Origin of the sequence: Stenotrophomonas sp. PD6, assembly GCF_049199305.1 — a bacterium.
Taxonomy (GTDB): Bacteria; Pseudomonadota; Gammaproteobacteria; order Xanthomonadales; family Xanthomonadaceae; genus Stenotrophomonas.
In genome coordinates, this window is the sequence record NZ_JBLZQD010000002.1 from 172,455 (window position 1) to 287,797 (window position 115,343).

The following is a 115,343-nucleotide window of genomic DNA, read 5'->3' on the forward strand; positions in this document are numbered from 1 at the left end:
GGTGATGGTGCAGGACGTGGCCGCGTGCTACGCCGCGCTGGGCGTGGTGCATTCGCTGTGGGCGCCGGTGCCCAGCGAGTTCGACGATTACATCGCCCGGCCCAAGGCCAACGACTACCGGTCGCTGCATACGGCGGTGATCGGCCCGGAAGGGCGCACCATCGAAGTGCAGATCCGCAGCCACGACATGCATGCGCAGGCCGAGCTCGGCGTGGCCGCGCACTGGCGCTACAAGGAAGGCAGCAAGGGCGCGGAGAAGGCGTTCGACCGCAAGATCACCTGGATGCGCCAGCTGCTGGAGCAGTCGCAGGAAGGCCACGCCGGCGAACTGGCCGGCGCGCTGGATGCGGAGCTGACCGAAGACCGGGTCTACGCGCTCAGTCCCAAAGACGAGGTGATGGACCTGCCGCAGGGCGCCACCCCGCTGGATTTCGCCTACCACGTGCACACCATGGTCGGGCACCGCTGCCGCGGTGCGAAGGTCAACGGCCGCATCGTGCCGCTGACCTACCGCCTGCGCAGCGGCGACCGGGTGGAGATCCTCACCGGCAAGGAGGCCGACCCGCGCCGCGACTGGCTGCTGGCGTCCAATGGCTTCCTGGCCAGCAACCGCTCGCGTGAAAAGGTGCGCGGCTGGTTCCACAAGCTGGACCGCGCGCGCAACGTACAGGCCGGCCGCGACCTGCTCGACCGCGAGCTGAAGCGGCTCGGGCTGCAGCATGCCGACCTGGCGGTGGCCGCGAAGAAGTTCCATGCCGACAGCGTGGATGACCTGTACATCCAGGTCGCGCTCGGCGATACCGGCCCCAACCAGGTCAGCCGCGCGTTGCTGGAAGCCGAACGCGCGGCCAGCCAGCCGGTGGTGCCGGCACTGCCGCGGCCGACCGCACGCCGCGACAGCCTGGGCACGTCCAAGTTCACCGTGCAGGGCGTGGGCAACCTGCTGGTGCAGCTGGCCCGCTGCTGCCAGCCAGTGGCGGGCGAGCCCATCGTCGGCTACCTGACCCGCACCCGTGGCGTGACCGTGCACCGCACCGACTGCGCGGCGCTGGCGCGTCTGTCGGCGGCCAGCCCGCAACGCATCCTGCCGGTGGAATGGGGGCAGGCCGGCGGTGGCTATGAGGTGGACGTGGTGGTCGACGCGGTCGACCGGCGCTGGCTGCTCAAGGACATCACCAACCTGATCGCCCAGGAAGATGCCTACGTGCTGGATATCCATAGCGACAACGTGCGCAACAGCGGCCGCGCGCACCTGCGCCTGCGCCTGAAAGTGAGCGATTACGGCCAGCTGTCCACCCTGCTGGGCAAGCTCGATGCGCTGCCCGGTGTCAGCGACGCGCGACGTCTAGGCTGAGATCACGTGAACAGCGCTAGGCTCAGGGAATGAGCCATCACCCGGACCACGAGGATGCCGCGCATGCCGCCCTTCGCCGCGTGCGCCGCGAAGGGCGCTGGTGGTGGGTGCAGGCCTGGCAGGCGCGGCGGATATGGCGCTGGGCGCTGCTGCTGGCGGTGCTGCTGTTCGCCGCGCTGGTGCTGGTGCGGCGCCCGTTGGCGAACTGGTTCTGGAACGAGCCGCAGGTGGAGCAGCTGCTCGATCGCGGCGACCGCGCCCTGGCTGCTGGCCGGCTGACCGCCGCCGACGGCAGCGGTGCACGCGAGTGGTACCAGGCGGCGCTGGCACTGGATGGCGATCGCCCGCAGGCGCGCGCCGGCCTGGCGCGTACCGGGCAGGCCGCGCTGCAGCAGGCGCGCGACGCGGTGGCGGCGGGTGAGCCGGAGGCGGCGCAGCGCGCCCTGGCGCTGGCCCGCGAACTGCAGGTGCCACAGCGCGATGCGGATGCCGTGGCGCGCCTGCTGCGCGAGCATCAGCACAACGGCGCCGGTTTCGGCGTGCTGCTGGGGCGTGCCGAGGCGGCACTGGAAGCGCAGCGGCTCGATGGCAGCGACGACAGCGCGCTGCCGTTGTTCCAGCAGGCGCTGGCCCTGGCGCCGAACCACCTGCGCGCGCTGGAGGGCCGTGAGGATGCCCTGTCGGATCTGCTGCAGAAGGCGCGTGACGCCGCCGCGCGCGGTGACGTCGCCCAGTCCGCGGCCCTGCTGCAGCGTGCACGCGGTTTCGATGCCGGGCATGTCGACCTTCCGGCCAGCGAGGCGGCGCTCAACGCCGCGCTGGAACAGCGCCAGCGGCAAGGACAGGTGGCGTTGAAACGGCAGCACTGGACCGATGCCGCGGCGGATTTCCAGGCGGTGCTGGCGGCGCGCCCGGACGATCCGGCGGCGCAGCAGGGCCTGCAGCAGGTGATCGACGCGCTGTTGGCCGCGGCGACGCGGGAGGCGGCGGATTTTCGCTTCGGCCCTGCCGAGCAGGCGTTGCAGGCCGCGCAGACACTTGGCGCGTCCGAGCGCGCGCTGGTGGCGGCGCGCCAGGCGATGGCGCAGGCGCGACAAGCCGAGCGCGCACTGAAGACACCGGCTGCCACGCCGGCGCGCCGTGCGCAGTCGCTGGCGAAGCTGCTGGAGAACTTCGCCGAGGCCGAAGCGCGCGGCGATTTCCTCACGCCGCCTGGGCGCAGTGCCTACGATGCGCTGCGCGAAGCGCAGGCCTTGGCCCCGCGCGACGCGCGGGTGCGCGCGGCGGCGCAGCGCCTGCTGCCGGCCACCCGGGCGTGTTTCGAGGACCGGCTGCGCGAGAACCGCGTGCAGGCCGCGGGCGCCTGTCTGGATGCCTGGCAGGCGCTGGCACGCGGCGACGCGCAGGCGATTGCGGCGCGTCAACGCTTGGGCCAGCGCTGGTTGGCCATTGGCAGCGAACGGCTGGGGCGGGGTGACGTCGCGTTCGCCCAGCAGGCGCTGCAACAGGCCAATGCGCTGGGTATTGCATCGAACGCGGTGGAATACCAGGCACTGCAGCAGCGCCTGCGCGACGTGGACGCGCTGCGCTGACCCTGCCAGGGGCCGGCGGCGCATCGGCTATAGTGCGCGCTCGAGATTGCGTGGATATGGAATGACCGTACTTGTTTCCGGTGCGACCAGCCAGATTGGCCGGTTCCTGCTGCCGCGGCTGGTGGCCGCGCAACGCCCGGTGCTGGCCCTGAGCCGCCATGCGCAGCCGGCACAGCCTGGCGTGCAGTGGTGGGCCGCGGACATGCGCGCGCTGCCTGCGCCGCCGCACCCGTGGCAGGCCATCGTCAGCTTCGCCCCGCTCGATGCCTGGGGTGACTGGCTGGCGCGGCAGGAGGTCGCGCCGGCGGCGAAGATCATCGTCACCAGCTCGATGAGCGTGCTGACCAAGCAGGACTCGACGCAGCCCGACGAGCAGGCGCTGGTGGCGCTGCTGCAGCGGGGGGAACAGAATCTGGCCGCCCAGGCCACGCGGCTGGGCATGCAGTGGACCGTACTGCGGCCCACCCTGGTGTACGGCGCGGGGGTGGACCGCAGCCTGACCCCGATCGTGCAGCGTGCGCGCCGCACCCACGTGTTTCCGATCCCCATGGCGCACGGCCTGCGCCAGCCGGTGCACGCCGACGACATCGCGCTGGCGGTGATGGCGGCGCTGTCGGGCAATGCGGCCGACGGCCAGGTGCTGCAGATCGGCGGAGGCGAGCGACTGGATTACCAGCAGATGTTCCGCCGCGTGCATGCCAGCGTGGGTACACCGTGCCTGCCGCTGTACCTGCCATCATTCGCGCTGCGGCTGCTGGCGGCGGCGCTGCCGCGTGCCCGCGGTCCGGTGTCGCGGCTGTCCCAGGATCTGATCGCCGACAACGGCGCGCTGACCGCGTTGCTCGGCGTGCAGCCCCGCGCGTTCGCGCCTACACCGGACACCTGGCACCCCATGTCGAAGTAGCGCCGGGTTCTACCCGGCAGAACGCACGTAACGCCGGGTTCTACCCGGCGGTCATTCCAGAAAAACGCGCCGCACCGTCTCCTGCGCCGCATCCAACGAGAAGTGATCGGCCACGTTGCGCAACCCGGCGGCGGACAACCGCTGCCACAGCGTCTCGTCGCGATACAGGCGCACCACCGCGTCGGCAAACGCGTCGGCATCGTCGGCGACCAGCACGTCTTCGCCGTCGCGCAGGTGCATGCCTTCCACCGCGCAGGTGGTGGCCACCACCGGTTGGCCATGCGCCATGCTCAGATTCACCTTGCCCTTGACCCCGGCGCCGAAGCGCAGCGGTGCCACGGCGATGCGTACCTCGTCCATGTAACCGGTCACCACCGGCACGAAGCCGTGGATCAGCACGCCCGGCTGGCCGGCGGCCAGGTCATGCAGCGCCTGCGGCACGTCGGCCCCAATGCAGTGGAAACGGATGTCCGGCAGTTGTGCGCGGATCCGGGCGAACACCTCGCCGATGAACCACTGCATCGCGTCCACGTTCGGCGGATGGCGGAAACCGCCGACGAACACCAGGTCCCTGCGCTGGTCCCACGGCGCGCCGCCGCCGGCCACTTCGTGCAGGTTGGAGATCAGCTCCACGTGCACGTCGGGTGCATCCACCTGCAGTTGCGTCCGCTCGGCGTCGCTAACCAGCACGGTGACGTCGCTGGCCGCCATCACCGCCAGTTCGCGCGTGCGGGTGCGCTGGGCGTTGCGCAGCAGGCCCGCGTCGCCGGCCAGTTCCGCGCCCCGGCGCTCGCGCAGGTAATGCAGGTCAACGGTGTCGAAGACGCGCCGCGCGGCAGGTGCGTAGCTGCGCAGCAACGGCAGGCATTCGCTGGCGACATGGTGGCGGACCATCATCACCACGGCAAAGCGCGGCCCGTGTTCGCGCAGCCAGGGTCCAATGCCTTCCAGGAACGGCGCATACCAGACTTCCACGCCCAGCCGCTGCAGCGCCTCGGTGGGCGCGCCGGCGTGTTCGCGCCGGGTCGGCACGAACACCACGTGCGCGCCGGCCTCGATCAGCATCCGGATCAGGTTGTACTGGCGCAGCGAGCCCGAGTCGCGATCCGGCTGCGGTACCACTTCGTCCAGGATCAGTACCTGGCGCTGGTGGCGGTGCAGCAGGGCAGGCGAGGGCACGCTGCCCACCGCCGGGTGCCGGGCCAGCACCGCCGCCCATTTGGCGGCGAACACGCCGCGGTTGCGCACCTGGTAGGCCTTGATCCCGCTCTGGGTGTCGGTGCCGTTGCTGGTGCCTTCGTCATGCACCACGCGGCTGGCCGGTTGCACCAGCACCCGGTGGCCGCTGGCACGCACGGCGAAGGCCAGGTCGGTGTCCTCGTAGTAGGCCGGCCGGTAGCGCGTATCGAAGCCGCCCAGCTGGTCCCACAATGCACGCGGCAGCATCACGGCGGCGCCGGAGCAGTAATCCACATCGCGCAGGGCGCTGTAGCGCGGGTCCTCGGGCGACTCGAAGCGGCCGTAGCTCCAGGCGCTGCCATCCTGGAACAGCACCCCGCCCGATTCCTGCAGGCGGCCGTCGGGGTACAGCAGCTGCGCCCCCACCAGGCCGGCGCCGGGCACCATCGAGAACGTCTCCAGCAGCGCGTCCAGCCAGCCCGGCTGCGGCACGGTGTCGTTGTTGAGCAGCACCACGTAGGTGCCGCGCGAGCGGGCCACGCCGTCGTTGCAGGCCTCGATGAAGCCGCCGTTGCTGGCCCGCACTTCGTAGCGCAGTCCCTGCACCTGCGGCATCCACTGCACGGTCTGGTCGGCGCTGCCGTCGTCCACCACCAGGATCTCGCACGCAACCTGCGGCGGATGGGCGGCAAGTGCGCGCAGGCAGGCGAGGGTATGGCCCACATGGTTGTACACGGGGATCACAATGCTGACCCGCGGCTCAACGCTGTTCGGCACGCTGAACGGCGCGAAGGGCAGGGCCTCGGGCAGGTAAAGCGGCGCGCCTCGGGGCGCCGGCAGGGCGCGGGTATGCACCCGGATGCGCTGCCAGGTGGCCTGCCATCCCCGGGTCCGCAGGCTGGCCAGGCTGCGCCGGAACAGGCCGATCATGCGGTTCAGGAAGTAGCGTGCATCGGCCAAGGACATCGACATCCCGTTACAACTCCAGCTAAGCGGGGAAAACCGGGAGACACGCGGGCCACCATGGCTGCGCTAGACTCGCCGGACTTTTACATTCTTGCATGCCCGTGCCCCCACGCTACGATTCCGACGACATCGACGAGTTCGAGGACGACACCGAAAGCCGCTGGCCGCTCTGGCGTCGTCGCCTGATCACCTGGGGCATGGCCGCGTTCGCGCTGGCACTCGGTTTCCTGATCCCCTATACGGTCTACCTCAACACCCAGGTCACCCAACGCTTCGGCGAACTGCGCTGGCAGATCCCGACGCGCGTCTACGCGCGGCCGTTGGCGCTGGCGCCGGGCGTGGCCATGGACGTGCAGACGCTGAAGACCGAGTTGGCGGCGTCGGCCTACCGCGATGACGGAACCGGCAAGTCGCCGGCCACCTTCAGCCAGGACGGCGGCCGCTTCATCATTTCCAGTCGTGGCTACAACGACGTGGACGGCCGGGTCGCGCCGCGCCGGGTCGAGGTGAGCGTGTCCGGCGGCCAGATCGCCTCGCTGCGCGATGCCGACAGCCGCAAGGCGCTCAAGGCCGCGCGGCTGGATCCGGCGCGCATCGCCACCCTGTACGGGCAGAAGCAGGAAGAGCGCCGCCTGGTGCGCCTGGAAGAAACGCCGGAGCTGCTGGTCACCGGCCTGCAGGCGGTGGAGGACAAGGACTTCAACCGCCACCACGGCATCGACCTGAGCGGCATTGCACGTGCGGTGTGGGTCACCGTGCGCTCCGGGGGCCAGAGCCGCCAGGGCGCCTCCACGCTGACCCAGCAGCTGGCCCGCAGCGGCCTGCTGGGCATCGGCAAGGAACAGACGGTCACCCGCAAATTCAACGAAGTGCTGTACGCGCTGATCATGGAAGCGCGCTACGACAAGCGCACCATCCTGGAGGCCTACCTCAACCAGGTGTACCTGGGCCAGCGCGGCAGCCAGGCCATCCATGGCATGTCGTCCGGTGCCGAGTTCTGGTTCGGGCGCGACCTGTCCTCGCTCAACACCGAACACGTGGCGCTGCTGATCGGCCTGGTCAAGGGCCCGTCATACTACGACCCGCGGCGCAATCCGGAGCGCGCGCTGGACCGGCGCAACTTCGTGCTGGGCAAGCTGCATGAGAACGGGCTGATCGACGACGCCGAACTGCAGCGTGCGCTGAAGGCGCCGCTCGGGGTGCCGAAGACGCCGGGGCTGATCGCCGCCAACCGCTTCCCCGCCTATGTGGATCTGGTGCGTCGCCAGCTCGGACATGATTACCCCGAGTCCGTATTGCAGGGCGCCGGCCTGAGCGTGATGACCGGCATGGCGCCGTCCGCGCAGGCGTATGCCGAAGGCTCGGTCACCAAGACACTGAAGGCACTGGAAAACAAGCGCCGCCCGGAGCTGCAGGCGGGCCTGGTGCTGACCGACGTGCACAACGGCGACGTGCTGGCCGTGGTCGGCAGCCGTGATGTATCCGAGCCGGGCTTCAACCGCGCCATCGAGGCGCAGCGGCAGGTCGGCTCGCTGCTCAAGCCGTTCGTCTACCTGCTGGCGCTGGCGCAGCCGGACAAGTATTCGCTGGCCAGTTTCGTCGACGATTCGCCGGTGACCGTGCAGCTCAGCCGCGGCAAGCGCTGGACCCCGGGCAACGCGGACAACCGCAGCCACGGCACCGTGCGCCTGATCGATGCGCTGGCCCATTCCTACAACCAGGCCACCGTGCGCGTGGGCATGCAGGTGGGCCCGGAACGGGTTACCCAGCTGATCCATGTGCTGGCCGGGCTGAAGGCCGAGAGCAATCCTGCGGTGATCCTGGGCTCGACCGACCAGAGCCCCTACGCGATGGCCCAGCTGTACCAGTTCCTCGCCTCCGGTGGCGAGATCCAGCCGCTGCACGCAGTGCGTGGCGTGCTCGATCCGCAGGGCAAGCTGCTCAAGCGTTACGACAAGACCCCGGCACCGGCCCAGGAAGGCGACTCCATCGCCGCCAACCTGATCAGCATCGGCCTGCAGCAGGTGGTGTCCAGCGGTACCGCGTCGCGCCTCAATGCCGATGGCCTGTCGCGGCTGCAGGCGGCCGGCAAGACCGGCACCTCCAACGATGGCCGCGACAGCTGGTACGCCGGCTACACCGGTGACCACCTGGCGGTGGTGTGGATGGGCAACGACCAGAACGAGCAGACCGGCCTGTTTGGCGCCACCGGCGCGATGCGGGTCTGGTCGGGCATCTTCAGCCGCCTGCCGAGTTCCCCGTTGAAGGTCAGCAGCAAGGGCCTGGACTGGCAGCCGGTGGAGGCCAGCGGCACCGCCGCCACCGACGAATCCTGCCCGGGCGCCCGCCGCTTCCCGTTCGTGGTCGGTTACGCGCCGGCCTACACTGCCTGCGTGGCGCCCGCCGCGTTGCCGGAAGGCGAGGGTGGCGAGACGGGCGAAGGCGGTGGCTGGCGCAGCTGGTTCGGTCTGGAAAGGAAGCCCGAGCCGGCCGCCGAGCCGACGCAGGCCGCACCTGCGACCACTCCCCCCGCTCGATGAAGCGCAACGCAAGGCAGCCTGCATGACGACCTCCCGCACCGTGATCCGTACCGCTACCGTGCTCACCCTTGGGCTGGCGCTGGCCGCCTGCGTGTCCACCGCGCCGCCGGTGAAGCCGCCGGTGGATACCACCACGCCGGCCCAGCGCATGGCAGCGGTGGATGCCAGCGCTGGCAAGGATGACAAGGAACTGGACGTGCAGCCGCTGCGCGACGCCGGCATCGAAGACCTGCGCGTGGTGGCCAAGGCCAAGCGCCAGGCCAACGATCTGGCCGGTGCGGCCGAGGCGCTGGACCAGGCGCTGCTGATCAACGAAGGCGATCCATCGATCGTGCAGGAACGCGCGGAAATCGCGCTGCTGCAGGGTGACTGGGCACGCGCCGAAACGCTGGCGCGCAAGGCGGTGGAGCTGGGTTCGAAAACCGGCCCACTGTGCCGCCGCCACTGGGCCACCATCGAACAGGCGCGCCTGGCGCGCGGCGAAAAGGAAAACGCGCAGTCCGCGCACGCGCAGCTTGAAGGCTGCACGGTGCCTGGCATCAAGCGGTATTGATGCCGCGGCTGGGTGGCGCACTCTCCCGGGCCGCATAAATACTCCGGCGACTACTGCTGATTCTCCGACTTCGATTTGACGCAGTTTGGTACGGCTGCTAACCCTTGCAACTTGATAGCTGGGTGGCCGGTAATTGAACCTGGATGCGCCTAACTCGCTTCAAATTGACGGGAATGGCGCGAGGTTGCTCGAAGACCAATCCTGCTGCCAGATTTTCGTGCTATCAACGGTCATCCTTGATCGAGAGCCTTTGGCTATGTCGGATGCGCTTTTCCTGGATAGCGGCAGCAATTCCCACTCCGATCCGAAACATGGCAGGCGTAGGCTGGAGAGCGCGCTTTCTTGCCTGATCTGTCTGCTGACAGTGCTGTTGACCTGGCCTGCGAGTGCCCAAACCGTTTTATACGTTCACACGGATGCCCTGGGATCTGTAGTAACGAAAACGGATGTGAATGGAAATGTGGTCGAACGGTATGACTACGAGCCATATGGGGCCTCAGTCGGAATGCCTGTATCGGACGGGCCGGCATACACAGGGCATGTAAGTGATTCTGCGACCGGGCTGAGCTACATGCAGCAACGGTACATGGATCCCCAGTTGGGGGTGTTCCTTTCGGTGGACCCGGTAACGGTGTATCAGAAGCCTATTGAGCAGTTCAACAGGTATCGGTATGCAAACGGGAATCCTTACAAGCTCACCGATCCAGACGGAAGAACTGCTGTCTGCACTCAGAGTTCGTGTTCTATCGACTGCAGGAGGGCATTGACCTGCGCGGCGGATTACCTCTACGTGGGCACGGTGTATGGCGGCCGGATGCTTCGGAACGCCGTTGAGAACGCCCTGCCGACTTCGCAGAACTCCGAGTCATCATCGGAGGGTGGAGAATCTCCGTTACCTGAAGGTCTGGTGGGGACACAGGATAGTGGGAGTCGCCAGCAGGGGGCGCGAGTCAACAATGGCCCTCTAGCTCCGGCCAACGGTGGGACTGGAAATGCGGAGGCGGATTTCGGTAACTTGACGGGCGGAAATGCAGGTGTTGCACCTGAGGGTGCGCGCCTGCCTGAAGGCTCGAAAGTCGGTGCGAACGGAGTCATCTATCGTCCGGGGAACGAGGTCTCTGGCCCACGAATCGATATTCCGGCGAACGGTCAGAAGCCTCATGAGACTCTGCACTATCCCAAGCCGCCTCCGCCGCCAGATAGGTAACTTGAGTGAACGAAATACTTGAAAAGCTGGAATCCCGCTTGGCTGATAGGACGGGCGTCTATGTGAATGCGGGCGTCAACGCAGACGCCTATATAGATGAACTGGCGAACGACGTCAGGCGCAATGAATGTCTGCCATTTGAAGTGTCTGCAGAAGTAATGGCGCCAGGACTACCAGGGTTTGAGGGTGGAGAGCGGATAGCCGGCCTGTGCGTTGCCAGATCCGATGGTCGCTGGTTGGTGTATCGGTCTGAAGATGATCAGTTCTATGCCTTTTGGGGGGCTGAGCAAGGCTGTCTGGGCGCGCACGGTGTTTTTGGCAGCCCTCTTTATTGCTGGTCTGCGTAAGCAAACACAGCAGGCGCTGGATGTTTTCCTGACCATTGCTCTTGCTCTAGCCAGTTTGTGCATTGGCCCCACCGATGCAGAGGGTTCAGGGCATCCCTTATCATGGCGTCATGTCACGCCTCGCCCACGCCAGCAGTGAAGCCCTCAGCGAGGGCGGCACGCTCGCCAGCCAACTCGATGCCTTCGTCGCACGTCCGGCGCAGCTGCGCCTGACCACCGCCATCGCCGAGGCGTTCGACCAGCGCGAGGTGCTGCTGGCCGAGGCCGGCACCGGCACCGGCAAGACCTTTGCCTACCTGGTGCCGGCGCTGTTGTCCGGGTTGAAGACCATCATCTCCACGGGCACCCGCGCCTTGCAGGACCAGCTGTACCACCGCGACCTGCCGCGTGTGCGCGCGGCGCTGGGCGTGGGCCACAGCAGCGCGCTGCTGAAAGGGCGCGCCAACTACCTGTGCCGCTACCGCCTGCAGCAGGCGCGCGGCGAGCCGCGCTTCGTCTCGCCCGAACAGGTGGCGCAGTTCCAGCGCATCCTGGCCTGGTCGGGGCGCACGAAGTTCGGCGACATGGCCGAGCTGGATGCGCTGCCCGAGGACTCACCGCTGTACCCGATGGTGACCTCCACCATCGACAACTGCCTGGGCAACGAGTGCCCGTTCTGGGACGACTGCTTCGTGGTGCAGGCGCGGCAGCGCGCACAGGCGGCGGACGTGGTGGTGGTCAACCACCACCTGCTGCTGGCCGACCTGGCGCTGAAGCAGGAAGGCTTCGGCGAGATCCTGCCCGGCGCGCAGGCGTTCGTGATCGACGAGGCGCACCAACTGCCGGAACTGGCGGCCAATTTCTTCGGCGAGGGCTTCGGCATGCGCCCCTGGCAGGAACTGGCGCGCGATTGTCTGGCCGAAAGCCGCAGCGTGGCCGGCGCCCAGGCGGTGCTGCAGGCGTCGGCGGCGACGCTGGAGCAGACCCTGCGCGACCTGCGCACGGCGATGGAAGGGCTGCCGCCGCGCGGCACCCAGTGGCGCGCGCTGGCCGTGCCGCAGGTGCGCGATGGCTTCGACGCGGCCATGAGCGCGCTGGTGGGCATGCGCGATGCACTGGAGGGCGTGCGCGCGTCATCGCCGGGGTTGGACGCCTGCCATGCGCGCGCCGCCGAGGCGGTGTCGCGGCTGTCGCGCTGGCTCGGCGACGATGCCCCGCTGCTGGACTTCGACGCCGACCCGGACGCGCAGCCGGCCCCGGCCGAGGTGCTGTGGTACGAGCTCACGCCGCGCGGCTTCCGCTGCCAGCGCACGCCGATGGATGTATCCGGCCCGCTGCGCGAACATCGCGAACGCTCGATGGCGGCCTGGGTGTTCACCTCGGCCACGCTCACCGTGGACGGCACGTTCGACCATATCGCCCAGCGGCTGGGCCTGGACGACCCGATCACGCTGCTGCAGCCCAGCCCCTTCGACTGGGCCCGGCAGGCGCTGTGCTACCTGCCCGCCGGGCTGCCCGATCCGGCCGCGCGTGGCTTCGGGACGGCGCTGATCCGCGCGCTCACCCCCGTGCTGGAGGCGTCCGGCGGCCGCGCGTTCCTGCTGTTTGCCTCGCATCGCGCGCTGCGTGAGGCGGCCGAGGCGCTGCGCGATGCGCCGTGGCCGCTGTTCGTGCAGGGCGAGGCACCCCGCGCCACGCTGCTGCAGCGCTTCCGCGAGTCCGGTAACGGGGTGCTGCTGGGCTCGGCCAGCTTCCGCGAGGGCGTGGACGTGGTCGGCGATGCGTTGAGCGTGGTGGTGATCGACAAGCTGCCGTTCGCCGCGCCGGACGATCCGGTGTTCGAGGCCCGCCTCGATGCGATCCGGCGTGATGGCGGCAATCCGTTCCGCGACGAGCAGCTGCCGCAGGCGGTGATCGCCCTCAAGCAGGGCGTGGGGCGACTGATCCGCAGCGAGACCGACCGGGGCGTGCTGGTGCTGTGCGACCCGCGCCTGGTCAGTCGCGGCTACGGGCGCACCTTCCTGGATTCGCTGCCGCCGTTCCGGCGCACCCGCGCGCTGGACGATGTACGCGCCTTCTTTGCGCCACAATGGGTGGCCGATGATGCCTTCCCCACTTCCCTGTTCTGACGCCCATGAAACTGCTCGCCTTTGAAACCGCGACCGAAGCCTGTTCCGTTGCCCTCTACGTGGACGGGCAGGTGCATGAGCGCTTCGAGATCGCCCCGCGCCGCCACGCCGAGCTGAGCCTGCCGTGGGCCGAGGCGCTGCTGGCCGAGGCCGGGCTGGCGCGCTCGCAGCTGGACGCGATCGCGCTTGGGCGGGGGCCGGGTGCGTTCACCGGGGTGCGGCTGGCGATCGCCATCGCCCAGGGCATCGCGCTGGCGTTGGACCGCCCGCTGATTCCGGTGTCCACGCTGCAGGTGCTGGCGCTGCGTGCGCCGGCCAACGCCACCCAGGTGCTGAGCAGCATCGACGCGCGCATGGGCGAGGTCTACGTGGCCAGGCAGCTGCGCGTGGAGGGGCAGTGGCAGTTGCAGGGCGAAGAAGTGGTGTGCGCGCCGGAAGCAGTGGAGCTGCCGGATGGCAGCCGCTGGTTCGGCGTGGGTACCGGCTTCGGCGCGGCCGAAGGCCTGTTGGCCACCCGGCTGGCGGATCGCCTGGACGGCGTGGATGCGCAGGCGTTGCCGCGTGCGTCGGACGTGCTGGCCCTGGCGGTGCCGATGTTCGAACGCGGCGAGGTCATGGCGCCGGAGCGGGTTGAGCCGGCGTATCTGCGCAACAACGTGGCGTTGACCCTTGTCGAACAGCAGGCCGCGCGGGCCGCGAAATTGGGGTGATCATTTTTGCGTGGGACACGCATGGCGTGTCGCTACGCGGGGTGCTCGATTACCGGTCGTCGCGCAATTCGCCACCCGGCAGGAACACCCAGGTGCGCGTGACCTGCAGGATATCCACCCCGTCGTCGGTCTTGGGCAGCGGCGGGAACGGCTGGGCCAGGCGGATGACGCGCAGGGCGGTTTCGTCCAGCAGCGGGGTGCCGCTGCTGCGCAGGATTTTGCTGCTCTCCACGCTGCCGTCGCGGCGCACGCCCACGGTGATCACCACCTGGCCGCCCAACCGGCGCTGGCGCGCCTCGTCAGGGTAATTGAGGTTACCCACACGCTCGGCGCGGTCCACCCAGGCGCGTAGATAGCTCGCGTAGGCGTATTCACGGGTACTGGCCGAGACGAACTTACGGTTCGGGCGCTTGGCGTACTGCGCCGAACGTAGATGGACTTCGGCGGCCAGGCGCGCCATTTCGGCGTCGCGCTGCTCGCGCGCCGTCATCGGTGCGTCCGGCTGCGGATGGTCCGGCAGCGGCTGCGGCTGGGCATCGGCCACCTGGTCGGGGCTGTTGCGGGTGGCCACCACCCGCGCCTGCGGTGGCGGCGGGCTGGCCGCGTCCTGGCGCTGTTGCGGCACCGGCGACAGCCCGGCCTGCGGCTGCGGCACGATCCCGGTCTGGTTGTCGCGCGGGCGCTGCGCCTTGTCGTGGTCGCCGCCACCCTGCTGGTTGGCCTGGGCCAGGAAGTCGGCCTGCTTGGGGGTCAGTGGGGTCTGGGTCTGGCTGAAGATCACGTCCAGGGTCGGCACCAGCGCGGCGTTGTCGCTGACCGCGAAGCCCACGCCCAGGATCAGCAGCGCATGCACCAGCGCCGACAGCGCCAGGGTGGCGCCCAGGCGCTGCGATTCGCGGGCCTGCAACGGCACCAGCGGAGCGACCACCGTGTTCATCGCGGCAGGCCGGCCTCGATCGCGTCGAACAGGGTGCCGGCGATGTTCAGGCCGAACTGGGCGTCCAGCTCACGCACGCAGGTGGGACTGGTGACGTTGACCTCGGTCAGGTAGTCGCCGATCACGTCCAGGCCGACGAAGCGCATGCCACGGCGCTTCATTTCCGGGCCGACCTGGGCGGCGATCCAGCGGTCGCGCTCACTCAGCGGGCGGCCTTCGCCGCGGCCGCCGGCAGCCAGGTTGCCGCGGAACTCGTCGCCCTGCGGGATGCGGGCAAGGCAGTAGTCCACCGGCTCGCCATCGACCAGCAGGATGCGCTTGTCGCCGGCGGTGATGTCCGGAATGAACTTCTGCACCAAGGCGAGCTTGCGCTCGCCGTCGGTCAGCGTTTCCAGGATCACGTTGAGGTTCGGGTCGCCGGTGCCGCTGCGGAAGATCGAGCGCCCGCCCATGCCGTCCAGCGGCTTGAGCACGGCCTGGCCGTGTTCGAGCACGAACGCCTTCAGGTCGGCATGGCGGCGGCTGACCAGGGTCGGCGGGCAGCACTGCGGGAAGAGCAGGGCGGCGAGCTTCTCGTTGTAGTCGCGCAGGCCCTGCGGGTCGTTCACCACCAGCGCACCGGCCTGCTGGGCCACGCCCAGCACCTGCGTGTCGTAGATGAATTCGGCATCCACCGGCGGGTCCTTGCGCATCAGCACGACCTGCCCGGGACCGAACACGGTCTGGCTGAATTCGCCCAGCGTGAACCAGTCATGCTTGTCGTCGCGCACCTGCAGCGGCGCGGTGCGGGCCACGGCCACGCCATCGCGCAGCGCCAGCCCGCCGGGGCTGACGTAGTGCAGCGCATGGCCGCGGCGCTGGGCCTCCAGCAGCATGGCGAACGTGGTGTCTTTGGCGATCTTGATATGGGCGATGGGGTCCATCACCACGATGACATTCAACGGCATGGTCGCAACCTGGCGGGCAGGCGCTGATGGTAGCGGCAATGCGCCCGCGCTGCCTGCCCCGGGGGGCGGAACGCAGCGTCCGCGGTCTTCACGGTTTGCGCAATTCCGGGGTTCGGGCCCGCCCGGGGGGTGCACGTGGCTTGGCTTCGGCAGCACACCCTTGATGACGGCCGCGTGGTGGGATATAGATACGCTTTCGCAGCGGCGCCGGACCAAAGCAGAAGCGTCGCGCGCTCGGGGAAAGGTAATGACTGAAATCAAGGCTGCGGGTGGGGAACTCGCAGGGCTCAGAGTGATGGTCATCGATGATTCGAAGACCATTCGCAGGACCGCGGAAACACTGCTCGCACGCGAAGGCTGCAAGGTGGTGACTGCGACCGATGGTTTTGAGGCGTTGGCCAAGATTGCTGACCAACAGCCGCAGATCATCTTCGTGGACATCATGATGCCCCGTCTCGACGGGTATCAGACCTGCGCGCTCATCAAGAGCAACCAGCTGTACAAGTCCACGCCGGTCATCATGCTGTCCTCCAAGGACGGCCTGTTCGACAAGGCGCGCGGGCGCATCGTGGGCTCGGAGCAGTACCTGACCAAGCCTTTCACGCGTGAAGAACTGCTGGGTGCCATTCGCACATACGTAAACGCCTGACCAGGGGGGAAAGGCACAATGGCTCGAATCGTTCTGATCGAGGACTCACCGACCGACCGGGCGGTGTTCACTCAATGGTTGACCAAGGCCGGGCACGAAGTGCTCGAGGCCGGCAACGCCGAGGACGGGCTCAAGCTCGTGCATGAACATCTGCCGCAGCTGGTGCTGATGGACGTGGTGTTGCCGGGCATGAGCGGCTTCCAGGCCACCCGCGCGCTGAACCGTGATGAAAAGACCAAGGGCATTCCGGTCATCATCGTGAGCACCAAGGCGATGGAAACCGACAAGGCCTGGGGGCTGCGCCAGGGCGCGGCCGCCTATATGGTCAAGCCACCGCGCGAGGAAGAGCTGATCGCGCAGATCAACGAACTGGTGTCCTGATGCGTTCTCCCTTCGACATCCTTGAAGCCTACGAACGGCGCAGTCTGGCCCATGCGGTGCAGCTGCCCGAGCGGCAGTTCGCCCAGGACCTCTGGCGCGGCGTGGGGTATCGGGTCGGCAAGCGCCACCTGGTCTCGGATTTCCGGGAAGTGGTGGAAATCGTGCCGATGCCGCCGATCACCCCGGTGCCTGGCGCACAACCGTGGCTGCTGGGCGTGGGCAACCTGCGCGGCAACCTGTTCCCGGTGGTCGACCTGAAGTACTTCATGGAAGGCGAGCGCACCGTGCAGCAGGAAGGCCAGCGCGTGCTGATCATGCGCCAGGCCGGCGGCGACGTTGCCCTGACCATCGACGAACTGTTCGGCCAGCGCAGCTTCGAGCAGGGTCAGGACACCGGCACCGGTGACCTGGCCAGCGGTCGTTATGCCCACTTCATCGACCGCGCCTTCCACGGCGACGGCCATGACTGGGGCGTGTTTTCGCTGTCGCTGTTGTCGCGTACCCCCGAATTCAGGCAGGCCGCGGCGTGATCGCTGCTGCCTGCCTCACTGCATTGAAGATCGAGGTTGAACGATGAGTACTACTTCGGAAACCGCCAAGGCCGGCAAGCTGGGCACGGTGGGAACCAATTTCTGGCTGGGCCTGCTGGCCCTGTCGATGATCGTGTTCGGTGTGAACACCGGCGTGGCCACCTGGCAGGGCAGCCGCCTGGCCGGTGCCAGTACCGGCGCGGCCGATCTCCAGGTGCTGTCCCAGCAGCTGACCAACCAGGGTCGTGAAGCGGTCTCGGGCAACGCCCAGGCCTTCACCGCCTTCAAGGACACCAAGGCCCGCATCGAAAGCACCGTGAGCAGCCTGCAGGGGCGCTACGGCAGCGAGGCCAACGTGTCCGGCCCGCTCAACCAGCTGACCCAGACCTGGGAGCCGCTCGGCAAGAGCGCGGCCCAGCTGGTGGCCAGTGAACCGGCCGTGCTGGCGCTGGCCGGCAACGCCAACAACTTCGTCAACGGCGTTCCCGCGCTGCAGGCGCAGCTGAACGAAGTGGTGCGCGCCATGTCGGCCGGCGGTGCGCCGGCCTCGCAGGTCTACAACGCCCTGCAGCAGGTCGTGGTGGTGGGCTCGATGGCCCGCCGCGTGACCGAAATGCGCGCCGGTGGCGCCAATGCCGCCGCCGCCGGCGACGCGCTGGCCCGCGACTCGGTGGTGTTCACCCAGGTGCTGGACGCGCTGCGCAACGGCAACGACGAACTGGGCATCGCCCCGGTCCGCAATGCCGGCGCGCTGGCCGCGCTGGAGCAGTCGCAGAAGCAGTGGGACACCATGAAGCAGGACGCCGACGCGATCCTGGCCAGCTCGCGCCAGCTGTTCTCGGCGCAGGCCTCGGCGGCCGCGCTGACGGCCGGCTCGGGCAAGATGCTGGACGACAGCAAGAAGCTGTTCGAGGCGTTCTCCTCGTTCGGCTCGGTGCGCGATACGCGCCTGTTCCCGAACTTCTGGCTGGGCGTGATATCCGGCGCGCTGTCGCTGTTTGCCATCATCGGCTTCGTCAGCAGCACCGTGCGCAGCCGTTCGCGCGAGCAGGAACTGCGTTACCAGACCCAGGTGGAATTCAACAGCCGCAACCAGCAGGCCATCATGCGGCTGCTGGACGAAATCAGCTCGCTGGGTGAAGGCGACCTGACGGTGAAGGCCTCGGTGACCGAGGACATGACCGGCGCCATCGCCGACGCAATCAACTACGCCGTCGATGAGCTGCGTCACCTGGTGACCACCATCAACGACACCTCGGCCAAGGTCGCCCTGTCCACCCAGGAAACCCAGGCCACCGCGATGCAGCTGGCCGAAGCGGCCGGCCACCAGGCCAACCAGATCACCTCGGCCTCGGACCGCATCGGCGAAATCGCGTCGAGCATCGAGCAGGTGTCGCGCAACTCGGCCGAGTCGGCCGACGTGGCACAGCGCTCGGTGGTCATCGCCGCCGAAGGTGCCGGCGTGGTGCGCGAGACCATCCAGGGCATGGACCAGATCCGCGACCAGATCCAGGAAACCTCCAAGCGCATCAAGCGCCTGGGTGAGTCCTCGCAGGAAATCGGCTCGATCGTGGAACTGATCAACGACATTTCCGAGCAGACCAACATCCTGGCATTGAACGCCGCGGTGCAGGCGGCCTCGGCCGGTGAGGCCGGTCGTGGTTTCGCGGTCGTGGCCGACGAAGTGCAGCGCCTGGCAGAACGCACCTCCGGTGCGACCCGACGCATTGAAAACCTGGTCCAGGCCATTCAGGCCGATACCAACGAAGCGGTCAGCTCCATGGAACAGACCACCGCCGAAGTGGTGTCCGGTGCACGCCTGGCAGAGGATGCGGGTACGGCACTGACCGAAATCGAGCGCGTGTCCAACGCACTCAACAACCTCATCAAGAACATCTCGATCGCCGCCCAGCAGCAGTCGTCGGCCGCGTCGGACATCACCCGCACCATGGGCGTGATCCGTCAGATTACCGGCCAGACCTCGCAGGGCGCGGGACAGACCGCCGAGTCGATCGGTCATTTGGCACAGCTGGCGGCCGACCTGCGCCGCTCGGTTGCCGACTTCAAGCTGCCGGCGTGAGCCGCGGGCAGGGCGGAGAGGGAAGGAATCAGCAGATGATGCATCGCGAGAAATCACAGCACGACACGCGCGCCCCCCTGCCGGGAGTACCGGCATGAGCACGCTGCGCGATGCCATGAGCCACGCCGCCCTGGGCTGGGTCAAGCCGGAGCTGGACGAAACCCTGCGCCAGGTGCGCAACGAGCTCGAGTACTACGCCGAAAATCCTGCCGATGGCAGCCGCATGCGCTTCTGCGCCGGCTACCTGCACCAGGTGCAGGGCACCCTGCGCATGGTGGAGCTGTACGCCCCGGCGATGGTGGCCGAGGAAATGGAGCAGCTGGCCAACGCCATCGGCGCCGGCGAAGTGCCCGACCGCGACGAAGCCTGCGCCACCCTGATGCGCGGCAGCGTGCTGCTGCCCGACTATCTGGAGCGCCTGCAGAACGGCCACCGCGACATTCCGATCGTGCTGCTGCCGCTGCTCAACGACATCCGTTCGGCGCGCGCCGCGCCGGGCATCAATGAAAGCGTGCTGTTCGCCTTCGCACCGGACAGCGCCAGTGCCACCGAGGCCGAGCTGGACCACGCGCGCGGCAGCCTGAGCGGCCGCAACCGCGAGCTGCTCGACACCGTCGGCAACGCGGTCAAGGAAGAGCTGCTGCGCATCAAGGACGCACTGGACCTGCACCTGCGTACCGGCGGTGAGCCGACCCAGTTGCAGACCCAGGTCAACGAACTGGGCGCGGTCGCCGACACCCTCGGCATGATGGGGCTGGGCGTTGCCCGTGGCGTGGTCGTGCAGCAGCGCGATGCGCTGCGTGGCGTGGTCCAGGGCGACCAGCAGATCGACGAGACCCTGTTGCTGGATATCGCCGGCGCGCTGTTGTACGTGGACGCCTCGCTGGACGACCAGGTCGCCCACCTGGGCGCCGGCGGCAGCGGCGAAGACGATCCGAGCGCGGTCGAAGGCCGGCGCACGGTCGAAGTGCTGGCCCACGAGGCCATCGCCAACTTCGCCGCGGCCCGCGAGCATTTCGTTGCCTTCATCGAAACCAACTGGAATCACCAGCAGCTGCACGAAGTGCCGCGCCTGCTCGGTGAGGTCGCCGGCGCACTGCGCATGCTCGACCTGGGCACCCCGGCCGACTACCTGCAGGGCGTGCGCCAGTACATCTCGGTGGAGCTGATCGGCCGCCAGCGTGTGCCGAGCGGTCGCCAGCTGGACACCCTGGCCGATGCCATGGCCAGCTTGGAGTACTACCTCGAGGCCCTGCGCGAACGCCGCCCGGGGCGCGAGGAAATCCTCGACATCACCCGCACCAGCCTGGAAACCCTGCGTTACTGGCCGCTGCCGGACGAACACGCCGCCCCGGCCGACGTCAGTGCCGAGGCGCTGCCGGTCGCCCCGGAGCACGTGGAACTGAGTGCGTGGGACGAGGCGCCTTCGCTGGCACCCGCCGACATCACCGCTGCGGTGACTACGCTGCCGCCCGGCAGCGTGGCGGACGCACCGTTGCCCGATTTCACCTTCGAGCCGTTGCCCGAGGCGTTGCCGCCGGCCGCGGCCGAGCCGGTCGCCAAGGCGCTGCCGCCGCTGGTGTTCGAAGCGTCCACCGCACCGGTGGCCGCCGATGCGCCGCAGTGGACGCTGTCCGCCGAGGCCGAGCGGGATGACGCCGCACCGACCTTCGCCAGCTTCGATCCGGTGCTGGCCAACAGCGCCAGTCAGTGGGGTGTGGCAGAACATGTGGAGATCGCGCCGGTCCACCTGGACGGGTTCGACACGGGTGCGGGCAGCCTCGACAGCGTCGAGGCCTACGAGGCGCCGACCATCACCTCCGGGTCGGTCTTCGATCCGGTCGCTGCAGAGAACGACACGCTCGAACTGAGCGACGAGCCGATCGAATTCACCGTCGACGACGCGCTGCACAATGCCGGCGATGTGCTGTCGCTGGCCATCGACGATGCGCCGGACGCGTCGGTCGCCGTCGCCGTGGACAGCGTTGATATGGACGCGCCCAGCGGGCTGGACGTTCAGGCGCTGCCGACCTTCCTGCAGGCGCAGGTCGAGCCGGCAGCGGTCGAACCCACCTTCGACAGCGCCGAGCCGATTGAAACGGTCGTGGCCGAGGCTGCGGCTGACGATACCGTTTCAGCGCAGGACCCGATCACGCTGGCCGATGCCGCGCCGGTGACCGCGCCTGCCGCCGGTGGCGTGCACGAAGCGGTCATCAGCAAGATCGAGCTGGACGACGAGTCCGCCCGTTTCCTGGCCGAACTGGACGCCGCCGCGGCGCAGTTCAGCACCGCGCCGGTTGCCGATGTGCCGGCCGTCGCCACGGGCGAGGGCGACGCCGCCGACCCCGCGGCCGCCGAACTGGACAGCATCGACGCCGGCTTCGAGGACGATGGCGAGAACATCGACCAGGACATCCGCGAGGTCTTCATCGAAGAGTTCGACGAGGAACTGGTCAATCTGGGCAACCTGCTGCCGGTCTGGCGCATGGCCCCGGACAACATGGACCGCCTGCGTCCGATCCGCCGCGTGTTCCACACCCTGAAGGGCAGCGGCCGCCTGGTCGGCGCGCGCACCCTGGGCGAGTTCAGCTGGAAGATCGAAGGCATGCTCAACCGCGTGCTGGACGGCAGCCGTCCCGCCTCGCCGGCGGTGGTGGCCATGGTCACCCAGGCCTACGAAGTGCTGCCGCAGCTCAATGCCGCGCTGCGCGACGGCGGCCGCGTCAGCGCCGACCTGCAGGCCATGCAGGCCATCGCCGACCGCGTTGCGGCCGGTGAGGAAACCTTCCACGTACCCCTGCAGCGCGCCGTTCCCGTGGCCACCGTGACCGAAGCGGTCGACGTTGCCGACACCGACGTCGCCATCGTCGAGGCTGCGCAGGACGCGGCGGACGCCGTCGGCACGCCGGCCAACATCGACGACGTGCTGCGCGAGATCCTGGAGGCCGAAGTCGAGGCCCACCAGGCCACGCTGCAGGCCTGGCTGCAGGAGGCCAGCGTGGCCCCGCAGCCGGTGACCGACTCGCTGTTGCGCGCCGTGCACACCATGAATGGCGCGTTCGCGATGACCGACGTGCCGGAAATCACCGCCGTTACCGGCGGCGCCGAAAGCTACATCAAGCGGTCGCTGGCGGCCGATGCCACGCCGGATGCCGAGGGCGTCGAAGCCCTGTCGGCCACCGCCGCGGCGATCCGCGCCACGATGACCGCCCTGCAGGCCGAGGCACCGCGGATTCCAGCGCAGGCTGCGCTGGCTGCGCGTCTGCAGGCGCTGGCCGACACGCTGCCCGAAGCCCGCTGGCCGGCCCTGGTCGCCGACGACGCGCTGGAGCTGGACGAGGTCGAGGAAGAAGCAGAGGAAGACGCGCTCGACCTGGACGCCCTTGCCGTGCAGGACGCGCAGGATGTCAGTGCGCAGGAACTGGCCGCGCTGTCGGCGCAGTTCGATGCGCGTGACGGGTTTGCGGTTGCCGACGACAGCACCGACGCGGAACTGCAGCAGGCCATCATCGAGGCCGACGGGCTGTCGGTGGTCGAAGCGGATGCTGCCGCGCCGGAAGAACTGACCAGCAGCGACGATCTGTCGGCGTACTACGATGCCGATCTGTCGAGTGCCGTCGATGCCCCGGCCGCCGTGCCGACGGTGGAAGGCACCGACGCCGCCGCCGCCGAGGCGCCGGCCGCCAGCGGTCTGGAGGCCGTGGAGCTGACCGGTACCGACGACCTGTCGCGCTTCTACGAACACACGCTGCCGAGCTTCGGCACGCCGGACGTAGCGGCTACCGACGCGCAGGCCATCGAACTGCAGGCTATCGAGCTGCAGGCTATCGAGCTGCAGGTGGCTGAATCGGATGCCCTGCAGGATCACGTCGACATCGCTGCGGCAACTGACGGCGTCGACGCCACGGGCGAAGAATTCACGGCTGAAGAAGTCACGGCCGAGGAAGTTTCGGCCGAAGAGATCACGCTTGAAGAGGTCGCGTCCGAAGAAGTCACGGTCGAGGCGATCGCGAGCGAAGAAGCCCCCGTCAACGTGGAAGCCGAGGCTGAACGCGACGACGTGGCCGAGTCGAACCTCGACGCCGTCGCCGATGAGGCTGCCGAGGCGCTGGAAGACGCGTTGCCGCCGCCGCCGGCATTCGGCGAGACGGTCGACGAACAGCAGGCACTGGACGATGGCCTGACCATCATCGACGCACCGGAAGCGGGCGCCGACCAGACGCTCGATGACGGTACCCACGTGCTGGGCCTGGATGCCACCCACGAAGGCCTGGATGAGGCCGACGCGTTTGCCGACGCCGCTGACGACGCCGATGCCGATACCGCCGCGCATGCGCCGCTGTTCGAACTCGAAGACGCGCCGCTGGCTGCCGCCGCGACCGTTGCGTCGACCGACGAAGCCGGCAACGAAGAGCTCGACGACGCCGGTGCGCTGGACTTCAGCGTGCTCGACCGCGAGCTGGTCGACATCTTCGTGGAAGAAGGCAAGGACCTGCTGGACCATTGCGACGGCCTGATCAGCGAACTGCGCGCCGCACCGCAGGATCGCGAGGCGGTTGCCGGCCTGCAGCGTGACCTGCACACCCTCAAGGGTGGCGCACGCATGGCCGGCATCAACCCGATCGGCGACCTTGGCCACGGGATCGAATCGCTGCTGGAGGCCGTCGCGGCCAACCGTACCGATATCGACCGCAGCGACGTGCACCTGCTGGAGCGCGGCTTCGACCGTCTGCACCAGATGCTGACCCGTACCGGCCAGCACCGCAGCGTGGCGATGCCGGACGACCTGATCGCCGCGTTCGAGCAGCGCACGCTGGGCCGTGTCGACAGCGAGGAAACGCAGGATACGGCCGATGCATCGGCGCCGTCCGCGCCCGTGCAGGTGGACACCGCCGTTGCCGCCGCGCCGCTGTCGGCGCCGGTACCGCTGGATGCCGCCACCGACGACGACAGCCTGGCCCGTCCGCAGCAGGAACAGGTGCGCGTGCGTGCCGACCTGCTCGACCGCCTGGTCAACCACGCCGGTGAAGTGGCGATCTACCGTTCGCGCCTGGAACAGCAGTTGGGTGCGTTCCGTGGCGCCATGGGCGAACTGGATCGCACCAACGCCCGTCTGCGTGACCAGCTGCGTCGTCTGGACCTGGAAACCGAGGCGCAGATCGTCGCCCGTTACCAGCGCGAACAGGACCAGGCCGACCACAAGTTCGACCCCCTGGAACTGGACCGGTTCTCCACGCTGCAGCAGCTCAGCCGCGCGCTGAACGAATCGGCGGCCGACTTGGGAGGCCTGCAGGGCGTGCTGGACGACCTGTCGCGCCAGTACGACGTGTTGCTGCAGCAGCAGTCGCGCGTCAGCTCCGAGCTGCAGGACGGCCTGATGCGTGCCCGCATGGTGCCGTTCGATGGCCTGGTGCCGCGCCTGCGCCGTGTCGTGCGCCAGGCGGGCCAGGACACCGGCAAGCAGGTCCACGTCACGCTGGAAGGTACCCACGGCGAACTGGATCGCAACGTGCTCGACCGCATGGTCGCGCCGCTGGAACACATGCTGCGCAACTCGGTCGCGCATGGTCTGGAAACCCCAGAGCAGCGCCGCGCCGCCGGCAAGCCGGAGGAGGGCGAGATCGCCATCCGCCTGCGCCGCGAAGGCTCGGAAATCGTGCTGGAAGTGGCCGATGACGGCGCCGGGCTGAACCGTGAGGCGATCCGTCGCCGCGCCGAACAGCGCGGCCTGATCGAGGCCGATACGGTGCTGGGCGAGGCCGAACTCGACGCGATGATCTTCGCCCCGGGCTTCAGCACGGCCGACCAGGTCAGCCAGCTGGCGGGCCGTGGCGTGGGCATGGACGTGGTGCACAACGAAGTGCGCCAGCTCGGCGGCTCGGTGGACATCCACTCGGTGCCGGGCAAGGGCGTCACCTTCACCCTGCGCCTGCCGCAGACGCTGGCGGTCACCCAGGCGGTGTTCGTGCAGATCGGCGAGACCACGTTTGCCGTGCCGGTGGCATCGGTCAGTGGTATCGGCCGGATCTCGCGCGAGCGCTTCGAATCGGCCAATGGCGGTTACCACTACGGCGGCGAAGAGTTCGCGCTGCACGACCTGGGTACGCTGGTCGGCCAGGGCCAGGCCCGCGCCGAAGGCCAGGCCCAGGTGCCGCTGCTGCTGGTGCGTGCCGGTGAACTGCGCGCGGCCGTGGCGATCGACCAGGTGGTGGGCAACCGCGAAATCGTGGTCAAGCCGGTTGGCCTGCAGATCGCGTCGGTGCCGGGCATCTACGGCGCCACCATCACCGGCGATGGCCGCGTGGTGGTGATCCTGGACGTCGCACCGCTGGTGCGCCGCTTCCAGGCCAACCCGCTCAAGCCAGTGGCGCCGGCCGCCCAGGCCAGCGACCGTCAGGCGCCGGTGGTGATGGTGGTCGACGACTCGCTGACCATGCGCAAGGTCACCGGCCGCATCCTGGAACGCCACAACTTCGAAGTGGTCGTCGCCCGCGACGGCATCGAAGCGCTGGAGCGGCTGGACGAGCGCGTGCCCGACCTGATGCTGCTGGATATTGAAATGCCGCGCATGGATGGCTATGAACTGGCCACCACCATGCGCGCCGACCCACGCTACAAGGGTGTTCCGATCGTGATGATCACCTCGCGCAGTGGTGACAAGCACCGTCAGCGCGCCTTCGAAATCGGTGTCCAGCGTTACCTGGGCAAGCCGTACCAGGAGCTGGACCTGATGCGAAACGTGTATGACCTGCTGGGGATCGCCCGTGCCCGTGAATGACCTGACCTCGCTGTTGTCGGTCGCGCTGCTGGCGCGGGTCGGCCCGGCGCGTGACCGGCTGCGCGATGCGCTGGTCCAGGCCGGCGCCACCGTGGTACTGGAAGACGACCCCAACAGCCTGCAGCCCGACGCGCTGCGCGACGCGGACGTGGGCACGGTGCTGATCGCGCTCGAACCGGCGATCGAAGATGCGCTTGAGCGCCTCGATCCGGTGCTGGCCTCGCCGCGGCTGACCCTGATCTTCGACGAGGCCGAGCTGGCCGCGCGTCGCGAGGGCTGGGAGGCGCAGCGCTGGGCACGCCATCTGGCCGCCAAGCTGCACGGCCACCACGATGTGCTGCCGCCGGGGTCCGAACAGGACGGCCTGCTGCAGCCCGAGCCGGGCCTGCCGGTGACGCCGGCCGAACTGCACGCCGATGCACCGCTGGAATTCCACGTGCGCGAGGCTTTCGACGCCGCCTCCGATGTGCCTGCCGACGGCCTGTACCAGCCGCCGGAAGGCTATAGCGAACCGATGTCGCTGGAAGAGGCGCTGGCCGCCATGCAGGTCCCGGCCGCCGCGCCGCAGATCAACGTACCGCCGCCGGTGCCCACCGCGCCCGCCATACCGGCGGTACCGGCAGCGCCGCTGGGCGACCACAGCAGCTGGTCGCTGGTGGACGAGGACACGGCGGTGGTCGCCGCCGTGCCGCCGCCGCCGCCGCCGAGCGTGCCGGCCGTGCCGAGCGACTTCGATATTGAACGCCTGTCGCTGGTGGAGCTGGAGCCGGAAGGCAGTCCCAGCGATGCCGCGCCCGGCGCGGTGCTGGTGCTGGCGGGCATTGGCGGCCCCGACGCGCTACGCCGCCTGCTGGCGGCGTTGCCGGCCGGGTTGGCAGTGCCGATCCTGGTCTACATGCGTCTGGACGGTGGCCGATACGGCAACCTCGTCACGCAGATGAAGCGCGTGTCCGCGCTGCCAGTGCTGCTGGCCGAAAGCGACCAGCCGGTACTGGCCGGCAACGCGTACATCCTTTCTGACGACGTGGGCGTGGCAGTGCACAACCGCGGCCTGCATTTCAGTGCCGACGCACAGGGCATCCGGGTCGACGCATTGCCGCCGGCGCACAGCGGCGTGGTGGTGCTGAGCGGTGGCGACGCCGCGCTGGTGGACGAGGTACTTGGGCTTGCCGTTGCTGGCGCCTGGGTCGCCGGCCAGACCGGTGAAGGCTGCTACGACCCGCTGGCCGCCAGTGCGGTGATTGCTGCCGGCATGGCCGCCGGTGATCCAAAGCAGCTGGCTCAGGCCATCGAAGAACGCTGGGGCGTGAGCGAGTAATCGCCGTGCCGACCCCCCTTCCAGGAATCAGATCATGAGTTACGCCAGCAACGACGAAATCCGCGGGGTCCTGATCCAGGCCGGGCACGAACGCGTGCTGCTGCCCAACGCGACCGTGGCCGAAATGATGTCCAAGGTGGCGGTGACGCCGGTTGCGGATACGCCGGCCTGGTTGATCGGACAGATCGCCTGGCAGGGCTGGGACGTGCCGCTGATGTCGTTCGCCCGCCTGTCCGGGCTGGGCGAGGAGCCGGTGGTGAGCAACAACAAGGTGGTGGTGCTCAAGGCGCTGGGTGGGAATGCCAAGCGTCCGTACTTCGCCCTGCTGACCCAGACCTTCCCGCAGCTGATCGCGGTACCGCGCGATGGCCTGCTGGCCGACGCCTCCGAGGAAACCCTGCCGCAGGGCGTGCACATGCGCGTGCTGCTGGGTGAGCAGAGCGCGCTGTTGCCGGACCTGGATGCGCTGGAGTCGGCATTGGACGAGGCGTTGCCGGTCGTCTGACAACGCGTGCAGCTACCGGTGGGTTGAATCCGCGTGCAGCCACCCATGGGGTGGCTCTACGGCGGGTAGAGCCACCCCATGGGTGGCTGCGCGGTGCGGGAATTACCCCAGATCGCCCAACCGCGCCTGCAACGCGGCAATCGCGGCCAATCCCGCCGTTTCGGTGCGCAGGATCCGCGGCCCCAACTGCAACCCCTGGAACCCCGCCGCGGATAGCGCCTGGCGGTCGCGCGGCGACCAGCCGCCTTCCGGTCCAATCGCGATCACCACGCCACCAGGCGCGGCGTCCAGCGTCGACAGCCGGTGCTCGCCCAGCGGATCCAGGGTCAGCTTCAACGCCTCGGCGGGCATGGCCCGCGCCGCTTCCTGCACGCCCAGCGGCGCGGCCACCTCCGGCACCCGCGCGCGCCCGGACTGCCCGCAGGCCGACACCACCACGCTGCGCCAGTGCGCCAGGCGCTTCTCGGCACGCGCCGCATCCAGCTTCACCTCGGTGCGCTCGGCATTGACCGGCACCACCGCCTGCACCCCCAGTTCGGTGGCCTTCTGCAGGATCAGGTCCATCTTCTCGCCGCGCGCGATGCCCTGCAGCAGGGTGATCCGCAGCGGCGATTCATTGCCCAGCGCTTGCGCCGACTCCACCCGCACCTGCGCGTCGCGCTTGCCCAGCGTCACCAGGGTGGCGTGGTAGTCGTGGCCGTCGCCGTTGAACAGCACGCAGGCCTCGCCCTCGCGCAGGCGCATCACCCGCACCAGGTGGTTGGCCACGTCCTCGGGCAACGACAGGGTCTGGCCCACGGCCAGCGGGGTATCCACATAGGAACGGGTCACGCGCATGCAACAGCTTCCTCGATGGCGGCCAGCGTGGTCTGCGCCAGCAGGTCCAGGTGTTCGTCCTCCACACAGTAGGGAGGCATCCAGTACAGCACGTTGCCCAGCGGGCGCAGCACCACCCCACGCTTCAGCGCGGCGTTGTAGGCGTGCAGGCCGACCCGCGCGGCGGCGGGGAAGGGCGTGCGCTTGTCGCCGTTGCGGGTGAGTTCGAAGGCCACCACCATGCCGGCCTGGCGCACATCGGCCACGTGCGGGTGGTCGGTGAACGGCGCGGCCAGCGTGCGCATCACCGCTGCGGTGCTGCGGTTGCGGGCGATCACGTCCTCGCTGGCGAAGATGTCCAGGGTCGCCAATGCCGCCGCGCAGGCCAGCGGATTGCCGGTGTAGCTGTGCGAATGCAGGAAGGCGCGCTCGCGGCTGTCGTCCAGGAAGGCGTCGTACAGCGCCTGGGTGGCCAGCACCGCGGCCAGCGGCAGGAAGCCGCCGGTCAGGCCCTTGGACAGGCACAGCAGGTCGGGCATCACCCCGGCCTGCTCGCAGGCGAACAGGGTGCCGGTGCGGCCGAAACCGGTGGCGATCTCGTCGGCGATCAGGAACGCACCGTTGGCATCGCACAGTTCGCGCGCCCGCTTGAGATACACCGGGTCGTGCATGCGCATGCCACCGGCACACTGCAGGCGCGGCTCCAGGATCACCGCGCAGATCTGCCCGGGGTGCTGGTCGAACAGATCGGCCAGGCGGTCGGCGGCCTCGTGCGCACGCTGTGCGGCGCTCTGGCCGGGTTCGGCCAGGTAGGCGTCCGGCGAGGGCGCGAACAGCGCCTCGGTCAGCAGCGGCGCGTACACGCGGCGGTACAGCGGGATGTCACCGACCGACAACGCGCCCAGCGTTTCACCGTGGTAGCCGTTCTCCAGCGCTACGAAGCGGGTCCGCTGGGTCTCACCGCGGTTGTGGAAGTAGTGGAAGGCCATCTTCAGCGCCACTTCCACCCCGGCCGACCCGTTGTCGGCGTAGAACACCTTGGCCAGCGGCGCGCGCCCGGCCTGGCGCGGCGCGATCGCCAACAGCCGTTCGGCCAGCTCCACCGCCGGTTCATGGCTGAAGCCGGCCAGCATCACCTGTTCCAGCCGGGTGGCCTGCGAGGCAATGGCCGCACCGATGCGCGGCTCGGCGTGGCCGAACAGATTGGTCCACCAGCTGCTGACCGCGTCCAGGTAGCGGTGGCCGTCGTGATCGATCAACCACGGGCCCTCACCACGGGCGATCGGCACCAGTGGCAAGGTGTCGGGGTGCTCGCGCATCTGCGTGCACGGATGCCACAGGACGGCGAGGTCGCGTTGCCGCCACCGGTCGGCCAACGTAAGGGGGGCTGGGTCTGCTAGCATTTCAAGCTCATGAACACGTTTTCACCTGTCTGCATTCTATCGGTCTCCAAGAGCCAGTTCGCATGAGCCGTCCGCTTCCCACCATCCACCAGATCACGGACGAGGAAAGCGGCCCGTTCCAGCGCCAGCACCTGGACCTGGAGTTCTCCAATGGCGAGCGCCGTCGCTTCGAGCGGCTGGTCAGCCATGGCCATGGTGCGGTGGTGGTGGTGCCGATGCTGGACGACGAGACGGTGCTGCTGGTGCGTGAATACGCGGCCGGCGTGCACCGCTACGAGCTGGGCCTGGTGAAAGGCCGGATCGACGCGGGGGAAACCCCGGTGCAGGCGGCCGACCGCGAACTGAAGGAAGAAGCCGGTTACGGCGCCCGCCGCCTGGACGTGCTGCGTGCCATGACTCTGGCGCCCACCTACATGAGTCATCAATCCTGGCTGGTGGTGGCGCGGGATCTGTATCCTGAGCGGCTGGTCGGCGACGAACCGGAGGAGCTGGAAGTGGTGCCCTGGAAGATCGCCGAGCTGGACCAGCTGATGCTGCGTGAAGATTTCTCCGAAGGCCGCTCGCTGGCGGCACTGTTCATCGCCCGGCAGTGGCTGGGACGCGGGGAATGATCAAACTCACCACCGATCTGCGCGAAACCGTCATCGCCATTGCCCAGGACGCGGCCGCCGCCATCATGGCGGTGTATGCCACTCCGTTCGATGTCGAGATCAAGTCCGACCGCAGCCCGGTGACCGCGGCCGACGTTGCGGCCAACGCCGTGATCGAACGCGGCCTGGCCCAGCTCACCCCGGACCTGCCGATCCTCTCCGAGGAATCGGCCCAGGTGCCGTGGGAAGTGCGCCGGCACTGGGGCGCGTACTGGCTGGTGGACCCGCTCGATGGCACCCGCGAGTTCGTCAAGCGCAACGACGAGTTCAGCGTCAACATCGCGCTGATCTACCAGGGCGCGCCGGCGTTCGGCGTGGTGCTGGCCCCGACCACCGGCGTGGCCTGGCACGCCATGCGCGGGGAGCTGGCCTACCGTCGTGACGGCATGCACGACTCGGTGCTGCGCACGCGCACCCCGGCGCTGCCGCCACTGCAGGTGGCCGCCAGCCGCTCGCACCGCAGCGCGGAAACCCAGGCGCTGCTGGAGCGCATGGGTGACATCGAGGTGGTCGCACAGGGTTCGTCGCTCAAATTCTGCCGGCTCGCCGAAGGCACGCTCGACGTGTACCCACGGCTGGGCCCCACCTCCGAATGGGATACCGCCGCCGGGCAATGCGTGCTGCACGCGGCGGGCGGCGCGGTGCTGTCCACCGCCACCGGCAAGCCGTTCCGCTACAACCGCCGCGAAACCCTGTTGAACGGCGATTTCATTGCGCTGGGCGATTCGCGCCTGCCGTGGCGCACCTGGCTTCCTGCCTGACCGGAGTACCGATGTCCGCACCCGCTGAACTGGACCGCCTGCTGGGCATCATGGCGCGCCTGCGCGACCCGCAGGAGGGCTGCCCCTGGGACCTGCAGCAGGACTTTTCCAGCATCGCCCCGTACACCATCGAAGAGGCGTACGAAGTGGCCGACGCGATCGACCGCGGCGACCTCGACGATCTGTGCGACGAACTGGGCGACCTGCTGCTGCAGGTGGTCTTCCACGCGCAGATGGCCAGCGAGCAGGGCGCCTTCGGCTTCGCCGAGGTCGCCCGTGCGATCAGCGACAAGCTGCAGCGACGGCATCCCCACGTGTTTGCGCAGGTGCAGGTCGACGGGGCCGAAGACGTCAATCTGAACTGGGAAGCGATCAAGCGCGCCGAACGTGCCGCCAAGGGCGAGACCGATGCGTCGGCGCTGGCGGGCATCTCGCGCGGCCTGCCGGAGTGGCAACGCGCGGTGAAGCTGCAATCGCGCGCCGCGCGGGTGGGGTTCGACTGGCCCGGCCCGGCGCCGGTACTGGAGAAAGCGCGCGAGGAGCTGGACGAGGTCGCCGCCGAGTTCGCGCGCGGCCCGGTGCAGGACAACCAGGCCAGGCTGGAGGAAGAACTGGGCGACCTGCTGTTCGTCTGCGCCAACCTGGCCCGTCACGCGAAGGTGGACGTGGGTGCGGCCCTGCGCCAGGCCAACCTCAAGTTCGAGCGCCGCTTCCGCGCGATGGAGGCGCACGCTCTCACGGACGGCCAGCCGTTGGCCGAGCTGGACCTGGACGCGCAGGAACAGCTCTGGCAGCGGGTCAAGCAGGACGAAGCCGGCGCGTGAAGACGCTGCTGCTGTTCGTGCTGACCGCCGTGGCCGAAATCGTCGGCTGCTACCTGCCGTGGCTGTGGTTGCGCCGCGAGGGCAGCCCCTGGCTGCTGCTGCCGGCGGCCGCGAGCCTGGCCCTGTTCGCCTGGCTGCTGACCCTGCACCCGGCTGCCAGCGGCCGCGTCTATGCCGCGTATGGCGGCGTCTACATCGGCACCGCGCTGCTCTGGCTGTGGGTGGTGGACGGCATCCGCCCCGGCCGCTGGGACGTGCTCGGGGTCGGGCTGTGCCTGGCCGGCATGGCGGTGATCATGTTCGCGCCGCGCGGGGCCTGACAACGGCGGTATATTCGGCGGCATCACAGGGAAAGGAGCGTGCGATGTTTCCGACCGTGCTGTTCTCGCTGATTCTGGCCTTCGTCGCCGTGGTCATTCTGTTCAAGGCCGTGCGGATGGTGCCGCAGGGTTATGAATGGACGGTGGAGCGCTTCGGTCGCTACACCCACACCATGTCGCCCGGCCTGCATTTCCTCATCCCCATCGTGTACGGGGTGGGCCGCAAGGTGAACATGATGGAACAGGTGCTGGATGTGCCTGGCCAGGAAGTGATCACCAAGGACAACGCCGCCGTGCGCGTGGACGGGGTGGTGTTCTTCCAGGTGCTGGACGCGTCCAAGGCCGCGTATGAAGTGGCCAACCTCGAGGTGGCGATGATCGCGCTGGTGCAGACCAACATCCGCACCGTGATCGGCTCGATGGACCTGGATGAATCGCTCAGCCAGCGCGAGGTGATCAACGCCAAGCTGCTCAGCGTGGTCGACCACGCCACCAATCCGTGGGGCGTGAAGGTCAACCGCATCGAGATCCGCGACATCCAGCCACCGCGCGACCTGCTCGACGCCATGGCGCGGCAGATGAAGGCAGAGCGCGAGAAGCGCGCGCAGATCCTGGAAGCGGAAGGCTCGCGGCAATCGGAAATCCTGCGCGCCGAGGGCGAGAAGCAGGCCGCCGTGCTGGAGGCCGAGGGGCGCAAGGAGGCCGCGTTCCGCGATGCCGAGGCGCGTGAGCGCCTGGCGCAGGCCGAGGCCGAGGCCACCCGGATGGTGTCCGAGGCGATCGCGCAGGGCGATGTGCAGGCCATCAACTACTTCATCGCGCAGAAGTACGTGGAGGCCTTCAAGGAACTGGCGACTTCGCCCAACCAGAAACTGGTGCTGATGCCGATGGAGGCCAGCGGTGTGATCGGCTCCATCGCCGGCGTGGCCGAGCTGGCCAGGGAAGCCTTCGCCAAACAGGAAGAGAAGAAGTCCACCCGCGCGGTACCGCCGCGCGTGGGAGGCTGAGATGCGCTGGGAAGTGGTCGGGTGGGGGGCGCTGGCGCTGCTGCTGTTTGCCGCCGAGGCATTGGCACCGGGCGCCTTCATGCTCTGGATCGGGCTGGGCGCGGCCGCCGTGTTCGTGCTGGTGGCCGTGTTCGCCGACATCCCGCTGCTGTGGCAGGTAGTGGCCTTCGTGCTGCTCAGCGTGGTCTCGATCCAGTGCTACCGGCAGTGGGGGCGCACGCGTGCGCGCGAAACCGATGCGCCGTTGTTGAACCGCCGCGCCGAACAACTGGTCGGGCGGGTGGTCGCGCTCGACCAGCCGATCGTGGCCGGCATCGGTCGCGCCAAGGTCGACGATGCGTTCTGGGTGGTGGCCGGCCCGGACCTGCCGGCGGGCAGCGCGGTGCGCGTGGTTGCGGTCGATGGCATGACGTTGAAGGTGCAGCAGGCCTGACAAGTAGAGCCACCCCATGGGTGGCTGCGAGCTGCAGCGGTGCCCGCGATGGCGCACCGCCGCACGCGTTGATGGGGCGGTTCTGGGATAATCGGGTTTGATCGCCGGGCACCGTCCGGCGCGACGAATCTTTCCCCCGGAACATGGTCATGACCCAGAAGACGCTTCTCAACGATACCCACCGCGCGCTCGGCGCCAAGATGGTCGATTTCGGTGGCTGGGACATGCCCATCCACTACGGCTCGCAGCTGGACGAGCACCACCTGGTGCGCGCCGGGGCCGGCATGTTCGACGTCAGCCACATGACCGTGGTCGACCTGCGCGGCGCCCAGGTGCGTCCGTTCCTGCGCCGCCTGCTGGCCAATTCGGTGGACAAGCTGAAGGTCCCGGGCAAGGCGCTGTACTCGTGCATGCTCAACCCGCAGGGCGGCGTGATCGACGACCTGATCGTCTACTTCCTGGCCGACGACTTCTTCCGCATGGTGGTCAACGCCTCCACCCGCGAGAAGGACCTGGCCTGGATCCGCGAGCAGGCCGCCGCGTTCGATGTGCACGTCACCGAACGCGAAGACCTGGCGATCATCGCGGTGCAGGGACCGGACGCGCGCGAGCGCGTGATCGGCCTGGTCGGTGAGTCCGATCGCGCCGCGCTGCAGAAGCTGGGCCGGTTCGCTGCGGTCGAAGCCACCGGCGCCGCCGGCGAGGCGCTGTTCGTGGCCCGCACCGGCTACACCGGCGAAGACGGCTTCGAGATTCTGGTCGCCCAGGACCACGTGGTCGCGTTCTGGAACGCGCTGGCGACGGCAGGCGTGAAGCCGGCCGGCCTGGGCGCGCGCGACACGCTGCGCCTGGAGGCCGGCATGAATCTCTACGGCCAGGACATGGACGAAACCATCAGCCCGTTCGAAGCCGCGCTGGCCTGGACGGTCGCGTTGGACGAGGGCCGCGACTTCATCGGTCGTGACGTGCTGGAGGCGCAGAAGGCCGCCGGCAACGCGCGCCAGATGATCGGCCTGGTGATGGACGAGAAGGGCGTGCTGCGGCATGGCCAGGTCGTGCTGACGGCCGGTGGCGAAGGCGAGATCCTGAGCGGCACCTTCTCGCCGACGCTGGGCAAGGGCATCGCGTTCGCCCGCGTTCCGGCAGGCGAGCTTGGCCAGGTGCACGTGGACATCCGTGGCAAGCACGTTCCGGTGCGCGTGGTGAAGTTCCCGTTCGTGCGCGAAGGCCAGGCCCAGCCCGGCGTGCTGGTCGACGCCTGAGCAGTGTCTGTTTCACCCGGTGCGGCCTGTCAGCAGCCCGCACCGGTTGGTTACACTACCCCCGTTTTCTGACCCCCCTGAAATTCTTCGGAGCAGTCCCATGAGCGAGATCCCCGGCGACCTCAAATTCCTCAAGTCCCATGAGTGGGCGCGCGTTGAAGGCAACGGCCGCGTCACCATCGGCATTTCCGACCATGCCCAGGGCCTGCTCGGCGACCTGGTGTATGTCGAGCTGCCGGAAGTGGGTGCCACGGCCAAGGCGGGCGAGCAGATCGCCGTCGTCGAGTCGGTCAAGGCCGCGTCGGACGTCTACAGCCCGGTCTCCGGCACGGTGGTCGAGGTCAATTCCTCGCTGGATGGCAAGCCGGAAACCATCAACGAAGACGCCTACGGCGAAGGCTGGATCTGCGTGATCGAGCTGTCGGCCAAGGAAGAGCTGGACGAACTGCTGGATCCGGACGCCTACGCCGAAGTGCTGGAAGACGACGATCACTGATCGTCGCCTTGTCCGAAAAGACGGTCGCCTGGTGCGGCCGTTTTTTTTTGCGCGCGCGCCGGCGGCGTTAGTAGTACGTGATGACCAACGCGGCACGCGGGTGTACTCGGCCAGGTCGGTTGGCCCCTGGATGATCGGTCGGTTGCTGCAGCGGTCGCCTCATCGCTGTCGAACCGACGTCGGCAAGGTGGGTGCACCGGGCGACGTCGCATGCGTTCGAGGGTGTCCGATGGTCGTCGGTGCGGTGGGATGCGGTGGTCGCGGACCCGGAAAAGTTTGCGCAGTTACGCGAATCGGGTGGCAAAAAACGCGCCGGCGTGTGAAAAGTTTTTCGGTCCGTTTAGCGCCCGCTCGGACGGCGGTGGTGGTCGCGACCGCGCGTGGTGTCTGCAGGTGCCGACACGTGTGCGGGTTGCAGGGGCGTTACACCAAAGTGCTTCTTTTAAGTGTTTTTCTTTTCAACGTTGCACTTGTGGCGGGGATGTTGGTGTTCGTCGAAGGGTGGTTGAGGCAGCGTGCAGGGGGGCGCGGCAGGCGTGCGTGGCGGTCTGCGGCGGTGCTCCGGTGTGAAAATTTTTCGCCGGGGTTGTTGACAGTGAAAAAAAGCGTGATTAGGTTTCGCCCAGCAGACCTTGCCTGCGAACAGAGTGAGCAGAATCGACATCGAGTCGCGAAGCACAACCTGGACATCCACCTCGCGTCCGAAGACGGTGGAGATGGCTTCGCTTCCTCCGGCGAACCGCAAGCCCCTTTCTGATTCGACACCTGCCCGAAGGGTCGCGGCAGGTGTCACCGTATCCGTAACGACGCGCACGACGCGACGGCGGTCCCCGCGAAGCTGTAATGGCGGGTTTGCTTTACCTGGGCGTTTCAACTCCATAGATCACTGACGAGGAGCCATCCCATGGCAACTAAGAAAGCTGCGAAGAAGCCGGCCGCCAAAAAGGCCGTGAAGAAGGTCGCCAAGAAGGCGGCTGCGAAGAAGGCCGTGAAGAAGGTCGCCAAGAAGGCGGCGGCCAAGAAGACGGTAAAGAAGGCAGCCAAGAAGGCGACTGCCCGCAAGGCAGTGAAGAAGACGGCAAAGAAGGCAGTCCGCAAGGTCGCCAAGAAGGCCGCCGCCAAGAAGACCGCAAAGAAGGCAGTGAAGAAGACGGCGAAGAAGGCAGTCCGCAAGGTTGCCAAGAAGGCCGCCGCCAAGAAGACCGCGAAGAAGGCTGTCCGCAAGGTAGCCAAGAAGGCGGCTGCCAAGAAGACTGCCAAAAAGGCTGTCCGCAAGGTAGCCAAGAAGGCCACCGCGAAGAAGGCGACCGCACGCAAGGCTCCGGCCAAGAAGGCGTCCGCCAAGAAGGCAGTGAAGAAGGTCGCCAAGCGCAAGCCGGCGACCCGCAAGAAGGCTGCAACGGTCGCCCTGCCGGCAACCCCGGCACCGCTGATCTGATCCATTCCCGATAGCCGTACCTGAAACCCCCTTCCCGGCAGCCCAGCGGGAGGGGGTTTTTTTTGCCCGCAAAAAAAAGCCCCTCCCGCGAGGGATCAACGCATGTTGATCCCGACAGGTAGCGCCGGCCGTTGGCCGGCCCAGGCGGTGTCGGGAGCCGGCCAGCGGCCGGTCGTGCAAAAAAAGGGCGACCCGTAGGCCGCCCTGTAGTGGATGCGATACACCTCGCCAGCGTTTACCTCGGCGAAGCCACCGCGCGATCCGAAGAGACACCCTTGCGCTTGCCCGGTGCCGGCGTGCTGTCTTCGGTCATCAGGTTGTCGCTGCCGAAGTCGGTGTCCACGTCCAGCCAGCGCTGCGAGGGCAGGCCCATCGCCGCGTCCAGCACGGTGGGCAGCAGGCCGCTTGGCAGGCTGCTTTCGCCGTTCCACAGGATCGCGATACCGAAATCGCGTTCGGGCACCAGCGCGACCAGGCCGCGATAGCCCTGCACCGCGCCGGCATGGAAGATCACTTCATGCCCGGCGTAATCGAAGTTGCGCCAGCCCAGTGCATAGCCGGCCGACTGCAGGCGCTCGCGGCGCCAGCCCGAGCGCATCTCGCCGGGCGTGTTGATCAGGGTGGAGTGCAGCGTGGCCAGCAGCGGCGCAGGCAGCACGTCGGGGCGGTGGCCGGTGTGGGCCAGCAGCCACTGCGCCATGTCGCTGGCACTGGCATTGACGCCGGCCGCCGGGGCGAGGCGGTAGTAGGTGGGCTTGGGCGACAGCGACACCCAGCCGTTGCGGCTGCGCACGTGCGGACGCGCCCAGCGCGAACTGGCCTGGATGCCGGCCAGGCCCAGGCTGGCATCGTCCATGCCCAACGGCTTGAACAGGCGGCGTTCGACCGACTGCTCGTAGAAGCTGCCGGAGGCGGCGTAGACCACGTCGCCGATCAGGCTGAAGGCCACGTTCTGGTACGCGTAGCAATCGCCGGGCAGGCACTTGAGCGAGGTCGAGGCGAGCTTGTGGGTGAGCGTGTAGTACTCGGCGTTGCCTTCCACGTCGCGATCGTAGGCGTTGTACGGCAGACCGACACGGTGGCTGAGCAGGTCGGCCACCGTGAGCCGTTCGGTGGCCTCCGGCGAGCTGAGCTGGAAGCCCGGCACGTAGTCGGTGACCTTGCTGTCCCAGCGCAGGGTGCCGTCATTGACCAACAGGCCGGCCATGGTGCCGGCGAACGCCTTCGACAGCGATGCCAGGCGGAACACGGTGTGCGCGTCCACCATCTGTGGGTTGTTGACGTCGGTGACGCCGTAGCCGCGCGCACTGAGCACGCGGCCGCCCTGCACGATCGCCACGGCCATGCCGGGCACGCGCTCGCCATAGGTCAGCTGCTGGGCCATCGATTCGATGGCGGCCACGTTGAAGCCCGCTGCCGGCGGCAGCACCTTCGGGTTCGTCGCCGCCGCGCTGCGGTAGGCGGCCGGCTGGGTGTGCGGCACGTTGGTCGCCGCGCTGCTCTCGATGTTGACGGGAAACGCGGCCGGCGCGGCACTGGGAGTCTGTGCGGTGGAAGACATTGCGATGGGCATCAGCATGCCCAGCAACCCGGTGGCCGCCGAACGGATCGGTCGGCGCCTGCTGTTCTGTTTCATCGTGTAGGGCCCATGCGCAACTGCTGTGCCCGATTCTAGCGCTGCTTTTCCTGATTGCACAAACGAAGCGAAGATGAATGCGTATCGCATTGAAAAGGCCCGGTTTTTGCATGGTCTGGACGCATGGGAGCGGGGCGCGTCGGCGCGCCCCTGTTCAGTTTCGTGTGGAGGCGCTGCGGATCCAGTCCGCCGCGCGTTCGGCAAGCATGAGGGTGGGGGCATTGGTGTTGCCGCTCACCAGGGTCGGCATCACCGACGCGTCGACCACGCGCAGCCGGCGCAGCCCGTGCACGCGCAGTTGCGGGTCGACCACGGCGTCGCGGTGCTGGCCCATCGCGCAGGTGCCGACCGGGTGGTAGATGGTCTCGGCCTTGGCGCGGATGAAGGCGGTCAGCGCGGCGTCGTCCAGGTCGTCGCGGCCGGGGAAGATCGGCGCGCCGCGCCAGCGGTCGAAGGCTGGCTGGCGAAGGATCTCGCGCGACATGCGCACGCAGGCCTTCATCATCGCCAGGTCGTGGCCGTCGGCATCGCCCAGGTAGTTGGCTTCGATGCGCGGCGGAGACGCCGGGTCGGCGTCGCGCAGGTGGATGCGGCCGCGGCTGCGCGGATGCAGTGCGCAGGCGTGCAGGGTGTAGCCATCGCCGGCAAGACGGTGGCGGCCGTGGTCGTCCAGCATGGCCGGCACGAAGTGGAACTGCACGTCGGCGTGCGCGTCGGGCGCCAAGGGGGAACGGGCGAAGCCACCGGCCTCGGCGATGTTGCTGCTGCCCGCGCCGCGCCGGCCCCGCAGGAAGTAGTCGAAGGCGATGCGCGCCTGGTTGCTGCGGTCGTAGCTCACCCCGGGATGGGTGTGGCGCAGGGTACAGATGTCCAGGTGATCCTGCAGGTTGCCACCGACGCCGGGCAGGTCGGTGCGCGGGGTGATGCCGTGGCCGCGCAGGCGCTGGGCAGGGCCGACGCCGGACAGCATCAGCAACTGCGGGGAGTGGATGGCACCCGCGCTCAGGATGACCTCGGTGGTGGCGCTGGCATGCCGGTGTTCGCCGTGGTGGTGGAAGTAGATGCCGTTGGCGGCGTCGCCCTGGAAGCTCAGCATGCGCGCCTGCGCACCGGTCAGGACGGTGAGGTTGCGGCGGCCGCGCGCAGGGCGCAGGTAGGCGGTGGCGCTGGAGCAGCGTGCGCCGTCGCGCTGGGTGACCTGGTACAGGCCCACGCCCAGTTGCCCGGCGCCGTTGAAGTCGTCGTTGCGGGGGTGACCGGCCTGCACGGCGGCGTCGATGAAGGCATCGGAGAGCGGGTTGTGGTGGCGCAGGTCGGACACCGACAGCGGCCCGGCGTCGCCATGCAGCGCGCTGGCGCCACGGCTGTTGGCCTCGCCGCGCAGGAACCAGGGCAGCACGTCGTCCCAGCTCCAGCCGGTGGCGCCCGCTGCCGCCCAGCCGTCGTAGTCGGCGGCCACGCCGCGCACGTAACACATGGCGTTGATGGAGCTGGAGCCGCCCAGCACTTTGCCGCGCGGCCACCACAGCCGCCGCCCGTCCAGCGCGGGTTCGGGCTCGGTGTACAGGTTCCAGTTGATGCGCCGGTTGTTGACCAGCCGTGCCAGCCCGGCCGGCATGTGGATGAAGGGGTTGCGGTCGCGGGGGCCGGCTTCGAGCAGCAGGACGCGGCAGCGCGGGTCCTCGCTGAGCCGGTTGGCCAGCACGCAGCCGGCCGAACCGGCGCCGACGATGATGTAGTCGTACATGTCCGTTCCCCAACGGTGATGGGACGAGCATAAGCCAGCACGTGCCGCCACGCTGCGTTGCACGGGTGCGCGCGTCGACCACTGGCGATGTTGCGGTGCATCGTTTACCTTGCGCGCTTTGCTGCCCGGAATCCCCACGATGCTGCCGCTGCCACGCCGCCTGTGCGGGACCTGCGTGCGATGACCGCCCCGGAGCCGACCCCACCGGCGCAGCCCGGGCTGCGTGCGGCGCTGCGCCAGTCGCCGCCCCTGTTCTGGGCGTGCGTGTACTTTTTCTGCCTGCTCAGCGGCTACTACGTGCTGCGCCCGGTACGCGAGGCGATGGCGGCGTCGGCCGACCTGCAGACGGTATTCCCGCCGGCGCTGATCGGCTGGTTCGCCGGCCACGGCATTGCGCTGCAGGACTTCGTGCTGCAGGTGCTGTTCACCTGCGTGTTCGTGATCATGGTGGTACTGCAGCCGCTGTACGGGGCGTTGGTGAGCCGCTATCCACGGCGGGTGTTCCTGCCGGCGGTGTACGGGTTCTTCATTGTGACGCTGCTGGGCTTCTATGTGCTGTTCGACAGCGGGGTGCCGGGCCGCGGGATGCTGTTCTTCTTCTGGACGACGGTCTTCAATCTGTTCGCGGTGGCGGTGTTCTGGAGCTTTATGGCCGATGTGTTCTCGAACGTGCAGGCGCGGGCGTTCTACGGCTACATCGGGGCGGCCGGGACGATCGGGGCATTCCTGGGCCCGACGCTGACGTCGACGCTGGTGCAGCGGGTGGGCATTGCCAATCTGATGCTGGTGTCGGCGGGGTTCCTGACGGTCTGCCTGTTCTGCATCTGGCGGCTGCGCCTGTGGGCGGTGGCACGCGAGCAGGAGCTGCAGCTGGCGTCGGGCGAGGCGCCGATGGGGGGGGGCGTGCTGGACGGGCTGAAGCTGATCGCACGGGAGCCGCTGCTGCGCTGGCTGGCGCTGATGGTGGTGTTCGGGGTGGGGATCGGCACGCTGCTCTACAACGAGCAGGCGTCGATCGTGCGCCGGCTGTACACGGACGCGGCGGCGAGCACGGCGTTCTATTCGCGGGTAGACCTGGCGATCAATGCGCTGACGCTGATCCTGCAGCTGGGGGTGACCCGCTGGCTGCTGTCGCGCTTCGGGATCGCGCCGGCGCTGTTGATTCCGGGCTTTGCGATCATCGTCGGGTTCTCGATACTGGCGGCGTCGCCGCTGCCGCTGCTGGTGGCGATGGTGCAGGTGATGACGCGCGCGAGTGAGTTCTCGCTGGCCAAGCCGGCGCGCGAGACGATTTTCACGCGGGTGGACCGGCAGTGGCGCTACAAGGCCGGCGCGGCGATCGACACGGTGGTGTACCGCGGCGGCGATCTGACGTTCGCGTGGGTGCACAAGGGGCTGTCGCTGTTCGGCTCGCACGCGGTGTTCGCCGGTGGGCTGCTGGTGGCGGGAATCATGACGGCGGCGGCGTTCGGACTGCTGCGCGAAGAAAAGAAGCTGCCGGCCGAGCGGCCGGAGTAAGCTCTGTCCATCTTGTTCGAGGGTTGCGCATGTACTGGACCGCACTGATCCTGACCCTGGTGGTCGCGCTGTTGCACGTGTATTTCCTGGTGCTGGAGATGTTCCTGTGGACGCGCCCGCTGGGGCTGAAGACGTTCCGCAATACGCCGGAGAAGGCGGAGACGACGCGGGTGCTGGCCGCCAACCAGGGCCTCTACAACGGCTTCCTGGCGGCAGGCCTGTTCTGGGGCCTGTTCGACCATCTGCCGATGCTGGTGAACTTCATGCTGGGCTGCGTGATCGTGGCCGGCTGCTATGGCGCGTACAGCGTGAACAAGCGGATCTTCTTCATCCAGGCGGTGCCTGCGATCCTGGCGGTCATTGCGTGGCAGTTCGTGCCGGCCTGATGGATCGGGTTGCATGACAGCTTGGGTTGCATGACAGCTCGGGTTGCATGACAGCTCGGGTTGCATGAGGTCCGGTAGAGCCGGGCTTTGCCCGGCTGCTTCATGCATTTGGGCGAACAGCCCAGGCCTGCGAACGTGCTCGCGCTGGGCCGGCGGGTGCGGGTTTGCGGGGGACGCCGTAAACCCATCCATGGGGGCTTAGTCGCCGCATCCATGCGGCTCATACCCCCGCAAACCCACCCCCGCCGACCCTTTGACGGTTGGCAGGTGGCCGATGGAGATCAACGGCAACGGCGTTCTTCGTTTTCTGTCATGCGTTGCCGTGCCGATCGGCATCGCGCGCAGTTGTTTGGGAACCAACTCTACCGGCCCGCAGGCGGCTGCGCCGCCGCGTAGAGACACGCCATGCGTGTCTGCTGTTCCATCCGCACGCGACCCTCTGTCGGGGGCGGCCGGCGGGTAGCCCCCGGAGGGACGCTCCAAAACATGGGTCCGGCGCATGCGCCGGACGGGTTGGGCAGGACGCCCAACCCCGGCCTTGCCGTGTACGCAGGATTGCGTCCACGCGCAAGTTTTGGCGCAGCCTACAGGGACGTACTTGCGGCGTGTCCCGGAGCGGGGCTGCCCGTCGCTCGGCCCCAGCACGTACCAATGAAAACGCTGCCGTTGTTGCCGTTGCCCTTGCCGATCAAGCCGCGAAAATATTCCCAGGCCCATTCGACGGCGGTACCTGCGGCGGGGTGGCGCGGCTGCGGTGGGCGAACATCTGCTTCCAGGCGGCGTATACCGCACCCACGTACAGCGGCATGATCACCGTGGCCATGGCCAGTTGCACGACGAAGGCGGCCGCGCCCATGCCGCCGACCAGCAAGGCCAGCTGCATCATGATCGCGACCAGGAAGTAGATGCACATCGCCGCGATCAGGCCGAGCAGCATGAACACTGCCATCGCACCGAAGTTGCGGATGCAGCCCTGCAGGCTCATGCGCAGCGCATGCATGCCGCTCTGATGGTCGAACACCACCAGCGCCGGCTGGGTGAACATCGCCATGCTCAGCGCCACGAACGTGACGAACGCCAGCAGCATCCACACCAGGATGCGCACCACCGGCACCCCGGCCATCAAGGCCAGGGTCTGCTCATTGCTGGGCGTCGCGCCGGACTGCTGCAGTTCCTGCATCTTGCGGAACATGTCGGCCGAGGCGCTCAGTCCGTCCGCGCCCAGCATCAGGTACAGCAGCGTGCCGAGCACAATGATCGCGATCAGCTGGATCGCCAGCGGAACCAGCAGGTGGCTGACGCGGCGGTCGCGGATCGGCTGCAGCAGGTGCACCGGCAACGCGCGGTGGCCCTGGTCCACCTCGCTCACCGCGCACAGCATGCCGCCGAACACCAGCGGGCCGACCGCCACCGAGACCAGCTGGCCCAGCACGCCAAGCCAGCTGGGCAGCGCCTGCGCCAGGACCAGGATCAACGAACTGACCAGCATGCCGATCACGCCCAGCACCGCCAGCTGCAGCGGGGCACGGCGATACAGGGAAAACGCGTCCAGCAGCCATTGGGCGCCCGCCGAGGCGGGCAGCTTGCGAATCTCGCTCATACCATTCCGGAACAGGGGAGGAAGGGCGCGCACGCCCCGAATCGGATCGATTATCCCTGTTTTCCGTGCGCATCACCTGAAGGGAACGACGCTTGCGCAGCGGGCCTCAGTTGTTGCGCGCCTGGCGCACGAAGCGGCGCAGCAGCTGACGGGCCAGCGGGGCCGCGCTGACGTCGCGGGCGACCGTGCGGGCGCAGCCGCCGTGGCGCCCGATGCAGTCGGCGCGGGCGCGGACGTAGCCGCGCATGTGGTGGGTGGCGAACTCCGGGTGGAACTGCACGCCCCAGGCCTGGCGGCCCCAGCGGAACGCGTGGCAGTTGTCCTGCGCCGAGCGGGCCAGGATCGCGGCGCCGTCCGGCGCGCGCAGCACCGTCTGCAGGTGGGTGGCATGGGCGGCGAAGCGGGCCGGCAGCCCGGCGAACAGCGGGTCGTCGACTGCCGAGGGCTCCAGCGCCAGCTCGATCGTGCCCGATTCGCGGCCGGCCGGGTTGTAGGCCACTTCACCGCCCAGCGCGTGCGCCAGCAGCTGGTGGCCGTAGCAGATGCCGAATACCGGGCGGTCGTCGTGTGCCGCGTCGCGCAGCCACTGCGCGCTGCGCTCGCTCCAGTCGGCGCGGTCGGTCACGTAGGCGGCCGAGCCGCTGATGATCACCCCGGCAAACTGGCGCGGGTCGGGAAGCTGCCCGCCGTGTTCGACGTCCACCACCACCGTCTCGTCCGCATCCAACCCCGCCGCGACCCGGATCCAGTGCGGAAAACGGCCGTAGCGGCGCAGCGAGGCGACCGGTTGGCCGGTTTCAAGAATCAGGAAGGGTGAGCGGTTCATCAGCAGGAGGCAGTACGGTCAGGACTTCCTCGATTGTAGTCAGCCCTGCGGCTACCTTTTCAAGTCCCGCGCGACGCAGGGTTCGCAACCCTTCAGCACGCGCGGCACGGCTGAAACCGGCCAGATCCATGTCCGCGCGGATCAGCCCGCGCAGCCGCGAACCCAATGGCAGCAACTCATACAGGCCTACCCGGCCCAGGTAACCGGTGCGCCGGCAGTCCAGGCAACCGGCCGGCGCATATGGCGTGGGCGCCTGAGGTAATGCTTCATCGGCATCAGCCAGCACCGCCCATTGCGCCGCGCTGAGCGCCTTGGGCACCTTGCAGTGCGGGCACAGGGTGCGCACCAGGCGCTGGGCCAGGATGCCGTTGAGGGTGGAGGCCAGCAGGTAATGCGGCACGCCCAGGTCGAGCAGGCGGGTGATCGCCGAGGGGGCGTCGTTGGTATGCAGCGTGGACAGCACCAGGTGGCCGGTCAGCGAGGCCTGCACCGCCATCTGCGCCGTTTCCAGGTCGCGGATCTCGCCGATCATGATTATGTCCGGGTCCTGCCGCAGCAGGGTGCGCACGCCGGCGGCGAAGTCCAGGTCGATGTTGGTCTGCACCTGCATCTGGTTGAATTCCGGCGCGATCATTTCGATCGGGTCTTCCACCGTGCAGACGTTCACGTCCGGCGTGGCCAGCCGCTTCAGCGTCGAATACAGCGTGGTGGTCTTGCCCGAGCCGGTGGGCCCGGTGACCAGCACGATGCCGTGCGGGCGCTCCACCAGCGCGGTCCAGCCGGCGGCTTCTTCCGGGCTGAAACCGAGCTGGTCGATGCTCTTGAACGCCGCGTCCGGGTCGAAGATGCGCATCACGCACTTCTCGCCGAAGGCGGTGGGCATGGTCGACAGGCGCATTTCCACCTCCCGCCCGCCCGGCGAACGGGTCTTGATGCGGCCGTCCTGCGGGCGCCGGCGCTCGGCCAGGTCCATGCGGCCCAGCACCTTGATCCGGCTGACCATGGCGGTCATCACCGGCGGCGGCACCTCGAACACCTTGTGCAGCACCCCGTCGATGCGGAAGCGCATGCGGCCCATGTCGCGGCGCGGCTCCAGGTGGATGTCCGAGGCGCGCTGCTCGAAGGCGTACTGCAGCAGCCAGTCCACGATGTGCACCACGTGCTGGTCATCGGCATTCACATCGCCGGCGCGGCCCAGCTCCACCAGCTGCTCGAAACTGGGCAGGGTGCCGCTGGGCTCGCTGCGCACGTCGCCGCGCGCGCCGCGCACCGAGCGGGTCACCCCGTAGAACTCCATCGTGTAGCGGTGCAGGTCCAGCGGGTTGACCATGGCCAGCTCGATCCGGCGCCGGGCCAGGTGCTGCAGGTCGAGCAGCCATTCCTGGGCCAGTGGCTCGCTGGTGGCCACCAGCAGGCGTTCGCTGTCCACCGCCAGCGGCAGGAACCGGTGCCGGCGCGCATAGGCATGCGAGACCAGCGCGGTCACCGCCGCCACGTCCACGCGGGTGGGGTCGATGCGCAGGTAGCGGGTGCCGGTGCGGGTGGCCAGCCATTCGGTCAGCCGCTCCAGCCCCAGTTCACCGCCCGAGGTGGCGGCCAGCTTCAGGTTGGCCAGCAGCACCAGCGGGTGCACTTCGCTGGCGTTGCGCGCGCCGTGGCCGGAAAAACGGATGCGTTCCAGGTCGCTGGCGGCGACCAGGCCGTCGGCAACCATGGCGGCGGCGACCTGTTCGAAGACCAGCCGGCCCGGCGGCAGAGGCCCCGGAGCTGGAGCGGGGGCGAGCGTTGCCGGAGAGCGGTGTTCCATGGCGCCAGAATCCTCGGAGCGGGGGCTGCACGGCGTGATGGCGGCTTGCCTGGAATGCCGGCGGGCGGTCCGTCGCTATACTAGCGCACCCCCTGAGCAGGCAAGACTCCGCCGCATGTCCGCGACCCAGAACGTTCCGATCACTTTCCAGGGCCTGATCCAGACCCTCAACCAGTATTGGGCGCAGCAGGGCTGCGTGCTGATCCAGCCGCTGGACCTGGAGGTCGGTGCCGGCACCTTCCACCCGGCCACCTTCCTGCGCTCGATCGGCCCGGAAAGCTGGAATGCCGCGTACGTGCAGCCCTCGCGCCGCCCCACCGACGGCCGCTACGGCGAGAACCCCAACCGCCTGCAGCGCTACTACCAGTACCAGGTGGCGATGAAGCCCAGCCCGGACAACATCCAGCAGCTATACCTGGATTCGCTCAAGGCGCTGGGCATCGACCCGCTGGTGCACGACCTGCGCTTCGTCGAAGACAACTGGGAATCGCCCACGCTGGGTGCCTGGGGCCTGGGCTGGGAAGTGTGGCTCAACGGCATGGAAGTGACCCAGTTCACCTACTTCCAGCAGGCCGGTGGCCTGGAGTGCAAGCCGGTGCTGGGCGAGATCACCTACGGTCTCGAGCGCCTGTGCATGTACCTGCAGAACTGCGACAACGTCTATGACCTGGTCTGGACCTATGGCCCGGACGGCACGCCGGTGACCTACGGCGATGTGTACCTGCAGAATGAAGTCGAGCAGAGCACCTACAACTTCGAGTACGCCGACGTGGACGAACTCTTCCACCGCTTCGACGCGTGCGAGAAGGAAGCGCAGAAGCTGGTCGAGGTGGGGCTGCCGCTGCCGGCCTACGAGCAGGTGTGCAAGGCCAGCCATTCGTTCAACCTGCTGGACGCGCGCCGCGCGATCAGCGTCACCGAGCGCCAGCGCTACATCCTGCGCGTGCGCGCGCTGGCCCAGGCCGTGGCAAAACTGTATGAGGCCAAGCGCATCGAAGCGGTGGCTGCCAAGGAGGTGCAGGCATGAGCACGATGCTGCCGCTGCTGATCGAACTGGGTACCGAAGAACTGCCCGTGAAGGCGCTGCCGGGCCTGGCCCAGGCCTTCTTCGATGGCGTCATCGACGGCCTGGCCAAGCGTGGCGTGGCCGTGGAACGCGGCGATGCCAAGCCGCTGTCCACCCCGCGCCGGCTGGCGGTGCTGCTGCCCGGCGTGGCCGTGGAGCAGCCCGAGCAGCACGGTGAAGTGCTGGGCCCGTACCTGAACATCGCACTGGACGCCGACGGCCAGCCGACCAAGGCGCTGCAGGGCTTCGCCGCCAAGGCCGGGATCGACTGGACCGCGCTGGAGCGCACCAGCGACGCCAAGGGTGAGCGCTTCGTGCACCGTTCGGTGACCCCGGGCGCGCGCACCGCCGCGCTGCTGCCGGAGATCCTGCGCGAGGCGATCGCCGCCATGCCCATTCCCAAGCCGATGCGCTGGGGCAGCCACAGTTATGGCTTCGCGCGCCCGGTGCATTGGCTGGTGCTGCTGCACGGCAAGGACGTGATCGAGGCCGAGCTGCTGGGCCTGAGCTCCGACCGCATGAGCCGTGGCCATCGCTTCATGCACGACAAGACCGTGTGGCTGTCCTCGCCGGACGACTACGTCAGCTCGCTGCAGGCCGCCTATGTACTGGTCGACGCCGACGCGCGCCGCACCCGCATCGTCGAGGCGGTCAACGCCGAAGCGGCCAAGGCCGGTGGCCAGGCGCGCATCACCGCCGACAACCTGGACCAGGTGGTGAACCTGGTCGAATGGCCGGCGCCGGTATTGTGCAGTTTCGAACGCGAATTCCTGGCCGTGCCGCAGGAAGCGCTGATCGAGACCATGGAGGTCAACCAGAAGTTCTTCCCGGTGCTCGACGCCGGCGGCAAGCTGACCGAGAAGTTCATCGGCATTGCCAACATCGAATCGAAGAACGTGGCCGAAGTGGCCAAGGGCTACGAGCGGGTCATCCGCCCGCGCTTCGCCGATGCCAAGTTCTTCTTCGACGAAGACCTCAAGCAGGGCCTGGAGTCGATGGGCGATGGCCTGAAGACCGTGACCTACCAGGCCAAGCTGGGTTCGGTGGCCGACAAGGTGCAGCGCGTGGTCGCGCTGGCCGGCGCCATCGCCGCGCAGGTCGACGTGGACCCGGTGCTGGCCAAACGCGCCGCGCAGCTGGCCAAGAACGACCTGCAGTCGCGCATGGTCAACGAGTTCCCGGAGCTGCAGGGCATCGCGGGCCGTCATTACGCGGTGACCGGTGGCGAATCGCCCGAGGTCGCGCTGGCCATCGACGAGGCCTACCAGCCGCGCTTCGCCGGCGATGACATCGCGCTGTCGGCGCTGGGCAAGGTGCTGGCGATTGCCGAACGGCTGGACACCCTGGCCGGCGGCTTTGCCGCAGGCCTGAAGCCGACCGGCAACAAGGACCCGTTCGCCCTGCGCCGCAACGCGCTGGGCCTGGCCCGCACGATCATCGAGTCCGGGTTCGATCTGGACCTGCGCGCGCTGTTGGTCACCGCTCTGGCTGGTCTTCCGGTGGCCGTGCAGCCCAGCGCGGAGCGCAACACCGACGCGCTGCCGCAGGAACTGTACGACTTCATCCTCGACCGCCTGCGCGGCTACTACGCCGACAAGGGCGTGCCCGCCACGCACTTCAATGCGGTGGCGGAACTGAAGCCGGCCTCGCTGTATGACTTCGACCGCCGCGTGGATGCCATCGGCATCTTCGCCGCGCTGCCGGAAGCCGAGGCGCTGGCAGCGGCCAACAAGCGCATCCGCAACATCCTGCGCAAGGCCGAGGGCGAGATCCCGGGCATGGTCGATCCGGCGCTGTTGGCCGAACCGGCCGAAAGCGAACTGGCCGAAGCCGTGGAAGCGGCCATCGATGACAGCAACGCCAGCCTGCACCAGAAGGATTACGTCAGCGTGCTGGCGCGTCTGGCTCGTCTGCGCGCCCAGGTCGATGCATTCTTCGACGGCGTGATGGTCAATGCCGACGATCCGGCGCTGCGTGGCAACCGCCTTGCACTGCTGAAGCGGCTGGGCGACCGGCTGGGCAGCGTGGCGGCGATCGAGCATCTGTCGAGCTGACGTAACTGCACCGATCCGCGTGGTATCCCTTGAAGCGCCCGGCATGTCCGGGCGCTTTTCGTTTGTGCGCGCGCTGTTTAAACCATGCAACACATCCGAGTTCTGATTGAGCGATCGGTATGTACCGAATGAAACGATAGGTTTTTGAAATCCAAGCAGGTGAACCCGTCGTAATGATGTCGGCGCGCCGCGGTACTGGCGATCACGCATGCGTGTGATCCGTGCGGTCCTCCTTCATCTGCACTCCCTTGGAAGTACACCTGACATGCATCCCCCACGATCTGCTGTCGCGGCGCCTACGCCTGCGAGCCCCAACCCCGTTGCGCAACCGGTCTGCAGCGCTCGCCCGCCCGGGCAGAACCGCGAGCCGATACTGGTGCTTGATCAGATCGCCAACGATGCGCACGCGGCCCTACCGTGGCCGGCAACCTCCTTCGCGCCGATTCCACTGGATCCGGAAGAGCGTGCGGTCATGCACGCCATCCTGGGCAGTGGCGATCCCCGCGCACGCGAGGTCGCCGCGCTGATGCAGCGCGAACTGGACGCGGCGTCCGGCCCGGCGGATCAGGATGCGCGTGCGCAGATCACGGACTTCTACAGCACGCTGCTGGCGCAACGCGCTGCCGATCCGGCAGCGCTGACGACGTTCCTCTCCAGCGCGGCCAGCCGGGTGCTCAACCGCCTGCAGCTGACCCTTCTCGCGACGGCGGCTCCGGGTGCAGGCGCGTTGATGGCCGCAGGGCAGGTGGCCCATTCGCTCTATCAGCGCAACTGGTCCAGCGTGGCGGCGGCACTGCCGTCGCTGGCGGCGTTGTTGCCCTCGCCGCTGCGGCACTGGGACGAGGTTGAGCGCCTGATCCAGGCGCTGCCGGCCGACATTCGCGACGGCCTCGAAGCATTGCACCGCTGGATCGAGTGCACCGATGAGGCGCTGCTGCCGCAGCTGGATATCCGCCAGGCCGGTCCGGCGCTCGCGGTTGCCGTGCTGCTCTGGCAAGTGCAGAAGGCGTTGCCGCCGCCGTCGCAGGCGCTGCAGGGCGCGGGCCGGTTCGTGGCGGGCCTGCCTGGGTACTGGCAGACGCTGGTGGGGATGAACAGTGTGGGTGGGTCGCTGCTGGCGCACGTGGTGAAGCCGGACGGGCCCGACCTGTCGGCGGACAAGGTGCGGCCGACCCGGCAGCAGAAGGAGGCGTTGGTCCAGCACCAGAGGGCGGTCGACCGCCGCCATGCCATCGTGCCGAGTTGGCAGAACGTGGACGTCGAGCCCGCCGATTGGACGGTGCCCGGACACCCCCAACGCGGCGGCGCGATCGCCGCCCCGCCCGTCGCCAGCGACGTGCAGCAGCACCCCGAGGCGGCGACGTCGCCGGCGTCGCGCGCGACCAGTGCGCTGCCCGGTTGGGTGGCATGGCTTTTCGCTGGAGTGCCGCTGCTGCGCGAGGCGGCGGGATTCGTGCAGGTACCGCAGGCGCCGCCGCCGGTGGAAATGCAGCTCATGGGTGACTCGGCGCTGCGTGGGGTGAAGGCCACCCAGCCACTGATCCAGCCGCCACCGATGCTTGCCAATGCAGGCGGCGCGGGTGCGGGCGCGATCGGACGTATCTACCACCGCCACCCGCGCACGGTGACCGCCGCCGTCGCTGCCGCCGTCACCGCTGCGGCAGGCGGTGCGGTCGCGCTGGCCTGGAAGGCCATGAACTACGCCTGGGGCGGCGAGGAGGCGCCTACGGTTGATGCACTGGTCGAACACGCCGCCATGCGCATTGAACAAGCGCCGGACGGCGCGTGGCGGTCCGAGCTGGACCGCCTGGAACAGACGCTGGACACCGGACCCCACCGCACCGGCCGCGCACGCCGCGAGGCGGCCCCACCGACCAGCACCGCCGCGCCGCCGGCAGCGCTGACGCTGCACGAGCAGCTCCACGTCATGCGGCTGTGGTCGCTGGCCGTTGCCCAAGACATCGCCCAGCAGCCCGGCTGGGAATGGGTCGCCCAGGCGCCGGCGTCGGAGCAGGAACTGCTGGTCACCCATTGGCACGCGCTGCGCCGGGAGCAGGCCAAACTCGTGGCACTGGAGCGCGTGCCGGGAACACTGCTGGCCACCGGCTTGGCGGCGCATGGCTGGGCGCACGACTGGCAGGACATCGAGGTGCGCCTGCCGTCCACGCAGCGTGCCGGGGTCCGCGTTGATGATCGCCTGCCGTTGCTGGAGTTCTGCCTGGCCCGGAGCGACTACGCCGGCCCGGCGCCCGCCTTCCTGCGCAACGGCCTGCCGGTGAACGCGGCGGAGATGGCGCAGCTGCGCCGGTTCGTGGCCAGCCGCGCGTGCCGCGACCTGCGCGCGCAGGTCAACGCCGAGGTGGAGTCCCTGCGGCCCGCACTCGAAGCAGCGGTGAAGGCCAAACTGGTGATCCATGCGCTGCGTGCCAAGGCGCAGGGCAGCCTCGGCAGCGATGCCGCACAGCCGCTGCGCGGCGCCGACATCGTGCTGGGGTTCCTGCAGGGGGCGCAGGACGTGGAAACCTCGCCGCTCACCTATGTCGACCGGTTGCCCGATGGCACCGACGTCTCCATCGCGGTGTCCAACTACCTGGTGCTGCGCAGCACCAGCACCGACGACGCACTCAAGGGCCAGGTGGTGCTGTACCGCTCGGATCTGTCCACGTTCCAGGCGTTCCGCGACGAATCCCGGTTCCGCCAGTTCCTGGACGCGAACCGGGCCAAAGCCGGGCTGTTCGTCGACAACCACAGCGTGGACCCGACCCTGGCCGACGACATCGTGCGCGCCGCGCCGCCGGCCCGACAGGCCGCCGTACGCGAGCGGGTGCAGGCCTGGGAATCGCGCCTAGCCCTGTTCCAGACGCGGCCATCGTCGCCGGATGCCTGGAACCCGCAGGAGAGCTTCGCGTTGCGCTTCACCGCCTCGCCGACCGCGCTGCAGGACTGGGCCTCTCGACTGGTGCACTACCGCCAGACCCTGGAGCAGCAGCGTCTGGACCAGGGCGCGCTGCGCTGGTCCGCACTGGGCATCGCCAACGTCGCGGCTGAGGCGGAATTCCAGCAGCGGCTGAAGGAGGACCTGCAGTCGCTCAACGCCCACGCCGCGCCTGCCGTGGCCGAGGCCATCCGCGGCGCCCTGCGCATGGCCGGGTTCCGCGGCCCGCTGGACAGTGTGGACCCCGACCGGATCATGCTCGGCCATGACGGCCAGCAGATGTCCCTGACCGCCTGGGCCAGCAACGGCTGGCAGCGCGGCGCACTGCACCGCCCGGCGCTGGTGGCCGATCCCGATACCGCCGCGCGCATGCCCAATGTCCGCGTGGCCGCCGAGCCGTGGCCCAGCGCCGACGTGCTGGCACTGATGACCGTCACGGCTACACCGTCGCCCGATGACGCCACGCCCCGCACGGCTGCGGCGCTGACCGCGCAGTTGCAGGACGAGGACCTGCGACGCGCGATCTGTGGCGTGCTGGAAGACTTCGCTGACAGCAACCACCTGGCCGACGCCTACAGCGAGCACCTGCAGGCGCTGCTCGGCAGCAGCCACCGCGACGACAGCGCGGCCGGCACGCGCCTGGTCACGGCGATGGGTGACCAGATCCGCGTCCGCACCGCGTGGATGATCGAGAAGGCGCATCTGGACGGCACGCTCGATGCCGCCCAGCATGCGGCGCTGCGCCGCGCGCATTCGCAGATCGAGGCCCGTGCCGGCGCGCGCGCGTCCTCGCTGATGGGGGTCACCCTGGCAGGCAAGCCGATCACCGGCCTGTGGGCGATGCAGGCCGGCAACGCGACCTGGGTGTTCCTGCCCGACACGCCGCAGGGCGACCTGCTGCTGGACGCGCGCGCGTTCAAGGCCTGGGTCGCGCAGGGCGATGATGCGGAGCGCTACATCCGCCTGCGCACGCTCTACCGGCACCACCCGGCGCTGGCGCTGGCCTTCAGCAAGAAAGAGGCCGGCACGGGACTCGGCGTGGGCTTCGGCCCCACGCGCGGGCCGGACGACGCAGCGCGGCGGCTGATCGAAGGCCGCATTGCCGACGTCGACGAGTTGACCGTCACCCAGCTGGAGCGTTTCGGCGAGACCCTGAAACTCATCGGTGCCATCGCCGTGGCTACCGTGTGCACCGCGGCCACCGGCGGTACCGCCGTAGCCCTGTGCGTGGTCGGCACGCTGGCGCTGGTGGCCGACGGCATCCGCGAGGGCGTCGAACTGATCGATCGGGGCGATGTCGACGGTGCCATTCAATCGATCGGCGGCAGCGTGCTCGACGCCGCCGATGTCCTGCAGATCAGCACCGTTCCCGCGCTGCTGTTCCAGTTGGGGCGGCGCACGCTGCACAACGTGGGGGATGCGCGGCGCGCGCTGACGCAGTGGCGGGCGCAGGGGCGGGCGTTCGCCCGCGACGGCGCGGTCAACAACGCCTTCCAGCGCTCCCGCGAAACCCTCACCAACGAACCGATGCAGGTACGCTACGCAGCGGGCGGCGGTGTGGTGTACCAGCAGGGTGAAAGCCGCTATATCCGTCAGGGCGATCATTTCGTCGAGGTCTACGACGACGGCGATGGGACGCTTCGTCTGCGTGACCCCAGCCGCAGCGACGCCGTGGGTGCACCGGTGGAGTACAAGGATGGCGCATGGCGGCGTTCGGACACGCCTCCGCTCATGCGCGCCCCGACCACGCCACACAACCGCCCCGGATCGCCCGACTGGGCCAAGCGGCTGAACGCCGAGAACCTGCCGGCGACCCGCTACGACGAACTGGAAGCGCTGTTCGGCGAGCTTACGCTGAAGAAGCCCACCGCAGATGTGCATGCCGTCATCGACAGCGAGCTGATGAACCTGCGCATTTCCGACATCCTTGCCGACCCCGGAACGTTGGGGTTGCCGGGCGACGAAGCGATGATGATTCGCGCCTGGGCCGACAGCGCGCTGGGCGGCGGAAAAGGCGTATTGACCTATACGATGGTCGGGAACGAATGGAACCAGGCCGCCCGGTTCGGCAAGGGCGACGTCGGCCTGCACGTGCGGGTGGGCAGTTCCAGAGATCTGCCCACGTTGGACGATCTCATTGCCGCCGCCGACCAGGACGTAGTGCTGCGCCGCCTGGGGCTGCCGGAGGACACCGATGATGTAACGCTCATCGCCGCCGTCCGCGAAGAACTGGTGCGGACGATCCGCAACAATCCGAAGCAGAGTCTGGAAAGCTGGCAGCGCTGGCTCACCATGCGGCACCGCTTGCCCACCGCAGCGGACAATCTTGTGAAGCACTTCCGGGCACTCACCAAGGCCGAGGCAGAAGAGCTTGTGACTGCGGCCAGCCCACAGCTGAAGCACCAGCTGGAATCGTGGGACTTTCCCACCGAGATCCGCACGGCGGTGTCCAACGTACTGGCCAGCCGCGCACAGCGTCAGCAGCGCCAGGCGATCATCGAAGGCAACGTGCACACGCTCGCCGAGGTCTCGGAGCTCAGCATCCATCTGAAGGAGGTGCTACCGCGCCGACAGGTGAGGGCACTCAGCGTCGAGGGCGACCGTATCGAACTTGCGTTCACTGCCTCCAGCCCCGGAGCGCCAGAGGCAAAGCTGCTCTTCGCTGGCCGTGCCAATGATGACCTGCCGCCCGTCGATGGTGCAGGCAACGAGTACGCGAGCTGGCAGGACGGAATTTTCGAGCAGTTGACGCCGGCAGAGCGGGAATCTCTCCCGGGCAGGAATGGACTGACCCCGATGCCGAGCGACCTGCGCCGCGCCGTGGTGGACAAGATGCGGAAGTCGCCCATCGTGACGGTGTGCAGCTGGCCCAGATCACCGGGCTCGAAGTTCAAGAAGGCAGACGACTGCGCGGGCATATCGTCCGATGCGCTCGCACTCGCGCCCGCAGACGTAACCCCTTATGACCGGCAGATGCGTGACGCGTTGGCGAGGGTGATGGACACGACGCACGCAAGGCTGACCGAAAGACATACGCATTTTTCGCGCGAGCTGGTTGAGTTCAACACACTGACCAAGCAGGAAGCGGACCTCAGGCAGCTGAAGAGTGCCCATGGAAAAGGGCAGAGACTCGATGAGCCGGCGAACGAGATGGACCCCGTATCGAAGGCTCGCCTGAAGGAGCTGCAGGGCAGGTCATTTGGCGATCTGGACAGCTTCGATATCGGCAACTTCGCCAGCTACGAGCTGAATGACCTCTCCTACGACGGTCGGCAACTCGAACTGCCTTCCCATTTCCCACGGGTGGCCACGGCGATGAGTGGCAATGCACGCCCGCTGCTGGGGTCGGAGGGGGTGCTTGAAGGCGCACCCGTGCGCCGGATACTGGTGCCGGACGCCGAGTCCAACCACATCCTGCAGCTTTTCGAGCAGTATCGTGAGGACTACGCACTGGGCAGCGATCTATCGCCGGTGACGGGCAAGTTTGCTGAAGGCGGCCAGGCGTCGAAGCTGATCATCCTGAAGGAAGAAGACCTGCGCGTCACAAAGCCCAGCACGAAGCAGGGCAAGAAGATCAAGGTGCCAATCTCCGAACTCACCGACGAGGAGATCTCACTGTTGGGAAACTCGGACTATTCACCCAATCTCAGAAAGCTGGTCGGCGATGCGGGCCTGCTGCCGGCCAATGTGCGGACATGGAAGGCGGGAATCGGCTACCGCATGTACCAGATCCGCTCGTGCAGCGAAGGGAAGTTCCTCGATGGCTTCTTCAGGGCGTTGAGCGAGGCCTTGCCGGCCCTCAAGCCATTGCTGTGGGGACCCCGGGGCGCGAAGGTCGACAAGCTCAACGGCAACCTTCACTTGGTGTCGGAAATGAATCCGTGCAGGCGCAGCTGTGATCGACGCATAAGTGAGATGCTCGTCATGATGCCCAGCATGCACATCCGGGTGTTCTATCGCTTCGAGGATAATATCGAGCGGGTCAACTGGTGGACGGCCAGGAAGGTGGATGTCATCGTCACGAAGAACCGGGATACCTGGGAGGCGGCAGGCGCAACCTGGGACCAGATGCAGGACATGGCCGCCGTCGAGCTGAAGACGATCGAATCGGCGGTCAGGAAAGGCACGAAAACATGGGTGGACGAAGCGTTGACCCGGCGTCCCCCGCCGCTGCCGGTACCCAAGCTGTGGGAGCCGCAGATCGAGGAAACGTACTGAGGGACATATGCCCATTGACGGAATCCCCCCTTGTCACCGCACGGTTGGGCCGGTTCGCGCAGGCGATCCGGCCCCTGCGGGGCCCTCCATCGTAGAACGCATGCAATTGCAGGGTGGCCCGTTGCAGTTGGGCCCGGAGCACGCCGACCTGCATGCCGGGTTCTGCAGCGCACTCTCACAGCAGCTGGGTGAGTACCTTGCGTATGGATTTCTCGAGGACGGCCAGGGTCACGGCGTTGTCCTCCCGAAGGTGCCTGAGGCGCGTTCTGCCGACAACGTGTCGCGTGGCGAGGTGAGCCTCGTGCTGCATGAGGATGCGTGCGTGTTCGGGTTCCTGGACTGTCAGGGTGTGGGCGATTGCTACTACGTTGCCCGGGGAGCCGAATTCTTCAGTGTGTGCATCGAATCGGGGATGGCGACCCATGGGCCGTATGACATCTTCGTATCGCCGCCCATGACATGGGAGGCCCTCAAGAGTCAGTTGGAGGCGCAACGTCACTGGTGGTGAGCCCACCTTGCGGTGGCGGAAGGCGATGACCATCGGTCTTCACAGGGGCCTTCCCGCCGCACAACGACAATGGCCTTGGTCCAGCCTGGGACGCCCATGTCGTTTTGCCGGCCCGCCGTATCCCGCTATCCTGTGCCCATGCTGCCCACGAAATATGCCCTGCCGCTGATGTTCCTCGCCCTTGCCGCCACCTCGGCGGCGCATGCGCGCGGCACCATCGAGAAAGTGGACATCACCGGCCTGGACAAGGGCGACGATGCCGAGATGATCGAGAACATCGAGGTCTCGCTGTCGCTGTATGACACCATCGGCAAGCCGCAGGGCGAGTCGCGCCTGGAATACCTGCTGTCCCAGGCCGAGCGCCAGACCCGCCAGGCGCTGGAGCCGTTTGGGTATTACAACCCCACCATCACCGTCGAAAGCCCGCGCGACGGCGAGAACCTGCGGGTGGTCATCCATGTCGACCGTGGCCCGCCCACCCTGGTGCGCCGCGAGAACATCGACATCACCGGCCCGGCGCAGCTGGACCAGTACCTGCAGCAGGACCTGGAGAATTTCCGGCCGCGCAAGGGCCAGCGGTTCGAGCACACCGTGTACGACGCCAGCCGGATCACCATCACCCGGCGCCTGGCCGAACGCGGCTACTTCGATGCGGACTTCACCCAGCGCAGGGTGGAGATCACCCGCGCCGACAACGCCGCCGACATCAACCTCAGCTGGGACAGCGGCCGCCGCTACAACATGGGCGACATCCGCTTCCACGAAGATTATTTCGACCCCAAGCTGTTCGACCCGCTGGTGTACTGGGAAACCGGCAGCTATTTCCACGAAGGCAAGCTGGACCGCCTGCGCGAATCGCTGACCAAGCTCGACTACTTCAGCGTCATCGACATCCAGCCGCAGCCGGACCAGGCCGACGAGAACGGCAATGTGCCGGTGGACGTCACCCTGACCCGCGCCAAGCGCACCATCTACACCGCCGGTGTGAGCTACGGCAGCGAGAGTGGCGCCGGTGTGCGCGGCGGGCTGGAGCGGCGCTTCGTCAACAGCCGCGGCCACAAGATGAACACCCAGCTGGACTATGCGCAGAAGCGCAAGAGCCTGGTCACCACCTACCGGGTGCCGGCGTTCAAGTGGCTGGATGGCTGGTACGCGCTGACCGCCAGCGCCTATGACGAGCAGACCGACTACATCGACCTGCGCAACTTCAAGCTGATCGGCAGCCGCAGCGGCGAGATCAACGAAAACTGGACCGCCATCGCCTCGATCAACGCCCTGCGCGAGCGCTGGCGCTATGCGTCGGGTACCGAATTCACCAACGCGATCTACAACACCTCCACGCTGGTGTACCCACAGCTGACGGCCGATTACGTCAATGTCGACGACCGGCTGGCCCCGCGCAGCGGCATCAGCGGCAGCGCGACCCTGCGCGGCGGCATTGAAGGCGCCGGTTCGGATACCAGCTTCGTGCAGGCCAATGTGATGCTGCGCTGGTTCATTCCGATCGGCGATGCCGACCGCCTGATCCTGCGCGGCGAAGGCGGTACCACCTGGACCAGCGACCTGGTGGCGATGCCGCCCAGCCTGCGCTTCTTCGCCGGTGGCGACCGCAGCATCCGCGGCTACGCGTTCCGTGAGGTCGGCCCGCGCACGCCTGAGCCGGACAAGTTCGCGCTGGGTGCGAAGAATGTGGTGACCGCCTCGGCCGAGTACGAGCACTACTTCAAGGGCGGCCCGTGGGGCGGCGCGGTATTCGTCGACACCGGCAGCGCCTTCGACAACACCATCGACCTGCACACCGGCGTGGGCTTCGGCGTGCGCTGGAAATCGCCGGTGGGCCCGGTGCGGGTGGATATCGCGCATGGCCTGAACAACCCGGACTCCAAGTTCCAGCTGTACCTGAGCATCGGAGCGGACCTGTGAGCACGCCGAGCCCGAAACCCGCTCCGCCGCCGCGCGTGCGCTTCTACCGCAAGCGCCGCTTCTGGGCGTGGTCGGGCTTCACCGTGCTTGGGCTGGTGCTGCTCGCGCTGCTGCTGGTGTACTGGCTGCTGCAGACCGTGGCCGGGCGCGACGTGCTGCTGGCCCAGGTGGTGGCACGGCTGCCGGCCGGTGCCACGCTGACCTGGAGCAAGGTGGATGGCCCGGTGGCCGGGCCGCTGGTGCTGCACGATCTGGACTTCCGCTACAACGATATCCACTTCACCGCCGAGCGCGCCTACCTCGATCCCGATATCCGCCCGCTGCTCGGCCGCAAGCTGCAGCTCGATGCGCTGCAGATCAAGAACGCCACGCTCAACCTGGCCAAGAGCGACGAGCCGTTCGAGATGCCCTCGTGGCCCGGTTCGCTGCCGCAGATCGAGATGCCGCTGGCGATCCAGGCCGACACCATCATCATCGATGGGTTCCGCATCACCCAGGCGCAGGAGCCGCTGATCGACATCGCCAAGCTGCGCGGCGGGCTGGAGATCGCCAATGGCGAGTTCCGCGCGCAGCAGCTCAAGATCGACAGCGACCGCGGCGATTTCCGCGTGGACGGCCGTTACGTGCCGCGCAGCAACTACTCCACCGACATCACCATCGGCGCGGTGCTGCCGGCCCCGCGCGGGCGCACCCCGGCGCGGCTGGGCCTGGTGGCGCGCGGCGACCTGGACCGCATGGAGATCGCGCTGGCCGGTCATGCGCCTGCGCCGCTGCAGGCCAGCCTCGTCTTCGAAGGCCGCGACGAACCGGTGTGGAAGGCCAGCGCACGCAGCAAGGAACTGGACCTGGCGCTGCTGGTGCCGGGCATGGACGCCGCCGGTACGCCGCTGTCGCTGGATTTCACCGCCGATGGCAAGGGCGGCCAAGCCAACCTGCAGGGCCGCATCCAGCAGGGTGATCTGGCCGTGGAGCTGGCACCTTCGCGGGTGGGCCTGGCCGACCAGGTGCTGACCGTGTCGCCGCTGGTGGTGAAGGGCTTCGGTGGCCAGGCGCGCCTGCAGGGCACCGCCGACTTCCGTGACCGCGAGAACGCGAGCCTGCGCTTCGCGATCGTCGCCAACGACCTCACCTTCGTGCCGGAAGCTGATCCCACCACGCAAGGTGCGGCCAAGCCGGTTCCGGTGACGCTGAAAGAAGCGCGCATGGGCCTGGCCGGCACGCTCAAGACCTGGGCCGCCGTGGGCACCGCGGCCGTCGAGCGCGAGCAGCAGACGGCTGACCTGAAATTCGACATCCGTGGCAGCGATACCGCCGCGCAGATCAAACAGCTGCAGGCCAAGACCCCGGGCGGCGCGCTCGACATGACCGGCCAGGTGGCGTGGGCGCCGCAGCTGGACTGGGACGTCGCCGCCAAGCTGGCCGCGTTCGACCCGGGTTACTTCGTGCCCGGTTGGGACGGCCGTTTGTCCGGTTCGCTCGCGTCCAAGGGCCGGCAGTTGCCGCCGCCCGCGGGCAGCCCGGCCGGCACCGCCGGTGCATACGAGGCCACCGTGGACGTGCCCGGCATCAACGGCACGCTGCGCAACCGCCGCGTGGACGCGCAGGGGCGCTTCGCGCTGCGCGGGCAGCAGGGCGAGGGCAACGTGCGGCTGGCCGTGGGCAACAGCCGGCTGACCGCGCGCGGCAGCGTGGGCGACCGGCTCGACGTGCAGGCACAGCTCGATCCGGTGCAGCTGGACGACCTGATGCCCGGCAGCACCGGCACCCTGCGTGGCCAGGTGCAGGTGCGTGGACCGCGCACCGCGCCGGACATCACCGCCGACCTGGTGGGCAGTGGCCTGCGCTATGCGGATTACAGCGCCGAAGCATTGAGCATTCGCGGCAACCTGCCATGGCAGGGCAACAACGGCACGCTGGCGCTGCAGGGCACCAAGGTGCAGGTCGGCATGCTGCTCGACACCCTCAATGTGAATGCCAGCGGCGGCATCTCCAACCTGCGCCTGGACGCACAGGCGAAGAACGAACTGGGCGCGGTGGCGCTGCAGGGCGGCGTACGCCAGCAGGGCAACGCCTGGCGTGGTGAGCTTGCCGCGCTGCGCATCGCGCCGGTCAAGGGCGACGCGTGGTCGCTGCGCGCGCCGTCCACGTTCGGCATCCAGGGCAGCAGCTTCACCCTCAGCGATACCTGCCTGGGCGCCGCCACCGGCGGCGCGCTGTGCGCCAGCGCCAACTGGCCGCGCGACGGGCTGAAAATTCGTGGTGATGCGCTGCCGCTGGCACTGGTGCAGCCGTGGCTGCCGCCGCAGTCCGGGCGTCGTCTGCACCTGCGTGGCGAGATCACCCTGGACGGGCACATCCGCCCGCGTGGCAATGCGTGGGAAGGCAGCGCGAAAATCGCGTCGCTGGAAGGCGGCATCCGCCTGGGCGACAACGCGCGTGGCGAACTGGTGCGCTATGACCAGTTCTCGGCCACGCTGGAAATGACCCCGGCGCAGATCAACGCCAAGCTGGGTGTCGGCTTCCAGGGCAACGGCTTCGTCGATGCCAAGGTGCAGACCGGCTGGGATGCCAGCGCGCCGCTCAACGGCGAGCTGTACCTCAACATGTCGCGGCTGTACTGGCTGGAGCTGTTCTCGCCGGACATCGTGCGCCCCACCGGCCTGATCGAGGGCCACGTGAGCCTGCGCGGCACCCGTGGCACGCCGTCGCTGGGTGGCGAGGCCAAGCTGAGCAACTTCAAGGGCGAGTTCCCCGCGCTGGGCCTCACCTTCGACCAGGGCAGCGGCAACTTCACCGCCCAGCCGGACGGTTCGGCAAAGATCACCGCGCAGGCCAACTCGGGCAAGGGCACGTTGTTCGTGGACGGTGGCCTGTCGTGGTTCGGCGATGCGCAGCCGCTGCAGCTGCATATCCATGGCGAGAACGTGCTGCTGTCCAATACGCCGGAGCTGCGCATCGTCGCCAACCCCAACCTCGACTTCACCCTGGCCGCCGCCGCCATGCAGCTGCGCGGCACCGTGCACGTGCCGGAGGCCGACCTGGACCTGGAACGGCTGGACCGTGGCACCTCCGTGTCTGAAGACGTGGTGGTGCTGGACCCGGCCGACCCCGAGGAGACGCCGAGCTCGCCGCTGGACATGGACCTGACCGTGAGCCTGGGCGACAACGTGCGCATGGCCGGGTTCGGCCTGAAGGGCGGGCTGGGCGGCAAGATGCAGGTGTGGTCGCGGCCGGGCCGTGAGATGACGGCCAATGGCGCACTGGAAGTCAGTGGCCGCTACAAGGCCTATGGCCAGGACCTGACCATCACCCGCGGCAATCTCAACTGGAACTTCAACGCCGTTTCCGACCCGCGCATCAACATCCGTGCCGAGCGCCGCATCGGCGATGTCACTGCCGGTATCGACGTGACCGGGCGTGCGCAGTCGCCACGCGTGGATGTGTGGTCGGACCCGACGATGTCGCAGTCCGAGGCGCTGGCGTTCCTGGTGCTGGGCCGCAGCCTGACCGGTGCCAGCAGCGACCAGACCCAGCAGGTCAACGCGGCCTCGGCGGCGCTGTCGGCCGGCAGTGGCCTGCTCGCCTCGCAGCTGGGCGCCAAGCTCGGCCTGGACGACGCAGGTGTGAGCCAGTCGCGCGCGCTGGGCGGTTCGGTGATCGGCGTGGGCAAGTTCATCTCGCCCAAGCTGTACGTGGGCTACGGCGTCTCGCTGGTCGGCAGCGGTTCGGTGCTGACCTTGAAGTACCTGCTGCGCCGCGGCTTCGATATCGAAGTGGAATCGAGCACCGTGGAAAACCGCGGCTCGCTCAACTGGCGAAAGGAAAAATAACGCCGAGCTGCCTCGGTAGGGTCGCATCCCAATCGACGACGTGCAGGGATGCACAAGTGGTGCGGCCGCAGGATGCGGAAGAGCACCACTGCTGACCCTGCATCCGCACCCGGTGATGGCATTGTAATGATCGGCAGCGCGGTTTCATCGGCCGTGCGATTGCAGGCGTCCATGCGTCAATCGGATCGCACCCATCATCGGCGGTTGTTTGGGAACCAACCCTACCGGCACGTGCACAACTATCAGCGCGGTGCATGCCGAAAACGGCAATGAAAAACGCGAATCAGATCGTCTACCAGCACTGCGACTGCTCAGCCTGCGCGGCGCATCACATTCCGCGATCTGCTTGGCGCGCAATGACTTGCAGGCACATGCAGCTCAAACCCGACAGGGTGTTAGGCGACGCCAACCAAGCAGCGCACCTCAACAGATACAACCGATTTCCGATATGGTTTCCGCGTGCGCATGGTAGGTCCTGAGTCTAATAGCTCAGCAATACAGCAGGCTTGATGTAATGCGTCGGGAGGGTGGCGAAATACAACACCCTCGTGGAAATACGTCGCACCGTTTCTTGCTAACGGCTATTAGCCTCCCGACTCCCTCGCCATTCCGGCGAGGGAGACATCCAGGAGAGGCCTACCATGCACGACCATGAAAGCGATTCATCCGCTGACACCCAGCCGCGTGTCATCTACCACTGGCGCACACCACGCACCGTGTTGACCGGCGCACTGCGCGAGCACGACCGTGCGCCCCCGCCCGACGAGTTATTGATACCGTCGCTGCACCTGCGCGGCATGTGGATGACCACGGCGGGCATCGAAGCAGGCACGCGCCTGAGCGTGCAGATCGCGCCTGGCTGCCTGCTGCTGCGCACCCTCACCCCGGTAGTGCGCGTGGCGTGCCGGCCGGGGTGGTACCAGGCCAAGCAGCGTTCCGACCGCGTCCGCTGGTAGGGTCGCATCCCAATCGACCGCCGACCGTGTGCCCGCATCCGGTGGCGGCATTGCAATGGTCGGCATCGCAGCTCCAACGGTCGTGCGATTGCGGGCTTCCAGGCGTCAACGCGATCGCACGCATGGTCGGCGGTTTTTTGGGAACCAATCCTACCCTCGGCGATTGCCGAGGTTCCTGCGCAGATCGATTGCCCAGAACACCAGCGACATCCCGATGCCCGCCAGCGGCCAGATCACCCCGGCGACCAGCGGTAGCGCGTTGGGTTCGCCTTCCGGGTCCGGCCCACGCACTCTGGCGCGCGTCATCGCAATGAGGGCCAACCCGAATACCCACGCGCGGTCCAGCGTCATCAGCAGGAGCCCGTCTATTCCCTGCGCCCGCTGCGCCCACATCGCCGCGCCCACCGCAACGGCGGCCAACGGCAGGAACGCCCAACGCAGCCAAGCCGGCCCGCGCGCTTCGTCTTCATGCACGCACTGCCAACGCAACAGTCCCTTGAACCCAAGGACCAGCAGCCAGCCGGCAGGCACCATCAGGGTTGCGGTGGCGATGAACAGCCATCCTTTGTTCACGCCTACGGCAGGGCTGGCGTTGACACCCCATGCGGTAACCGCGCCGAGGAACAGCCCGACGATGGCGCAGCGCAGCGCGCCGTACCGAAGGCGCACAGGATGCGATGCATCGCCAAACCTCGCCCAGAAGCCGACCTGGCCCGGATCCAGCCCCGTCGGTACTTCTTCTTCTGGCCAGTACTCCAGCGCGGCCAGCATGAACGGGGTGTCGCGGGCGCGAGTGGGCAGGGTGGCGTCGAGGCGATTGCGCCAGCGCGGGCGCGGCTCGTGCAATCGCGCCACCGCTTCATCGGTCTCCTGCGCGGACAGGTAACGCTCGCTGAAACGCTCGTAGTCGATGCGCAGTGCGCCACGCGATTCCGGCAGCAGCTTCCATGCCTGCCGGCAACGGCGCGCCACCGTCGCCAACCACAACGCGTCCAGGTCGAGTGCAATGTCATCCCAGTCGAAGGCCTGCATCAGCGTGCCGAAGTTTGCCTCCGATACGGGCGGACGCTCGTGATGCAGGCGTTCCAATAGTGCCCAGCCGACGTCGCCCCGGAACTTGAGCGACCAGCCCAGGGCACGCTCCTGCAGCAACTGGCTCAATGACGCTGCGCTCACCACGGCCGCCTGCTGGAGGATGTCGAGCGCCGCGACCTCCGGATCCAACGCAGTGGACGTCGTTTCGAGCCTGGCAACCGCTGGTGTGCCAACGTCCGGTACAGGCAAATGAAGCGCAGGCGGCGCATCGGATTGTTCCTCAGGCACACTGCGGCACATCGCGAGCGCGTGCTGGTAGCAGGCATGCAGATCCTGGAACGCGTCAGGATCATCATCAGGCCGGTTGCAACGCAACAGCCGTGCGTAGGCACGTTTCACCGCACGCTCGTCGCCCTGTTCGGCAAGCTCCAGCAGCTCCTCGCCTGCACTCATGATTCGGCTTCCAGTGCGTCCAGCGCGGCACTGAATGCATCGCGTTGTTCGGAAATGCGCGCCGTATCCTGACTCTCCAGCGTGGATCGGAACTGCGCAAGCCACGCCTGGACATGGTCGCGATTGTCCATGTACTCCGCGTAGACCCGCTCGGCGCGCGCCATGAGTGCCACGTTGGGCAGGTGCTCGCGGGGGTGCACCTTCAACGCCTGCAGTGCGGCCAGGCGTGTCTGGATCTGCGCAGCGTCCAGTGCGCTTTCATTGCGCTGCAGGACAAGGTCGTGCCGGTGCCCGTTGCTGGTATCGGTAATCTCCACCTGCAGCAGCCCATCAACGTCGTACGTAAACCGCACACGAAAACTGCCATCGCCCCCGCGCGCTGGATCGACTGGAATCTCCAGCCGGCCCAGCGCGATGTTGCGTTCCACTACCGGGTGCTCGCCCTGATAGACCCCGATCGACAGTATCTTCTGCTTGTCCGACACCGGACTGATCGACTGCTCGCGACTGATCGGCACCACACTGTTGCGTGGAATCACCGGCAGGAAGTAGCCAGGATGGTATCGGCCGCGCTCGTCCACCCGGGAAACATCGATGCCCAATGTGTAGGGGCAAACGTCGGTCAACACGACCTCGTCGAGATCGATGGCGCGCGCCTTCAATCCTGCCGCCAGCGTGGCACCCAGCGCGATGGCCTGATCCGGATGGATGTGCCGCAAAGGCAAGCGACCCAGCAGCCGCGTAGCAAGCCGGCCGACCATCGGCATGCGTACCGCTCCGCCGACCAGCACCACGTCATCAATGTCGCCGGGCACCAGCCGGGCGTCGCGCAGTGCACGCTCGATGGGCAGTCGCATGCGCTGCAGCAGCGGTGCGGCGAGCGTCTCGAACCGCTCCGCCGTGCAACTCCACTCCACGGACGCATCCAGCAGTTGAATCTGCAGCCGGTTGTCGCCGTGGGTCGACAGACCCTGCTTGAACGCCTCCATCTGCTGGCGCAGGCGCGCCAGCTCCGACGCCGGCAACCGTTTGAGGTCGGTCCCGGTATCGGTAGCGAATGCCTGCAGCAGGACCTCCAGGAAATCTTCGCCACCCAGGAAGGTATCGCCCGCCGAGGCATGCACCTCTACCACGCCGTCGAACAGCTCCAGCAGGGACACGTCGAACGTGCCGCCGCCCAGGTCCAGTACCAGGACCCGGCCTTCGCCCTCGCGGTCGCGCAGCCCATATGCCAGCGCAGCAGCCGTAGGTTCGTTGATCAGCCGTTCGACGCGGATGCCGGCCAGCTCGCCGGCCGCCCGCGTCGCCTTGCGCTGGGCATCGCTGAAGTAGGCCGGTACGCTGATCACCGCCTCGGTGATCGTCTCCCCGAGCGCGCTCTCCGCGTCGGCGATCAGTGACCGCAACACCAGCGCGGACAGTTCCTCGGGGCGGAACCGACGCCCGCCCAGTGTCGTCTCATGGTCGGTACCCATCTGCCGCTTGAAGACGGACGTGGTCAGCTCCGGGTGGGTCACAAGGCGCTCCCGCGCGGCCTGGCCGACCAGCACCGTGTCGCCATCCAGACTCACGACCGATGGCGTCAGCAGCTCGCCATGTGCATTGGGAAACAGCCGTCCCCCCTGACCGTCATGCACGCCGATCAGTGAATGCGTCGTGCCCAGATCAATCCCTACGATCATCCCTGCCATCTCCCCCTGAGAAGCGCAGATTCTATCCACCGACCGCCACCCCTGACCATCGGGCGTTGCCCCACGCGCCCCCAGTGGCTAAGGTGCCCGCTCGTTCCGCCGTACTGGATGCACCCATGCCCGCACGCACCCCGCTCGTCGCCGCCCTGGCGCTCGGTCTCACCCTCGCCGCCGGCGCCCATGCCGACGAAGGCATGTGGATGCCGACCCAGCTGCCGGACCTGGCCAAGCCGCTCAAGGCGGCCGGTTTCAAGGGAAACCCGGCCGACCTGGCCAACGTGACGGCGCCGCCGCTGAGCGCGGTGGTGCGGGCCGGCGGCGGTACCGGTTCGTTCGTGTCCGACGATGGCCTGCTGCTGACCAACCACCATGTCGCAATGGGCGTGATCCAGTACAACAGCACGGCCGAGCACAACCTGATCGATGGCGGCTTCATCGCCCAGGGCCGGGCCGACGAGCGCCCGTCCAACCCGGACTTCCGGGTGCTGGTCACCACCGGCTTCGACAAGGTCACCAATGAAGTGCTGCGCGATGCACGCGGCAAGACCGGCCGCGCCTACTTCGACGCGGTCGACCGCGCCAGCAAGCGGCTGGTGGCCGAGTGCGAGCAGGAAGGCAACGTGCGCTGCAGCGTGGCCGACATGTACTACGGCACCGATTTCTACCGCATCCGCCAGCTGGAACTGAGCGATGTACGCCTGGTGTACGCGCCGCCGCGCGCGATCGGCAACTACGGCGACGAGATCGACAACTTCATGTGGCCGCGCCACACCGGCGACTTCACCCTGCTGCGTGCCTACGTGGGCAAGGACGGCAAGCCGGCCGCCTACAGTCCGGACAACGTGCCTTACCACCCGCCGGCACACCTGAAGATGGCCATCGACGGCCCGAAGACCGGCGACTACGCGATGCTGGCCGGTTACCCCGGCATCACCTACCGCCACCGCACCGCGGCAGAGTTCGCCGGCCAGATCGATGCAGTGCTGCCGCGCCGGGTCGCGGTGTTCCAGCAGATGATCGACACCATCGAGGCCGCTACGGCCAAGGATTCGCAGGCGCGCACCCGCTACGCCGCGCAGCTGCAGTCGTTGAAAAACAACCGCAAGCGGGCCGCCGGTGAGCTCGAAGGCTTGCTGCGCAGCGATGCCAAGACCCAGCGCGCCGCCGACGAAGCGGCCATGCTGGAGGCCACGGATGCGGCTTACCAGCCGGACATCCAGGCGCTGTTCGGCACGCTGTCGCAGGGCGCTGCGATGGGCGAGCGCGATTTCGTGCTGGAGCAGGCCGCCACCCAGAGCCAGCTGCTGCGCTCGGCGCTGCTGCTGGAGCGCCTGCGCATCGAGTCGGCCAAGCCCGACGCCGAGCGAGAAAGCGGCTACCAGCAGCGCGACCAGGCCTTGATCGAAGGCGTGCTCAAGCAGGTCCAGCGCCGCTACGCGCCGGATGTGGAGAAGGCGCTGCTGACCGACCTGTTCACCCGCTATCAGCAGCTGCCCGACGCGCAGCGCCTGCCCGAATTCGATGCCGCGTTCGGCCGCACCCCGGCCGCGCTGGCCAAGGCGCTGGACACGCTGTACGCCGGCACCCGGCTGGGCGAGGAAGCCGAGCGCCTGACCCGCTTCGCCGCGGCAAAGGACGGCAAGGCCCTGGCGGCTGATCCGCTCATCGACCTGGCCGGCCCGCTGGTGGCAGCGCAGCTGCGCCTGGAAGACCAGCGCAAGGACCGCGAAGGCGAGCAGCTGCGTCTGCGCCCGGCCTACATGCAGGCCCTGTTCGCGTGGCGCGCCAAGCAGGGGCGGGCGGTGTATCCCGATGCCAACCGCACCCTGCGCATCAGCTACGGCAAGGTGGAGGCGCTGTCGCCGCGCGATGCGGTGCATTTCGACCCGGTGACCACCGTGGCCGGCATCGTCGAGAAGAACACCAACGCCTTCCCGTTCGACGCGCCCAAGCCGCTGCTGGCGGCGATCGCCAAGGGCGATTTCGGCAGCACCGCCGACCCCGTGCTGAAGACCCAGACGGTCAACTTCCTGACCAACCTGGACACCACCGGCGGCAACTCCGGTTCGCCGGTGTTGAACGCACGCGGCGAGCTGATCGGGCTCAACTTCGACAGCAACTGGGAATCGGTCAGCGCCAGCTGGTGGTTCGACCCGCGCTTCAAGCGCGCCGTGCACGTGGACATGCGCTACCTGCGCTGGCTGCTGGCCAAGGTCTACCCGGCACCGGAACTGCTCAAGGAAATGGGCGTTCCGGCCAACTGACCCCGGTCAGAGGCGGCGCAGGCACTTCCAGCCGAGCACCACCGGTGCTCGGGACAGGTCCAGCGCGGCGTCGCCCGTATCGAGCGGGTCGTTCGGGTCCCAGCCCTCGCTCCGCGCAGGCTGCGCCTGGCGGGGCGGTGGCGCGTCGGCATGCCAGGCGGCCGCCTTCAGCGCGACACCGCCGTCGTGCCTGCCGGCCGCCGGTGCAACGCGGCGTACATCGAACACGCGCACCTCGGTGATCTGCTGATGCGCCGCCGCCGCGGCCAGGATCAGCTTGCCCGCCAGGTTGTTGATGGAGCAGTCGCGCCCCAACGAGGGCAGGCAGCCTTGGGCGGGCAGGCTGCCCAGCTCCCGCCGGACCTCGTTCAGCACCTGTGCGTGCCGGGGAGTCTGGGACAGGTCGACATCCAACGCGTCCCGGCAGGACAGTTCGATCTCGTGCAGGAAGCGGGTGATCTCCAGCGCCGCCACTTCCTGCTCCGACAGGGGGCCGGCCTGCGCGCCGGCGGCAGGCGTCTGCATGGCCAGGTAGAGCGTCCCCATCAACCCGCAGGCGGCACCGCGGCCGCGCCCCGGCGGGGCGACGAATGGCGCATTGCAGACCGTCACCAGCATGTCGTCGAGCGCGTCGATGATCGCCTCACGGTCGCGCGCGGGCAGGGTCACCTCCAGCCGGTGGCGCAGCAGCGGGGTCAAACCGAGAGAGGGGGCAGCGGGTTGCATGGGCGCTCAGGGGGCGGGTTGGGGACCTCTACGCTGCCTGCAGGACCCTTGCGGGAGAAGGGGCGGCGGCGACTTTCGACTGTCGCAGGCACCCTTGGGCCGGACTCCCACCTTTGTCGCATTTGGCTCGATTCAGAACGAAGGCTAGACTGCGGACTGGTTTGGGGGATGCGACAGGCTACGTGACGGCAGGAAACGACGATGGTCACGGCAAAACGCCGATGACCCGCGCGGGGGAGCTGGCGGGGCTGCAGGTCTGGGTGGTCGAAGACGATCCGGAGCTGCGGGCGCTGCTGCTGGACGACCTTGCCTGGCGTGGCGCCACGGTGCGCGGGCTGGGCAGTGCCGAGGCGCTGTACCGCGCGCTGCTGAGCGACCGCTGCGACATCGTGGTGCTGGACGTGGGTCTCCCCGGCGAAGACGGCTATGCGGTGGCCAGCCACCTGCGCGCGTCGGGATCGATCGGCATCGTCATGCTCACCGGGCGCGGCGACGCGCGTGACATGGCGCTGGGCCTGAACCAGGGCGCCGATCTCTATCTGGTCAAGCCACCGGACATGGATGTGCTCGCCGCCGGCCTGCACAGCCTGCGTCGCCGCCTGCCGTCGGCCGCGCTGGTGGCCGCCGCAACTGCGCCGCCGCCGCCGCCGTGCTGGCGACTGGCAGACGACGACTGGACCCTGCACGCACCGACGGCGGCGACGCTGGCGCTGACGGTGATGGAGCGTGGCGTGCTGCAGCGGCTGTTCGTGGCCGCAGGGGTGGCAGTCACCCGCGAACAGCTCATCGCCAATCTTACCGACGCGCCGTGGGACTTCGATCCGCACCGCCTCGACGTGCTGGTGCACCGGCTGCGCACGCGCGTGCGCAGCGCCACCGGCGTGGAACTGCCGATTCGCGCGCTGCGCGGCCAGGGCTACCTGCTCACGGTGTGACCCGCTGCCCCGCAGGGCGGAGTGAGCCAGTGTGAGCGTGCGTGAGCCGCCGGCACTGACTTGATTTCACGGCAACATCACAATTCGCCCCGCCCGGCACCGCCGGCGACGTCTGTCGCCTGCCGTTCGGGATTGATCTGACAGGGGACGTCTGGACCGGTTGCGGCAGGTACGCAGCTTGCGGCGTTCCCTGTGAACGCTGCAACGACCGGAACAGGGGAAAAACACATGTCCAGCCATAGCGATCGCGCAGTCGTCTGCGCGGCGGTGTCGTCGTTCGAGCGCGCGAAAGCGCTGCCGTGGCGCACCCGCTGCCTGCGTGGCCTGGCCGCCGTGCTGCTGTGCTCGCCGCTGAGCGCGCTGGCGATCGACCTGCAGATCACCGACTTCTCCGATACCGGTTACGACCCGGTGCCCGCCGGCACCACGGTGATCTACAACGTCAAGGTCGAGAACGGCGCCAACGACAACGCCAGCGGCAGCGTGACGCTGTTCGACCTGCCCGCAGGCACGGCGCTGGGCAGCACCGCACCGGCCGGCTGCAGCGCATCGGCAGGCGCCAGCGGCAGCACCCGGGTGGTCTGCAACAACCCGGTGCTGAATGCCGCGACGGCTCCGTACGAGTTCAAGCTGCCGGTCACCACCACGGCCTCGCAGCCGGCGACGATTACCGTGCGCGCCGCGATTGGCTTCGCGACGGCACTGCCGCCGGCCACCACCCCGATCAGCACGCTGCAGAACACCGACCCGTTCTTCGGCAGCGACACCAACGTCGCCAACAACCGCACCAGCCAGAACACCACCATCCAGGCCGCTGCGGACCTGGAGCTGAGCAAGAGCGCCACGCCCAGCCCGGTGATCGGCGGCGGTGAGATCACCTACACCCTCACCGTGCGCAACAACGGCCCGAGCGTGGCCACCGGCTTCAACGTGGTCGATACGCTGCCGCCGAACGTCACCCTGGTCGGCGTGCCCAGCGGTGCGGACTGGGCGTTCGCGCAGCAGAACGGCACCTACAACGGCACCCTGGCCGTGGGCGCGACCACCAGCTATTCGTTCCGCGGCAAGGTCAATGTCGGCACCGGCAACATCGTCAATTCGGCCGTGGTCAACGCCGGCACGGTGCCCGATGCGGTGCCGGACAACAACGCCGCGCAGGTGACCACCCCGGTCACCGCCGGTGCGGACCTGCTGGTGTCCAAGTCGGTGTCCCCGGCGCCGGCCGCTGCCGGCTCGGTGGTGACCTACACGCTGACCGCGCGCAACGACGGGCCGAGCGCGGCTACCGACGTGGTGCTTCGCGATCCGCTGCCGGAAGGCTTCATCGTCAACGGTGTCTCCGGGCCCAACGGCTGGTCGTGCGACATCAACCCGGAACGGACCGTGGTGACCTGCAACGCCGCCAGCGTCGCGCCCGGCGCGCAGGCACAGATCGCGATCCAGGCCCAGGTGCCGTCCACCGGCACCAACAGCAGCGGCACGGTCAGCAACACGGCCACCATCAGCGCCACCACGCCGGATCCGGTGGCGGCCAACAACACCGGCACGGTCGGCCTGACCGTCATTCCCGACGGTGCCGACCTGCGCATGACCAAGACCAAGACGCCGGCGCTGGTGCCGGTGTGGAACAACACCGGCGCGCGCACCGACAGCATGATGACCAATGCGCTGCGCGCGCAGAACCTGGGGCCGCGCACGGTCACGGGCAACCTGCAGCTGGTCGACACGCTCGCCGCCGGCGAAGAGTGGGTGGATGCCAGCGGCCAGCCGTACGCGCCGGGCACGCCGGTCACCGTCGGTGGCTTCAGCTGCAGCGTGGACCGCGCCTGGAGCGGCGCCCCCGCGCAGGTGGTTACCTGCACGCAGACCGGCGGCTACCCGGTGGCCGTCAACGGCAACTCGGCCGCGCTGACCCTGTACACGCTGGCGCGCCTGCAGGGCACGCTGGCCAACACCGCCTGTACCGGCGGCAGCGGCGGCTCGGCCGAACCGACCACCGCCGGCGGCATCAACCTGGACCCGAACACCAGCAATGACTGCACCGGCGCGCAGAGCCGCGCCACCGATGCGCGCGCCGACCTGTCCATCACCAAGCGCACCAATGGTGCCGGCGATGCCGACAACATCATCCGCGAGACCGACGCCGGCGTGAGCTACACGCTGCAGGTCAGCAACGGTGGCGCAGCCACCACCGGCGTGGTGGTCAACGATCCGATCCCGGGTTTCGTCACCGGTTCGACCACCGTGACCCCCACCAGCACCCCGGCAGGCTGGACCTGCGCTCTCTCCGGCAGCAGCTGGATCTGCCGCTCCAACACCACCGCGCTGGCGGCCAATGCCACAGTAACCATTGCATTCACCGTCAACCGCGGGCTGTTCGACAGCCAGGCGCAGACGGCAGGCACCTGTGGCGGCGTGGCGATGCCGGCCGGGCGTTTCTGCAACACCGCCGGGGTGAGCGTCGACCCGAGCGTGAGCGGGTCGATCGGCGAAGCCGACGCCACCAACAACAGCGCCTCGGACTGGGTCCAGATCGACCCGGTGGCCAACGTGGCCACCACCGCCAAGGACATCACGTCCGGCAGCCCCGGCCGTGCGGGCGTCAACACCACCTACCGCATCACCTACCTCAACCGTGGCCCGTCCATGGCGCGCGGCGTGGTGTTCAGCGACACCTTCACCCTGCCGGCCAACGATGCGGGCTTCGTGCTGGTGTCGGCCGCGCGCACCGGCGCTGGCACCCAGGCGTGCACCGTCACCCGTCAGGACGCGGGCATCAGCTCGGCGGCCGGGCCGGGCGGCACCTCGTGGTCCAACACCAGCGCGGCGCCCGCCACGCTGCGGCTGACCTGTGCGCCGTTGGACATGGCCAACAACTCCACCCAGTCCATGACGGTGGTGATCCGCCCGAACGTCAACAGCGGCAACACCGGCCGCCAGTTCACCAACGACGGCACGTTCTACTTCGACCCGGACAACACCGGCACCGCCGTGCCGGCCAGCGGCACCGACAGCAGCGGGCGCAGCTACAACTACAACAGCCGCACCGACGATGACAGCAAGTCGGCCGTGCTCGATTTCACCGCCGGTGAAGTGGACCTGATCGTCAACAAGATCGACCAGAACTTCGTCGGCGCGGTGGATCCGCTGGGCTACGACTCGCGCGTCGGCCAGGAAGCCAACAACTACATCACCTACCAGGTGAGCGTGCGCAACGACGGCCCCTCGCTGGCCACCCGCGCGCTGATCGAAGACACCATCACCCCGGCCAGTGGCGCCAACGTCGCCTTCGTCGGCAGCCGCACCGGTACCGCCACCACCCCGCAGGGGGCGCTGGAAGCGCCGGGCGACCGCTGCAGCGTGGCCGCAGGCAGCAGCAACCCCACGACCGCACCGCAGACGCTGTCGTGCAGCATGCCCAGCATCGGCGTGGCCACCACCGAACAGGGCGTGATCGGCGCTGGCCAGACCAGCTACCTGTACCTGGTGTACCAGTACCTGAGCCCGCCGCCGGCGACCGGCGCGACCCTGCTCAACTCGGTCACCGCACGCTCCGCCGAGACCGAGCGCGACAGCAGCAACAACACTGCCGTGCAGGAAACCAGCATCCGGACGCGTTCGGACCTGGCGATGACCAAGACCAGCGTGGTGCTGGCGCCCAACGCCAACCCGACCCAGCCGCTGCCGGCGGCCGCCACCACGATCAGCCTGCGCCAGCCGTTCTGGTACGTGCTGGATGTGGTCAACAACGGCCCTGGCCACAGCCTGTCGCGTGACCGTAGTGGCGACAACCCGCTGCGCGGCGATGGCGTGGTGGTCACCGATACCCTGCCGGCTGGCCTGGAAGTGATCGGAGGCGGCGAAGGCACCAGCTGGCAGAAAGCCGGCACCACCGCCGACGCTGGCGTGGTGACCAACGGCAGCGGCAACTGCGTGCTGAACGGCCGCAACCTTACCTGCCGCATGGGCGACCTGGCCCTCGATGGGCGCACCCGCGTGCTGGTTCCCGCGCGCTGGACCACGCTGCCCACCAATGGCGCCGGCAGCAACACCGCGCGCGCCACCAGCGACCAGCTCGACCCCACCCCCGGCAACGACGAGGGCACCAGCACCCATACGGTGGTGCGTTCCTCGCTGGCCGGCGTGGTGTTCCAGGACCGCGACCGCGCGGGCGCCAATGGCGGCACGCCGCAGGCCGGCGAGCCGACCATTTCCGGCGTCGAGGTCCGCCTCGGCGGCACCGATGCCTACGGCAACACGGTGGCGTTGACCACCACCACCGACGCCAGCGGTGTCTACCGCTTCGACAACCTCGCGCCGGCAGATGCCAGCGGCTACACCGTCACCCAGGTGCAGCCGACGACCTACGTCAATGGCCCGGTGGCACCGCCGACCAGCGGCGGCCAGGCGCCGTCGGCCGGCGGCACGTTTGCGGTGGTCGATCCCGCCGCCAGCGCCAACTCGCTCTACACCGGCGTTGCGCTCGGCGCGGGCGTGGATGCGCTGCGCTACAACTTCCCCGAAGTGCGTCGCCCGGCGCTGTCCGGCTTCGTCTACGTGGACAGCAACTACAGCAACACCCGCAATGCGGGTGACGCGCCGATCGCCGGCGCCACGGTCGAGCTGCTCGATGCGGCCGGTACCGTGCTGGCGACCACCACCACCGGCAGCGACGGCAGCTATACCTTCAATGGTCTGGACCCGCTGCAGGTCTACACGCTGCGTGAGGTGCTGCCGGCCGGCAGCTACCGCAACCGTCCCAGCGCGATCAATCCGGGTCTGGTCGGCGGCACCGCGTGCGTGGGGTGCACCACGACGACCGGCGCGGCCGGCGACGCCGCCACCACCGACCGGATCGGCAACATCGACCTGTCGCGCGGCGAAGACGGGACTGTCTTCAACTTCGGCGAAGACGCCATCACCGGTATCTCCGGCCAGGTCTACCTGGACCGCAACGGCAACGGCGACTTCGATGCCGGCGATGCCGGCACCCGCAATTCGCAGCCCAACGGCGGCCTGCAGGGCGTCACCGTGACGCTCACCGGCGCCGGCCCCGACGGCATCTTCGGCAATGCCGATGACCTTGCCCCGGTGGTGGTGCAGACCGACGCGCAGGGCCGCTACGCCTTCGACGCGCTCGTGGTCGGGCAGAACTACCGCATCACCGAGACGCAGCCGCAGGGCTACGCGAACGCGGCCGAGAACCCGTCGAACGTCATCGCGATCAACGCGCTGCCGCTGACCGGTTCGAGCGGCAATGACTTCGGCGAGAAGCTCGGCTCGATCAGCGGCGTGGTCTATGAGGACTTCTCCAACGTCGCGGCCAACAACAACAACGGCCGCCGCGACCCGGGCGAGAATCCGATCGCCAACGTCACGCTGACGCTCTCGGGCATCGACCTGCTGGGCAACCCGATGGCGCTGACCGCCACCACCGATGCCACCGGCAGCTACCGCTTCGCCGACCTGCTGCCGCCGCAGACGGGCACCGACTACACGCTGACCGAAACCCAGCCGGCCGGTTACCTGGACGGCAAGCACACGGCCGGCAATGCCGCCACGCCCGGCAGCACGGCGGTGGCCAATGTGATTTCCGCCATCGCCATCACCGCCGGCCAGGACGCCACCGGCTATCTGTTCGGCGAACTGGCCAATGCGCCGATCAGCGGCACCGTGTACCTGGACCGCAACGACGACGGCGACAACGATGCCGGCGACGTCGGCATTCCCGGCGTGCAGGTGACCATCGTGGGCGCCGGTGCGGACGGCGTGTTCGGCACCTCCGACGACACCTCGGTGGATCTGGTCACCAACGCCGCGGGCCAGTACAGCTACCCCGGCGCGATTGCCGGCCAGGACTACCGCATCACCGAAACCCAGCCGACCGGGCTGGGCGAGGGCCGCGAGCAGCCGGGCAACGTCATCACCGTGACCAACCTGCCGGCGGCGGGCTCCAGCGGCAATGATTTCGGTGAGCGGGCGGCGTCGCTGTCGGGCACCGTCTATCTGGACCGCAACAACAACGGCGTGCAGGACGCCGGCGAACCGGGCCTGCCCGGCGTGCAGCTGCTGCTGCCGGCCGGCACGGTCGACGCGCTGGGCAATGCCGTGCCGGCGGCGGTCAGCGATGCCGATGGCCGCTACCGCTTCGAACACCTGCTGGCCGGCACCTACCTGGTGAGCGAGCAGACCGCGCAGCCGCTGTTCAACGGCACGCCGACGCTCAACGGCATCACCCGTGCGGGCACCGTGGATGGCGCCTCTGCCGGCGTGGCCACGCCCGTCGCCACCGTGCCCAGCGCGATCAGTGCGATCGTGCTGCCGGCCGGCAAGGCGGCCATTGAACAGAACTTCGGCGAAGTGCTGCCGGTGGCGATCTCCGGCACGGTGTTCTTCGACGTGGACAACGACGGCCTGCGCAATGGGGCGGCCGAGACCGGCATCGAGGCCGTGACCGTGCAGGTCACCGGCACCGACGACACCGGCGCCAGCGTCAACGTGAGCATGCAGACCGATGCCGATGGCCGCTTCGCCTTCGATACCCTGCGCCCGGGCATCTACACCCTGACCGAACCGCAGCAGCCGGCCGGCACCAGCAACGGCATCACCACCGCCGGCACCGTCGGCGGCGTCAGCCGCGGCACCGCCACGCCGGTGACCACCGTGCCCAGCCGCATCAGCGCCATCGACCTGAGCACGCCGGGCAGCGCCTCGGTGGACAACCTGTTCGGCGAGATTCCGCTCAACAGCGGCATCAGCGGCAAGGTGTGGACCGACCGCAACAACGACGGCGTGGTCGATCCGGGTGAAACCGGGCTCGCCAACGTGCGCGTCACCCTGTCCGGCACCGACCTGGCCGGCAACCCGATCACCCGCGACACCGTGACCGACGCCGACGGCAGCTACAGCTTCGCCGAGCTGCCGCCGGGCACCTATGGGGTGACCGAGCCGGACCAGCCGACCGGCACCCGCGACGGCCGCACCGTGGCCGGCAGCACCGGTGGCAGCGTGACCGCGCCGGGCACCGCACCGTCGCAGATCAGCGCGCTGGTGCTGGGCGTCAACCAGCAGTCGATCAACAACAACTTCGGTGAGATTCCGGCGGCCAGCATTGCCGGCCGCGTCTACAACGACAGCAACGACAACGGCAGCGTCGATGCCGGCGAAGGCGGCATCGCGGGCGTCAGCGTCGTGCTCACCGGCACCGACGACCTCGGTCAGCCGGTGTCGCTCACGCTGACCACCGATACCGACGGCCGCTACCGCTTCGAGGGCCTGCGCCCGGGCACCTACACGGTGACCGAGCCGACCCAGCCGCCGCAGACGCTCAACGGCATCACCAGCGCCGGTACCGTCAACGGTGCCAGCGTCGGCGTGGCCAGCGACCGCACCAGCGTGCCGTCCACGATCAGCCAGATCGTGCTGCCGCTGGGGGCCGATTCGGTGGACAACAACTTCGGTGAGATCGGCGACTCGCCCGACCTGATGGTCAGCAAGGCGTCCACCAGCACCCGCTTCACCGTCAACAACCTGGCCGGTTACACCATCCAGGTGCGCAACGCCGGCCAGCAGGTCTCGCGTGGCGAATACACGGTGCACGACCGGCTGCCAGCCGGCCTGAGCCTGGACAGCGTGCCGGTGGGGACCGGCTGGACCTGCACCGGCGAACCCGGCGCGGTCCGCTTCAGCTGCGCCAGCCAGCGCGTGCTGGCGGCCGGTGCGGTGTCGCCGGACAGCATCGCCGTGGTGGTCCGTGTGGCGGCCTCCGCCGCAGAAGCCGGCACGGTCAACAACGCCGTGCTGGTCGAAGGCGGCGGTGAGAACCCGTTCCGCGCCCCGACCCCGACCGAGCGCGCGGCGTTCGACGGCGAGGTGGGCAACCTGCCGGTGTGCGTGGACAGCATCAGCCATAACGCCTGCCGCGTGCCCAACAGCGTGCAGCTGTCGGCGTCGGTCGGTGGCACCGTGTGGTTCGACGCGGGCAGCGAGGACCAGCTGCTGGACGGGGGCGACAGCCGCCTGTCGGGCTGGACCGTTGAACTGGTCGATCCGACCACCGGCCAGGTGGTGAAGACCGCGGTGAGCGCGGCCGACGGCAGCTATCGCTTCGGCGACGTGGTGCCCGGCGTGAAGTGGAACATCCGCTTCCGCGACCCGCGCTCGACCGTGCTGTGGCCGTTCCCGGTCACCCGCGAAACCGCCAACGGCGTGCAGGAAGCCTGCGACGCCGACGCGGCGATCGCGCGCGGCGGCGTCAGTGCCTGCCGCACCAGCGACAACGGCACCAGCCAGCTGGAAGTGGTGCTGCGTGCCGGTGAACACCTGCCGCAGCAGAGCCTGCCGGTGGACCCGTCGGGCGTGGTGTACGACGCCACCACCCGCGACCCCGTGCCGGGATCGATTGTCACGCTGGCGCCGGTGGGCCTGTGTGCCGGCTACGACCCGCGCACCGCCGTGCTCAACGCGGCCGGTGGCGGTTATCGCATCGACGGCAACAGCATTGCCATGACGGTGGGCAGCGAAGGCTTCTACCAGTTCGCCTTCGCCCCGACCGCGCCGGCCCGCTGCGAGTTCCAGCTGACGGTGACCCCGCCGGGCGGTTACACCTTCGTGTCGACGATGATTCCGCCGCAGGCCGACGCGTTGTCGCCGGCCGGCGGCGCCGGTGCCAACCACGTGGTGCAGGCCAACACCCAGGCGCCGACCGGTGCCGTGGGCACCGCCACGCAGTACTACCTCACGCTGTTCGCCGGTTCGGCCACGGCGGCGATCGTGCACAACCACCTGCCGCTGGATACGGCGGTGGCCACGGGCCTTGCGATCACCAAGACCGGTGACCGCCAGACCGCCGAGATCGGCGACACCGTGCAGTACACCATCACCGTGCGGCAGACCGCCGGCAGTGCGCTGGCGGCGTTGAACGTGGTCGACCGCCTGCCGCGTGGCTTCACCTACATCGACGGCACCGCGCGTGCCGAGGGCCGTGCGGTCGCCGACCCGGCCGGCAAGCCGGGCCCGCTGCTCGGCTTCGCGCTGGGGCCGATCAGCGTCGGTGGCCAGGTGGTGCTGACCTACCGCGTCCGCGTGGGTGTTGGCGCGCAGCAGGGCGACGGCATCAACCGGGCGCAGGCCTTCGGCTGCTCGATTGCCGGTGGCTGCATCGATCCGGTCGCGATCGCGCCGCTACCCGGTTCGCTGGCGTCCAACCGCGCCGAGTACCGCGTGCGTGTCACCGGCGGCGTGTTCACCGACCAGGCCTGTGTGCTCGGCAAGGTGTTCATGGACTGCAACAACAACCATGTGCAGGACCTGGAAGAGCTCGGTATCCCGGGCGTGCGCCTGTACTTCTCCGACGGCACCTGGGTAATCAGCGATTCGGAAGGCAAGTACAGCCACTGCGGCCTGCCGCCGCAGAGCCACACGCTGAAGGTGGACGCCAGCACGCTGCCGGTCGGCGCGCACCTGACCACCAGCAGCAACCGCAACCTGGGCGACGCCGACAGCCTGTTCCTGGACCTGAAGAACGGCGAGCTGCACCGCGCCGACTTCATCGAGGGCAGCTGTTCCAACCCGGTGCTGGAGCAGGTCAAGGCCCGCCGCACCCAGGGTGAGGTACGCGCGCCGGAAACCGAACCGGGACAGGCGCCGCTGCGCTTCGAGAGCAAACCCGCACGGGCGCCGCAACAGGCGACCGATACGGCCAACCAGAGACCCATCGTGCACCCCAGAGCCCACCCGCCCGCCGCCGGCACCGCCACGGAGGGCCAGCCATGAGCCGTGCTTCCGTAGTGCGCCAGCTGCCCCGCCTGAGCCTGCTGGCCTGTGCGCTGGCCGCCGTGCCGGCGATGGCCCAGACCGTGGGCACCCCGGGCCGGTTTACCCCGGTGCTGGGCGATGCCAGCACGTTGTACCCGCGCAGCCCGGCCAGCACGGACGCGGCGCCGGTTGCGCTGCGCACGACCCCGGCGGCGGGCACGCTGGACCGCATCGTGGTGGAGCTGGACCGCGACGGCGTACCCGCCGATGGCCAGAGCCCGGTGCATGTGCGCGTGCAGCTGCTCGATCCCAGCGGCCTGCCGCTGACCGGCACCACCTACGCCACGCTCGAAAACAGCGGTGGGCGTATCCGCCTGCCGGGCTCGCGTACCGATGAACTCGGCCCCGGCGCCCTGGATGCCGACAAGGTCACCCCGGGCGTGCAGCTGCAGGTCGTGAACGGCGTGGCCGAGTTCGACCTGATCGCCCCGCACGAGCCGCAGGACGTGCTGCTGCGCATCACCGCCGGCGCCGAGACCGCGCAGGGCAGCATCGGCTTCGTGCCGGAAATGCGCGAGATGATCGCCACCGGCCTGATCGAGGGCGTGGTCAACTTCCGCCGCCACGGCAACGGCGGGTTGATCTCGCCAGTGGAGAACAACGACGCCTTCGACCGCGACATCCGTCGCTGGGAACGCCAGTTCAACAACGGCAAGGCCAACGCCGCGGCGCGCACTGCGTTCTTCGTGAAGGGCCGGATCAAGGGCGAGACGCTGCTGACCGCCGCCTACGATTCGGACAAAGACACCCGTGGCCGCCTGCTGCGCGACATCCAGCCCGAGGAGTTCTACCCGGTCTACGGCGACTCGTCGCTGCGCGGCTTCGACGCGCGCTCGGCCGAGCGCCTGTACGTGCGCCTGGACAACAAGCGCAGCTACCTGCTGTACGGCGATTTCCAGACCGGCGACGGGCTGGCCACCGCCACCGGGATCGGCGGCAGTGGTCCCATTCCGCAGCGCAGCCTGGGCACCTACAACCGCACCGCCACCGGCCTGGGCTGGCACTTCGAAAGCGAACGCGTGCGCAGCAATGTGTTCGCCATCGAAGACTCCCTGCGCCAGGTGATCGAAGAGTTCCGCAGCCAGGGCAGTGGCCCGTATGCGCTGCGCAACAACGCGGTGCTGGAAGGCAGCGAGCGCGTGGAAGTGATCGTGCGCGACCGCAATCAGCCCACCCGCATCGTCTCGGTGCGGCCGCTGGCGCGGCTGGTGGACTACAGCTTCGAGCCGTTCTCCGGGCGCATCCTGCTCAACCAGTTCCTGCCGGCGTTCGACAGCGACCTCAATGCGGTGTCGCTGCGCATCACCTACGAACTGGACCAGGACACCGTGAAGTTCTGGGTGGTGGGCGCCGACGCACAGGTCAAGCTGACCGACCGCCTGGAAGTGGGCGCAGCGGCGGTGGACGACCGCAACCCGTATGCGGCCTTCCGCATGGGCAGTGCCAACGCCAGCTACCGCTTCGGCGACAACACCCTGCTGGTGGCCGAGTTCGCGCGCACTGAAAGCGAGGTCAACACCAACAGCATCAACCAGATCACCTCGCAGGGGCTGAAGGACGTCACTGGCGAAGTGAGCGGCGATGCCTGGCGGGTGGAGTTCGCCCACCAGACCGACAAGCTGGAAGCGCGCCTGTTCGCCGCCCGCACCGACCCGGCGTTCAACAATCCGGCGGCGCCGCTGTATGGCGGCCGTGGCGAGTACAACGCCCGTGTCGCCTACCAGCTCGGCCCGCGCCTGGAGCTGTACGTGGAAGGTCTGCGCAGCGAAGACCGCAATCCTGACGGCGGCAAGCGCGACGCCGGGGGTGCCGGCGTGCGCATCGACGCCACCGAACGGCTGACCGTGGACGTGGGCGTGCGCAGCATCCGCGAGACCATCGGCATCACCTCGCCGTGGTCGTCCGGCGTGCCATTCGGCAATGCCGGCGGCCTGACCGGCGGCTTCGCCACCGGCGCCGGGGGCGGCGCGCTCGGCTACGGCCAGCAGGCGTTGGACCCCGCCACCGGGCTGATGGTGATCAACGGCAGCAGCACCGGCAGCCCGATCACCAGCGATCTGCCGGTGGGCACCGAGCTGGAATCGGACAGCGCCCGCTTCGGCCTGGGCTATCGCCTGAGCGACACGCTCAGCAGCGGCGCCGAGATCGAGCACAGCGTGAGCGGTGAAGACCGCCGACGCCTGGCGGCAGGCCTGGATTACCAGGTGTTCGAGCGCAGCCGGCTGTACGGCCGCTACGAGAAGCAGACCGGCCTGACCAGCGCGTACGGCATCACCACCACCGACCGCGAGGCCGATGCGCTGGTATTCGGTATCGACAGCAGCTACCTGCGCGATACCCAGACCTTCAGCGAGTACCGCCTGCGCGATGCGATCAGTGGCCGCGACGTGCAGGCCGCCTCGGGTATCCGCAACAACTGGGATATCGCCGAAGGCCTGCGCCTGTCCAGCTCGGCCGAGCACGTCAAGGTGATCGACGGCAGTACCGGCGACAGCACCGGCCTGGCGCTGGCCCTCGATTACGCCGCCAACCCGCTGTGGCGGGGTGCCATTCGTGCCGAGCACCGGATCTCCGAAGACGTGCCGGATACCGACACCAACGAGGCGTTCGACACCACGCTGCTGCAGTTCATGCTGGCGCGAAAGCTCAGCCGCGACTGGACGCTGCTGGCCCGCAACTACCTGCTGAGCACGCGCTACGAGGCGCGCGGCGATGTGCTGCAGGACCGCTTCCAGCTGGGCGTGGCCTACCGCGATACCGACCGCAACCGCATCAATGCGCTGGCCCGCTACGAGTACAAGCTCGAACGCGACGAAAGCGGGTTGACGCTGGTCGATGGCGGCACGGTGGATGGCAGCAGCCAGGACGTGCGCACGCGCGCCCATATTGTGTCGGCGCATGCCGACTGGCATCCGTCGCGTCCGTGGTGGTTCACCGGGCGCGTGGCCGGCAAGTGGCAGCAGGACCAGTTCGCCTACAGCGACGGTGCGCGTGTGGACAGCCGCTTCCGCGCGATGCTGTTTTCCGCGCGGGTGGTGTACGACGTGACCGAGAACTGGGACGTCGGCGTGCTCGGCTCCACCTTCCGCGGGCAGAACGGTGCGAACCAGTATGCCTACGGCATGGAGGTCGGCAGGCTGCTGCGTCAGAACCTGTGGCTGTCGGCCGGCTACAACTGGACCGGCTTCGCCGGTGACCGCGATCTCAATGGCTATGAATACACCCAGCAGGGCGTGTTCGTGCGCCTGCGCTTCAAGTTCGATGAAGACCTTTTCCGGCCGGACCCCGTCCGCTACCGCGACCCGGCACGCTGAGGATGCCCTGATGACCGTTACCCACACGACCCTCCGTTTCGCGCGCCCGCTGCTGACCGTGGCGCTGCTCGCCGGCCTCTCCGGTGCCGCGTCGGCGCAGCAGGCACAGCTGCTGCCGCAGCAGCAGCGCATCACCGACGCCGCGATCCATGCCGACCACGCCACGTATGAAGCCACCCAGGGCCGCATCCAGGCGCTGGACGACGGCGGCCGGCCGATCCGCGATTACCACCTGTCCAAGGCGCAGTGCTGGCTGGACGTGTCGTTCCACGAGTACAGCCGCAACGACCGCAGCGATTTCCCGCAGGCGGCGCTGGGCGAATCGGAGCGGCTGATCGTCGGCATGGAGCAGGGCGCAAGCCCGCTGCCGACCGATACTCCGCTGGTGAACAACGCCAAGTACCTGCGCGACGACCTGTGGCAGCGCCTGCGCGTGCTGCACGGCAGCCCGGGGTTCGCCTGCGCCGCGCAGCAGGTGGCCTGTGGTGAAGTCGAGCTGGTGCATGCCGGCAACGAGTTCAACCAGCAGCAGTGGCGCCATTCCAAGCCGTACATCCAGATCGCCGAGGAGCTGGTCAACGACGCCGAGGCGCAGGCGCGCCAGTGCGACGTGGCACCGGCCGTGGTGGCGGCGCCGGGCCCGCTGGTGGCCAACGTGCTGTTCGAGTTCGACCGCGACGGCTACCGCGACATCCGCACCTACTCGCTGGAAAGCGTGGACCGCGCGTTGGCCAGCATTGCCGGCGAGAAACTGCAGCTGCAGGGCGTCACCCTGGTCGGCCATGCCGACCGCATGCAGGGGCGCGGCTTCGACGCGAACCAGTCGCTGTCGGAACGCCGCGCACGCACGGTGCGTGAACTGCTGATCGGGCGCGGCATCGACCCCGCCAAGGTGCGTTACGAATACCGCGGCGACACCCAGCAGGTACAGCAGTGCGACGGCGTGACGCCGCGTGCGGCGCTGCTCGAATGCCTGCTGCCCAACCGTCGGGTAGAGGTGCGGTTCAACGTCACGCGCTGACGCGCCCCGTCACGCCGTCCAGCGGATCGGGCGGCTGCCGCTCAACGTCACCCACCCGGCGGCCATCGCGTCGTCCGGGTGCGCCAACACCGCGTGCAGCGGCGGCGCACCGCCGCCGTGTTCGCCCCACACGCATGCCCAGGCATTGCGTCCGCTCTGGCGGGCGCCCTGCAGCGCCAGGTCGGCGGCGCGCAGGCTGTCTTCAAGCACGGCCGGCGCAGCGTCGAAGAACGGCAGCGGGGCCACCCCGATGCTCGCGCTGAGGGTCAGGTGCTGCCCCGGACCGATCTCCACCACCAGCCGCTCGATCGCCAGGCGCAGGTGGTTTGCCAGCGCCTGTGCGGCCTTTCCGCTGGTGTCGTGGCGGGCCACAAGGAAGCCGGCACCGTCCCGGCGCGACACCCGATCGTGGCGGTCGCAGGCCTGCTGCAGGCACGTGGCAACGGCATGCAGCACGCGATCACCGGCGCCCTGGCCATGACGGTCGTTGAGCTGTTTGAAATGGTCCAGTTCGATCAGCAGCAGCGCGCTGCGGCCTCGTTGCCGTGCCTGGGCCACATCGGCGTCGAGCAGGCGTTCCGCCTCGCGCCGGTTGACCAGCCCGGTCACGCTGTCGGTGCGGGTCAGCGCCGTGAGCTGGCGGCGCTGGTGGCGCAGCCGCAGCACGATCACCGTGGCGATCACCCAGACCGCCAGCAGCGCCGCGACCGCGCTGTTGCGCAGCAGGCGTACCCGGCCGAGGTCCTGCACCGCATTGACCTGGGCCGGGTCGATGCTGCGTTCGGCCGAGGCCTGCAAGCGCGCCAGCTCGGTAAGCGTTTCGTCCTTGCTGCGCGCCTGGTCCATCTCGCGGCCCAGCCGCGCATAGCGCAGCGCCTGCTCGCGGTTGCCCTGCAGCGTATGGATGTCGCCCAGCAGGTCCAGCCCGTTGCGGACCTCATCGGTGAACCGCCCGTGCTCGGCCAGTGTCTGCGCCTGGGTGGCCCGCGCGAGCGCCGTGGCGTCCTGCCCCTGGTCGATGGCCAGCCGTGCCAGCCGTTGCAGGGTGACCACCTGGCCCTGCGGATCCTGCACGGCCTGCCAGTCGAGCACGCCGCGGAACCCGGCCTCGGCCGCCTGCAGCTGCCCGCCCCGGCGCTGGATCTCGGCCCGATGGCTGGCGATGCGGTGCAGGAACACGTCCTGCCCGCTCAGCCGCGCCCCGATCGCCTCGGCACGCTTGAAGGCGGCGGCGGCCTCGTCATTGCGCTGCATCTGCAGCAGCCCGTAGCCGTAGTTGTAGTAGAGGATGAGGTCGTTCGGGTTCGGCGGCCGGTGCAGGTGTTCGCTGAGTGCGGTGGCCTTGCGCAGGTAGACCAGCGCCCCTTCCGCATCGCCCATCGCATCGCCACGGATCATCGCGATCTGCAGCAGCGCCGCGATCTGGCCCTGCACGTCGCGTTGGCGGACGGCGTCGTCGAGGAAGCTGCGGGTCAGCGCCAGTGCCTGGGCGTGGTCGCCACGCCACAGCAGCAGGTGCGAGGCCATCGACCGCGCCCGTAGCCGGTCCTCGGTGGTGGCGTCGGCACGGGCCGCCGCCGCAAGCAGGCGCTCGGGCAGCCCGGCGGTCTGGTCCAGCTGCCCCACGGCCCGCGAGGCGACGCCCAGGCATCCCACGGCGCCGATCTCGATCGAGGTGGGCAGCGAACGCGCCGCCAGCAGGGTGCGCGCCATCGTCAACGCGGCCTGCGGTTCACTGGTCAGCAGCGCGTGGCATTGTTCAACCTGTTCCATCCGCGGCGCGCCATCGAGCGGGCGTTGTGCCAGTGCGGGCAGGGCGGTCAGCGACAGCAGACAGGCAAGCGCAGGCAGTCCGCGCCGGACGAGCGACAACGTAATCATGGAGGCAACGACTTCCCCGGTCGGGTGCAGACTGATGACGGCGTGGCCGGTCCGGCGCCGGAGAGCCACGGCGGCGGTGCCCGGGACACGCGCTGCTAATATACCCGTGTTGCCGCCGAGCGCCGGCCTCACCCGCCGGATCCCGCCCCGCATGCCCGCCCCGCTGCCCCCCGCACCCGACGCCACCGCCGATTGCCCGCAGGGCCTGGGCAGGCGGACCGATGCCATGCTGCGTGGCCTGTTGCTGCTGGTGGCGCTCTACCACCCCCTGTTCGCCCTGTGGTTCGCGCTGCGCGCGGGCATGGGGCTGGACATGATGGTGCCCGGCATGGCGGTCTCGCACCTGCTGCTGTGCGTGCTGTGCCTGATCGAACACCGCGCCGGCCGTACCGTGCATGCCGCCGTGGTGTTCCTGGTGGGTGAGCTGCTGCTGCTGCTCCTGGCCTATGGCTACTGGGGGTTGGCCGCGCAACTGCGGGTGCAGATGATGCAGCTGGTGCCGGTGCTGCTGGTCGCGGCGCTGCTCGGCCGCCGCCCGCTGCGCTGGAGCACGGCGTGGGTGTGCGGGCTGATGGCGCTGGGGGCCTGGGGCGATGCGTCCGGGGCGCTGTTCCGCGCCGACCGCGTGCTGCATGCCACGACCGATCTGGCGATTTCCGCGGCGGGCGCGGTGATGACCGCCTGGCTGCTCCACCACAGCGTGACCGGCCTGCGCGAAAGCCTGTCGGTGGCGCAGCAGCGCAGCCAGGAGCTGGCCCGCAAGCGCGACGAGCTGCAGGTGGAGATGCAGGAACGCGAGCGCTCGCGCGACCAGCTGGTGCACGCCATGAAGATGGAGAACGTGGGCCGGCTTGCCAGTGGCATCGCGCACGACTTCAACCACCTGCTGGCGCTGATCCAGGGCTACGTGGCCAAGGCCCGCCGCAGCGAGGCCGACGAACTGCAGCACGCACTGCAGGGCGCGGACTCGGCAACGCGGCGGGCCAGCGCGGTCAGCCGCCGCCTGCTCGATTTCAGCCGCCTGGAACCCGGCCGGCCGCAGCTGCTCGACGCGGCTGCCACCGTCGCCGGCATGGCGCCGATGCTGCAGCAGGTCTTCGACGACGGGGTGCAGTTCGAGGTGGATACCGGCGGGGTGCAGTGCCTGATCCATTTCGACCCGGCACAGCTGGAATCGATCCTGCTCAGCCTGGCCGTGAACGCCAACCAGGCCATGCCCGGCGGCGGGCGCTTCACTCTCCGGCTGGAACAGCCGGTGCGCGATGGCGAGGTGGTCCTGCAGGTGGAGGACACCGGCCACGGCATGAGCGAGGCGGTGCGCGCGCGCTGCCTGGAGCCGTTCTTCACCACCAAGCCGGTCGGGCAGGGCACGGGTCTGGGGCTGGCGGTGACGGCCAGCCTGGTCGCCGCCGCCGGCGGAACGGTGCAGGTGCACAGCCGCCCCGGCGATGGCACCCGCCTGCATATCCACCTGCCGTCGCGCCCGATGGCGCGGGCGCCGGCCTGAGCGCGGCCGGGCGGGTGCGGGCCGAGCGGCTACACTGCGGGCTGATCTTGGGGAAAACTGCCCGTGGTTCCTAGCTGGATCCTGCTGCTGGTGTCGGTGGCCTATGCCGCGCTGCTGTTCGGCGTGGCCTGGTGGGGCGACCGCCGGCCGATGTACCCGGACCGCCCGTGGCTGCGCCCGGTGGTCTACAGCCTCGCGCTGGCCGTGTACTGCTCGTCGTGGACGTTCTACGGCGCGGTCGGCACGGCGGTGCGCAATGGCATCGGCTACCTGCCCATCTACCTCGGTCCGCTGCTGCTGTTGCTGTTCGGCTGGCGCATCATCGAGCGGCTGGCGCTGATCGCACGCAGCCAGAACGTGGTCTCCATCGCCGACTTCATCTCCTCGCGCTTCGGCCGCTCGCGCCGCCTGGCCGCGCTGGTGGCGGTGATCGCGCTGATCGGCATCATTCCCTACCTGGCGCTGCAGTACAAAGCGGTGGCGATGAGCCTGCAGGTGCTGACCGGCAACGTCGGCCCCACCGGCTACTTCAGCGACCCGGCGCTGTACGTCGCGCTGCTGATGGCGCTGTTCGCCACGCTGTTCGGTACCCGCCAGGTGGATGCCACCGAACACCACCACGGCATGATGCTGGCCATCGCGCTGGAGTCGATGATCAAGCTGATCGCGATGGTGGCACTCGGCCTGTTCGCCTACCTGTGGCTGTCCGACCGTGGCGAGACCGTGGTGCGCAGCGCGCGCACGCTGTTCACCGGCCTGCCGCCGGTGGGGTTCATCTCGCAGACGCTGCTCAGTTTCCTGGCGATCGTGTGCCTGCCGCGCCAGTTCCATGTGGCGGTGGTCGAATGCGGCGACGTGCGCGATGTGCGCCGCGCGCGCTGGATGTTCGGCGGCTACCTGATCGTGATCTCGGCGATGGTGATTCCCATCGCCACCGCCGGCGTGACCCTGTTCGGCACCGGCGGCAGCATCGCCGATGACAGCATGGTGCTGGCGCTGCCCTTGGCCGAAGGGCGCACGTTGCTGGCGCTGGTGGCCTACGTCGGCGGCTTCTCGGCGGCCACCGGCATGGTCATCGTGTCCTCCATCGCGCTGGCCACCATGGTCAGCAACGACCTGGTGATGCCGGTGCTGCTGCGCCGCAGTGGCGACCACCAGGAGGCCGCCGACGTCGCCTCGCGGGTGTTGTGGATCCGCCGCATGGCGATCCTGCTGCTGGCGCTGGCCGCTTACACCTATTACCGCGGCAGCAGCAACGACAGCACGCTGGCCTCCTACGGGTTGATGGCCTTCGCGGCCGTGGCGCAGTTCGCGCCGGGCCTGATCGGCGGCCTGTACTGGCGCGGGGCCAGCCGCAAGGGTGTTGAAGCGGGCATCCTGCTCGGCTTCGGCACCTGGATTTACACGCTGCTGCTGCCGGCGTTGACCCACGCCGGCTGGATGGATGCCGCATGGTTGACCGAAGGTCCCTTCGGGATCGAGTGGCTGCAGCCGCAGCGCCTGTTCGGCATGAGCGGCTGGGACCCGCTCACCCACGGCACATTCTGGTCGCTGCTGATCAATGCCGCCGCCATGCTGCTGGTGTCGGTACGCTGGCGGCCCGGCGTGGACGAACGCCTGCGCGCCGCCCCGTTCCTGGACCCATACGCAGAGCGCCCCTCCGTGGCCGGTGCATGGCCCGGCCATGTGCATGTCGGTGACCTGCTGGCGCTGGCGTCGCGGGTGGTGGGCGACCGCCACGCGCGCCGTTCGTTTTTCGAACAGGCGCAGTCGATGGGGCACGAACTGCAGGCATCGGCCGCCGCCGACCGTGCCTGGGTGCAGTTCACCGAACGCCTGCTGGCCGCGTCGATCGGTGCGGCGTCCGCGCGCCTGCTGCTGACCAGCCTGCTGCGGGGCTCGGGCATGGACCTGGGCGAAGTGGTCGCGGTGCTGGACGAAGCGGGGCAGGAGCTGCGCTTCAATCGCGAGATCCTGTCCACCACGCTGGAGAACATCAGCGCCGGGGTCAGCGTGGTCGATCCGGAGATGCGCCTGACCGCCTGGAACCGCCGCTACCAGCAGATGTTCGGCTACCCCGACGGCATGCTGTATGTCGGCCGGCCGGTGGCGGACCTGATCCGCTACAACGCCGAGCGCGGCGAACTGGGCGAGGGCGACATCGACCTGCAGATCAATCGCCGCATCGGTTACATGCGTGCCGGCTCACCGCACATCTTCGAGCGCACCCGCAGCGACGGCCGGGTGATCGAGATGCGCGGGCAGGCGCTGCCGGGCGGTGGCTATGTCACCAGCTACAACGACATCACCGACTACAAGCATGCCGAGACCGCGTTGCTGGAGGCCAACGAGACGCTGGAACAACGCGTGGCCGAACGCTCGCACGCCGCCGAGGCAGCGCAGCAGTCCAAGACCCGCTTCCTTGCCGCCATCAGCCATGACGTGCTGCAGCCCTTGAACGCGGCGCGGCTGTTCGCCTCGGCGCTGCGCGACAGCCACCACGACAACGACGAGCAGCGCCACCTGGCCGAGCGCGTGGATGCCTCGCTGCGCGCGGCCGAAGAGCTGCTCGATGGCCTGCTGGACGTGTCGCGGCTGGACGCCGGTGGCCTGCACCCGGTGATCGGCGACTTCGACGTGAGCCTGCTGATGCGCGAGCTTGCCGCGCAGTACTCGCCCGTAGCGGCCGGCCGCGGCCTGCGCCTGGACCTGTTCGCCCGCCCGGCATGGGTACGCAGCGACCGCCGCCTGCTTCGCCGGGTGCTGCAGAACTTCCTGGCCAACGCGCTGCGCTATACCCGCCAGGGCCGCATCGTGCTGGCGGTGCGCCACCGCCGCGACGAGATCGAGCTGCAGGTGTGGGACACCGGGCCGGGCATTCCCGAGCACCACATGCAGCAGATCTTCGACGAGTTCCATCGCTACCAGCAACCATTCGACTGGGGCGAACAGGGCCTCGGCCTGGGCCTGTCGATCTGCCAGCGCATCTCGCGCCTGCTCGACCACCGGCTCAATGCACGCAGCCGGGTGGGCAGTGGCAGCATGTTCTCCATCCTGCTGCCGCGCGCGGCGGTGCCCACGCTGCCGGCGGCGACCGCCAGCAATGCGGCCCCCGAGTGGGCCAACCGCTCCGATTCGCTGGCCGGCATGCGCGTGCTGTGCGTGGACAACGACCAGGAGATTCTCGACGGCATGCGCGCGCTGCTCGGCCGCTGGCAGGTGGAGGTCATCACGGCCAGCACTGTGGACCAGGCGCTGGAAGCGGTGGATGCGCAGCCGGACGTGATGCTGGTGGACTACCACCTGCATGACCGCATGGACGGACTGGACACGCTGGTGGCGCTGCGCGAGCGCGCAGGCCGTGAGATTCCCGGCGCGCTGCTGACCGCCGATGGACGCGACGAGCTCAAGCGCATGGCACGCGAGCGCGGCTACCGGTTGCTGACCAAGCCGATCAAGCCGGCCTCGCTGCGCGCGTTCCTGGCGGCATATTCCAGCCTGCCGGGCTGAAGCCGACAAGGGGCACGCAGGTGCGGGGCCTTGTCCATGCGCCTGCGCGCGGCCGCGCCGGATGCGCATCTGAAACGAAGCGCCACGGCGGCCTATGCTGGCCGCCACGCGCAACGCGCCATGCACTGCATCGGTCATGCCCAACATTCCCGTTCTGGCTTCTGCGGCTCCGGCGGCGCCGCCCCTGATCGAGTCGGCGCTACCTGCTGCGTCGGCTGCCCGCCGCGCCGCGCCCTGGTTGCGTTCGGTGTTGAATGTAGCGCCGCATTCCGCGCTGGCTGTGCCGGTCGCCGCCGGGGTGGGGGCAGGCGTGGGCGGCGCGCTGGCGCTGGTGTTCCAAGGCATCGGCAACCTGCTGCCGGGCACCGGGGTGGGTGCGCTGCTGGGCACCGGCTGGTTGTGCGCGCTGCGCAGCGTGTCGTATTCCGAGGATGCCGTGCAGATGCATCAGGCGCGCGTCCACGCGCTGAAGGACTACCCGGCGGTGCACGATCTGCTGAAGCGGGCAGATGCCTGCCTGCATGACGTCGCGGCCGTGAAGCGTCTGTCCGAGCGGGTGGATCGCGATGTTCGTGCCATGTGCGTTCGCTTCCAGCAGCACTGCGACGAGCAGGGGCTCAAGGTCGCGCCGCTGATGGAACAGGTGCTGCGCCACTTCTTCCTGCTGCACTGTAGCGACCGCGGCATCCTGGTGGTCAGTCGTGGCAGCACGCAGGAGTGTTACCTGGTGGCCGCACATGCGCAGGACCAGGAACCCATCCGCGCTGCGCTGAGCCGCAAGGGCGCGTCGCCCAGTGCCGTGCTGCGCAACCTGCGCTGTCCGTTCATCCGTGCGGATCTGGTGAACGAGCATGTACGCGGGGCCACCTCGTTCGAGATGGAGCGCGATGACGTGGAGTACATTCCCGCCGCGTCGTCGCGTACCGCCGCGTCGTCGCATGCGCCGGAGGAAGGCATTGCGGCAGTGGCGCCACGTCCGCGCCGGCGGCTTCCGCGCCCGCGCGACACGATCCTGGCGGCCCCTCGGGCCGCTGCCGGGCCCGGTGCCGTGTCCCCTGCACCGCGCGACATCGTGTGGGGGCAGATCCTCACCGACCAGATCGGCCAGCTGCCCGTGTCAGGCCGCACGCTGACCAAGCTCGCCGCGATCACCGAGGACCTGCAGGCCGGCCGCGTGTGCGGCAAGCCGGTGACGCTGCATGGCGTGCATTACAGCGCGAGCGACATCCAGCTCGAGGGTCTGAACGGCCGCAACCTGTGGCGTCTACTGCACCGGCGCACGCCCAACGGACATGAGCTGGTCGGTATCGTGGACTACCACGAGCCCCGCCGCGGCGGCAGCAGGACGCGCTGGTGGGAGCCCTGAGCGGCGCTTACGACGCGCCGTGCAGGTGCTCGAACAGGATGGTGGCACCGATGATGATCAGGATGACGCCACCCACGATCTCCGCGCGCTTGCCGACCATGCCACCGATCACCCGGCCCAGCATGATGCCGGCGGTGACCATGGCCAGCGTGCACAGGCCGATCACCAGCGCCATCACGCCGATATTCACGTCGAGGAAGGCCAGGCCGATGCCGACCGCCATGGCGTCGATGCTGGTGGCAAAGCCGGTCACGGCCAGCCGCCAGAAGCCGTGGTGCTTGTCGGCGTCTTCCGCGTCGCCTTCTTCGTCGGGGCGCACGCCATTGATGATCATGTGCACGCCGAGCGCGCCGAGCAGGCCGAACGCGATCCAGTGGTCGAAGGCCTCCACGTAGGAGGAGGCGGCGCGGCCCATCAACCAGCCGATGACCGGTGTGATCGCCTCGATGACGCCGAAGATCAGGCCGGCACGCAGGGCATCAACGAAACGCGGTTTGCGCATGGCGGCGCCTTTGCCGATCGCCGCAGCGAAGGCATCGGTGGACATGGCAAAGCCGATGAGGAGCATCGAAACAGGAGACATGGAAGGCACGGCAGGTTGGGCGATGTCGGACAACGGGCCGCGCTCGCGCCCAACCTGTCGTTGCGCGCGCGGACCGCTGGTCTCGCCAACCATCATGGCTGCCCGCACCACGGCGCACTGGCCGAGTATGTTGATACGGGCGTTTCCCTTCAGCAGGAAACAGGCTACTCCCCAAGGGGACGCGAAGCTTAGCACCGGCAATGCGCTTTACCGCCGAAATCAGCGAATTGCGCAGGGGATGCTGGGATGTATAGCTTCGGCTATAAGCCGAGGCGGGTAGAGCCGGGCTCTGCCCGGCAGCGTTTCAATGCAGCGGGGCAGAGCCCCGCTCTACGCTGTAGTGCCGGGCTCTGCCCGGCAGCTAGTCTTCTTCCGGCGGCAACACCAACGGCTCGTCGTCCAGCGTCAGCTTGCCCGCCATCAGCACCGCCTGGGTGCGGTTGGTCACGCCCAGCTTGCGCAGGATCGCGGTGACGTGCGCCTTGATCGTCGCCTCGGACACGTTGAGGTCATACGCGATCTGCTTGTTGAGCCGACCGGCACCGAGCATCTGCAGCACGCGGAACTGCTGCGGGGTGAGCTCGCGCAGGCGTTGACCCACCTCGCGCTCCTCGCGGCCGGTGGGCGGCACGTTGTGCGCCTCCGGCGGGGCCCAGGTCTCGCCGTCCAGGATCGTCGCCAGCGCATGGCCGATGGTGTCCGAGTCGGCCGACTTGGGAATGAATCCAAACGCGCCGTGGTCCAGCGCACGCCGCATCACGGTGGGTTCCTCGCGCGCGGACACCACCACCACCGGCAGCTGCGGGTGCAGGGCACGCATGTGCACCAGCGCGTTGAAGCCCTGTGCGCCCGGCATGTTGAGGTCCATCAGGACCAGGTCGGCGTCGGCATGCTGGTCGGCCAGCTGGTACAGCGCTTCCACGCTGTCGGCCTCGAACAGCAGCACGCCCGGCATCACGCGCTGTACCGCGCCGCGCAATGCTTCGCGGAACAGGGGATGGTCATCGGCAATCAGCAGGGTAGGCATGGGGGAGGTGGGGACCAATTACTTGACCTTGCGCTCTTCCACCAGCGACGCCACCACCGACGGATCGGCCAGGGTCGAGGTGTCGCCCAGCTGGTCGGGCGCGTTCTCGGCGATCTTGCGCAGGATGCGGCGCATGATTTTGCCCGAGCGCGTCTTCGGCAGTCCCGGCGCCCACTGCAGGTGGTCCGGCGAGGCGATGGGGCCGATTTCCTTGCGCACCCACGCCACCAGTTCCTTCTGCAGTTCGTCGCTCGGCGTCTCGTCGGCCACCAGGGTCACATAGGCGTAGATGCCCTGGCCCTTGATGTCGTGCGGGAAGCCGACGACGGCCGCTTCGGCCACCTTCGGGTGCGAGACCAGCGCGCTTTCCACTTCCGCCGTACCGATGCGGTGGCCGGACACGTTGATCACGTCGTCGACGCGGCCGGTGATCCAGTAATAGCCATCCTCGTCGCGTCGGCAACCGTCACCGGTGAAGTAGCTGCCCGGGTAGGTGCGGAAGTAGGTGTCGATGAAACGCTGGTGATCGCCGTAGACGGTGCGCATCTGGCCCGGCCACGAATCGCGGATGATCAGGTTGCCCTCGGTGGCGCCGTCCTTGATCTCGCCGTCGGCATTGACCAGCGCCGGCTGCACGCCGAAGAAGGGCAGGGTGGCCGAACCCGGCTTGAGATCGGTGGCACCGGGCAGCGGCGAAATCAGGATGCCGCCGGTCTCGGTCTGCCACCAGGTGTCCACGATGGGGCAGCGGCCATCGCCGACCACGTCGTAGTACCAGCGCCAGGCTTCCGGATTGATCGGCTCGCCAACGCTGCCGAGCAGGCGCAACGACGCACGCGAGGTGCGCTTGACCGGCGCTTCGCCCTCACGCATCAGCGCGCGGATCGCGGTCGGTGCGGTGTAGAAGATGCTTACCTGGTGCTTGTCGATCACTTCCCAGAACCGCGAGGTGTTCGGGAAGTTCGGCACGCCTTCGAACATCAGCGAGGTGGCGCCGTTGGCCAGTGGCCCGTACACGATGTAGCTGTGGCCGGTAACCCAGCCGACGTCGGCGGTGCACCAGTAGATGTCGTCCTCGCGCAGGTCGAACACCGCTTCATGGGTGTAGGCCGCGTACAGCAGGTAACCGCCGGTGGTATGCAGCACGCCCTTCGGCTTGCCGGTGGAACCGGAGGTGTAGAGGATGAACAGCGGATCCTCGGCGTTCATCCGCTCCGGCTCGCACTGCGCCGGCTGCGGGTCCACCACGTCGTGGAACCAGCGGTCGCGCGGGGCCTGCATGTCCACCGCGCCGCCGGTGTGGCGCACAACCAGCACGGTTTCCACCGTGGTGGTGCCGGGCAGCTTCAGCGCGGCGTCCACATTGGCCTTCAGCGGAATCCTGCGGCCACCGCGCAGGCCTTCGTCGGCGGTGATGATCAGCTTGCTGCCGCAGTCGATCACGCGGTCGGCAATCGAGTTCGGCGCGAAGCCACCGAACACCACCGAGTGGATGGCACCGATGCGCGCGCAGGCCAGCATGGCCACGGCGGCATCGACGATCATCGGCAGGTAGATGGTGACCCGGTCGCCCTTCTTGACGCCCAGGTTGCGCAGCGCGTTGCCGAGCCGGCAGGTGCGCTCATACAGCTCGCGGTAGGTGACGCCCTGCGCGGGTGCATCCGGGCTGTCCGGTTCGAACAGCAGGGCGACCTTGTCGCCGCGCTTTTCCAGCTGGCGGTCCAGGCAGTTCACGCTGGCGTTGAGTTCGCCATCCTCGAACCACTTGATGCGGAAATCGTCGAGCTGGTAGCTGACGTTGCGGATCGTGGACGGCTTCTTGTACCAGTCCAGCCGCTCGGCGGCCTTGCCCCAGAACGCGTCGGGGTTGTCCACCGATTCGCGGTAGAGCTGCTGGTAAGTGTTCTTGTCAATGCGCGCCTTGGCGGCAACGTCCGCCTTGACGGGGTAAAGATCGGCCATGGCACCCTCACTTGCACTAGGACTGGGTTGTGCGATCGCAGCATAACCCGCGATTCATCCCCCTCAGTTTGCCGCATCCACCGGGTCGCGCGGTATCGGGATGGTTAGACCATGGTCGTACCGGGGTGCCGCGCGTTCCCTCCCCGGTAGGTCACGACCGTTGGTCGTGACCGTCAGCCGTGACCGCGGGTTCGACCAATGGCCAATAGCGGGGTGCGTCAGCCTGCCGCACGCTCGGCTCGACCGTGACCCCACACGCGGCGATCACTTTGCCACCCGGGAGAGAGGGCAACATGAGTACCCGTATGTTGAAGACCATGCGCAAGCCGTTGGCGACCTGCCTGTTGGTCGCGCTGGTGGCGCCAGGCATGGCGTTTGCAGACACCGCCAAAGAGAAGCAGCTGGAAGCCCGCGTCGCCGAACTGGAGCGCCAGGTCCAGCTGCTGCTGTCCACCACGCAACAGCAACAGAGCCAGATCAGCCAGGCGCAGACCGATGTGACCGCGGTGAAGACGGTGCAGGCGCAACAGCCTGCCCTCGCCACCGTGCCGGCCGGCAAGCAGCCGATCCAGGTCACCACCATCACCCCGGGCGCCGCGCCGGGCACCACGGTCAAGATCGGTGGCTTCATCAAGGCCGACTTCCTGCTCACCCAGACCGGCGATGGCCAGCTGGCCGACGACGCCACCGGCCGCGCGCTGTACCTGCCGGGCCAGACCCCGGTTGCCGGTGCCGGCGGCAGCGGCGAGCGTTCGGATGTGGACTTCAACGCCCACGCCAAGTTCTCGCGCTTCAACCTGGGCATCGACAACGTGTCGGACAAGGGCAACAAGTCCGGTGCGTTCTTCGAGATGGACTTCTTCGGCAACTCGCTGGGCAACCAGACCGCCACCAATACCTATGGCGTGACCCTGCGCCACGCGTACATGTACTGGAACAACTGGATGGCCGGCCAGACCTGGTCGAACTTCATGGACGCCGCGTCGCTGCCGGAAGCGGTCGACTTCGTCGGTCCCACCGACGGCGTGCTGTTCGTCCGCCAGGCCCAGGTCCGCTACACCCAGGGCGGCTTCAGCGTCGCGCTGGAAAACCCGGAAACCACCGTGCTCACCGGCACCCGCAACCCGATTACCGGTGCGTGGACCAACGTGGCCAGCAACAGCGACCGCGGTTCCCTGCCGGACCTGACCCTGCGTTACGGCTGGAAGGGCGACTGGGGCACCTTCGGTGTCGGCGGTATCGTCCGCCAGCTCAAGGTGGACAACCAGACCACCGGTGCCGATGCAGACAAGATCGGCGGCGGCCTCACCCTCGGCGGCAAGTGGGTGATGGGCAGCAGCGACCAGCTGCACTACCAGATCAGCGGCGGTGAAGGCATCGCACGCTACGTGGGCCTGGGTGTCACCGCGGACACGGCCTACGACGTGGCCCGCGACGAACTCAACCCGACCGGCGTGCTGGCCGGCTATGTCGGCTGGCGCCACGCCTTCAGCCCGAAGCTGCGCACCAACCTGATCTACGCGCGCAGCGACTACGACAACGACAGCGTGCTCGGGCCGCTGGTCACCAAGAGCGTGCAGAGCATCCGCGGCAACATCTTCTACACGCCGATGCCCAAGGTCGATATCGGCGCGGAGTACATGTACGGCGTGCGCGAGATCGAGGACGGGCGCAAGGGCGACATCAACCGCGTGCAGTTCACCACCAAATATAGTTTTTAAATGAGTGCCGACCAACGGTCGGCGCTACCGGACGACAACACGAACGCCGGCACACAGTCGGCGCTACCAATGATTGCTTCGGAGGGGAAGCGTCCCATGTCAACAACACCTGTACCTGCAAAAGCAGAACTCACCCAGGGGCACAAGAAGGTCATCTTCGCGTCCAGCCTGGGCACCGTCTTCGAGTGGTACGACTTCTTCCTGTACGGCTCGCTCGCGGCCATCATCGCCAAGCAGTTCTTCAGCGGGGTCAATGAAACCACGGGCATGATCTTCGCCCTGCTGGCGTTCGCGGCCGGCTTCTTCGTGCGTCCGTTCGGCGCGGCCTTCTTCGGCAGCCTCGGCGACCGTATCGGCCGCAAGTACACCTTCCTGGTCACGATCCTGATCATGGGCATCTCGACCTTCCTGGTCGGCGTGCTGCCCAACTACGCATCCATTGGTTTTGCCGCTCCGGTGATCCTGATCGTGCTGCGCCTCGCCCAGGGCCTGGCCATGGGCGGCGAGTACGGTGGCGCGGCGACGTACGTTGCCGAACATGCACCGGCCGACAAGCGCGGCCTGTACACCAGCTTCATCCAGTGCACGGCCACGCTGGGCCTGTTCATGTCGCTGCTGATCATCCTCGCTTGCCGCTACTTCCTGGGCAACGAGGCGTTCGAGGCATGGGGCTGGCGCATTCCGTTCCTGGTGTCCATCGTCCTGCTCGGCATCTCGGTGTGGATCCGCCTGCAGCTGAGCGAGTCGCCGCTGTTCCAGCAGATGAAGGCCGAAGGCAAGGGCTCCAAGACCCCGTTCCGTGACAGCCTCAAGGACGGCAACCTCAAGCTGATGCTGCTGGTCCTGCTCGGCGCCGCGGCCGGCCAGGCGGTGGTGTGGTACGGCGGCCAGTTCTACGCGCTGTTCTTCCTGAGCAGCATGCTCAAGGTCGATGCCACCACCTCCTACCTGCTCATCGCCGGCGCACTGGCCCTGGGTACGCCGTTCTTCATCTTCTTCGGCTGGCTCTCCGACCGGATCGGTCGCAAGAAGATCATCCTGGCGGGCTGCCTGCTGGCGGCAGTGACCTACATCCCGGTGTTCAAGGGCCTGACCCACTTCGCCAACCCGGCCATCGAAGAGGCCCGCAGCAGCTCGCCGGCCCTGGTCAATGCCGATCCGAACACCTGCTCGTTCCAGTTCGATCCGGTGGGCCTGCGCAAGTTCACCAGCTCCTGCGACGTGGCCACCGCCGCGCTGACCAAGGCGGGCGTGCCGTATGACGTCAAGCCGGCACCGGCCGGTTCGCTGGCGGTTGTCAACGTGGGTTCGGCCAACGTCGCCTCGTACGAGGCCGCGGGTCTGACCAAGGAAGAAGGCAAGGCCAAGGCGGACGCGTTCGGTGCCGAGCTGAAGACCGCACTGACCGGCGCCGGGTACCCGGCCAAGGCCGACAACGCGCGCATCAACATCATCGGCACCATTGCGATGCTGTGGATCCTCGTACTGTACGTGACCATGGTGTACGGGCCGATCGCCGCCTACCTGGTCGAGCTGTTCCCGACCCGCATCCGCTACACCTCGATGTCGCTGCCGTACCACATCGGCAACGGCTGGTTCGGTGGCTTCCTGCCGGCGATCTCGTTCGCACTGGTGGCCGGCACCGGCAACCTGTACTACGGCTTGTGGTACCCGATCATCATCGCGCTGATGACGGTCGTGGTCGGCGGCCTGTTCCTGCATGAAACCAAGGGTGTGGACATCACCAAGTAACGCGGTGATGGCGTGAACAAGAAGGGCCGTGGCATTGCCACGGCCCTTTTCGTTTGGGTCCGCGAAGACACGCATGGCGTGTCGCTACATCGACGCGTAGGGGCACGCCATGCGTGTCTTCGCGGTGCCGGACGCCGCCGTTGGTATATTCCCGACATGACCCTTCCCCACACCGACCCCGCCGCACTTCCCGCGATCCTGCACACGCTGCGCAGCGCCTGGCAGGCCAACCGGCCGTCGCTGGAGCAGCGCCGCAGCGACCTGCAGCGCCTGCGCGCCGCGCTCAAGCCGCGCCTGCCGCAGATGGCCGAGGCCATCGCCACCGATTTCGGCCACCGCGCTACCTATGAGTCGCTGATCGCCGACGGCATGACCGTGCTCAACGAGATCGACCACCTGCTGGGCCAGTTGCGCGGCTGGATGCGCCCGCGCCGGGTGTCGGTCGGCTGGCGGTTCTGGCCGGCACGGGCGCAGACCCGGCCGGTGCCGCTCGGCGTGGTGGGGGTGATCTCGCCCTGGAACTACCCGGTCAACCTGGCGCTGATCCCACTGGCAACCGCCATTGCGGCCGGCAACCACGTCATCCTCAAGCCGTCCGAACACACCCCGCGCACCAGCGCGTTCCTGCACGACCTGCTGGGCGAGGTGTTCCCGGCCGACCGGGTGGCGGTGGTGCAGGGCGATGGCGAACTGGCCAGCGCGCTGTCCGGCTCGCCGCTGGACCACCTGGTGTTCACCGGCTCCACCGCGACCGGCCGCAAGGTGATGGCCGCCGCCGCGCAGCACCTGACCCCGCTCACGCTGGAACTGGGCGGCAAGTCGCCGGCCATCGTCTGCAGCGACTACCCGCTGGACAAGGCCGCCGCGCGGCTGGCCACCGGCAAGTGGTTCAACGCCGGGCAGACCTGCATCGCGCCCGACTACGTGCTCGTCGACGGGCGCCGCCAGCGCGAGCTGGTGCAACAGCTGCAGACCCAGGTGCGCGAACGCTACGGCGATTTCAGCAACGCCGACGATTACACCCGCATCATCCACGAGGGCCAGTACCAGCGCCTGATCGGCTACCTGGCGCAGGCGCGCGAACGCGGCGTGCCGGTGATCGAACTGGCCAGCATCGATCCCGAGCGCGCGCGCCGCGAGCGGCTGATCGTGCCCACCATCGTGCTCGACCCCCCGGCAGATCTGGACCTGATGCAGGAAGAAATCTTCGGCCCGATCCTGCCGGTATGCGCCTACCCCGACCTGGAGGAGGCGCTGGAGGCGGTGCAGGGGCGCGACCGCCCGCTGGCGCTGTACGTCTTCAGCCAGCAGCGCGACGTGGTGGAACGCGTCCTCGGCACCGTCGTGGCCGGGGGCGTCACCGTCAACGACACCCTGCTGCACTTCGCCATCAACGGCCTGCCGTTCGGCGGCGTCGGCCCCAGCGGCATGGGCGCGTACCACGGCCGCGCCGGCTTCGACGCCATGAGCAAGCAGCTGCCGATCCTGTGGCAGTCGCGATGGGCGGCCAGCGACCTGCTCAAGCCGCCGTACTCGAAAATCGCCGGGCTGTTGAAGGCGATGGTCCGATGAGGCATTGACCCGGTCGCGATGCAGCTGCCAGAAACGTGCCTTGGCCAGCACGCAGTCGATGCGGTGCAGTGCACCAGCCATGCCCAGCAGCTGTCCGTACGCCAGCTGACAGTCCCGCAGCGGCTGGGCGAGGGCGTCGTTCTGCCAGTGGACGTGCGGCCAATCGGGTTGTTGCCAGATCCAGCGGGGCGCGGTCATGGGCTGCCTCGGGCGATGGTGAGCCGAATAAACACGCTAATCGGCTCATACGCCAGCGCCCCTCGCTCCAACCCGACCGGTCAGTCGCCCAGTACGCCGCTCACGCCCATGTACACGCCCGTGCCGTCGCCACTCTTGGAGAAGCCGCCTTCCAGGCTCCAGCGGCCGGTTCCGGCGGTGTAGCGGGTGCTGATGCCCACTGCGCCCTGCGACTTGTAGCCGGCTGCGCCCACCGCGTAGGTGGTCTTGCCCGGCACATACGGTGCTTGGCGAGCGGCCAGGGCGGTGGCGACACCGGCCTGCATGTCGCGCTCCAAGCCGTCAATCCGGTTCGACAGGCTGGCGTTGCTGAACTTGTTGTCGCGGTTCAGCGTCCAGTCGTACATCTGGCTGCCGTTGATCGCATCGGTGCTGCCGGCGGCGACGCGGCCGCTGGCCACATTGCTCATGGTCACCGGCGTGCCCTGGCCCAGCGTGACCTGGTTGTAGTTGGTGCTGCCATCGGCATTCTGGTCATAACGCACCGATTGCTTCAGCTGCGCCATGTTCACCGCGTCGGTGTCCTGCGTACCGGCGGCAACGTTGGCTACCTGGCGTTCGCTGCCCTGCGAGCCCACCGACACCGCGTTGTCACGATCAGCCACCGAGCCATTCCCCAAGGCCACCGAGTTCTTGCCCGTCGCCTTGCTGCTGTTGCCCAGCGCGGTGCTGTTGTTGCCCGCAGCCTCCGAGGCATTGCCCACCGCGAGCGCATCGCTACCCGCCGTTGAGGCCACCTTCCTGGCGCCATCGTCGACATTGGCGCTGACCAGGCCGCTGTCGCTGAAGCCACCACTGGTGATGGCGTTCTCCAGGTGGGTGACACGGTTGTCCAGGCCGCCGACATCGTTGCTGACGTTGGTGATCTGGTTGGTGATGTCGGCCAGATTCCCGCCCATGCCATCCATGCCGTTCTTCAGGCTGGCGATGTCGCTGCTGTTCTGGCTGGTGCGGCCATCCAGGTTGCCGATGGCATCGCCGACAGTGTTCACCGTCGTACCGCCCACGGAATAGCTGGGCGCCGTGATCGTGCCATTGGCGTTTACCGCCGAACCACCGCCCAGATTGTTTGCGATGGACTGGCTCACGGCATACAGCTGCGAACCGTTGATCGCCTGCCGGCTGGACGCGTTGACCGCGCCGGCCGCCACGCCTTCCAGCACCCGCGCACCGGCGGTGCCGTTGAAGTTCACCGTCGCGCCGTCCTTGCCCTTGGCAACGGTAATCACGCGGCTGTCTTCATCTTGCTGCACCAGCCCGATCTCGCCATTAGCCAGGCTCTCGCTGAGGTTGGTGATGGCCGTGGTGTTGGTGGTGGTGCGCGCATCGATGTTGGTGATGGCGTCCCCTACGTTGTGCACGGTGGTGCCGCCGGTACCGTCGGCATCCTTGTCCACCCGATAGCTCGGGCCGGTGATGCTGCCATCGGTATTGACCGAGGCATCGCCGCCCAGGCCGGCCACGACGCCCTTGAGCTGCGCGACATTCACCGCGTCTGCATCTGCGCCGCCTGCCTTCACGCCGGTCAGGGTGCGCGCGCCTTCGTTGCCGGTGAAGTCCACCACCGTGCCGTCCTTGTCGGAGGCCACCGTGATCCGCTTGCTGGTCGCGTCCTGCCGCACCAGGCCGACTTCGCCGTTGTTGAGGCCGTTGGTGATATTCGTTTCCACGGTGGTGACACGGCTGTCGAGATTGGTGATGGCCGTGGTGTGGCTGTTGATCGTCGTGGTATTGCCTTCCACGGTGGTCTGCAGCGTGTTGAGGTTGGTGGTGTTGCCCGCCACGCGGGTATCCAGCTGGCTGATCGCATTGCCGACGCCGGTTGCCGTCGTGGCGTTGCCATCGGCACCGGTCAGGGTGTAGACCGGTGCGGTGAGCGTGCCCTCGGTGTTCACCACCGAACCGCCGCCCAGGCTGGTCGCCACCGACTGGCTCACGCCATGCAGCTGGGCACCGTTGACTGCCTGCAGGCTGGACGCGTTGACCGCGCCGGCCGCCACGCCTTCCAGCACACGTGCGCCTTCGTTGCCGGTGAAGTCCACCACCGTGCCGTCCTTGTCGGAGGCCACCGTGATCCGCTTGCTGGTCGCGTCCTGCTTCACCAGGCCCACTTCGCCATCAGCAAGGCTCTGCGTCAGGTTGGTGATGCTGGTGGTATGGCCTTCCACGGTCGTCTGCAGGGTATTGATGCTGGTGGTGTTCCCTGCCACGGTCGTCTGCAAGGTGCTGATACTGTTTTCAGCCGTACCCAGGCGGGCATTGGTCGCGAACAGCTGCGAACCATTCACCGCGTCGGTGCTGAGCGCGGACAGCGAACCTGCGGTCACGCCGGTCACCGTGCGGCTACCCGCCGTGCCCGCCACGCTTACGGCGGCGCCATCGGTATCCTTGCCGACCGTCAGGCTCGCACCTGCCGCAGACTGCTGCACCAGGCCGGCCTTGCCGGTCTTCAGGTTGTTGATGTCGCCGGTGTTGGTGGTGATGTTGGTGGCGTTGGTCGTGACGCGGCCATCAAGGCCGGTGATCGCCGAACCGACGTTGTTGTACGTCGTTCCGCCGACCGAATAGCTCGGTGCGCCGAGCGTGCCGTCCGCGCCGTAGCTCGCGCCACCGCCCAGTGCCGCCGCCGTGCTGGTGCCGATGTTCGCGGACTTCACGGCTTCGGACTGCAACTGGCTCACATTCACCGCGTCCGTCGCCGCCGAACCCGCCGCAACATTGGTCAAGCGCCGTTCCGCGCCCGCCGCGCCGACAGACACTTCGCCATTCGCCGCCGAAGCCGTGCCAGCCAGGACGCTCGACCCCGGGTTGTAGCCCGCGGCCGTCAGATCGGCGGTGGTGGTGGAGCCGGCACCCAGCGCCACCGAATTGTCTGCCGAGGCCCAGCTGCTGGCGCCAACAGAAACCGCATTGGTCGCCGTGGCACGGCTGTCGGTGCCGATCGCGATCGAATCCGTACCCGTGGCCTGGGTGTTGTCGGTGGTGTTCTGCAGGGCGTCGAGATTGAGCGTCGCGGTCCGGGCCGAACCCAGCGCGATCGCGCGGGTGCCGCTGGCCGTGGCCGAGGTACCGATGGCGTTGGCATCGGTGCCGTTCGCGGTGGAGGCAGCACCGATTGCATTGGCGCGCTCCACGGTAGCCGCCGAGAACGAGCCGATCGCCAGCGACTGCGTGCCGCCGGCATAGGCTGCGGTGCCCGCAGCAAGGGCATTGCGAGCGGCCGCGGTGCTGTGCACGCCCAGCGCCGCACCGCCGATGGCCGATGCGCTGGCATAGCCGCCCAGCGCCGTGCCACCGGCACCGGTGACGCTGGAATTGGCACCCAGCGCCACATTCGATGCGTTCTGCGTAACACCGTCCACGATGTCCACACCCAGGCCATCGGTGCGGCGATTGCCGCGGCCCGCGATGTTCCACGTCGCCAGGCCCGCTACGTCCGTACCCACCCGGCTCTGGAAGCCGATTGCGACGCTGTTGTTGCCCCAAGCGAGGCTTTCGGCGCCGTACGCGGTCGCGCCGGTGTTCATTGCCGTGGAGCGCGCGCCCGAAGCCGTTGCATCAATGCCGTTGGCAATGCTGGACTGACCCAACGCCACTGCGCCGGTGCTCGTGGCCGCGCTTGAGGTGCCGAGTGCCATGCCGCCAACGCCGTCGACCGTCGCCTTGTAGCCCAGTGCCAGTGCCTGGTTCGACTTGGCGATGGCGCCTTCGCCTACCACTACGGCGTAATTGACCGCGTCGGCCGCCGCCATGGTCGACGAGACCTTCAGGCCGTTGATGGAGGCCGTGGCGCCGTTACCGACCACAATGCTGCCCGAGGTGCTCGCGTCCTTGCCGATGGCGATGCCGTAGCCGGAAGCGCCCGTTGCCCTGACCAGCGACCCGCTGCCGATGGCGATGGACGCGTTGCCGTCGGAATAGCTGCTCGTGCCCATGGCGATGGCGTTGCTGCTCACCGCCTGCGTGCTGGTGCCGATGGCGATGGCGTCCGTACCGGTGGCCTGGGTGTTGTCGGTGGTGTTCTGTTGCGTATCGGTATTGAGCGTCGCGGTTCGGGCCGAACCCAGCGCGATCGCGCGGTCGCCGCTGGCCGTCGCCGAGGTACCGATGGCGTTGGCGTCCACGCCGGATGCGGTGGACGTGGTACCGATCGCGATCGCACGGTCTACGGTTGCCGCAGAGAACGAGCCGATGGCGGTCGACTGCAAGCCCGAGGCATACGCCGCCGAACCCTGCGCGATGGCGTTGCGGCCGGCTGCGTTGCTGTGGGCGCCAACGGCGATCGCTCCCACGCCACCCGTGGTCGCGTAGCTGCCCAGTGCGGTGCCGGTCTGGGCGCCCGTGTTGGCACCCGCACCCACAGCAACACTGGCAGCGAGGGCCGTGCTCGAGGTGATGTTCATCCCCAAGCCATCGGTACGGCGGTTGCCGAGGTTGCCGATGGCCCAGACATTGCCCGCTGCGGTGGCGTTGAAACCGATCACCGTGTTGGCGCCGCCGCTGGCGGTGCTGCCGGCACCATACGCGGTTGCACCGGCGTAGGTTGCGCTGGAACCCGCGCCAGCGGCCGTCGTATCGGTCGTGGTCGCGATGGCATCTGCAGTCTTCGTGCCGCTCTGCGCCTGGATGGGCGCGGTGATCGGTGCGGCCCCCGCGGTGCTCAACAGCAGCAGGCTGCCGCCCAGCACTGCCAACAGCGCCACTGCCTTCGCGCCGCCGCCGCCCACCTTGGCTCCGCCCGACCGCGCGTGCTCGGACGCCACCACCAGCTGGCCGAGTTTCCGGTTCCAAACCTTACTGAATATCTTGTTCATGTGCGCGCTCTGCTGGCGGTCCAGCGATGGGGGTATTGGTCGGCGCGCATTCTCTGTAGTCCCACTGCAGGGCGACATCAGACGCTTCTGAATTAGCCGAAAACAACGGATTCACCCAAGCGCCACCTACCTGTCGCGCTGACGGGCGAAACGTCCTGAAAGCGTTTTCCTCGCCCGTGGTGGATAACCGGACCCTTCCGTTGCGCGACGCACGGGGCGGGCGGCGCCCAGCGCTGCAGCGGCCGTGGATATCGGCCAGACCGACATTTGATTCGCGCACCATCCTTGTTAAGGTTGCCGTGCGGCATCCCGCGCGCCGGTGCGGGTATGCCTGAAATACGAAAAATCCAACTACATCAATAGTCCATATAACCAATGAAAATCGCTTCCTGGAACGTCAACTCCCTCAACGTTCGCCTGCCGCACCTGGAACAGTGGCTCACGGCGTTCGCGCCGGACGTGGTCGGCATCCAGGAAACGAAGATGGAGGACCACAAGTTCCCCGACGCGGTACTGGCGGGGCTGGGCTACCGCAGCGTGTTCGCCGGGCAGAAGACCTACAACGGCGTGGCGCTGCTGTCGCGTGAGCCCGCCCAGGACGTGCAGATCGGCATTCCCGGGTTCGAGGACGAGCAGAAGCGGGTCATCGCCGGCACCGTCAACGGCGTGCGCATCATCAACCTGTATGTGGTCAACGGCCAGGATGTGGGCACCGACAAATACGCCTACAAGCTGCGCTGGCTCGACGCCGTGCACGAATGGGTGGCGTCGGAACTGGCGAAGTACCCCGAGCTGGTGGTGATGGGCGACTTCAACATCGCCCCGGACGCGCGCGACGTTCACGACCCGCTGGTCTGGAATGAAAACCACATCCTGACCTCGACCGCCGAGCGCGGCGCGCTGAACAAGCTGCTGCAGCTGGGCCTGCACGACGCATTCCGCCTGCACAGCGAGGAAGAGGGCATCTTCAGCTGGTGGGACTATCGCGCGGCCGGTTTCCGCCGCAACCTGGGTCTGCGCATCGACCTGACCCTGGTGTCCGACGCGCTCAAGGCGCGCGCGCTGGCGTCGGGCATCGACCGCGAGCCGCGTACCTGGGACCGCCCCAGCGATCACGCCCCGGCATGGGTGCAGCTGGGCTGAAACCAACAAGGCCCGGCGGATGCCGGGCCTTGTCGGAGAAGAGTACCCACCAATCGTGGGTACCCACCTTGTGGAATCAGCGGATGCTTTTGCGGGTGAAGAGATTCACGATGGCCAGCAGGATCACCGCGCCGATCAACGAGAACAGGAACGTGCGGATGGTGATCGCTTCGTTGATGCCACCGCCGAACAGCCAGCCGGCCAGCAGTGCGCCGATGATGCCGACCACGATGTTCAGAATGATGCCCTGCTGCGCGTCACGCCGCATGATGATGCTGGCGAGCCAGCCCACGATGCCGCCGACGATCAACCAGATGATGATGCCCATGGTAGTGATTCCCTGTGGTGTGCGGATACGACCGGGCCAGTTGACGGCAGCCCCCGTGAAGTCGTCGTGCAGTCGTCTTGTCAGGGTGTTCGCATGAGCCTGTCGGCGACGCCCGACGGTCCGTGGCGGTTCGGCCCGGTCACCGTGTGGCGGTTGCCGCACGTCCACGGCACCCGTGGCGAGCCGCAGGCACGGGTGCTGCTGGCACAACAGCTGGGCGGCCACCCCGACACCCTGCCGCTGCAGCGCGACCCGCGCGGCCGCCCCGAACTGCATGGGCCGCTGGCCCATGTCGGCACGGGCTGGAGCCACAGCCACGGCCTGCTGCTGGTGGGACTGGGCGAAGGCGTCCGGCTGGGCGTGGACCTGGAGCCGTTGCGGCCGCGGCCACGCATGATCGAAATCATCGAGCGTTTCTTCCACCCGGACGAAGTGACCTGGCTGCTGGGGCTGGACGAGACTGCCCGCAATCACTGGTTCTTCCGCGTCTGGTGCGCCAAGGAAGCCATCCTCAAGGCGCAGGGGCAGGGCATCTCCTTCGGCCTGCATCGCCTGCAGCTGGCGCCGGACCCCGAGGGCGCCCTGCACCTGGCCTGGTGCGACCCCGAACTCGGCCCGGCCCCACGCTGGCACCTGCACGAATGGCAGGCGGCGGCCGATTTCCGCGCCGCGCTGGCCTGGCACTCCCTGTAAGCGCACCGAATCCGCGCAGTCGTGGCGGCGCCACCCTGCGATAATGGGCGCATGACCGAACACAAACTTCCGGCCGGCGTGGCCGAATCGCTTGAGCAGGGCCTGGCGGCCATGGGGCTGGACGCCGCCCTGGCGCCGCCCCTGCTGACCTACCTGACCCTGCTGGACCGCTGGAACCGGACCTACAACCTCACCGCCATCCGCGATCCGCGGGAGATGGTGACCCGCCACCTGCTGGATTCGCTGGCGATGCAGCCGCACCTGGAGCGCGGCAGCCTGGCCGACCTGGGCACCGGCCCGGGATTGCCCGGCATTCCACTGGCCATCGCCCGCCCGGAGTTGCAGGTGACGCTGGTCGAGAGCAATGGCAAGAAGGCCCGCTTCATGCGCGAAGCCGTGCGCCAGCTGGGGCTGGGCAATGCCCGGGTGGCCGAGTCGCGGGCCGAGGCCCTGGCCGAGCCGGGCGCCTACGACCACCTGACGGCGCGCGCCATGGATACGCTGGCCGGCATCATCGCCGTCGGCGGCCATCTGTTGCGGCCGGGCGGTCGCCTGCTGGCCATGAAGGGCGTCTACCCGCATGACGAGATTGCCCAGCTGCCGGCCGGCTGGCGGGTCGAACAGGTCCTGCCGCTGCACGTTCCGGGCCTCACCGGCGAGCGTCACCTGGTCGTGGTGGCGGGGCCCTGAGCGCCCTTCAACGTGCCTGGGGAGGGCTGCGGCAATCCGTCGCCGCGCATCTCACAGTGCATGACACGCCTCATATACGCATAATGCCCAGTCCCACTCCCTGCCGATGAGGCTCACCCGCATGGCTCGCATCATCGCCATCGCCAACCAGAAAGGTGGCGTCGGCAAGACCACGACGGCCGTCAATCTGGCCGCTGCCCTGGCGGCTGCGCCCAAGCGCGTGCTGCTCGTCGACCTCGATTCCCAGGGCAATGCGACCATGGGCAGCGGTGTGGACAAGCGCGAAGTTGCCGCCTCCACCTGCGACCTGCTGCTCGGCGAGAGCACCGCGGTCGAGGTGCGGGTGACCACCCCGGAAGGCTTCGACCTGCTGCCGGGCAACATCGACCTGACCGCCGCCGAGATCCAGCTGATGGACCAGGGCGAGCGCGAGCAGCGGCTCAAGCGCGCGCTGGCCCCGATCCGCGATGAATACGACTTCATCCTGATCGACTGCCCGCCGGCGCTGTCGCTGCTGACCCTGAACGCGTTGGCCGCCGCCGATTCGGTGATCGTGCCCATGCAGTGCGAGTACTACGCGCTGGAAGGCCTGAGCGCGCTGGTGGAAACCATCGACGCGCTGCGCGCCAACCTCAATCCCAGCCTGGAGATCGAGGGCGTGCTGCGCACCATGTTCGACGTGCGCAACAACCTCGCCAATGCCGTGTCGGCCGAACTGACCGACCACTTCGGCGACCGCGTGTTCCGCACCATCGTGCCGCGCAACGTGCGCCTGGCCGAAGCGCCCAGCCATGGGCAGAGCATCGTGGGTTACGACCGCGCCTCGCGCGGCGGCGTCGCCTACCTCGGCCTGGCCGGCGAGATCATCCGCCGCCACCACCAACGCAAGACGGCCGACAAGGCCATGGAGACCGCCTGATGAGCACCAAGCCCGCCCCCGGCAAGAAACGCGGCCTTGGCCGTGGCCTCGATGCCCTGCTGGGGCCGAAGGGAGCGGTGACACAGGTGCAGGCCGCCGCGGTGGTCGAGCCGCTGCCGGGTGAAGTACTGCGCAAGCTGCCGGTCCAGCACCTGCAGCCGGGCAAGTACCAGCCGCGCCGCGACATGGACGAGACCAAGCTCGCCGAGCTGGCCGAGTCGATCAAGGCGCAGGGCGTGATCCAGCCCATCCTGGTCCGCCAGCTGGGCACCGACAGCTTCGAGATCGTGGCCGGCGAACGCCGCTGGCGCGCCTCGCAGCTGGCCGGCCTGGACGAAGTGCCGGTGGTGGTGCGCGAGCTGGAAGACCGCACCGTCATCGCGATGGCGCTGATCGAGAACATCCAGCGCGAAGACCTCAACCCGCTGGAAGAAGCCGAGGCGCTGCAGCGCCTGATCAGCGAATTCGCCCTGACCCATGCCGAGGCCGCGCAGGCCGTTGGCCGCTCGCGTGCGGCCGTGTCCAACCTGCTGCGCCTGCTGGAACTGCCGGTGGCGATCCGCCTGCTGCTGGAAACGCGTCGCCTGGAAATGGGCCACGCCCGCGCGCTGCTGACCCTGGCCCCGGAACTGGCCAGCAAGCTGGCGCAGGAAGCGGCAGACCAGGGCTGGTCGGTCCGCGAAGTGGAACACCGCGCGCAGCAGTTCGCCGCCGGCAAGGTGCCCGGTTCGCTGCGCAAGAAGCCCAGCGCCAGCGCGCCCCAGGCCGATATCGCCTCGCTCGAAACCGAACTGTCCGAATCGCTGGGCGCCCGCGTGGCGATCAACCACGGTCGCGGCGGCAAGGGCAAGCTCATCATCCATTACACCGACCTGGACACGCTGGACGGCGTGCTCGAACGACTCCGCGTACAGAAGGGCTGAGTCCCCCACTGCGCAAGAGGAATCCACTCACCTGATGAACCCCACCAAGGTCGACCGCAACCATCTGTTGCGTCTGACCGACCTGCCGAATGTCGGGCCGGCCTGTGAGAAAGATCTGCGTCTGATCGGCATCCGCGTGCCCGCGCATGTGCGCGGTCGCGATGCCTACGACATGTACGCGCAGCTGTGCATGCGCACCGGGGTGCTGCACGACCCGTGCGTCATCGACGTGTTCCTGTCGATCGTGCGTTTCATGCAGGGCGAAGCCCCGCGGCCGTGGTGGGATTTCAGCAAGGAACGCAAGGCCACGCTGGCCAAGGACGCGCCGCTCAGCCTGTAGCACAATGGCGCATCGAAACGTTTCGGATGCCCTTCCATGACCATTCTTGTGACCGGCGCCGCCGGCTTCATCGGCGCCAATACCGTCCGCGCGCTGCGCGATGCGGGCGAAGCCGTGGTCGGGCTGGACAACTACAACGCCTACTACGATCCGCAGATCAAGCGTGACCGCGTGGCCGCGCTGTGCCCGGGCGCCGACATCCGCGCGCTCGACCTGACCGACCGCGACGGCCTGGCCGCGCTGTTCGACGACGTGGCGCCCACCCGCGTGATCCACCTGGCCGCCCAGGCCGGCGTGCGCTATTCGCTGGAAAACCCGCACGCCTACGTCGACAGCAACCTCACCGGGTTCGTGAACATCCTGGAGTTGTGCCGGCACCGGGGCGTGGAACACCTGGTGTATGCCTCCAGCAGTTCGGTGTACGGCGATTCGGCCACCCCGCCATTCTCCGAAGACCAGCGCATCGACAAACCGCGTTCGTTGTATGCGGCCACCAAGGCGGCCAACGAGCTGATGGCCTACACCTATTCCCAGCTCTACGGCCTGCACGCCACCGGCCTGCGCTTCTTCACCGTCTACGGACCCTGGGGCCGGCCGGACATGGCGCCGCTGCTGTTCTCGCGCGCGGTGCTGGCCGGACGCCCGATCGAGGTGTTCAACGAAGGTCGGATGCAGCGCGATTTCACACATGTTTCCGACATCGTGGCCGGTATCCTCGGCGCGCTGGCGCACCCGTCCAGCGAGGATGTACCGCACCGTGTCTTCAACCTGGGCAACCACACGCCGATCGAGCTCGAGCATTTCATCGGGGTCATCGAAGCCGCCGCCGGACGCCCGGCGCAGAAGGTCTACAAGCCGATGCAGCCCGGCGACATGGTCCGCACCATGGCCGACACCACCCGCGCGCACGACGCTTTCGGCTACGAGCCGGCTACCCCGATCGAGCAGGGCCTGCCCCCCGTGGTGGCGTGGTGCCGTGATTATTTCGGGGATCGCGCCTGACTCACACCGGCTGGTTCATCTTCGGATAACCTTGGACGCGGAAAATGCGCGGTCTTTTACATCCCTGGCCTTTCGCAGAGCCCGATCATGAGCCAACCCCAGTTGTCGGTCGTCGTTCCGGTATTCAATGAACGCGACAACGTCAAACCCCTGATCGACGAGATCACTGCTGCCCTGCGCGGCCAGCTGGACTTCGAGATCGTCTACATCGACGACCATTCGCGCGACGACACCCTCGCCGTGCTGCAGGGGCTGAAGGCCAGCAATCCCGAGCTGCGGGTGCTGCACCATGTGAGCCAGAGCGGGCAGAGCACCGCCGTGCGTACCGGGGTGAAGCATGCCCGCGCGCCGTGGATCGCCACGCTCGACGGTGACGGCCAGAACGACCCGGCCGACATTCCCAAGCTGCTGGCCGCACGCGCCGCCGCCGCGGCGCAGGTGAAGCTGTTCGCCGGCTGGCGGGTCAACCGCCAGGACAGCGGCAGCAAGCGCTGGGCCAGCAAGTGGGCCAACGCGATCCGCGCGCGCATGCTGCGCGACGACACGCCCGACACCGGCTGCGGCATCAAGCTGTTCGAGCGCGACGCGTTCCTGGACCTGCCGTACTTCGACCACATGCACCGTTACCTGCCGGCGCTGATGCAGCGTGCGGGCTGGGCGACGGTGAGCGTGCCGGTCAATCATCGGCACCGCACCGCCGGCGTGTCCAAGTACAACAACCTGGGCCGTGCGCTGGTGGGCATCCGCGACCTGCGCGGCGTGGCCTGGCTGATCACGCGCAGCAAGCGCACCGCCGTGGAAGAACGCTGATGGAGCTGCACTGGCTCGACCAACCGCTGACCTGGCTGTTCTGGACCGGCCTGCATGTGACCGGCTGGAAGCTGATCGGTTATACCGGTGCGCTGATGTTCGGCGGCCGCTGGCTGGTCCAGTTCGTCGCCTCCCGGCGTGCCGGCAAGCCGGTGATCCCGCGCCTGTTCTGGTACATGAGCGTGGTCGGCAGCCTGATGACGCTGAGCTACTTCCTGTTTTCGGCCAAGCAGGACTCGGTGGGCGTGCTGCAGAACCTGTTTCCGGCGTTCACCGCGCTGTACAGCCTGAAGCTTGATATCCAGCATCGGGGATGGAAGCGGGACAGGGCGCAGCATTGAACGGTCTACCGACCAAGTCTACCGACCAACGGTCGGTAGCTACCGGGTAGAGCCGACCACGCGCCTTCGGCGCTCGGGTCTCGACCGTTGGCCGATCCCCAGGTCCTGCCCGCTTCCCGGGCAGGACCTTTGATCCATGCGCCCACCCGGGTGGCGGTGCCATGATCGGGGTTTGCCGTCCATCGGGAACCGCTGATCGTGAAATCGCCGCTCGTCACCGCTCTGCTGCTTGCCCTTGCCCTCCCCGCAGGCGCCGCGTTCGCCGCCCCTCCGGCCGCGCCGGCCGCTGCCTCCGCCAGCCTGGCCGCTGAAAGTCCCGCCGATGCGCAGTTCCGTGCCATCTACGAGAAGGAATGGAAGTGGCGCCAGGACGGCGGTGGCGAAGCCAGCGAAGACGGCGACGGCCCGGCCCATGCCACCCGCATGCCCGATGTGGGCGCCGCCGCCCAGCAGGCGCGGCTGAAGGTCTGGGACGCGGTGCTGGCCCAGCTCGACACGCTGGACCCGAAGACGCTGTCGGCCGACAACCAGATCAACTACGCCATCTACCACGACCAGGTCTTCAACCTGGCCGCCGAGGTGCGCCTGCGCGGCTATGAAATGCCGTTCAATGCCGACTCCTCGTTCTGGTCGAACCTCTCGTTCATGGCCCGCCGCGAGATGAAGACGGCGCAGGACTACCGAAACTACATCGCGCGCCTCAACGATGTACCGCGCTACTTCGACCAGCAGACCGACAACATGCGGGCCGGCCTCAAGCGCGGCTTCAGCGTGCCGCGCGCCGTGCTGGATGGCCGCGAAGTGTCCATCGCCACCGTGTCCGAGCTCAAGGACCCGACCGCGTCGCCGCTGTATGCCCCGTTCAAGAAGCTGCCGTCCGTCATCCCGGCCGCGGAACAGGCCGAGCTGCAGGCGCAGGCCCGAAAGGCCATCAGTGGCAGCGTGGTACCGGCCTTCGCCAA

General features: G+C 68.3%; 74 protein-coding genes and 1 pseudogene (2 of these 75 cut by a window edge). 55 read left to right on the forward strand and 20 right to left on the reverse strand.

Going from position 1 to position 115,343, the window contains the following annotated elements; translation table 11 throughout:
* The 3 genes from ACOZHM_RS03730 to ACOZHM_RS03740 all read left to right on the forward strand — a co-directional run.
* Window positions 1–1,354 carry the 3' portion of a RelA/SpoT family protein gene (locus ACOZHM_RS03730; RefSeq protein WP_421567615.1) on the forward strand. It extends 800 nt beyond the left edge of the window, so the window shows 1,354 of its 2,154 coding nt (coding positions 801–2,154); its start codon lies beyond the left edge, outside the window; it ends in the stop codon at window positions 1,352–1,354.
* A 29-nt stretch (window positions 1,355–1,383) separates the two neighbouring features.
* A complete protein-coding gene (locus tag ACOZHM_RS03735; protein ID WP_421567616.1) occupies window positions 1,384–2,946 on the forward strand; it encodes a hypothetical protein in 1,563 nt (520 codons plus the stop codon).
* Window positions 2,947–3,007: 61 nt separating this feature from the next.
* A complete protein-coding gene (locus ACOZHM_RS03740) occupies window positions 3,008–3,850 on the forward strand; it encodes an SDR family oxidoreductase (RefSeq protein ID WP_421567617.1) in 843 nt (280 codons plus the stop codon).
* A 51-nt stretch (window positions 3,851–3,901) separates the two neighbouring features.
* On the opposite strand, the gene ACOZHM_RS03745 is transcribed toward ACOZHM_RS03740, so the two are convergent.
* Entirely contained in the window at window positions 3,902–6,001 is a 2,100-nt protein-coding gene (locus tag ACOZHM_RS03745) for a glycosyltransferase (protein ID WP_421567618.1), read from the reverse strand.
* A gap of 95 nt (window positions 6,002–6,096) precedes the next feature.
* Here ACOZHM_RS03745 and mrcB point away from each other — a divergent pair, with 95 nt between their 5' ends.
* The 6 genes from mrcB (at window position 6,097) to tsaB (ending at window position 13,460) form a co-directional block, all read left to right on the forward strand.
* Window positions 6,097–8,535 carry a penicillin-binding protein 1B gene (gene mrcB, locus ACOZHM_RS03750; protein ID WP_421568101.1) on the forward strand — a complete coding sequence of 813 codons (2,439 nt, stop codon included), beginning with the start codon at window positions 6,097–6,099 and terminating at the stop codon, window positions 8,533–8,535.
* A gap of 22 nt (window positions 8,536–8,557) precedes the next feature.
* Window positions 8,558–9,088 carry a tetratricopeptide repeat protein gene (locus ACOZHM_RS03755; protein WP_421567619.1) on the forward strand — a complete coding sequence of 177 codons (531 nt, stop codon included), beginning with the start codon at window positions 8,558–8,560 and terminating at the stop codon, window positions 9,086–9,088.
* Between the two features lie 505 nt (window positions 9,089–9,593).
* Window positions 9,594–10,295, forward strand: coding sequence for an RHS repeat-associated core domain-containing protein (locus ACOZHM_RS03760; protein WP_421568103.1), 702 nt, complete (start codon window positions 9,594–9,596; stop codon window positions 10,293–10,295).
* 5 nt (window positions 10,296–10,300) lie between these two features.
* Window positions 10,301–10,642, forward strand: coding sequence for a hypothetical protein (locus tag ACOZHM_RS03765; RefSeq protein ID WP_421567620.1), 342 nt, complete (start codon window positions 10,301–10,303; stop codon window positions 10,640–10,642).
* A gap of 110 nt (window positions 10,643–10,752) precedes the next feature.
* The gene (locus ACOZHM_RS03770; protein WP_421567621.1) at window positions 10,753–12,750 is read left to right on the forward strand and encodes an ATP-dependent DNA helicase; all 1,998 of its coding nucleotides are present in this window, start codon (window positions 10,753–10,755) and stop codon (window positions 12,748–12,750) included.
* Between the two features lie 5 nt (window positions 12,751–12,755).
* Window positions 12,756–13,460: a tRNA (adenosine(37)-N6)-threonylcarbamoyltransferase complex dimerization subunit type 1 TsaB gene (tsaB, locus tag ACOZHM_RS03775; RefSeq protein ID WP_421567622.1), complete on the forward strand. Its 705-nt coding sequence runs from the start codon at window positions 12,756–12,758 to the stop codon at window positions 13,458–13,460.
* Between the two features lie 49 nt (window positions 13,461–13,509).
* Here the strand turns inward: tsaB and ACOZHM_RS03780 are convergent, their stop codons facing one another.
* Entirely contained in the window at window positions 13,510–14,397 is an 888-nt protein-coding gene (locus ACOZHM_RS03780) for a TonB family protein (RefSeq protein WP_421567623.1), read from the reverse strand.
* The gene (gene gshB / locus ACOZHM_RS03785) at window positions 14,394–15,344 is read right to left on the reverse strand and encodes a glutathione synthase (RefSeq protein ID WP_421567624.1); all 951 of its coding nucleotides are present in this window, start codon (window positions 15,342–15,344) and stop codon (window positions 14,394–14,396) included. The genes ACOZHM_RS03780 and gshB overlap by 4 nt, the downstream gene beginning before the upstream one ends.
* A 247-nt stretch (window positions 15,345–15,591) precedes the next feature.
* Here gshB and pilG point away from each other — a divergent pair, with 247 nt between their 5' ends.
* From pilG to ACOZHM_RS03820, 7 genes are all read left to right on the forward strand, one after another.
* Window positions 15,592–15,993, forward strand: coding sequence for a twitching motility response regulator PilG (pilG, locus tag ACOZHM_RS03790; RefSeq protein ID WP_421567625.1), 402 nt, complete (start codon window positions 15,592–15,594; stop codon window positions 15,991–15,993).
* Window positions 15,994–16,011: 18 nt separating this feature from the next.
* Window positions 16,012–16,374, forward strand: a complete 363-nt coding sequence (locus ACOZHM_RS03795; protein ID WP_421567626.1) for a response regulator — start codon at window positions 16,012–16,014, stop codon at window positions 16,372–16,374.
* Window positions 16,374–16,904, forward strand: coding sequence for a chemotaxis protein CheW (locus ACOZHM_RS03800; RefSeq protein WP_421567627.1), 531 nt, complete (start codon window positions 16,374–16,376; stop codon window positions 16,902–16,904). The genes ACOZHM_RS03795 and ACOZHM_RS03800 overlap by 1 nt, the downstream gene beginning before the upstream one ends.
* A 43-nt stretch (window positions 16,905–16,947) precedes the next feature.
* Window positions 16,948–18,984: a methyl-accepting chemotaxis protein gene (locus tag ACOZHM_RS03805; RefSeq protein WP_421567628.1), complete on the forward strand. Its 2,037-nt coding sequence runs from the start codon at window positions 16,948–16,950 to the stop codon at window positions 18,982–18,984.
* A gap of 94 nt (window positions 18,985–19,078) precedes the next feature.
* The gene (locus ACOZHM_RS03810) at window positions 19,079–25,762 is read left to right on the forward strand and encodes an Hpt domain-containing protein (RefSeq protein ID WP_421567629.1); all 6,684 of its coding nucleotides are present in this window, start codon (window positions 19,079–19,081) and stop codon (window positions 25,760–25,762) included.
* Window positions 25,728–27,080, forward strand: coding sequence for a chemotaxis protein CheB (locus tag ACOZHM_RS03815; RefSeq protein WP_421567630.1), 1,353 nt, complete (start codon window positions 25,728–25,730; stop codon window positions 27,078–27,080). Before ACOZHM_RS03810 ends, ACOZHM_RS03815 begins: the two co-directional genes overlap by 35 nt.
* 34 nt (window positions 27,081–27,114) lie before the next feature.
* Window positions 27,115–27,585: a chemotaxis protein CheW gene (locus tag ACOZHM_RS03820; RefSeq protein WP_421567631.1), complete on the forward strand. Its 471-nt coding sequence runs from the start codon at window positions 27,115–27,117 to the stop codon at window positions 27,583–27,585.
* Window positions 27,586–27,687: 102 nt separating this feature from the next.
* Here the strand turns inward: ACOZHM_RS03820 and ACOZHM_RS03825 are convergent, their stop codons facing one another.
* Both ACOZHM_RS03825 and bioA read right to left on the reverse strand, forming a co-directional pair.
* The gene (locus tag ACOZHM_RS03825) at window positions 27,688–28,422 is read right to left on the reverse strand and encodes a 16S rRNA (uracil(1498)-N(3))-methyltransferase (RefSeq protein WP_421567632.1); all 735 of its coding nucleotides are present in this window, start codon (window positions 28,420–28,422) and stop codon (window positions 27,688–27,690) included.
* Window positions 28,413–29,804, reverse strand: coding sequence for an adenosylmethionine--8-amino-7-oxononanoate transaminase (gene bioA / locus ACOZHM_RS03830; protein ID WP_421567633.1), 1,392 nt, complete (start codon window positions 29,802–29,804; stop codon window positions 28,413–28,415). The genes ACOZHM_RS03825 and bioA overlap by 10 nt, the downstream gene beginning before the upstream one ends.
* A gap of 62 nt (window positions 29,805–29,866) precedes the next feature.
* On the opposite strand from bioA, the gene nudE reads away from it, so the two are divergent.
* From nudE to ACOZHM_RS03875, 9 genes are all read left to right on the forward strand, one after another.
* The gene (nudE, locus tag ACOZHM_RS03835; RefSeq protein WP_313346695.1) at window positions 29,867–30,415 is read left to right on the forward strand and encodes an ADP compounds hydrolase NudE; all 549 of its coding nucleotides are present in this window, start codon (window positions 29,867–29,869) and stop codon (window positions 30,413–30,415) included.
* Window positions 30,412–31,215, forward strand: a complete 804-nt coding sequence (cysQ, locus tag ACOZHM_RS03840) for a 3'(2'),5'-bisphosphate nucleotidase CysQ (protein WP_421567634.1) — start codon at window positions 30,412–30,414, stop codon at window positions 31,213–31,215. The genes nudE and cysQ overlap by 4 nt, the downstream gene beginning before the upstream one ends.
* Before the next feature lie 11 nt (window positions 31,216–31,226).
* Window positions 31,227–32,039: a nucleoside triphosphate pyrophosphohydrolase gene (gene mazG / locus ACOZHM_RS03845; RefSeq protein WP_421567635.1), complete on the forward strand. Its 813-nt coding sequence runs from the start codon at window positions 31,227–31,229 to the stop codon at window positions 32,037–32,039.
* The gene (locus ACOZHM_RS03850; RefSeq protein ID WP_421567636.1) at window positions 32,036–32,359 is read left to right on the forward strand and encodes a YnfA family protein; all 324 of its coding nucleotides are present in this window, start codon (window positions 32,036–32,038) and stop codon (window positions 32,357–32,359) included. The genes mazG and ACOZHM_RS03850 overlap by 4 nt, the downstream gene beginning before the upstream one ends.
* A 44-nt stretch (window positions 32,360–32,403) precedes the next feature.
* Window positions 32,404–33,366, forward strand: a complete 963-nt coding sequence (locus tag ACOZHM_RS03855) for an SPFH domain-containing protein (RefSeq protein ID WP_421567637.1) — start codon at window positions 32,404–32,406, stop codon at window positions 33,364–33,366.
* A gap of 1 nt (window position 33,367) precedes the next feature.
* Entirely contained in the window at window positions 33,368–33,799 is a 432-nt protein-coding gene (locus tag ACOZHM_RS03860; RefSeq protein ID WP_421567638.1) for an NfeD family protein, read from the forward strand.
* A 149-nt stretch (window positions 33,800–33,948) separates the two neighbouring features.
* Window positions 33,949–35,061 carry a glycine cleavage system aminomethyltransferase GcvT gene (gcvT, locus tag ACOZHM_RS03865; protein WP_421567639.1) on the forward strand — a complete coding sequence of 371 codons (1,113 nt, stop codon included), beginning with the start codon at window positions 33,949–33,951 and terminating at the stop codon, window positions 35,059–35,061.
* Window positions 35,062–35,161: 100 nt separating this feature from the next.
* On the forward strand, window positions 35,162–35,557 hold the full coding sequence (gcvH, locus tag ACOZHM_RS03870; protein ID WP_421567640.1) for a glycine cleavage system protein GcvH: 396 nt from the start codon (window positions 35,162–35,164) through the stop codon (window positions 35,555–35,557).
* A 949-nt stretch (window positions 35,558–36,506) separates the two neighbouring features.
* Entirely contained in the window at window positions 36,507–36,995 is a 489-nt protein-coding gene (locus ACOZHM_RS03875; RefSeq protein ID WP_421567641.1) for a hypothetical protein, read from the forward strand.
* A gap of 235 nt (window positions 36,996–37,230) precedes the next feature.
* On the opposite strand, the gene ACOZHM_RS03880 is transcribed toward ACOZHM_RS03875, so the two are convergent.
* Both ACOZHM_RS03880 and ACOZHM_RS03885 read right to left on the reverse strand, forming a co-directional pair.
* On the reverse strand, window positions 37,231–38,574 hold the full coding sequence (locus ACOZHM_RS03880) for a serine hydrolase domain-containing protein (RefSeq protein WP_421568104.1): 1,344 nt from the start codon (window positions 38,572–38,574) through the stop codon (window positions 37,231–37,233).
* A gap of 211 nt (window positions 38,575–38,785) precedes the next feature.
* The gene (locus ACOZHM_RS03885) at window positions 38,786–40,378 is read right to left on the reverse strand and encodes a GMC family oxidoreductase (RefSeq protein WP_421567642.1); all 1,593 of its coding nucleotides are present in this window, start codon (window positions 40,376–40,378) and stop codon (window positions 38,786–38,788) included.
* A 180-nt stretch (window positions 40,379–40,558) separates the two neighbouring features.
* Here ACOZHM_RS03885 and ACOZHM_RS03890 point away from each other — a divergent pair, with 180 nt between their 5' ends.
* Both ACOZHM_RS03890 and ACOZHM_RS03895 read left to right on the forward strand, forming a co-directional pair.
* The gene (locus tag ACOZHM_RS03890) at window positions 40,559–41,896 is read left to right on the forward strand and encodes an NTP/NDP exchange transporter (protein WP_421567643.1); all 1,338 of its coding nucleotides are present in this window, start codon (window positions 40,559–40,561) and stop codon (window positions 41,894–41,896) included.
* Between the two features lie 29 nt (window positions 41,897–41,925).
* Window positions 41,926–42,282: a DUF1304 domain-containing protein gene (locus tag ACOZHM_RS03895; RefSeq protein ID WP_421567644.1), complete on the forward strand. Its 357-nt coding sequence runs from the start codon at window positions 41,926–41,928 to the stop codon at window positions 42,280–42,282.
* Window positions 42,283–42,970: 688 nt separating this feature from the next.
* Here the strand turns inward: ACOZHM_RS03895 and ACOZHM_RS03900 are convergent.
* From ACOZHM_RS03900 to ACOZHM_RS03910, 3 genes are all read right to left on the reverse strand, one after another.
* Complete coding sequence (locus ACOZHM_RS03900) at window positions 42,971–43,882, reverse strand: BPSS1780 family membrane protein (protein WP_421567645.1); 912 nt, start codon at window positions 43,880–43,882, stop codon at window positions 42,971–42,973.
* Window positions 43,883–43,988: 106 nt separating this feature from the next.
* Complete coding sequence (locus tag ACOZHM_RS03905) at window positions 43,989–44,708, reverse strand: glutamine amidotransferase (RefSeq protein WP_421567646.1); 720 nt, start codon at window positions 44,706–44,708, stop codon at window positions 43,989–43,991.
* A complete protein-coding gene (locus ACOZHM_RS03910; RefSeq protein ID WP_421567647.1) occupies window positions 44,680–46,515 on the reverse strand; it encodes a GspE/PulE family protein in 1,836 nt (611 codons plus the stop codon). Before ACOZHM_RS03910 ends, ACOZHM_RS03905 begins: the two co-directional genes overlap by 29 nt.
* Window positions 46,516–46,630: 115 nt before the next feature.
* On the opposite strand from ACOZHM_RS03910, the gene glyQ reads away from it, so the two are divergent.
* From glyQ to ACOZHM_RS03945, 7 genes are all read left to right on the forward strand, one after another.
* Window positions 46,631–47,542, forward strand: a complete 912-nt coding sequence (glyQ, locus tag ACOZHM_RS03915) for a glycine--tRNA ligase subunit alpha (protein ID WP_421567648.1) — start codon at window positions 46,631–46,633, stop codon at window positions 47,540–47,542.
* A complete protein-coding gene (glyS, locus tag ACOZHM_RS03920; protein ID WP_421567649.1) occupies window positions 47,539–49,635 on the forward strand; it encodes a glycine--tRNA ligase subunit beta in 2,097 nt (698 codons plus the stop codon). The genes glyQ and glyS overlap by 4 nt, the downstream gene beginning before the upstream one ends.
* Before the next feature lie 376 nt (window positions 49,636–50,011).
* Window positions 50,012–56,788: a hypothetical protein gene (locus ACOZHM_RS03925; protein WP_421567650.1), complete on the forward strand. Its 6,777-nt coding sequence runs from the start codon at window positions 50,012–50,014 to the stop codon at window positions 56,786–56,788.
* Window positions 56,789–56,888: 100 nt separating this feature from the next.
* On the forward strand, window positions 56,889–57,296 hold the full coding sequence (locus tag ACOZHM_RS03930) for a hypothetical protein (RefSeq protein WP_421567651.1): 408 nt from the start codon (window positions 56,889–56,891) through the stop codon (window positions 57,294–57,296).
* A 138-nt stretch (window positions 57,297–57,434) separates the two neighbouring features.
* Window positions 57,435–59,219: an autotransporter assembly complex protein TamA gene (locus ACOZHM_RS03935; RefSeq protein ID WP_421567652.1), complete on the forward strand. Its 1,785-nt coding sequence runs from the start codon at window positions 57,435–57,437 to the stop codon at window positions 59,217–59,219.
* Window positions 59,216–63,049, forward strand: coding sequence for a translocation/assembly module TamB domain-containing protein (locus ACOZHM_RS03940; protein ID WP_421567653.1), 3,834 nt, complete (start codon window positions 59,216–59,218; stop codon window positions 63,047–63,049). Before ACOZHM_RS03935 ends, ACOZHM_RS03940 begins: the two co-directional genes overlap by 4 nt.
* A gap of 641 nt (window positions 63,050–63,690) precedes the next feature.
* The gene (locus tag ACOZHM_RS03945; protein WP_421567654.1) at window positions 63,691–64,005 is read left to right on the forward strand and encodes a SymE family type I addiction module toxin; all 315 of its coding nucleotides are present in this window, start codon (window positions 63,691–63,693) and stop codon (window positions 64,003–64,005) included.
* Between the two features lie 150 nt (window positions 64,006–64,155).
* Here the strand turns inward: ACOZHM_RS03945 and ACOZHM_RS03950 are convergent, their stop codons facing one another.
* A complete protein-coding gene (locus ACOZHM_RS03950) occupies window positions 64,156–65,493 on the reverse strand; it encodes a hypothetical protein (protein ID WP_421567655.1) in 1,338 nt (445 codons plus the stop codon).
* The gene (locus ACOZHM_RS03955; protein WP_421567656.1) at window positions 65,490–67,175 is read right to left on the reverse strand and encodes an Hsp70 family protein; all 1,686 of its coding nucleotides are present in this window, start codon (window positions 67,173–67,175) and stop codon (window positions 65,490–65,492) included. The genes ACOZHM_RS03950 and ACOZHM_RS03955 overlap by 4 nt, the downstream gene beginning before the upstream one ends.
* Before the next feature lie 125 nt (window positions 67,176–67,300).
* Between ACOZHM_RS03955 and ACOZHM_RS03960 the strand changes: the two genes are divergently transcribed.
* Entirely contained in the window at window positions 67,301–69,448 is a 2,148-nt protein-coding gene (locus ACOZHM_RS03960) for a S46 family peptidase (protein WP_421567657.1), read from the forward strand.
* 6 nt (window positions 69,449–69,454) lie between these two features.
* Here ACOZHM_RS03960 and ACOZHM_RS03965 read toward each other — a convergent pair whose 3' ends face one another.
* Window positions 69,455–70,174 carry a hypothetical protein gene (locus tag ACOZHM_RS03965; protein WP_421567658.1) on the reverse strand — a complete coding sequence of 240 codons (720 nt, stop codon included), beginning with the start codon at window positions 70,172–70,174 and terminating at the stop codon, window positions 69,455–69,457.
* A gap of 221 nt (window positions 70,175–70,395) precedes the next feature.
* On the opposite strand from ACOZHM_RS03965, the gene ACOZHM_RS03970 reads away from it, so the two are divergent.
* The 4 genes from ACOZHM_RS03970 to ACOZHM_RS03985 all read left to right on the forward strand — a co-directional run bounded on the left by ACOZHM_RS03970 (window position 70,396) and on the right by ACOZHM_RS03985 (window position 85,260).
* Window positions 70,396–71,109, forward strand: coding sequence for a response regulator transcription factor (locus tag ACOZHM_RS03970; protein WP_421567659.1), 714 nt, complete (start codon window positions 70,396–70,398; stop codon window positions 71,107–71,109).
* A 228-nt stretch (window positions 71,110–71,337) separates the two neighbouring features.
* Window positions 71,338–80,883: an SdrD B-like domain-containing protein gene (locus tag ACOZHM_RS03975; protein ID WP_421567660.1), complete on the forward strand. Its 9,546-nt coding sequence runs from the start codon at window positions 71,338–71,340 to the stop codon at window positions 80,881–80,883.
* Window positions 80,880–84,239, forward strand: coding sequence for a hypothetical protein (locus ACOZHM_RS03980; protein WP_421567661.1), 3,360 nt, complete (start codon window positions 80,880–80,882; stop codon window positions 84,237–84,239). The genes ACOZHM_RS03975 and ACOZHM_RS03980 overlap by 4 nt, the downstream gene beginning before the upstream one ends.
* Before the next feature lie 10 nt (window positions 84,240–84,249).
* On the forward strand, window positions 84,250–85,260 hold the full coding sequence (locus ACOZHM_RS03985) for an OmpA family protein (RefSeq protein ID WP_421567662.1): 1,011 nt from the start codon (window positions 84,250–84,252) through the stop codon (window positions 85,258–85,260).
* 9 nt (window positions 85,261–85,269) lie between these two features.
* Here ACOZHM_RS03985 and ACOZHM_RS03990 read toward each other — a convergent pair whose 3' ends face one another.
* Window positions 85,270–87,141, reverse strand: coding sequence for a diguanylate cyclase (locus ACOZHM_RS03990; protein WP_421567663.1), 1,872 nt, complete (start codon window positions 87,139–87,141; stop codon window positions 85,270–85,272).
* Between the two features lie 151 nt (window positions 87,142–87,292).
* On the opposite strand from ACOZHM_RS03990, the gene ACOZHM_RS03995 reads away from it, so the two are divergent.
* The 3 genes from ACOZHM_RS03995 (at window position 87,293) to ACOZHM_RS04005 (ending at window position 93,524) form a co-directional block, all read left to right on the forward strand.
* Window positions 87,293–88,648, forward strand: coding sequence for a sensor histidine kinase (locus tag ACOZHM_RS03995; protein ID WP_421567664.1), 1,356 nt, complete (start codon window positions 87,293–87,295; stop codon window positions 88,646–88,648).
* Window positions 88,649–88,711: 63 nt separating this feature from the next.
* Window positions 88,712–92,158 (forward strand): NahK/ErcS family hybrid sensor histidine kinase/response regulator, encoded by a 3,447-nt coding sequence (locus ACOZHM_RS04000; RefSeq protein ID WP_421567665.1) that lies wholly within the window; start codon window positions 88,712–88,714, stop codon window positions 92,156–92,158.
* Window positions 92,159–92,294: 136 nt separating this feature from the next.
* On the forward strand, window positions 92,295–93,524 hold the full coding sequence (locus ACOZHM_RS04005) for a hypothetical protein (RefSeq protein ID WP_421567666.1): 1,230 nt from the start codon (window positions 92,295–92,297) through the stop codon (window positions 93,522–93,524).
* Between the two features lie 7 nt (window positions 93,525–93,531).
* Here the strand turns inward: ACOZHM_RS04005 and mntP are convergent, their stop codons facing one another.
* From mntP to acs, 3 genes are all read right to left on the reverse strand, one after another.
* On the reverse strand, window positions 93,532–94,107 hold the full coding sequence (mntP, locus tag ACOZHM_RS04010; RefSeq protein WP_421567667.1) for a manganese efflux pump MntP: 576 nt from the start codon (window positions 94,105–94,107) through the stop codon (window positions 93,532–93,534).
* A gap of 361 nt (window positions 94,108–94,468) precedes the next feature.
* Window positions 94,469–95,134 (reverse strand): response regulator transcription factor, encoded by a 666-nt coding sequence (locus ACOZHM_RS04015; protein ID WP_421567668.1) that lies wholly within the window; start codon window positions 95,132–95,134, stop codon window positions 94,469–94,471.
* Window positions 95,135–95,152: 18 nt separating this feature from the next.
* Window positions 95,153–97,096 carry an acetate--CoA ligase gene (gene acs, locus ACOZHM_RS04020; protein WP_421567669.1) on the reverse strand — a complete coding sequence of 648 codons (1,944 nt, stop codon included), beginning with the start codon at window positions 97,094–97,096 and terminating at the stop codon, window positions 95,153–95,155.
* 293 nt (window positions 97,097–97,389) lie between these two features.
* Here acs and ACOZHM_RS04025 point away from each other — a divergent pair, with 293 nt between their 5' ends.
* From ACOZHM_RS04025 to ACOZHM_RS04035, 3 genes are all read left to right on the forward strand, one after another.
* Window positions 97,390–98,817, forward strand: a complete 1,428-nt coding sequence (locus tag ACOZHM_RS04025; protein ID WP_421567670.1) for a DcaP family trimeric outer membrane transporter — start codon at window positions 97,390–97,392, stop codon at window positions 98,815–98,817.
* A 96-nt stretch (window positions 98,818–98,913) separates the two neighbouring features.
* Window positions 98,914–100,569, forward strand: a complete 1,656-nt coding sequence (locus ACOZHM_RS04030) for an MFS transporter (protein ID WP_421567671.1) — start codon at window positions 98,914–98,916, stop codon at window positions 100,567–100,569.
* Between the two features lie 156 nt (window positions 100,570–100,725).
* Window positions 100,726–102,141, forward strand: a complete 1,416-nt coding sequence (locus ACOZHM_RS04035) for a coniferyl aldehyde dehydrogenase (protein ID WP_421567672.1) — start codon at window positions 100,726–100,728, stop codon at window positions 102,139–102,141.
* A 78-nt stretch (window positions 102,142–102,219) separates the two neighbouring features.
* Here ACOZHM_RS04035 and ACOZHM_RS04040 read toward each other — a convergent pair.
* Both ACOZHM_RS04040 and ACOZHM_RS04045 read right to left on the reverse strand, forming a co-directional pair.
* Window positions 102,220–102,339 (reverse strand): annotated as a pseudogene (locus ACOZHM_RS04040) (DUF4172 domain-containing protein); the annotation flags it as partial.
* Window positions 102,340–102,419: 80 nt separating this feature from the next.
* Window positions 102,420–107,192, reverse strand: a complete 4,773-nt coding sequence (locus ACOZHM_RS04045) for an ESPR-type extended signal peptide-containing protein (protein WP_421567673.1) — start codon at window positions 107,190–107,192, stop codon at window positions 102,420–102,422.
* A gap of 375 nt (window positions 107,193–107,567) precedes the next feature.
* On the opposite strand from ACOZHM_RS04045, the gene xth reads away from it, so the two are divergent.
* On the forward strand, window positions 107,568–108,335 hold the full coding sequence (xth, locus tag ACOZHM_RS04050) for an exodeoxyribonuclease III (RefSeq protein WP_421567674.1): 768 nt from the start codon (window positions 107,568–107,570) through the stop codon (window positions 108,333–108,335).
* A gap of 76 nt (window positions 108,336–108,411) precedes the next feature.
* Here xth and ACOZHM_RS04055 read toward each other — a convergent pair whose 3' ends face one another.
* Entirely contained in the window at window positions 108,412–108,663 is a 252-nt protein-coding gene (locus ACOZHM_RS04055; protein WP_421567675.1) for a GlsB/YeaQ/YmgE family stress response membrane protein, read from the reverse strand.
* Between the two features lie 93 nt (window positions 108,664–108,756).
* On the opposite strand from ACOZHM_RS04055, the gene ACOZHM_RS04060 reads away from it, so the two are divergent.
* The 9 genes from ACOZHM_RS04060 to ACOZHM_RS04100 all read left to right on the forward strand — a co-directional run.
* Window positions 108,757–109,356 carry a 4'-phosphopantetheinyl transferase family protein gene (locus ACOZHM_RS04060; RefSeq protein ID WP_421567676.1) on the forward strand — a complete coding sequence of 200 codons (600 nt, stop codon included), beginning with the start codon at window positions 108,757–108,759 and terminating at the stop codon, window positions 109,354–109,356.
* A gap of 51 nt (window positions 109,357–109,407) precedes the next feature.
* A complete protein-coding gene (rsmG, locus tag ACOZHM_RS04065) occupies window positions 109,408–110,046 on the forward strand; it encodes a 16S rRNA (guanine(527)-N(7))-methyltransferase RsmG (RefSeq protein ID WP_421567677.1) in 639 nt (212 codons plus the stop codon).
* A 121-nt stretch (window positions 110,047–110,167) separates the two neighbouring features.
* The gene (locus tag ACOZHM_RS04070) at window positions 110,168–110,965 is read left to right on the forward strand and encodes a ParA family protein (RefSeq protein ID WP_313347682.1); all 798 of its coding nucleotides are present in this window, start codon (window positions 110,168–110,170) and stop codon (window positions 110,963–110,965) included.
* Entirely contained in the window at window positions 110,965–111,888 is a 924-nt protein-coding gene (locus tag ACOZHM_RS04075; protein WP_421567678.1) for a ParB/RepB/Spo0J family partition protein, read from the forward strand. The genes ACOZHM_RS04070 and ACOZHM_RS04075 overlap by 1 nt, the downstream gene beginning before the upstream one ends.
* Window positions 111,889–111,922: 34 nt before the next feature.
* A complete protein-coding gene (locus tag ACOZHM_RS04080) occupies window positions 111,923–112,228 on the forward strand; it encodes a helix-hairpin-helix domain-containing protein (protein WP_421567679.1) in 306 nt (101 codons plus the stop codon).
* 36 nt (window positions 112,229–112,264) lie between these two features.
* A complete protein-coding gene (locus tag ACOZHM_RS04085) occupies window positions 112,265–113,230 on the forward strand; it encodes an NAD-dependent epimerase/dehydratase family protein (RefSeq protein WP_421567680.1) in 966 nt (321 codons plus the stop codon).
* Window positions 113,231–113,317: 87 nt separating this feature from the next.
* The gene (locus tag ACOZHM_RS04090; protein ID WP_421567681.1) at window positions 113,318–114,040 is read left to right on the forward strand and encodes a glycosyltransferase family 2 protein; all 723 of its coding nucleotides are present in this window, start codon (window positions 113,318–113,320) and stop codon (window positions 114,038–114,040) included.
* Window positions 114,040–114,381, forward strand: coding sequence for a lipid-A-disaccharide synthase N-terminal domain-containing protein (locus ACOZHM_RS04095; RefSeq protein ID WP_421567682.1), 342 nt, complete (start codon window positions 114,040–114,042; stop codon window positions 114,379–114,381). Before ACOZHM_RS04090 ends, ACOZHM_RS04095 begins: the two co-directional genes overlap by 1 nt.
* Before the next feature lie 198 nt (window positions 114,382–114,579).
* Window positions 114,580–115,343 carry the 5' end (the start) of a DUF885 domain-containing protein gene (locus tag ACOZHM_RS04100; protein WP_421567683.1) on the forward strand. Its footprint extends 1,018 nt past the window's final position, so only the first 764 of its 1,782 coding nucleotides appear in the window; it begins with the start codon at window positions 114,580–114,582; its stop codon lies off the right edge, out of view.

Bases quoted from the DNA above. Each gene is read 5' to 3' on its own strand.
- ACOZHM_RS03890 (WP_421567643.1), top strand. From the start codon at position 40,559: ATGACCGCCCCGGAGCCGACCCCACCGGCGCAGCCCGGGCTGCGTGCG.
- ACOZHM_RS03945 (WP_421567654.1), top strand. From the start codon at position 63,691: ATGCACGACCATGAAAGCGATTCATCCGCTGACACCCAGCCGCGTGTC.
- ACOZHM_RS03860 (WP_421567638.1), top strand. From the start codon at position 33,368: ATGCGCTGGGAAGTGGTCGGGTGGGGGGCGCTGGCGCTGCTGCTGTTT.
- ACOZHM_RS03880 (WP_421568104.1), bottom strand. From the start codon at position 38,574: ATGCTGATGCCCATCGCAATGTCTTCCACCGCACAGACTCCCAGTGCC.
- ACOZHM_RS03955 (WP_421567656.1), bottom strand. From the start codon at position 67,175: ATGATCGTAGGGATTGATCTGGGCACGACGCATTCACTGATCGGCGTG.
- ACOZHM_RS03760 (WP_421568103.1), top strand. From the start codon at position 9,594: ATGCCTGTATCGGACGGGCCGGCATACACAGGGCATGTAAGTGATTCT.
- nudE (WP_313346695.1), top strand. From the start codon at position 29,867: ATGAGCCGTCCGCTTCCCACCATCCACCAGATCACGGACGAGGAAAGC.
- ACOZHM_RS03895 (WP_421567644.1), top strand. From the start codon at position 41,926: ATGTACTGGACCGCACTGATCCTGACCCTGGTGGTCGCGCTGTTGCAC.
- rsmG (WP_421567677.1), top strand. From the start codon at position 109,408: ATGACCGAACACAAACTTCCGGCCGGCGTGGCCGAATCGCTTGAGCAG.
- gcvH (WP_421567640.1), top strand. From the start codon at position 35,162: ATGAGCGAGATCCCCGGCGACCTCAAATTCCTCAAGTCCCATGAGTGG.
- ACOZHM_RS04005 (WP_421567666.1), top strand. From the start codon at position 92,295: ATGCCCAACATTCCCGTTCTGGCTTCTGCGGCTCCGGCGGCGCCGCCC.
- ACOZHM_RS03805 (WP_421567628.1), top strand. From the start codon at position 16,948: ATGAGTACTACTTCGGAAACCGCCAAGGCCGGCAAGCTGGGCACGGTG.
- ACOZHM_RS04095 (WP_421567682.1), top strand. From the start codon at position 114,040: ATGGAGCTGCACTGGCTCGACCAACCGCTGACCTGGCTGTTCTGGACC.
- ACOZHM_RS03900 (WP_421567645.1), bottom strand. From the start codon at position 43,882: ATGAGCGAGATTCGCAAGCTGCCCGCCTCGGCGGGCGCCCAATGGCTG.
- ACOZHM_RS03965 (WP_421567658.1), bottom strand. From the start codon at position 70,174: ATGCAACCCGCTGCCCCCTCTCTCGGTTTGACCCCGCTGCTGCGCCAC.
- pilG (WP_421567625.1), top strand. From the start codon at position 15,592: ATGACTGAAATCAAGGCTGCGGGTGGGGAACTCGCAGGGCTCAGAGTG.
- tsaB (WP_421567622.1), top strand. From the start codon at position 12,756: ATGAAACTGCTCGCCTTTGAAACCGCGACCGAAGCCTGTTCCGTTGCC.
- bioA (WP_421567633.1), bottom strand. From the start codon at position 29,804: ATGCTAGCAGACCCAGCCCCCCTTACGTTGGCCGACCGGTGGCGGCAA.
- ACOZHM_RS03810 (WP_421567629.1), top strand. From the start codon at position 19,079: ATGAGCACGCTGCGCGATGCCATGAGCCACGCCGCCCTGGGCTGGGTC.
- ACOZHM_RS03855 (WP_421567637.1), top strand. From the start codon at position 32,404: ATGTTTCCGACCGTGCTGTTCTCGCTGATTCTGGCCTTCGTCGCCGTG.
- ACOZHM_RS03780 (WP_421567623.1), bottom strand. From the start codon at position 14,397: ATGAACACGGTGGTCGCTCCGCTGGTGCCGTTGCAGGCCCGCGAATCG.
- mntP (WP_421567667.1), bottom strand. From the start codon at position 94,107: ATGTCTCCTGTTTCGATGCTCCTCATCGGCTTTGCCATGTCCACCGAT.
- ACOZHM_RS03755 (WP_421567619.1), top strand. From the start codon at position 8,558: ATGACGACCTCCCGCACCGTGATCCGTACCGCTACCGTGCTCACCCTT.
- acs (WP_421567669.1), bottom strand. From the start codon at position 97,096: ATGGCCGATCTTTACCCCGTCAAGGCGGACGTTGCCGCCAAGGCGCGC.
- ACOZHM_RS04080 (WP_421567679.1), top strand. From the start codon at position 111,923: ATGAACCCCACCAAGGTCGACCGCAACCATCTGTTGCGTCTGACCGAC.
- ACOZHM_RS03740 (WP_421567617.1), top strand. From the start codon at position 3,008: ATGACCGTACTTGTTTCCGGTGCGACCAGCCAGATTGGCCGGTTCCTG.
- gshB (WP_421567624.1), bottom strand. From the start codon at position 15,344: ATGCCGTTGAATGTCATCGTGGTGATGGACCCCATCGCCCATATCAAG.
- mazG (WP_421567635.1), top strand. From the start codon at position 31,227: ATGTCCGCACCCGCTGAACTGGACCGCCTGCTGGGCATCATGGCGCGC.
- ACOZHM_RS04030 (WP_421567671.1), top strand. From the start codon at position 98,914: ATGTCAACAACACCTGTACCTGCAAAAGCAGAACTCACCCAGGGGCAC.
- ACOZHM_RS04070 (WP_313347682.1), top strand. From the start codon at position 110,168: ATGGCTCGCATCATCGCCATCGCCAACCAGAAAGGTGGCGTCGGCAAG.
- ACOZHM_RS03935 (WP_421567652.1), top strand. From the start codon at position 57,435: ATGCTGCCCACGAAATATGCCCTGCCGCTGATGTTCCTCGCCCTTGCC.
- glyS (WP_421567649.1), top strand. From the start codon at position 47,539: ATGAGCACGATGCTGCCGCTGCTGATCGAACTGGGTACCGAAGAACTG.
- ACOZHM_RS04060 (WP_421567676.1), top strand. From the start codon at position 108,757: ATGAGCCTGTCGGCGACGCCCGACGGTCCGTGGCGGTTCGGCCCGGTC.
- ACOZHM_RS03770 (WP_421567621.1), top strand. From the start codon at position 10,753: ATGTCACGCCTCGCCCACGCCAGCAGTGAAGCCCTCAGCGAGGGCGGC.
- ACOZHM_RS03995 (WP_421567664.1), top strand. From the start codon at position 87,293: ATGCCCGCCCCGCTGCCCCCCGCACCCGACGCCACCGCCGATTGCCCG.
- ACOZHM_RS04075 (WP_421567678.1), top strand. From the start codon at position 110,965: ATGAGCACCAAGCCCGCCCCCGGCAAGAAACGCGGCCTTGGCCGTGGC.
- ACOZHM_RS03985 (WP_421567662.1), top strand. From the start codon at position 84,250: ATGACCGTTACCCACACGACCCTCCGTTTCGCGCGCCCGCTGCTGACC.
- gcvT (WP_421567639.1), top strand. From the start codon at position 33,949: ATGACCCAGAAGACGCTTCTCAACGATACCCACCGCGCGCTCGGCGCC.
- ACOZHM_RS03820 (WP_421567631.1), top strand. From the start codon at position 27,115: ATGAGTTACGCCAGCAACGACGAAATCCGCGGGGTCCTGATCCAGGCC.
- ACOZHM_RS04025 (WP_421567670.1), top strand. From the start codon at position 97,390: ATGAGTACCCGTATGTTGAAGACCATGCGCAAGCCGTTGGCGACCTGC.
- ACOZHM_RS04035 (WP_421567672.1), top strand. From the start codon at position 100,726: ATGACCCTTCCCCACACCGACCCCGCCGCACTTCCCGCGATCCTGCAC.
- ACOZHM_RS03960 (WP_421567657.1), top strand. From the start codon at position 67,301: ATGCCCGCACGCACCCCGCTCGTCGCCGCCCTGGCGCTCGGTCTCACC.
- xth (WP_421567674.1), top strand. From the start codon at position 107,568: ATGAAAATCGCTTCCTGGAACGTCAACTCCCTCAACGTTCGCCTGCCG.
- ACOZHM_RS03885 (WP_421567642.1), bottom strand. From the start codon at position 40,378: ATGTACGACTACATCATCGTCGGCGCCGGTTCGGCCGGCTGCGTGCTG.
- ACOZHM_RS03795 (WP_421567626.1), top strand. From the start codon at position 16,012: ATGGCTCGAATCGTTCTGATCGAGGACTCACCGACCGACCGGGCGGTG.
- ACOZHM_RS03825 (WP_421567632.1), bottom strand. From the start codon at position 28,422: ATGCGCGTGACCCGTTCCTATGTGGATACCCCGCTGGCCGTGGGCCAG.
- ACOZHM_RS03910 (WP_421567647.1), bottom strand. From the start codon at position 46,515: ATGGAACACCGCTCTCCGGCAACGCTCGCCCCCGCTCCAGCTCCGGGG.
- cysQ (WP_421567634.1), top strand. From the start codon at position 30,412: ATGATCAAACTCACCACCGATCTGCGCGAAACCGTCATCGCCATTGCC.
- ACOZHM_RS03930 (WP_421567651.1), top strand. From the start codon at position 56,889: ATGCAATTGCAGGGTGGCCCGTTGCAGTTGGGCCCGGAGCACGCCGAC.
- ACOZHM_RS03970 (WP_421567659.1), top strand. From the start codon at position 70,396: ATGACCCGCGCGGGGGAGCTGGCGGGGCTGCAGGTCTGGGTGGTCGAA.
- glyQ (WP_421567648.1), top strand. From the start codon at position 46,631: ATGTCCGCGACCCAGAACGTTCCGATCACTTTCCAGGGCCTGATCCAG.
- ACOZHM_RS03950 (WP_421567655.1), bottom strand. From the start codon at position 65,493: ATGAGTGCAGGCGAGGAGCTGCTGGAGCTTGCCGAACAGGGCGACGAG.
- ACOZHM_RS03905 (WP_421567646.1), bottom strand. From the start codon at position 44,708: ATGAACCGCTCACCCTTCCTGATTCTTGAAACCGGCCAACCGGTCGCC.
- ACOZHM_RS03975 (WP_421567660.1), top strand. From the start codon at position 71,338: ATGTCCAGCCATAGCGATCGCGCAGTCGTCTGCGCGGCGGTGTCGTCG.
- ACOZHM_RS03815 (WP_421567630.1), top strand. From the start codon at position 25,728: ATGACCTGCTGGGGATCGCCCGTGCCCGTGAATGACCTGACCTCGCTG.
- ACOZHM_RS04055 (WP_421567675.1), bottom strand. From the start codon at position 108,663: ATGGGCATCATCATCTGGTTGATCGTCGGCGGCATCGTGGGCTGGCTC.
- ACOZHM_RS03800 (WP_421567627.1), top strand. From the start codon at position 16,374: ATGCGTTCTCCCTTCGACATCCTTGAAGCCTACGAACGGCGCAGTCTG.
- ACOZHM_RS04090 (WP_421567681.1), top strand. From the start codon at position 113,318: ATGAGCCAACCCCAGTTGTCGGTCGTCGTTCCGGTATTCAATGAACGC.
- ACOZHM_RS04015 (WP_421567668.1), bottom strand. From the start codon at position 95,134: ATGCCTACCCTGCTGATTGCCGATGACCATCCCCTGTTCCGCGAAGCA.
- ACOZHM_RS03980 (WP_421567661.1), top strand. From the start codon at position 80,880: ATGAGCCGTGCTTCCGTAGTGCGCCAGCTGCCCCGCCTGAGCCTGCTG.
- ACOZHM_RS03990 (WP_421567663.1), bottom strand. From the start codon at position 87,141: ATGATTACGTTGTCGCTCGTCCGGCGCGGACTGCCTGCGCTTGCCTGT.
- ACOZHM_RS03735 (WP_421567616.1), top strand. From the start codon at position 1,384: ATGAGCCATCACCCGGACCACGAGGATGCCGCGCATGCCGCCCTTCGC.
- ACOZHM_RS04045 (WP_421567673.1), bottom strand. From the start codon at position 107,192: ATGAACAAGATATTCAGTAAGGTTTGGAACCGGAAACTCGGCCAGCTG.
- ACOZHM_RS03745 (WP_421567618.1), bottom strand. From the start codon at position 6,001: ATGTCGATGTCCTTGGCCGATGCACGCTACTTCCTGAACCGCATGATC.
- ACOZHM_RS04085 (WP_421567680.1), top strand. From the start codon at position 112,265: ATGACCATTCTTGTGACCGGCGCCGCCGGCTTCATCGGCGCCAATACC.